Below are 89734 nucleotides of genomic sequence, written 5' to 3'. Positions count from 1 at the left end.
CGCGAACCCTCCAACTCAAACAGTGGAAACGCGGCACCACCATCTACCGGGAACTGCTTGGTCTGGGGGCTGCGCCGCAGGTTGCAAGACGGGTCGCGCCGAACAGCCGTCGCTGGTGGAGAAACAGCGGCAAGGCCCTCAACAGCGTGCTCACCATCGCCTGGTTCGACCGATTGGGGCTACCCCGCCTCTCATGACCTCAAACTCTCGAACCGCCAGGTGCGGACCCGCATGCCCGGTGGTGCGGCAGGGGCGCCTCCGATGATTGGAGGCCCCCTATGCCGATTTGCGGCACCAGTTTCCGGCGCATGACGGTCGGTCGTGAATAAGTCACGCTCGCTTCACAAGCGGTGGTCACAGTCGCGACCGCTGCCACCCGCAGCCCGGCGCTGCCGGGTTGCGCCCTCCGACCCTCAGCCCACCACCGCCATGTCCGACCTCCCCGTCCAGGCCAGCCGCCGCATCCTGCTCAAGAGCGCGGCTTCGCTCCCCTTCATTTCCTGCCTCGCCGCGCTGCATGCGCGCGAGGCGGTTGCCGCCGGCAACACCGCCCGCGTGGCCAGCCCCTACGGCCCCATCGCGCCGGTCAACGACCTGACCACCGGCCTGCCGCTGCTCAAGCTGCCCGCGGGCTTCAGCTACAAGAGCTTCGGCTGGACCGGCGACACGATGAGCAACGGCCTGCCCGCCCCCGGCGGCCACGACGGCATGGCCGTGGTGACGAGCCGCCGCGTCGGCCGCTCGACCGAGCTGGTGCTGATCCGCAACCACGAGCTGAGCGGCACCGCCAGCGCCACCTTCCTCGGAGCACCGGCCGTCTACGACACCGGCACCACGTCGGGCCAGTACTCGGCCGGCGGCAACACCAACGTCATCTTCCGCGACGGCAACTTCATCAGCGTGTCGCCCAGCCTGGGCGGCACCCGCACCAACTGCGCGGGTGGCCCCACGCCGTGGGGCAGCTGGCTGACCTGCGAGGAAGTCGGCTCGGACAACACAAGCACACAGGGCCGCAAGCACGGCTACGTGTTCGAGGTCGCCGCCGATCCGGTGCAGACCAGCGCTCAGCCCCTCATCGGCATGGGCCGCTTCGCGCATGAGGCCGTTGCCGTCGACCCGACCACCGGCGTCGTCTACCAGAGCGAGGATTCCTCGGGCAAGTCCGGCTTCTACCGCTATGTGCCCAACGTGACCCAGGGCTCTCTGGGCTCGCTGGCGCTGGGCGGCACGCTGCAGATGGCCAAGGTCATCGGCCAGAACAACGTCAACGTCGCACCGGCCCAGCTCGACCAGACCTACGCGCTGGAGTGGGTGACGATCAACAATCCCGACCAGAACCGCGGCAACGCCACCGGCCTGAATGGCCAGACGATCAACAACTGCGCGGGCCCGTTCGTGCAGGGATGGCAGCAGGGCGCACTGCGCATGAACCGCGGCGAAGGCATGTGGTACCACGCCGGCAAGATCTATCTCATGGACACGTCGGGCGGCAGCGTGAACCTGGGCGCCATCTGGGAGCTGGACCTGGCCACGCAGGTCATGACCTGCATCTACTCCACGTCCGGCGCCAGCGTCGGCAACATGGGCGACAACATCACCGTCAGCCCGCGCGGCGGCATCGTCATCTGCGAGGACGCGTCCAACGCCGCCAACGACGAATTCGGCGTGGGCCAGCGCCTGATGGGGCTGAGCCCCGAAGGCGAGACCTTCATCTTCGCGAAGAACAACATCAACCTGACGGCCGCTCAGCTGGCCGCCGCCGGCAAGCGCACCACGCTGGCCGGCGCCCACAACACCAACGAGTTCGCCGGCGCCTGCTTCGACCCGACGGGCCGCTGGCTGTTCGTCAACATCCAGACGCCGGGCATCACCTTCGCCATCACGGGCCCCTGGGCCAACGGCTCGATCTGATCGCGCCCCCCCTACCTCAAGCCAAGACCGAACCATGAAGCATCACCTCCTCGCCGCGGCCCTGGTGGCCGCCTTCGCCGCCGCACCGGCCCAGGCCGTCACGCTGACCAGCAGCAGCGGCGCCGCCGTCACCTCTTACAGCAGCGGCTCGCTGCTGGCCTATGACCTGGACTTCACGACGCTGGGCACCGCCTCGCTGACGTTCACGCTCGACGCCGCCGACATCGGCAGCACGCTGAGCTTCAACGCGCTGGTGCGCAACCTCAGCGGGCTGGGCATCGATGGCGTAACGATGACCCTCACCGGCGCCAGCTTCGGCGAGCCCGGCAGCATCGCTACCGACGGCTTCCAGGCCATCACGGCCTCGGGCAGTTCGGCGCAGCAGGCCTGGGCCCGCTTCTCTCCAGGGCTGACGACGGACCTCTACCTGGGCGCCCCGCTAGGAGAGGGCACCAACTGGACCATCAACCTGGCCGGCGCGCAGGCGGGCGGCAGCTTCACCATCGCCGTCGCGGTGCCCGAGCCCGAGACCTACGCGCTGATGCTGGCGGGCATGGCCCTCGTGGGTGTGGCGGCACGCCGCGCACACCGCGTCAAGGGCTGAGCCTTCGTCGCTGAACGGCCTGCCGGCACCGAGCCGGCAGGCCGGCGTCGGCGCGGCGTCAGGGCTTCGTGGCAAGCTGTCGGGATGCGCTGGGCTTTCATCACCGATATTCATGCCAACCGACAGGCCTTCGAGGCCGTCCTCGCCGACGCTCGCTCCCAGGGCGCCACGCACTTCGCACTGCTGGGCGACTTCGTCGGCTACGGCGCCGACCCCGCCTGGGTGCTTAACCAGGTCATGGCGATGGTGGCCGACGGCGCCATCGCCGTGCAGGGCAACCACGACGAGGCGGTGTCGCAAGGCAGCATGCCCGGCATGCACCCCGATGCACGCGCCGTCGTCGACTGGACGCGCGCACAGCTGAACGAGGCGCAGCTGCAGTTCCTGGCCCGCCTGCCGCTGCAGGCCCGCGGCGAGCCGGGCCACTGCCTGTTCGTTCACGCCAACGCCTTCGACCCGCGTGGGTGGGAGTACATCCTGGGCCGCAGCGAGGCCGTGCGCAGCATGAACGCCAACCCGGCGCGGCTGCAGGTCTGCGGCCACATGCACGACCCCATGCTGTTCCACCTGTCCGGCACCGGCAAGGCGGGCGATTTCCGGCCCGTGGCAGGCGTCGCGATGCCGCTGCCGGGGCACCGCCAGTGGCTGGTCGTGCCGGGCGCCTGCGGCCAGCCGCGAGACGGCAACCCGGCGGCCTGCTACGCGCTGTTCGACCCCGCTCGCTCGGAACTGGACGATGCGCGCATCACGTTCCAGCGCGTCGCCTATGACGTCGACGCCGCATGCAACGCGCTGCGCGCCACGGACATGCCCGCCGCCCTCGTCGACCGCCTGACGCGCCGACTGGGGCTGGGGGAATGAGCCCCGCAGCACCGCCTGGCGCGACAGCGCAAGTCACGTCGGGTGCGCCCGCCGGCGACAACGCATTGCCACCGTCCCCCGCGCCGCTGGAGGTCGGCCAGGTGCTGGACGGCTTCCGGCTGGAGGAGCGCCTGCACCAGGGCGGCATGGCGCACCTGTGGCGGGTCAGCCGCGCCACGCCCGACGAGGGCCCCACCGACGACATCGGGCTGCTGATGAAGGTGCCGCGCATCAAGGGCGGTGAGGACCCGGCCACCATCGTGGGCTTCGAGGTGGAGCAGATGCTGATGCCGCAGCTGAGCGGCCCGCACGTGCCGCGCTTCGTCGCGCGCGGGGACTGGACCCGGCAGGCCTTCATCATCATGGAGCGCATCCCTGGCGACACGCTGCGCCCCCGGCTGGACGACGCGCCGCTGCCGCCCGAGGAAGTCGCCGACATCGGTGCCCGAGTGGCCACGGCGCTGGCCGCGCTGCACCGCCAGCATGTCGTGCACCTGGACGTGAAGCCCAGCAACATCATGTTCCGCCCGGATGGCACGGCGGTTCTGCTGGACTTCGGCCTGTCGCGCCACGAGCACCTGCCCGACCTGCTGGAGGAGGAGTTCACGCTGCCCATGGGAACCGGCCCCTACATGAGCCCGGAGCAGGTGCAGTTCGTGCGCAACGACCCGCGCAGCGACCTGTTTGCGCTCGGCGTGATGCTCTACCACCTGGCCACCGGCGAGCGCCCATTCGGCCAGCCCGACTCGGTGCGCGGCCTGCGCCGGCGCCTGTACGTGGAGCCGGTGCCGCCGCGAGCCATCCGGCCAGAGCTGCCGCCGTGGCTGCAGGAGGTCATCCTGCATTGCCTGGAGGTGCAGCCCGAGCGCCGCTACCAGAGCGCCGCGCAGCTGGCGCTGGACCTGCGCGAACCGGCCGGCATAGCGCTGACCGCGCGTGCCGAAAAGCTTCAGACGAGCGGCCTCATGATCCGCCTGAAGCGCTGGTTCTTCGCGCTGGGCAGCGAGCCCGAAGCCGTGGTGCAGCCCGGCCAGCAATTGGCGCGCAGCCCCATCGTCATGGCCGCCGTGGAGGTGGACCGGGGCACGCCCGAGCTGCGCGCACAGCTGTGCGAGACCGTGCGACGCATCGTGCAGACCGAGACCGGCGCGCGGCTGGCCTGCGTGGCTGTCATGCGCACCAACCGCATCGGCCTGGACGAGCTGACCGACCAGCACGGACAGAGCGTGCACGTGAAGCAGCTCATCGCACTGAAGCACTGGGCCCTGCCCATTCGCAAGGCGCTGAAGCTAGAGGACGGCCGGCTGACCTTCCACGTGCTGGAGGCTTCCGACGTGGCCGAGGCGCTGGTGGACTTCGCGCACCGCAACGGCGTTGACCACATCGTCATGGGCGCGCGCGGCGCGTCAACCCTGCGCCGCTACCTGGGCAGCGTGTCGGGCTACGTGGTGGCCGAGTCGGCCTGCACCGTCACCGTGGTGCGCGAGCCGCTGCCGGACTGACGCCATGGCAGACAACCCCTGCCTGAGCTGCGGCGCCTGCTGCGCGAGCTTCCGCGTGGACTTCGACCGCAGCGAGCTGGAAAGCGAAGGCGGCAGCGTGCCGGACGGCCTGGCGGCCGAACTGAGCGGCCGGCTCGTGCGCATGCGCGGCACTGACCATGTGCAGCCGCGCTGCGCGGCGCTCAGTGGCAAGGTGGGCCAGAAGGCCAGCTGCGGCATCCACGAGTGGCGCCCGTCGCCCTGCCGCGAATTCGGCGAGCGCGCGCCGATGGGCATCGGCGACGACGCCTGCGCGCGGGCCCGTGCGCGGCACGGGCTGGCGCCGCTCTAGGTCCCCGGCCCGCGCACCGGCTGCCGGCGCTGCTCGCGCAATTCGCGCTGCTGCTCATTCAGCCAGGCCAGCTTGGCGCCATACATGTCGCGGTCGCGCGTCGTGGCGCTGTTCTCCAGCGCCTTGGCGATCTCGCCACGCGCACTCGCCACGTCGCCCAGTCCGTAGTTGGCCAGCGCCAGCCAGAAATGGAACTCCGGCACGTAGGCAGCACGCGCCACCTCCTTGCGGAACAGCTGGCGCGCCTCGGCGAACTCGCCCGCCTTCATGGCCGCTACCCCGTCGTCGAAGAACTTGTAGGGCGCCACGGGCTGCAACTGCGCGAGCTGGCGCGAATAGCTGTCGGCCTCGGCGCTGCGGCCCACGTCGGTCAACACCAGCACCAGGTTGGACATCGCCTGCACGTTGGCCGGCTCGCGCTCCAGCACCAGCCGCAACGTCTTCTCGGCGGCATCAAACAAGCCCTTGCGGCGGTACAGCACGGCTAGTGTGTTGTACGAGGCCAACCAGCGCGAGTCGGTCTGCAACGCCGCACGCGACCACCAGTAGGCGTCGTCGATCTGGCCCAGCGTCAGCGCCTCGGCCGCGCGGTTGTTCATGAACATTGCGAGGATGGTGGACTCGTCGACGACGCGGCTGCGATGGCGCTTCACCTGCTCCGGCGGCAGGAAGTCGATGGTCAGCAGCTCGGGGTCGCCGAACACCGTCATGCGCGAGGTGTTGGGCAACGGACGCGCCAGGCTGATGTTGACGTGCCCCGCGACGAAGTAGATGCCGTTGGCGCGTGTCCAGGCTTCTTCCAGGTAGACGCTGTTGAAGCGCACCGGCAGGTTCAGTTGCCGGGCAAAGGCCGCGGTCATCAGCACCAGCGACAGGCAGTTGCCTCGCCGGGCGTCGAAGGCCTCGGCGGCGGTGCGGGTGATCTCGCTGTCGTAGTCCAGCTGGAGACGACCTTTGGTGTACAGCGCATCGATGAGACCGTCGCGCACGCCCTTCAGGCGGATCTCGCTGGCCATCTCGGTCTCGGCGAATCGCTGCATCGCAGGGCTGAGTTTCAGCGCCTCCTGTGCGTCAATGGGCACACTGGCCGGCCTGAACGCCGCGTCGCGGAACACGTTGGTATCGGGCGGCTGCATCGGCTCGACGGCGCAGCCGGCGAGGCAGGCCAAGCAGGCCAGCGCCAGCACGGCACAGACACGGCGGACATGGTGCATGGCAGTCTCCTGCTCACGTGGTTGAGTTCTTCAGGTCTCCTGCTGCAAGCTTAGTCGCACCCCTGCAGCGTGTCTTCAGTCATCGTGCACGGCGAGGCCGTCTCCGCAGTCACTCCGCCGGCCGCCGGGACACAATGAAACATAGAAACAAAACTACATTCAACAAGACGCCATCTCAAACACGACCAATCATCCGGGAAATTCCGACAAACCCCTGGGAATCCACCATCTTTCTAATGTAGTTTTACTTCAATAGCATCCGCACACTTCAAAGGAGTGCAGAGACATGAAGGCATGGACCGGTGGCGTCGTGCGGCAGACGCGGCGATGGATGGGGGCATTGACGCTCGGCCTGTGCGGGCTGCTGGCCGCCTGCGGCGGCGGCAGCGCCGAAGCGCCGGCGCACGCCATGAGCAGCGCCACCGCCGCCGCGCCTGCCGATGCAGTGGGTGTCGAGTTGCTGGCCGGCGTGCCGCAAGCGCCCGACGCAGCCCGCGCGCGCGCCGCCGCGGTGGCCACGCCTGGCGCCCCAGCCACGTCGCTGCGCGTGCACTACCGCCGCGCCGACGGCAACCATGCCGGCTGGCAGATCCACAGCTGGAACGCCGCGCAGAGCCCCAACTGGAACCAGGGCTGGAACGCGGCGGGCAGCGACGACTTCGGCGTCTACTACGACGTGCCGCTGGCCTCCGGCAGCGGCACCGTGGGCTTCCTGCTGCACAACGGGGACAACAAGGACAACGGCGGTGCCGACCAAAGCTACACGCTGCAGTCCGGCACCAACGAGATCTGGCGCCTGCAGAGCGATAGCAACAACTACACCAGCAATCCGCTGATGCTGCCCGCGCCCGACATCAAAACCGTGCGCGTGCACTACCAGCGTTTCGACGGCGGCTACAGCGCCTGGGGCCTGCACCTGTGGAACGGCAGCGGGCTGGACACCTCGCGCCTTCCCGCGGGCGTCACCATCGACAACTGGGGCCAGCCCGTCACCTTCAGCGCGATGCCCGGCTTTGCTGCCGGCGACGGCGAGGTGGTTTTCGACATCCCGGTGCTGAACCCGCGGGGCGACTTCAACCGCAAGGGCTTGGAGTTCATCATCCACGGCATGCCGCCCAACGAGAACGACAAGGACGGCCGCGACAACAACGTCCGCGTCGAGTTCTCGGCGCTGACGATTCAGAACCAGGTCGGCCATGTGTGGCTGGTGGAGCGTGACGCCACCTCCTACACCGCACCGCCCGACCTGCGCCAGGTCTCCAGCACCGACGCGCGCGCCGTCTGGCTGAACAAGACGCTGGTGAAGTGGCCGCGCCTGGCGACCTCCGCGCCGGTGCGCCTGTACCACTCGGCCACCGGCCAGATCGCCGTTGCGGCCGGCACCCCGGTGCAAGGCGCCGACGGCTTCATCTCGCTGGATGCCTTCACCGGCACCGTGCCCGCGGCCGATGCGCTGCGCTTCAAGTACGTGGCCGGCGGCACCGTATTCAGCGTGCGCGCCGCCGACATCGCCCGCCTGCCCGCGCTGCACCAGCAGCAGCTCGTGCTGGTGCAAGTGGACGCTGCAGGCCGCGTGCAGAACGCGACGACGGCGCAGATCGCGGGCGCACTGGACGACCTCTACGCCGCCGCGAACGACGTGCCCGACCTGGGCGCCACAGTGGCCAACGGCAGCACCCGCTTTAAGCTGTGGGCGCCCACCGCGCAGGCCGTGTCCGTGGTGCTGACCGCGCCGATCAACGGTTCCACGCTGACCCGCACGACCACCGAGCCGATGGCACGCGACGCCGCCACCGGCGTGTGGCGCCTGATCAAGCCCGCCAATCTGCAGGGCGCCACCTACCGCTACCAGGTGCAGGTGTTCGTGAAGGGCGTAGGCGTGGTGCGCAACCTCGTCACCGACCCGTACTCGCTGGGCCTGACGCTCGGCGGCCAGCAGAGCGTGGTGATGGACCTGAACGCCTCCGTCACCAAGCCCGCCGGCTGGGACGCCGGCGCGCCGCCCACCACCGTGGCCGCGCCGTCAGACCTCAGCATCTACGAGCTGCACGTGCGCGACTTCTCAATCAACGACGCCACCGTGCCCGCCGCGCGCCGCGGCAAGTACCTGGCGTTCGCGGAGCACAACTCCAACGGCATGAAGCACCTGACGGCGCTGGCCGCCGCGGGCCTGACCGACGTGCACCTGCTGCCAGTGTTCGACCTCGCCAGCGTCAATGAGAAGGGCTGCACCTCGCCCTCGCCTTCGGGCGCGCCGGACGGCGAGACGCAGCAGGCCGCCGTGGCCGCCACGGCCGGCACCGACTGCTTCAACTGGGGCTACGACCCGCACCACTTCACGACGCCCGACGGCAGCTACGCCAGCACCGCGAGCGACCCGCTGGCCCGCGTCGTGGAGTTCCGCCGCATGGTGCAGGCGCTGAACGCAGCCGGCCTGCGCGTCGGCATGGACGTTGTGTACAACCACACCACCTCGTCCGGCCAGAACGCCACGTCCGTGCTCGACAAGGTCGTACCGGGTTACTACTTCCGCTACAACGCAAGCGGTGGCATCGAGCGCTCCACCTGCTGCGAGAACACCGCGGCCGAGAACCTGATGATGGCCAAGCTGATGGTCGACTCGGCCGTCACCTGGACGCGCGACTACCGCATCAGCTCGCTGCGCTTCGACATCATGGGTCACCACCCGCGCTCGGTGCTGGAGACGCTGAAGGCGCGCGTGAAGACCGCCACCGGCCGCGACGTGCAAATCGTCGGCGAGGGCTGGAACTTCGGCGAGGTCGCCAACGGCGCGCGCTTCGTGCAGGCCGAGATGCTGAGCCTGAACGGCTCGGGCATCGGCAGCTTCAACCCGCTGATGCGCGACGCGGTGCGCGGCGGCGGCTGCTGCGACAGCGGAAATGCGCTGGTCGCCGCCCAAGGCTACGTGAACGGCTTCTTCTACGACAGCAATGGTGCGAGCACGGGCCAGACGCGTGGTGAGCTGATGTGGATGGGCGACCGCCTGAAGGCTTCGCTGGCCGGCTCCATCCGCAGCTTTCAGATGCAGACGAGCTGGGACGCCACGCTGCGCCTGGACCAGATCGACGTCGGCGGCATCCCGGCCGGCTGGGTACTGGAGCCGAGCGAGGTCGTCAACTACGTCGAGAACCACGACAACCTGACCCTGTTCGACAACAACGCCTTCCGCCTGCCCGCGACCACCAGCCGCGAGGACCGCGCCCGCGTGCAGATCCTGGCCAACGCCATCAACGCGTTCAGCCAGGGCGTGGCGTACTTCCACGCCGGCACCGACACGCTGCGCAGCAAGAGCCTGGATCGCAACAGCTACGACAGCGGCGACTGGTTCAACCGGTTGGACTGGAGCTACGCGGACAACAACTTCGGCGCGGGCCTGCCGCCCGCGCGCGACAACGCCGACAACTGGGCGCTGTCCCGCCCGCTCCTGGCCAACGCGCTGATCAAGCCGCACGCCAACGACATTGCCTGGACTCGCGACGCCTTCCGCGACCTGCTGAAGATCCGCGCCAGCACCACGCTGCTGCGGCTGCGCACCGCCGAGGACATCAAGGCGCGGCTCACGTTCCTGAACACCGGCTCCAGTCAGGAAGCCACTGTGCTGGCGGGCCGCATCGACGGCGTGGGCTACCCCGGCGCCAACTTCGACGAACTGGTCTATCTGATCAACGTCGACAAGACCGCCAAGCAGCTGACGCTCCCCACACTGGCAGGCCACGCGCTGGAGCTGCACCCCGCCCACGCCGCCGACCAGCGGGCCCGCGCAGCCACCTTCGACCGCGCCACCGGTGGCTTCAGCGTGCCGGCGCGCACGGCCGTCGTCTTCGTTATGCGCCCTGCCACCACCCGTTGAACACCATCCACACCATGAAGAAGCAACTCCACCGCCTGGCCGCCACGGCCGCGTTCGTCCTCGCCACCCTGGGTGCCCAGGCCGCGCCTGTCGTCGTCGACGTCAGCGGCGCGCAAAGCATCAACCTACTGGGCGAGGCCGGCAACACGGTCTGGCTCATCGACATCGGCGCCCACTCCCGGCTGAACGGGCTGGACTGGAACGTCACGCTGGAGGCGTTCGCGCCCAGCCTGCTGTCGGAAATGCAGGTCAGCTTCGGCAGCGCCAGCGGACTGGACCTGCTGACGCTGGCGCCCGACATCGCCGACGGCCTCAGCGGAGCCGGCCGCTACGCCGGCTCGCAAGACCTGGCACCGTTGGGCGTGACCGTCGGCGCCGACGGTCTGCTGCGCATCGAGTTCAGCGACGAGTTCAAAGATTTCGCGGTCGGCACCGCCGAGGGCCATTGGCTCAACGGCACGCTGACCTTCGATGTCACCGCCGCCGCAGTCCCCGAGCCGGCCAGCGCGGCCCTTGTGGCACTGGGTGTGGGCGTGGTCGGGTGGCAGTTGCGGCGCACCCGCCGTGGCCTCCCCCACACGACCCGCGCACCGGGAAAATAACCCGACCACTTCTGGCACATCAGGCTTGCAGCCGTCACGGGAGACTGAGACGATGCGCCGGTGAATCTGAGCCGTCGCCGTACCCTCGCCGCGCTGTCCGCGCTCATCCTGCCGAAGACCTCGCTGTCTGCGCCATCGGCCGCGCCGCTGGCGCTGGTCACGAGCGACCTGCCGCCCATGACCATGTCCGGCGACCCCGGCCAGCGCGGCGTGCTGATGGACCTGGTGGAGGCCATGCTGAAGCTGGCCGACCTGCCAGCGCAACCCGAGTTCGTCCCGTGGGCGCGCGCGATGCTGCGCGCCACCGAGCAACCGCGGACGCTGATCGTGCCGCTGAACCGCACGCCCGACCGCGAGACCCGGTTCCAGTGGCTGGTGAAGCTCTACGCGCAGCGCTTCGCGTTTATCACGCTGGCCGGCAAGCCACGCATCGCCACTATCGAGCAGGCGCGCCGACTGCGCATCGCCGCCCTGCGCGGCTCCTCCAACCTCGACGCGCTGCGGCAGCAGGGCGTGCAGATGCGCCGCGTCTACCACTCCACCGGCGTCGACGACATGCAGCGCGCACTGCAGCGTGGCCTGGTGGACGCGATGTACGGTAGCGAGCTGATCCACACCGACAGCTGGCGCCGCAACGGCTACGACCCGGCGCAGCTGCAGACCGGTCTGGTGCTGGAGTCCGCCGACATCTGGCTGGCCGCGCACCGAGGCATTACCGAGGCCGAACAGGCCCGACTGCAGAAGGCACATGACGCGCTGCTGGCCGACGGCAGCGCCGAGCGCATCTTCAAGCGCTACGGCCTGAAAATGCGCGCCGAGACCTCACCCTAGTTCAGCACGAACACCACGGCGCTGCGCGCCGGCACCTCGAACCGCCCCGCCTCGAAGCGCGCCTCCCGCTTCACGCGCGCGTCGGCGCCTTCGCGTTGTTCCGGGTGCAGCCTCCAGCCGGCCTGCGCTTCTTCCGGCAACGTCAGCACCTGGGGGGTCGGTGCGACGTTGATGAGCGTCATCACCGCTTGGTAGCCGGGCAGCCCGTGGCCGTCGATGCGCGTGGCGACCAGAACCGGGTTCTGGCCAGCGCCGCTGCCGGGGAAGCTCACCCGCCGCTGGATCTCCGCCGCGCTGGACAACCGCAGCAGCGGCGTGCTGGCTCGGATCTTCAGCAGATCGAGGAACACGGCGCGCGCCCAGGCAATGTCGGTCGGACGCGGTGCGATTTCCGCGCGCGCAAGCCGTTCGCGTGCAAGCGCCCAGTCGCGCCCATCTTTGCCGAAGTTGTCCTGCTTCGGCGGCAGGCCGGTGCCGAAGTGGTTGGTCGTGTAAGTCCAGTCCAGCCGGTTGAACCAGTCGCCGCTGTCATAGCTGTTGCGGTCCAGGCTCTTGCTGCGCAGGATGTCCTGGCCGGCGTGGAAGTAAGCAATGCCCTGGCTGAAGGCCACCAGCGCCGCGCCCAGCATCTGCACGCGGGCGCGGTCCTCGCGCGGGGTGTCCAGCGGTAGCTTCAGCGCGTTGATGTCGAACAGCGTCTGGTTGTCGTGGTTCTCGGTGTAGTTGACGACCTCGCCCGGCTCGCTGGCGAAGCCCGCCGGCTGGCCCGCGTAGTCGATCTGCTCCAGCCGCTGTTTCTCGCCGCGCCAGGTGGTCAGCTCGTAGCTGCGCAGCGAGCCGGCCAAGCCGACGCGGATCAGGTCAGCGGCGTTCAGCAGGTCGTCGCGCGGACGGTCCCCGCCCAGCGCGTTGGATGCGTAGACCATGCCATTGAGCCAGCCCTGGTTGCGTACGCTGGCGTCGCCGCCCTCGCCTGCACCACCGCCGCGTGCGGCGTCGCGGGCGCGGTCGCTGAACGAGCCGATGCCGCTGCCGTTCAGGCTCAGCTGCGACGCCTGCAGAAAACGCGCGCCGTTGGCCACCTCGCCGAAGTTCCAGCCCTCGCCCAGCAGTTGCACCGGGTGGCCCGCCTCGGCGTCCACGCGCTGCTGCAGCCGCTCCATGGCCTCGCGCGGCTGGTGGCCCATCAGGTCGAAGCGCATCGAGTCGATCTTGTACTCGCGCACCCACAGCGCCGCCGAGTCGATCATCAGCTTGGCCATCATGCGGTGCTCGGTGGCCGTGTTGTCGCAGCAGGTCGAGCGCTCGATGTTGCCCTGGGCATTGAGCCGGTGGTAGTAGCCCGGCACCAGACGGTCCAACACGGACTTGGGCGCCTGCCCGGCCGCGGCCATGTGGTTGTAGACCATGTCCATGCCCACGCGCAGGCCGGCGCGGTGCAGCGCCATCACCATCTGGCGGAACTCGACCACCCGCCGCAGCGGATCGGTCGCATAGCTGCCCTCGGGCGCATTGAAGTGCCATGGGTCATAGCCCCAGTTGAAGCAATCGTCGGCGGCCACCGCCATCACGGCGGCCTGCTGCGCCTCGCTGTCTGCCGGCGCGGCGGGCACCGCAGGCATCTTGCATCCGCGCTCGGGCACGCTGGCCAGGTCGAACACGGGCAGCAGGTGCACGTCGGTCAGCCCGGCCTTCGCCAGCGCCTTCAGGTGCTGCATGCCACGAGACGCCGGCTCAGCGAAGGCCAGGTACTTGCCGCGCCAGGCAGGCCGCACGCTGGTGTCGCCAATGGAGAAGTCGCGCACATGCAGTTCGTAGATGACCTGGTCGGTCGCGACCTTCACGCGCCTAGGGCCCGGTTCGCGGTCCCAGCCGCGCGGCTTCAGCTGCTGGGACGCCAGGTCGGCGACGACGCCGAGCCGCGAGTCGGTCGTCAGCGCGACGGCATACGGGTCGGTGACGAGGTTGCGCTGGCGGCCGTGCGTGGGCGTGACCACGTCGACGAGGTAGCGGTAGGCCTGTCCGCTCAAGTTCCCCGGCAACTCGGCGCGCCAGACGCCGGTGGCCAGGTCCAAGCGCATGGCCTCCACGGCGCTGGCCGGCGCATCGGGTTGGGTGTGGCGGCACAGCAGCACGCGCTGCGCCGTGGGCGCCCAGACGGCGAATCGCGTTTGCGCCCGGGCGGGATGGGCGCCGAGGTCGTCGACCTTTTCCGCCTCCGCGTACAGGTCGTCCAGCGCGCCGGGCGTCTGCAACGCCGTGGCCGCGATCACGCGGCCTTCGGCCGTCTCGTGCACCAGCACCACCTGCTCGCGCAGGAGCGCGGCAACGTCGGTGCCCGCCGCCACTGCGAAACGCGGGCCGTCGCCGATGAAGCGCAGTCGCGCCGGCAGCGCAGCGGCGCTGGGCTGCAGCGCCACCGCGCCGTCCGCGCCGGCGACCGCCTGCCCCGCGACGGCGCGCACCTGCGCCGCCCGCCCGTGATGCAGCCGCACGCGCTCGCCCGGCTGCAACTTCAGGCCCGGCCACTGCAGCGTGCGCGCGTCCAGCCAGTAGGCCTCGGCCAGCGGCCTGGCCACGGCAGACGGCGTCGGAACCTCGCGGTTGCAGTCCTCCAGGTCGGCGGCCTGCGCGCCTGCAGCCAGCAGTGCAAGCGCAACCAACGCGGTGCGGCGGAACGCGTGGGGGACTGGGCGCACATCCATGTCAAGTCTCCTTTGTATTTGCAAAATAGTAGCAAAACTACATTCAACGAAATCCCTATGACAAAAACACTTCATTGATGGCTATGCTGCCCCGTCATCGGATTAGTAGTTTGAATACATGCGCGCCAAAAGCCTGCTGATCAGCCTGAGCCTGGCCGTGTGGTCACTCACCGGCCACGCCCAGATCGACACCCGGCCGGTGCCCGCGAGGCCGCAGTCCAGTGGCCTGCCGTCGAACTGGCAGCACGGCGCGTTCATGGAGATCTTCGTACGCGGCTACCAGGACAGCGACGGTGATGGCATCGGCGACCTGAAGGGCCTCACGAGCCGCCTGGACTACCTGAAGCAACTGGGCATCAGCGGCATCTGGCTGATGCCCATCACCGCCAGCTCCGACCACGACCACGGCTACGCGACCACCGACTACCGCGGCATCGAGTCGCAGTACGGCACGCTGGCCCACTTCGACGAGCTGATCCGCGAGGCACACCAGCGCGGCATCGGCGTGGTCATGGACTACGTCATCAACCATGCGTCCTGGCAGTTCCCGCCGTTCCAGGCCGCGGTCAAGGACCACAGCAGCCCGTGGCGCGGCTGGTTCGTCTGGAACCCCGCACCTGGCCCAGGCTGGGACATCTGGGGCAAGGTGCCCTGGTACGACGCTGCCACCCAGCCCTGGACCTTCACCGGCGCGGTGAAGGACCTGCCGCCCTTCAAGCCGGGCGCGCCGGACATCTACTTCGGCACCTTCGGGCCACATATGCCCGACTTCAACATGCGCAACCCCGACGTCGTGAAGTACCACGAGGACTCGCTGCGCTTCTGGCTCAACCGCGGGCTGGACGGCTACCGGCTGGACGCCGTGCCGCACTTCATCGAGAACAGCGCGAAGGACTGGAACGACCAGCCCGAGAGCCGCGTGCTGACCAAGCAATTCCAGGACTTGATCAAGAGCTACCCGGGCCGCTACGTCGTCTGCGAGGCCACGGCAGAGCCCATCGCCTACGGCGCCCCTGAGCTGTGCGGCGGTGCCTTCGCGTTCAACCAGAACTACGAGCTGATGAAGGCTGCCAAGGGCGACGCGGCGGCGGTGCGGAAGCTGGCCGACTACTACCGCGCGATGTCGCCGACGATGGCGACCTTCCTGCACAACCACGACATCTTCACCGGCCAGCGCGTGTGGGACCAGCTGCGCGGCGACGAGGCCCGCTACCGGCTCGCCGCCGCCAGCTATCTGCTGCTGCCCGGCACGCCCTTCGTCTACTACGGCGAGGAGATCGGCCAAGCCGGCATCGATGCCGAGCGAGACAGCGACGCGCCGCTGCGCTCGCCGATGAGCTGGACTGCGGCAGGTGGCTTCACCACCAGCGCCACGCCTTTCCGCCCGCTGGCGCTGAACCGCAGCCGCCACAACGCGGAGTCGCAGCAGCGCGACGCCGGCTCGCTGTTTAACTTCTATCGCGAGTTGATCCAGCTTCGGCGCGCATCGCCGGCGCTGACGGTGGGCCGCTACGAAGCCGACGAAGTGCAAGGCCAGGTCTGGACCTTCCAGCGCTCGCACGGGAAAGAGCGCGTGCTGGTGGCGCTGAACTACGGCGACACGCCGGCCCCGCTGAACCTGCCCGCCGGTGCTCGTCTGCTGCACCCCAAGAAGGCCGCTGGCACGACGCTGGCGCCTCTGTCCCTGCGCGTCTACCGTCTGGAAACGCCATGAAGACCCTGATCACCCTTGCCACTGCACTACTGATGACGCTCCCTGCCTCCGCCGCCGACGCCCACCGCATCGAACCGCCCAACTGGTGGGTCGGCATGCGCGACACCTCGCTGCAGCTGATGATCCACGGCGCCGGCATTGCCGATGCGAAGCCGCAACTGGCGCCCTACCCAGGCGTCACCCTGAAGGCCAGCCACCGCGCCACCAGCACCAACTACCTGTTCGTGGACCTGGAGGTGTCGCCGCGCGCCCGCCCCGGCGAGCTGGCGATCAGCATCGGCGGCACCACGCTGCGTTACCCGCTGCTGGCGCGCGCGCCGGGCTCTGCCGAACGCCAGGGCTTCGGGCCGGAGGACGCGATCTACCTGGTTGTGCCCGACCGCTTCTCGCAAGGCGCCCAGCTGGGCCAGGCGGGCATGAAGGAAGGCATGAACCGCGCCGACCCCAGCGGTCGCCACGGTGGCGACCTGGCCGGCATGACGCAGCACCTCGACTACATCGCCGACTTGGGTTTCACGCAGGTGTGGCCCACACCGCTGGTCGAGAACAACAGCGACAAGTACAGCTACCACGGCTACGCGGCGACGGATTTCTACAAAATCGATCCGCGCTTCGGCACCAACGCCGACTTCGGCGCCTTCGTCACGCAAGCGCGCGCCAGGGGCGTGGGCATCATCCAGGACGTGGTGTTGAACCACATCGGCAGCGGCCACTGGTGGATGAAGGATCTGCCTGCGCCGGATTGGGTCAACGAGTGGCCGCAGTACACCGAAACCCACCACGCGCGCATGACGCTGCAGGACCCCTACGCCGCGCCCAGCGACCGCAGGCGCTTCACCGACGGCTGGTTCGTGCCCACCATGCCCGACCTGAACCAGCGCCGCCCCGAGCTGGCGACCTATCTGATGCAGATGACGCTCTGGTGGATTGAGCGCTATGGCCTGTCCGGCATCCGCACCGACACCTACTCGTACTCCGACCGCGACTTCCTGACACGCTGGTCCGCCCGCGTCATGCAGGAGTACCCGAACCTGAACGTTGTCGGCGAGGAGTGGAGCCCGCATCCGGCCGTCGTGGCCTACTGGCAGCGCGGCAAGAAGAACCACGACGGCTATGTGTCGCACACGCCCAGCCTGATGGACTTCCCGATGCAGGCCAACCTGCTGGCCGCGCTGCTGGAGAACGACGGCCCGCACACCGGCCTGACCAAGCTGTACGAGGGCCTGGCGCACGACTTCGTCTACCCCGACCCGGCACAGCTCGTGCTGTTCGACGGCAACCACGACACGCCGCGCCTTTTCTCGCTGCTTCAGCGCGATGTCGGCCTGACGAAGATCGCACTGGCCTACATCGCCACCACGCGCCGCATCCCGCAGGTCTTCTACGGCAGCGAGCTGCTGATGCAGAGCCCCACTGAGCGTGACGATGGCCGCGTGCGCGCCGACATGCCCGGCGGCTGGGTCGGCGACACCACCAGCGCCTTCACCGGCGAAGGCCTGACGCCCGCGCAGCGCGACATGCAGGACTGGACACGGCGCCTGTTCAACTGGCGCAAGGGCGAGCGCGTCATCCACGACGGGGCGCTGATGCAGTACGCGCCACTGGACGGCGTCTACGTGTTCTTCCGCTACGACGCGAAGCGCACGGTGATGGTGGTGCTGAACAAGACGGACAAGGCGGTGACGCTGCCGCTGGCCCGCTTTTCCGAGCGCATCGCCCCGGGCCAGCGCGCTCGCGACGTGCTGGGCACAACGACGCAAACGCTGGGCAGCAGCCTGAGCGTCCCCGCCCGCAGCCCCCTCATACTGACGCTGGAACGCTGAGCAGCAGGCCTGCGGAATCACGCAGCGCCTTGACCGTTGTCGGCGCCCGCGCAGTCCTACCATCGCGCGCAGCCGCGGTGCCGTTCTGCCGCACCGCGCCCTGCCTTTCAAGGACTGCGCGAACCATGATTTCGTCTGGATCTTCTTCCCTGCAGCGGCGCCTGATCGCCGTTGCCGCCGCCCTCTCGCTGGCTGCCTGCGCCAACGCACAGCAGGCCCAGCACGCGCCGCGCTGGCTCGAAGCGCTGGACCGCGGTACCGTCGCCGTGCCCGCCGCTGACGGCGGCGTGCTGGTCAGCTGGCGCCTGCTGGCCACCGACGCGCCAGCCACCGCGTTCGACGTCTACCGCGATGGCGAGAAGCTCAACGCCAAGCCGTTGAACGGCGCCACCAACCTGGTCGACAAGGCCGGCACGCTGCATTCGACCTACGTGGTCAAGACCCGCGTACAGGGCAAGGACGTGGGTGCCAGCACGCCCGTGCCCGTGTGGGCCGGCGGCCGGCTGGCCCTGCCGCTGCAGAAGCCCGAGGGCGCCACCACGCCCAGCGGCGAGGCCTACACCTATGTCGCCAACGAGGCCAGCGTGGCCGACCTGGACGGCGACGGCCGCTACGAGATCATCCTGAAGTGGGACCCGAGCAACGCCAAGGACAACGCCTTCGGCGGCTACACGGGCGAGGTCTACATCGATGCCTACCAGCTCGACGGCCGGCGGCTGTGGCGCATCAACCTCGGCCGCAACATCCGCGCCGGCGCGCACTACACGCAGTTCCAGGTCTACGACTACGACGGCGACGGCCGCGCCGAGCTGGCCGTGCGCACCAGCGACGGCACGGTCGACGGCACCGGCCAGGTACTGGGCGATGCCACCGCCGACTGGCGCGAGAGCGGCGGCGAGCGCCCCACGCGCGACCGCACCGGAGCCAAGGTGCTGACCGACGGCAGCATGGTCGCCACCATGCAGGGCCGCATCGTCAAGGGCCCCGAGTTCCTGACCGTGTTCGATGGCCCGACCGGCAAGGCGCTCGCCAGCGCACCTTACTGGCCGGCCCGCGACCCGCGCACCGACGCGCCCACCGAAGCGCAGATGGCCGAGGTCTGGGACGACGGCTACGCGAACCGCTCCGACCGCTTTCTGGCCGGCACGGCCTATCTGGATGGCGAACGCCCCAGCATCGTCATGGCGCGCGGCTACTACGGCCGCACCACGCTGGCGGCCTGGGACTGGCGCGACGGCAAGCTGAGCCGGCGCTGGGCCTTCGACAGCGCCACGCCCGGCAACGAGCGCTTCGGCGGCCAGGGCAACCACCAGCTCAGCGTGGCCGACGTGGACGGCGACGGCCGCGACGAGATCATCTACGGCGCGATGGCCGTGGACGACGACGGCAAGGGCCTGTGGAGTTCGGGCCTGCTGCACGGCGACGCAATGGCAGTCGGCGACCTGGACCCGACGCACCCCGGGCTGGAGAAGTTCGGAGCCCACGAATCGGTGCGCGCCAATGGCGGCATCGGCTCGGCGATGCTGGACGCGCGCACGGGCCAGGTGCTGTGGAGCACGCCCGCCGACAAGGACACCGGCCGCGCGGTGGCCGCTGACATCGACCCGCGCCACCCCGGCGCCGAGGCCTGGGCCAGCAACGGCGACACCCTCTACACGGCGCAGGGCAAGCCCATCGAAGGCGTCAAGCGCCCGCGCGAAATGAGCTTCGTCGTCTGGTGGGACGGCGACGACCTGCGCGAGCTGTTCGACCGCAACCGCATCAACAAGTGGGACTGGGCCAGCGGCAGCTCGCGCCCGCTGCTGGAGGCGGCCGGCGCGCTACACACCAACGGCACGAAAAACGTGCCCCTCGTGTCGGCCGACCTGCTGGGCGACTGGCGCGAGGAAGTCGTGTGGCGCAGCGCCGACGACCAGTTCCTCTACATCTACACCACGCCCCACCCTACCGAGCGGCGCCTGCCCACGCTGATGCACGACGCCCAGTACCGGGTCGCCATCGCCTGGCAGAACACGGCCTACAACCAGCCGCCGTACCCGAGCTTCTTCCTCGGCGACGGCATGAAGGAGCCACCGCTGCAGAAGATCAACGCGCGGCGGGTGCAGCGGCCTTGACGGCCTGTGTCGCTGACCAGCGCTGAAAAAACGACAAGGGCCCCTCACGGGGCCCTTGTCAATGGCGCAAAGAACGGTTCAGTCGGGCAACTTCAGCAACTCGAACGGCCCCCGCCCCGCGGCTGCGGTGATGAGCCCCAGCACGCGCGTCGGTTCGCTGCCCAGCCAGTCCCAGCGGAAGCGCCAGCCCCAGTTGCCGCCCAGCACGCCGGGGACGTTCATCCGGTGTTCGGAACCCAGGCCCAGCACGTCCTGCAGCGGGTAGACGGCCATGTTGGCCACCGAGTTGGCACAGGCGCGGATCATGGCCCAGTGGATGTCCTGTTCGCTGCAGGCCAGGTAGGATCCAACGAACGCGCGCTCACGGGCCTTGGCCTGGTTCCACCAGCCTCGCACGGTGTCGTTGTCGTGTGTGCCGGTGTAGGCCACCGACGTGGTGGCCCACCTGTGCGGCAGGAACTCGTGGTCGGCTTCGCCGCCGAACGCGAACTGCAGGATCTTCATGCCGGGGAAGCCACAGCCGTCGCGCAGCGCATGCACGTCGTCGGTGATGAAGCCCAGGTCTTCGGCCACGATGGGCAGCGGGCCAAGCGCCTGGCGGATGGCGTCGAACAGCGGCATGCCGGGGCCGATCTTCCATTCGCCGCGCGTGGCGTCGGGGCTGTCGGCAGGAATCTCGTAGTAACCGGCGAAACCGCGGAAATGGTCGATGCGGAACACGTCGGCCTGGCTCAGCGCGCGCCGGATGCGTGCCGTCCACCAGGCGTAGTTCTCGGCGGCCATGCGGTCCCAGCGGTACAGCGGGTTGCCCCAGCGCTGGCCCAGCGGCCCCAGATCATCGGGCGGGCAGCCGGCGACGACCGTGGTCTGGAACTCATCGTCCAGCGAGTACAGGTCGGGGCGCGACCAGCAGTCGGCGCTGTCGTGCGCGACGAAGATGGGCAGGTCGCCCATGAGGTTGACGCCGCGCTCGTTGGCGTAGGCCTTCAGCGCGCCGATCTGCACGTCGAACTGCCACTGCACGAACTGCCAGAACGCGATCTCGTCGGCGTGGTCCTTGCGCGCCTTCGCGAGCGCCTTGGGTTCGCGGCGCTTCAGGCCGTCGTCCCAAGTCCACCACGGCTGGCCGTTCAGAGGCGAGCGGATCGCCATGAACAGCGCGTAGTCGTCCAGCCAGCTTTGCTGCGCCTCGCACCAAGCGGCAAATGCCTTGCGGTCGGCTTCCGTTGCGCTGTCAAAGAAGCCCTTCGCAGCCGCGCGCAGCTGTTGCTCACGCCACGGCGTAACCTGGCCGTAGTCGACATGATCGCCATTGAACGGCGGCACATCCGGCTGCTTCAGCCAGCCCTTGGCGATCAGCGGCTCCAGCGCCACCATCCACTGGCTGCCGGCAAACGCCGACACGCCCTGGTAGGGCGAATCGCCGGGGCCTATGGGCGTGGTCGGCAGCAGCTGCCAGACGCTCTGGCCGGCGGACTGCAGCCAATCGACGAAGCGATAGGCATCGGGGCCGAAGTCACCCATGCCGTGCGGGCCGGGCAGCGAGGTGATGTGCAGCAGCACACCCGAGGAGCGTTGGTTCAGGTTCATGGCTAGGCGTGTCGCAGCACGACGAGTGATCGGGCCGGCACGCTGAGCGGCTGGCCGGGAAGAACGAGGGGCGCGGCCGATTCGCCGCTGCTGTCGAGCACCAGTTGCCACGGTCCGTTGCACAGCAGGAAGGGCAGCGGCGCCGGGTCGGGGTTGAAGACGATCATCAGCCGAGGTGCAGCCGCGCCTGCCTCGCGCCGAACTTCAAACAATTGGGCGCCGAAGGCACGCTGGCCGGCGTCGTGCCAATCGTGCGGCGTCATCTCGTGGCCGCTGGGTGCGTACCAGGCGATGCTGGCCTCGCCCGGGCCGGCAGCAAACCAGCGCGGGTGGCGCAGCAGCGGCTCCTGCGCACGCAACGCCAGCAGCTGCGCGACCAGTTCGGTCAGACCGCCGTCGGCGCGGTCCCAGTTGAGCCAGGTCGTCTCGTTGTCCTGGCAGTAGGCGTTGTTGTTGCCGCCCTGGCTGTTGGCTATCTCGTCGCCGGCGCACAGCATGGGCGTGCCCTGCGCCAGCAGCGTCGTCGCCAGCAGCGCGCGGCGCACGCGCTCGCGGGTGGCGTTGACGGCGGCATCGTCGGTCGGCCCTTCGACGCCGAAGTTCGCGGCCAGCTCACCGTCGCGGCCGTCGCGGTTGTCCTCGCCGTTGGCATCGTTGTGCTTGGTGGCGTAGCTGGTCAGGTCGGCCAGCGTGAAGCCGTCGTGTACGGCCACGAAGTTGATCGACGCGGTCGGCAGGCGCTGGCCGTGGTGGAACACGTCGCTGGACGCCATGAAGCGCCGCGCAAACTCGCCGCGGCCGACGCCCGGTCCGGCCGCCAGCCAGTAGCCGCGCGCCGCGTCACGGAATTTGTCGTTCCACTCGAGGAAGCGGCCCGGGAAGCGGCCAACCTGGTAGCCGTCGTAGGCGGCGTCCCAGGGCTCGGCGATGAGGTGCACGCCGGCCAGCACCGGGTCCTGCCGCAGTGCGGTGAAGAAGGCGGCATCGGGGTCGAAGCCGTGACTCGTGCGGCCCAGCACGGGTGCCAGGTCGAAGCGAAAGCCGTCCACGCCCATCTCGGCGACCCAGTAGCGCAGCGAGTCCAGCACGAACTGCGTCACGCGCGGATGGGCGCAGTTGACGGTGTTGCCGCAGCCGGTCAGGTTCTCGTTGTGGCCCAGGTCGCCGGCCGTGAGCCTGTACCAGGTGGTGTTGTCCAGGCCGCGGAAGCTCAGCGTCGGCCCGAACTCGTTGCCCTCGGGCGTGTGGTTGTAGACGACGTCCAGCACCACCTCCAGGCCGGCGGCGTGCAGCGCATCGACCATCTGGCGGAACTCCGCCGTCACCGCGGTCGGGTCGTGCCGGTGAGCCGACTGCGCCCAGCGCGGGTCGGGGCAGAAGAAGCCCAGCGTGTTGTAGCCCCAGTAGTTGTGCAGGCCGCGCTCGGCGAGGTGCGGCTCATCGATGCAGTAGTGCACCGGCAGCAGCGACAGCGTCGTCACGCCCAGACGCTTGAAATGCGCGATGGACGCCGGATGCGCCAGGCCCGCGTAAGTGCCGCGCAGATCCTCGGGCAGGCCGGGCAGAAGTTTGGAGAAGCCCTTGACGTGGACCTCGTACAGCACCACGTCGCTCGGCGCGCGGCGCGGCGTGTGGGCGCGCGCGTGTGCCACCGGCGGCGGCGCCACGCGGGCCTTCAGCGCCTGCGTCGCGTTGTCGCGGTGGTCCAGCGAGCGTGGGCCGTCGGGGTGGCCCAGCTCATAGCCGTGGTGCTCGGCACGCCAGCCGAAGTGGCCGACTATTTCTCGCGCCCACGGGTCCAGCAGCAGCTTGTGCGGGTTGAAGCGGTGGCCCTGCTCCGGCGCGTAAGGGCCGTGGGCGCGGATGCCGTAGACGAGGCCGGGGCCGACGCCCGGCAGGAAGCCGTGAAAGACGCCATCATGCGGGCCGTCCAGCGTGTAGCGGCGCAGCTCGCGCTGGCCTTCGGCGTCGAACACGCACAGCTCGATGCGCGTCGCGTGCTCGCTGGGAATCGCAAAGTTGACGCCGCCGTCGCGGGCAAAGGAACCCAGCGGCTCATGCCAGCCGGGCTGAAGGTCGGGGAGGTGAGCCATCGACTGCAGACTCGATCAGATCGGGACAAAAAAGACTGTAGCCAGCGGCGGCAGGTTGATCGTGATGGACAACCGCCGCCCGTGTGCCGGCTGATCCTGCACCGGCAGGCCGGCCGCGGCGACACCGTTGCCGATGTTGCTGCCGCCGTAGTAGGCCGAGTCGGTGTTCAGCGCCTCGCGCCACGCGGTCACGCCGTCGGGCACGCCCAGCGAGTAGCCCTCGCGCGGCACGGGCGTCATGTTGCAGACGACGAGCACCATGCGGCCCGTGCCATCACGGCGCACCCAGGCGAAGATGGAGTGCTCGGCATCATGCGCGCTGATCCACTCAAAGCCGCCGGCCTCGCAGTCCAGCCGGTGCAGCGCGCTGTGCTCGCGGTAGAGCTTGTTGAGGTCGCGCACCAGGCGCTGAACGCCGGCGTGGCGGTCGTCTTCGAGGAGTCCCCAGGGCAGCGACTCGGCGTGGTTCCATTCGTTGCGCTGCGCGAACTCCTGACCCATGAACAGCAGCTTCTTGCCGGGGTGCCCCCACATGAAGCCGTAGTAGGCGCGCAGGTTGGCGAACTTCTGCCAGTCGTCGCCCGGCATCTTGGCGAGCATCGAGCCCTTGCCGTGCACGACCTCGTCGTGCGAGATGGGCAGCATGAAGTTCTCGCTGAACGCGTAGATCAGGCCGAAGGTCATCTTGTCGTGATGCCAGCGGCGGTTGATCGGGTCCTCGGCCATGTAGCGCAAGGTGTCGTTCATCCAGCCCATGTTCCACTTGTAGTGAAAGCCTAGGCCGCCCGTGTAGGTAGGCGCCGAGACGCCGGGGAAGCTGGTGCTCTCCTCGGCCACGGTGATGGCGCCGGCAATCTCGCCGACGTGCTCGTTCATCTCGCGCAACATGGAGATGGCTTCCAGGTTCTCGCGGCCGCCGCGGATGTTCGGAATCCATTCGCCGGCCGGCCGCGAGTAGTCGCGGTACAGCATGCTGGCGACCGCGTCCACGCGCAGGCCGTCCACACCCCAGCGCTCGATCCAGTAGACGGCGCTGCCGACCAGGAACTGGCGCACCTCGGTGCGGCCGAAGTTGTAGATCAGCGTGTTCCAGTCGCGGTGGAAGCCCTCCTTCGGGTCCGCGTATTCGTAGATGCGTGTGCCGTCGAACTCGGCGAGACCATGCGGATCGGCAGGGAAGTGCGCCGGCACCCAGTCCAGCAAAAGCCCCAGGGCGGCGTCGTGGCAGGCCTTCACGAAACGCGCGAAGCCCTCGGGCGGGCCGAAGCGCGCGCTGGGCGCGTACAGGCCCAGCGTCTGGTAGCCCCAGGAGCCGTCGAACGGGTGCTCGCTGATGGGCATCAGCTGCAGATGGGTGAAGCCCATGTCGGCCACATAGGTGGGCAGCTGCTCGGCGAGTTCGTCCCAGGTCGGAAACTCGCCTGCCACGCCCCGGCGCCACGATGCCGCATGCACCTCGTACACGCTGATGGCCGACTCGCGGCGGTTCGCGCGCTCGCGCTGGCGGGGCAGCGGCGTCGGCTCGGGCAGCGCAGCGACGATGCTGGCGTTGTCCGGCCGCAGCTGCGCGCGGCGCGCGTAGGGGTCGGCCTTCAGCGGCAGCAGCGTGCCGTTGCCAGACACGATCTCGAACTTGTAGAGGTCGCCCTCGGCCGCATGCGGCACGAAGATCTCCCACACGCCGGCCTCGTGGCGCAGCCGCATCGGGTGGCGGCGGCCGTCCCAGTTGTTGAAGCTGCCGACCACGCTGACGCGCCGCGCGTTGGGCGCCCAGACCGCGAAGCGCACGCCGGCCACGTCGCCGTGCTGCACAAGGTGCGCGCCCAGGCTCAGCCAGGGCCGGGCGTTGCTGCCAGCGGCAAAGGCCTTCAGCTCGGCGTCGCCAAGCTGCGGGTAGAAGGCGTACGGGTCGGCATACACGCCCTCCCCGCCTCCGTCCCAGCGCACGGCCAGCCGGTAGTCGAAACGATGCTTGCGGCGCGGCACCTGCGCCTCGAAGAAGCCCGGGCGTCGCGGCTCCAGTTCAACGAGCTGCTTGCCGCTGGCGGCATCCACCAGCGCGACGCCGGCCGCCCCCGGCAGCAGCGCACGCACCCACAGCCGGCCTTTGTCGTCTGCATGCAGGCCCAGCCGCGAGAAGGGGTCGGCGTGGCGGCCTGCCAGCAGGGCGTCGAGGTCGGCTTCAGTCAGCATCAGTTCAGTTCAGACTCTTCACGGACCAGACACGGTCCACGTACTCGGCGATCGTGCGATCGGACGAGAACGGGCCCATGCCGGCGATGTTGCGCAGGGCGCGTTCAGCCCAGGCGGCGCGGTCGGCGAACAGCTGGTCGACCTTGGCCTGGGTGGCCACGTAATCGGCGAAATCTGCCATCAGCAGGTAGACGTCGCGGCCCAGCAGACTGTCGACGAGGCTGCGATAACGCTCGGTGTCGCCATTGCTGAAGACCCCGGCGGAAATGGCGTCGATGACGCGCTTGAGCTGGCGATTCTCTTCGACGTACAGGCGCGGGTCGTAGCCCAGCTGCTTGATCTTGGCGACCGCATCGGCGCGCAGGCCGAACACGAACATGTTCTCCACGCCCATGGCTTCGGCCATCTCGATGTTGGCGCCGTCCCAGGTGCCGATGGTCAACGCACCGTTCATGCCGAACTTCATGTTGCCGGTGCCCGAAGCCTCGGTGCCGGCAGTCGAGATCTGCTCGGACAGGTCGGCCGCCGGGATGATGTTCTCGGCCAGCGTGACGCTGTAGTTGGGCAGGAACACGAGCTTGAGCTTGTCGCCCACGCGCGGGTCGCTGTTGATGACGCGGGCCACGTCGTGCGCCAGTCGCACGATGCTCTTGGCCGTTTGGTAGGCCGACGCCGCCTTGCCGGCGATGACGACCGTGCGCGGCACCCAGCTCGCCCCATTCACACCTTCAGGGTTGTCGCGGATGGCCTGGTAGCGGCTGATCACGTGCAGCAGGTTCAGCAGCTGGCGCTTGTACTCGTGGATGCGCTTGATCTGGATGTCGAACAGGCTGTCGACGTTGACGTTCAAGCCCAGCTCGCGGCGGATGACGGCGGCCAGGCGCTCCTTGTTGGCGTGCTTGACGGCCAGGAACTCCTCGCCCAGCTCGCGGTTGGCGGCGAGCGGCGCCAACTCACCCAGCTCGGCCAGGTTCTTGCGCCAGCCGTCGCCGATGCGGCTGTCCAGCAGCGCCGATAGTGCCGGGTTGGCCTGCTGCAGCCAGCGCCGCGGCGTGACGCCGTTGGTGACGTTGTGGAAGCGCTCGGGCCAGATGCGCGCGTAGTCGGCAAAGATGGTTTGCACCATCAGCTCCGAATGCAGTGCCGCCACGCCGTTGACGCGGTGCGACGCCACCAGCGCGAGCGACGCCATGCGCACGCGGCGCTCGCTGCCGTGGTGGCCTTCGTCGATCAGCGACACGCGCGCGGCCAGGGCGTCGTCACCGGGGAAGCGTGCTTGCAGTTCATCCAGGAAGCGCTGGTTGATCTCGTAGATGATTTCCAGGTGGCGCGGCAGCAGGTGCTCGAACATGCGCACCGGCCAGGTCTCCAGCGCCTCGGGCATCAGCGTGTGGTTGGTGTAGGCCACCGCCTGGCGCGTGATCTTCCAGGCCTCGTCCCAGCCCAGGCCGTGCTCGTCCAGCAGCAGGCGCATCAGCTCGGCCGGCGCCAGCGCCGGGTGCGTGTCGTTCAGGTGGATGGCGTTGCTCTTGCCGAGGTTGTGCAGCGAACCGAACTCGCGCAGGTGGCGAGCCACCAGGTCCTGCAGCGACGCGCTGACGAGAAAGGCCTCCTGCTTCAGCCGCAGCTCACGGCCGGCGTCGGTGGAGTCGTCCGGGTACAGCACCCAGTTGATCGAGTCGGCCAGCACTTGGTGGCGCGCGGCGCGGGTGTAGTCGCCTTCGCAGAAGGGCTTGAACGCGATGGGTGCGGCCGTGGCCTGCCACTGGCGCAGCGTGGACACGCGCTGGCTGTAGTGGGCCGGCACGACGAAGTCGAAGGCCTCGGCCTCGATGCGCTCGGCCGGCTGCCAGCGGCGCACGCCGGAGGCATCCACCTCGACGCGGCCACCGAAGCCGACGTGGTAGCGCAGGTCGTGGCGCGGCAGCTCCCAGTCGGGCGCGTGGCGCGTCCAGTCGTCGGGCTGCTCCAGCTGGCGGCCCTGGCTGATGACCTGGGCGAACGTGCCGTAGCGGTAGCGCAGGCCGTACCCGAACGACGGCAGCTCCAGCTCGGCGAACGAATCCAGGAAGCAGGCGGCCAGGCGACCCAGGCCGCCATTGCCCAAAGCCGCGTCGGGTTCGCGCTCCAGCACATCACCCAGGGCCAGGCCTTGCTCGGCCAGCTTGGCCTCCAGCGGCGCGGTGAGCTTCAGCGCGGCCAGCGCGTTGGACAGCGCGCGGCCCATCAAGAACTCCATCGACAGGTAGTGCACGCGGCGCACCGGCGCCGTGTCGCCGCGCGCGGCGTCGGCCTGCTGCGTGGCGGCCCACCGGCGCGCCAGCGTCTCGCGGCAGGCGATGGCCGCGGCATGCAGCGCGGCCTGCAGCGTCGCGCCGTGGCTGGACTGCGAGATCTCGCGCTCGTAGGCGCTCTCGAAGGCCCCACGCAAGGCCTTGTCTTCGGGAGTGAGGGCAGACGACTTCATCGCGGTGGGAGTCTTGGACCCGGGCTTGCGTTGAACAGTCAGCGCGGAGCTGGGGCGGGTTGGGGTGTTCATCAATGCCGGCCCTCGGAGGTCGAGAGCAAGAATGCTACCGGAGGGCAGCGCTGGCCGAAGTATCGGACACCTCCGACGAGTTTTGTAGTTTGACTACATCGGGATAACCCGAATCTATCTTCAAATGATTGATTTTTAAGGGTTTCACGCCAATTCAAGAGGGTAGCCTCTGTTGTTACCACGCGCTTGAGCCGTGTATATTGTCTACAACGACTGTCGAAACACAGAAACTTCGACGTCAAAACGAGACAAGCCAGGCGCCAGGCGCCCGGCGACGGAAAGGTGAGAAGTGGCAGACGTTCGACTGAGCGGCGTGGAGAAGGCGTACGGCGACATTCGCATCCTGCACGGCATCGACCTGGAGATCCGCGCCGGCGAGTTCATGGTGTTCGTGGGGCCTTCGGGCTGCGGCAAGAGCACGCTGCTGCGCTCCATCGCGGGGCTGGAAGAGATCACCGGCGGCACGCTGAGCATCGGCGGGCGCGTGGTCAACGACGTGCCGCCTGCCGAGCGCGGCATCGCGATGGTGTTCCAGTCGTATGCGCTGTATCCGCACATGAACCTGTTCGACAACATGGCGTTCGGGTTGAAGCTGGCGAAGGTACCCAAGGCCGAGATCGAGACGGCGGTGCGAGATGCCGCCAAGATCCTGCACATCGAGCATCTGCTGGACCGCAAGCCCAAGGATTTGTCCGGCGGCCAGCGGCAGCGCGTCGCCATCGGCCGCGCCATCGTGCGCAAGCCCAATGTGTTCCTGTTCGACGAGCCGTTGTCCAACCTCGACGCGGCGCTGCGCGTGCGCATGCGCTACGAGTTCTCCAAGCTGCACGAGGACTTGAAGACCACGATGATCTACGTGACCCACGACCAGGTGGAGGCCATGACGCTGGCCGACCGCATCGTCGTGCTGTCGGCCGGCAAGGTCGAGCAGGTCGGGTCGCCGCTGGAGCTGTACGAGCATCCGCGCAACCTGTTCGTCGCTGGCTTCATCGGCAGCCCCAAGATGAACTTCATCGCCGCCGAGGTGGCTGCTCATGCGGCCGACCACATCGGCGTGAAGCTGGCCGGCAGCGGCGTGCTGCTGACCGCCCGCGTGGACGGTAGCGGCGTCAAGCCGGGCGACGCCGTCACCGTCGGCGTGCGGCCCGAGCACATCCGCCAGGGTGGCGAGGGCAACCTGCTCCAAAGCACGGTGGCTTTCGTCGAGTCCCTGGGCGGCCTGACCTTTGCTTACTGCCCCTACCCCGGCCTGGACGAACCGCTGACCTGCCAGTTCGAGGGCCGCAACGGCAGCGACCGCCTGCGCAGCGGCCAGGCGCTGGACCTGCACCTGCCGGCCGAGGCGCTTTACGTGTTCGATGCCGACGGCAAGGCCTTGCGCCGCCTGGCCGCGCCGGATCTGCGCTCATGAAGTGGCTGCCCCTGCTGGCCGCACTGGCTGCTGCCCCAGCGCTGGCCGAAAGCCCGAAGCTGATGGTCTGGATCAACGGCGACAAGGCCTACAACGGTCTGCAGAAGGTCGGCGACGCGTTTGAGAAGGCGTCGGGTGTCAAGGTCGTCGTCGAGCACCCAGTGGACCCGACCGACAAGTTCCAGCAGGCCGCCGGTGCCGGCAAGGGCCCGGACATCTTCTGCTGGCCGCACGACCGCGTCGGCGAATGGGCCAAGGCTGGGCTGCTGACGCCGCTGCGGCCCTCGGCGAAGCTGAGAGCCGAATCGGAAGAGACCGCGTGGCAGGCGCTGAGCTACCGCGGTCGCATCTGGGGCTACCCCATCGCCATCGAGACCACCGGCCTCATCTACAACAAGGCGCTGGTGCCCACGCCGCCCGCGACGTGGGACGAGGTCATCGCGCTGGACAAGAAGCTGCAGGCACAGGGCAAGCACGCCATCCTGTGGCACTACAGCAAGAGTTTCTTCAGCTGGCCGCTGCTGGCGGGTGCGGGCGGCGTCATCTTCGACCGCGACGCGCAGGGTGACTACGACGCGACCCAGGTCGCCGTGAACAACGCTGGCGCTCTGGCGGGCGCGCAGATGATGGAGCGTCTCATCAAGGACGGACATATGCCCAAGGGCGCGACTTACGCCGAGATGGAATCGGGCTTCGCGCGCGGCGAGGTGGCCATGATGATCTCCGGCCCGTGGGCCTGGGACAACGCACGCAAGGCCAAGATTGACTTCGGCGTCGCCGGCATCCCGGCCGTCGTGCCTGGCAAGCCAAGCAAGAGCTTCGTCGGCGTGCTGGGCTGCATGATCTCGGCGCCCAGCAAGAACAAGGACATCGCCAAGGAGTTCATCGAGAACCACCTGATGCGCCCAGACGCGCTGAAGGTGCTGGACGCGGACGTGCCCATTGGCGTGCCGGCCAACAAGGCCTTCTACGCCGAGCTGTCCGTCAACCCGCTGATCGCCGCAAGCATGACCAACGCGCGCAACGGCGCGCCCATTCCGAACATCCCCGAAGTGGGCCGCTTCTGGACCGCGATGGACGCGGCGCTTGAGGCCATCACCAACGGACTGCAATCACCGAAGGACGCACTGGACGGCGCCGCCGCACGGATGCTGCTGAACAAATGAATGCGTTGTCCTCTCCCCTCGGGCAGGGCGCCTACTCGACGCTGCCACCCTCCTTCGGCGAGCGTGTCGGCCGGCTGCTGTACTGGCCGGCTGTGGTCGCCCTCATCGTCGGCGCCCTGTACCTGGTGTTCGCCGTCTACGCGACCGGCCAGGCCGCGTGGGCCACGGGCCTGCTGGTGCTGTTCACAGCCGGCTTCTACGCCTACCTGAGCCGCGGCGGCTTTGCGTGGCGCTACCTGTTCCCCGGCGTAGCCGGCATGTTGGTGTTCATCGCCTTCCCGCTGGTCTACACGGCGCAGATCGGCTTCACCAACTACTCCAGCACCCACCTGCTCAGCGAGAGCCGGGTGCGCGAGTACCTGCTGGAGCAGTACGACGCCGTCGAGGAACAGGTGCTGGGCTACAGCCTGCATGCCAGTGGCGCCGAGTACCGCCTGGTGCTGAAGGCCGAGGGCGATGCAGCGCCGCGCTGGATGTCGCCGCCGCTGGCGCTGCGCGCGGACAAAAAACTGCGCGTGGACCTGGCTGCCGCCGACGCCTCCACGCCCACTGGCGCTGCACTGGCGTTGCCCGAGTTGATCCGCCACCGCGAGGCGCTGGCGCAACTGGTGCTGGTCCAGCCCGACAAGACCGAATTGCACTATCTCGGCCTGCGCGAGTTCGGCCCCGTCAAGCCGCAGTGGAGACCAGAAGGCGACGACCGCCTGACCCGCACCGCAGACGGCGCCGTCTTCAAGCCCAACCGCGACACCGGCTTCTTCGAGTCCGCCAGTGGCGAGGTGCTGCAACCCGGCTTCAAGGCCTTCATCGGCGTGGGCAACTACGCGCGCATGCTGTTCGACGCCGAGTTCCGCGGCCCCTTCCTGAGCATCTTCACGTGGACGGTGGTGTTCTCGGCGCTGACGGTGTTCTTCGCCACCGCCATCGGCATGCTGTTCGCCGTGATGCTGAACTGGGAGGGCATGAAGTTCCGCACCACCTACCGCACGCTGCTGTTCCTGCCGTATGCGGTGCCAGGCTTCATCTCCATCCTCGTCTTCAAGGGCCTGTTCAACCAGAACTTCGGCGAGATCAACGCCATCCTGGACGCGCTGTTCGGCGTCAAGCCCGCGTGGTTCGCCGACCCGACGCTGGCCAAGACGATGCTGCTCATCGTCAACGTGTGGCTGGGCTACCCGTACATCATGATCCTGTGCTCGGGGCTGCTGAAGGCCATTCCCGCGGACCTGTACGAGGCCTCGGCGCTGGTGGGCGCTTCGCCGGCCACCAACTTCTTCAAGATCACCGCGCCGCTCATCATCAAGCCGCTGGCGCCGCTGCTTGTCAGCGCCTTCGCATTCAACTTCAACAACTTCGTGCTGATCGCGCTGCTGACCGACGGCCGGCCGGACTTTCTGTCCACCAAACTGCCTGCGGGCCAGACGGACATCCTCGTCAGCTACACCTACCGCATCGCCTTCCGCGACTCGGGCTCGGACTTCGGCCTCGCCGCAGCGATCTCGACGCTGATCTTCTTCCTCGTCGCGGCGCTGTCCCTCATCAACCTCCGTTTGTCGGCCAAGGCGCAGAGATGATGGGTAGCGCTCGTTGGAGATGGCAAGCGCGGCAGCCAAGGGACTTCGCGCCCCCCGCCCGCTGCGTGGTCTCCTCCTTTAACCTCGTCCCTTGGCCGCCGCACTCGCCGACCGACCACACACCGGTTCTTCGACGAGAAAACCCGCAGCAGCCGGATCAGCCCGGGTGGGCAGGCTGCGCAGCTAAAGGAGGAGCCCGCGCAGCGGGCGGGGGACACGGAGCAGACCGCGCACCCGGCCTGATCCAGTCCCGCACAGAAAGACATTGGGAGTTCTGAAAATGGCCATCGTCCTCGGCAAACAAGCCCGCTGGCGCACGCTCGCCGCGCATGCGGTGATGTGGGTGTTTATCGCCATCACGATGTTCCCGCTGCTGGCCGTCGTGTCCATCTCGCTGCGCCCCGGCAACTTCGCCACCGGCAGCCTGATCCCGACCGAGATCAGCCTGGAGCACTGGAAACTCGCGCTTGGCATCCCGTACCAGGCAGCGGACGGCAGCCTCGTGCAGCCGCCGTTCCCCGTGCTGACCTGGCTGTGGAACTCCATCAAGATCGCCACGGTGTCAGCCTTCCTCATCGTCGCCATCTCGACGACCGCCGCCTATGCCTTCGCGCGGCTGAAGTTCTCATTCAGCAAGCCGGTGCTGAACGGCATGCTGCTGCTGCAGATGTTCCCGCCGGTGCTGGCGCTCGTCGCCATCTTTGCCATCTTCGAGACCATCGGCAACTACGTGCCGGCGCTGGGCGTCGAGACGCATGCGGGCCTGGTACTGGCCTACCTCGGCGGCATCGCCACGCACGTGTGGACCATCAAGGGCTACTTCGAGACCATCCCAGTCGAGATCGAGGAGAACGCCAAGGTCGACGGCGCGACGCACTGGCAAGCGTTCTCGCGCGTGCTGCTGCCCATGTCCGTGCCCATTCTGATGGTTGTGTTCGTGCTGGCATTCATCGGCACCATCATCGAATACCCGGTCGCCTCCATCCTGCTGCGTGAAGAGGGCAACCTCACGCTGGCGGTCGGCTCCAAATACTTCCTGCACGATCAGCGGTTCCTGTGGGGCGACTTTGCCGCCGCCGCCGTGCTGTCCGGGCTGCCGATCACGGCGGTCTTCCTGCTCGCGCAGCGCTGGATCGTGTCCGGACTGACGGCGGGCGGTGTGAAAGGCTGATTCCCATGTTGAAGACCACCGCGCTGCTCGCAGCGCTGCTTTCGCTCGCCCCTGCCTACGCGGCGGACTGCAAACCCGCCCCGCTCGGCAGCGCCACGATCTACCTGCGCGGCGGCCTGAACAACTGGTCGGCTGCGGACGAGCACGCCTTCGAGTACCGCTGCGATGCCTACTTCCTGAACCTGAAGGCGACGGGCGCGCAGGAGTTCAAGCTGGCCGACGAGGACTGGTCGCCCGCCCTCACCTTCGGCGGCGACGCCGACGGCCAGCCAACACGCACTGGCACGGGCAATCTCAAGCGCGAGTTCAGCGGCGAGCACACGCTGCGGCTGGCCTTTGCGCCCGACGGCAGTGCCAGGCTGAAGGTAGGCCCCAAGACCTTCAATCCCACGCCTCCCCAGCCCATCACAGACCGCGCCGCGCTGGGCGCCCGCTTCGACTCGCGCAGCGTGGCCTTCAAGGCACCGTTCGGCGCGCAGCCCGCCGGCACCGAGATGGCCTTCACAGTCACCGGCGACCGCCCGGGCCTGAAGCGCGCCACGCTGGTCATCGAGCGCCGCCATCTGAGCGGCAACCAGGAGCAGCTGAGCTACGAGCCCGTCGCGCGCATAACCATGGCGGCGCAGGGCAGCGCCTTCAAGGCCATCCACGTGTTCACCGACACCGGCGTCTACGGCTACTGGTTCGAGATCGAGACCGACCAGGGCGTCTACGCGCTGCAAAACAACAAGGACACCATCTACTGGACGCGCGAGAAGGGCTCCATGGGTGCGGCCAGCATCGAGCGCCTGCCCAGCAATATGAACCGCGTGCGCCGCTACCGCCAGACCATCCACGCGCCCGGCTTCGAGGTGCCGACCTGGGCGAAAGACGTCGTGTACTACTACGTGTTCCCGGAACGCTTTCGCAACGGCGACAAAGCCAACGACCCGCGCCCCGGCGGCGGGCGGCCGCAGGACCGCTACCAGGACCGCGACGTGGAACGCCACGCGACGTGGAACGAAAAGCCCTTCAAGCCAAACACCGGTGACGGCTCCGACGCGTTGTTCAACAACGACTTCTTCGGCGGCGACCTGGCCGGCCTCATCGACAAGCTCGACTACATCAAGAGCCTCGGCGCCAATGCGCTGTACCTGACTCCCGTCTTCCGCGCGCCCAGCAACCACAAGTACGACGCGGCCGACTACAAGCAGATCGACCCCGCCTTCGGCACCAACGCGGACTTCGAGCGCCTGTGCGCCGAAGCCGCCAAGCGCGGCATCCGCGTCATCCCCGACACCTCACTGAACCACGTCGGTGCGGACTCGCCGTACTTCAACCGCTTCAACAACTTCCCCGCCGGCGGGGCCTTTGATGGCGGCAAGATCAACGCCGCCTCGCCCTATGCGACATGGTTCAAGTTCAAGACTGACGAGACCGACCCCGACAATCAGTTCCAGGGCTGGGTCGGCGTGAAGGACCTGCCCGAACTGGACAAGAACGCCCCGTCCTGGCGCGCCTACGCCTACCGCGACGCCGACTCGGTGACCAACTACTGGCTGGACCGCGGTGCCGCGGGCTGGCGCATGGACGTGGCGCCCTGGGTGCCTGACGACTTCTGGCGCGAATGGCGCACCGCCCTGAAGGCCAGGAAGCCCGACGCGCTGACGGTGGCGGAGACCTGGTTCGACGCCAGCAAGTACTTCCTCGGCGACATGTTCGACAGCACGATGAACTACATCTTCCGCAACGCGGTGCTGGACTACGCGGCGGGCAAGTCGGCCCGGCAGATGGCCGCCAACCTGGAATTGCTGCGCGAGGCCTACCCGCCGCAGGCCTTCTCGGCGCTGATGAACCTGCTGTCCACGCACGACCAGCCGCGTGCGCTGCACCACTTCGACGAAGACGCCGACCTGGCGCTGGCCAAGCGGCGCCTGCGCCTGGCGGTGTTCTTCCAGATGACTTACCCCGGCGCGCCGACCATCTACTACGGCGACGAGGTGGGGGTCGGCGGCGGCGACGACCCGTTCAACCGCGCGCCCTATCCCTGGGCTGACGAAGGCGGCACGCCCGACGAGACGCTGCTGGCCGACTTCAAGCGGCTGACGAAACTGCGCCACGACCTGCCGGTGCTGCGCCACGGCACGCTGCGCGCGCCGCTGCACGCGGACGACCACGTGCTGGTGCTGGCCCGACAGGACGGCCACACCTGGGCCCTCACCGCCACCAACAACAGCCTGAAACCGCGCACGGTCAGCGTGCGGCTGCCCGCCAGCCTGGCCGACGCGCCGCAGCTGGCGGACGCGCTGGGCGGCCCCGCATGGCGGCCCCGGGCCGGCCGGCTGACGCTGACGCTGCAGGCGCTGTCGGGCCTGGTCCTGACGCGCTGAAGGCCTTCTGATCGCGGGGCGGCAAGGCTGTGCGATGCGGCGGCGACAATGCCGACTGTTTCTCCTACAGATCAAGGATTACCCATGAACACCACGCCCAGCGGCCTGCAATACGAAGACACGACCGTCGGCGACGGCAAGACCGCCATGGCCGGCCAGGACGTGACCGTGCACTACACCGGCTGGCTGTGGGTGGACGGCGCCAAGACCACCAAGTTCGACTCCAGCCTGGACCGCCGCGACCCGTTCGAGTTCGAGCTGGGCGCCGGCATGGTCATTCGCGGCTGGGACGAAGGCGTGCAGGGCATGCAGATCGGCGGCAAGCGCACGCTGATCATCCCGGCCGAACTGGGTTATGGCGCACGCGGCGCCGGCGGCGTGATCCCGCCCAACGCGACGCTGTGCTTCGAGGTCGAGCTGCTGGCGCTCGCGGGCGGCCCCGAGCACGTCGAACTGAACCTGCACACGGCCTCCAGCGGCCTGCAGTACGAGGACCGCGTGGTGGGCCAAGGCGCCGTGGCCGAGAAAGGTCAGCGCGTGTCGGTGCACTACACCGGCTGGCTCTACAAGGACGGCATGCGCGGCAAGAAGTTCGATTCCAGCAAGGACCGCGGCCAGCCCTTCAAGTTCAGCCTGGGCGGCGGTGAGGTCATCCAGGGTTGGGACGAAGGCGTGCAAGGCATGAAGGTCGGCGGCACGCGCATGCTGGTGCTGCCGCCTGAGCTGGGCTACGGCGCCTACGGGGCAGGCGGCGTCATTCCGCCGAACGCGACGCTGCTGTTTGAAGTGGAACTGCTGACGGTCTGATCCTAGGGACGATAGGGGCTGACAAGTGCCTGTCATTCGCCCATGCTGTGATCCGACCCACCACGGAACCCGGATCACCCCATGACGACGATTGACCAGCGCCGCGCCCCCCGTGTCGAGTTCTTCCTCGTGCCTGCCGAGCACGAGCAGTTGCCCGTCTGGATCATCAAGCCGCAAGGCCTGACCGACGCGCACGGTGGGGTCGTCGTCAACCTCAGCGAGGACGGCCTGCAGATCCTCTGCGCGGCCGAGCCCGTGCTGGACGCTCCGCACTACGAGCTGCGCCTGCTGCTGGGCGAGGACGGAGGCGTGCCGCTGTTCAGCGCCGCGGTGCGCCGCGTCTGGACGCGCCCGCTGAGCCGCATCGTGCAGCTCAGCGGTTTCGAGTTCGAGTCGTCCCACTCGCAGGCCGAGGAGTTCCTGCGGGCGCAGACCGCCCAGATCACCGCGCGCCAGTGGGTGCGCTGCGTGCTAGTGGAGCGCATGCCGGCGCTGGCCTGATCGTTCAGAGCAGGCTGACCCCGGCCAGGTTCAGCAGCGAGGTCTCGCGCATCAACCGCACGAAGTCGGCCAGGAAGGGTTTGGCCGCCAGGCCCGGCGTGCTGACGGCGTACAGCCTGCCCGTCAGCCCGCCCTCGCCGATGCGCTGCCGCGCCACATAGCCGCGCGCGAGGTAGTTCTCCACCGCCCACATCGGCAGCGCCGCAATGCCGCGCCCGCTGGCCACCAGCTGCAACATGGCCACCGTCAGCTCGCTGGTGCGGCGCGGCGGCGCGATGCCCGCCGGCTGCAGCACGCGGCGCACCAGGTCCAGCATGTCGTCGGGCACCGGGTAGGTGATGAGCGTCTGGCTGGCGAAGTCCTCTGCGGTCAGCCAGGGCTTGCCGAGCAAGGCATGCCCCTTCGGCAGCAGCGCCACGATCTCGAAGCTGAACAGCGGGTGCACGACGACGCCCGTCTCGTCGGCGTCCACATCCGACACGATGGCCAGCTCGGCGCGGTCCTGGTGCAGCAGGCCCACGGGGTCGGCCTGGAAGCCGGACACGATGTCCAGCTCCACCTCCGGCCAGCGCTCGCGGAAGGCGTCCATCGCGGGCATCAGCCAGTCGAAGCAGGTGTGGCACTCCACTGCGATGCGAAGCTGACCGGCAGAGCCGTCCACCAGCCGGCGCACGTCGCGGTCGGCCTCGTCCACCTGCGGCAGCACCGTGTCCGCTAACTTCAGCAGCCGCTGGCCCACGACGCCGAACACCAGCGGGTGGCTCTTGCGCGCGAACAGCTCGGCGCCGTAGTGCTCCTCCAGGCCTTTGAGCTGATGGGACAGCGCCGACTGCGTGAGGTTCAGCAGCTGCGCCGCGCGGGACAGATTGCCGGCCTCGCGCAGAGCGATCAGCGTGCGCAGGTGGCGCAGTTCAAGCGGGGTTTTCATGAGCAGAACTGTTGATGAACCCGAAAACGTTTCGTTTGATTCATTCTGCCTGCTTTCGGATCATCACGAATCTAATTCATTCTTCATAGATTCATCATGATCAAGACTCATATTCTCGGCTTCCCGCGCATGGGCGAGCACCGCGAACTGAAGACAGCGCTGGAGCGCCACTGGCGCGGCGAGCTGCCTGCCGCCGCGCTGGAGGTCCAGGCTGCCACGCTGCGCGCGCGCCACTGGGCGCTACAGAAGGACGCCGGGCTGGACCACGTCACCGTGGGCGACTTCGCCCTTTACGACCATGTCGCCCAGCTGATCCAGCTGTTCGGCTGCGAGCCGGCGCGCTTCGGCTTCACCGGCGGCGAGCCGCCGCTGCAGCGCTACTTCACGATGGCCCGCGGCACGGTCACGCACGCGCACATCGACGCCTGCGGCTGCGGCGGCGCTGCGAGCGAAGGCGTGCCGGCGCTGGAGATGACCAAGTGGTTCGACACCAACTACCACTACCTCGTCCCCGAGTTCGACGCTGCCACGGAGTTCAAACTCCACGCTGAGCGCCTGCTGGCCGAGGTGGACGAAGCCATTGCGCTGCCCGCCAGCCCCAAGGTCGCGCTGCTCGGGCCAGTCAGCTTCCTATTCCTAGGCAAAAGCAAACAGGACGGCTTCGACCGCCTCGCGCTGCTGAACCGTCTGCTGCACGTCTACGAACAGCTGCTGACCCGCCTGGCCTCGCGCGGCGTGACCTGGGTGCAGCTGGACGAACCCATCCTCGGCCTGGACCTGAGCCCGGCCTGGCGGGACGCACTGCGCCAGGCCTACGCGCGCCTGGGCGTCGTCGGCCAGCCGCTGCTGCTGGCCACCTACTTCTCGCCGCTTGGCGACAACCTCGACCTGGCCTGCGAGCTGCCTGTTGCCGGCCTGCATGTCGACGCGGTGCGCGCGCCGGCCGAGCTGCTGCCTGTGGCCCGGCGCCTGCCGCTGGAACGCGAGCTGTCGGTGGGCATCGTCGATGGCCGCAACATCTGGCGCAGCGACCTGGACGCCGCCCTCGTGCAGCTGCGCCAGGTGCAGGCACTGCGCGGCGGGCGGCTCTGGGTGGCGCCGTCGTGCTCGCTGCTGCATGTGCCCTTCAGCCTGCGGCATGACAAGTCGCTGGACTCGGAACTGCAGAGCTGGCTGGCCGGCGCCGTCGAGAAGCTGAACGAACTGCGCGTGCTCAAACGCGCGCTGTGGGGTGATGAGGCAGGCGTGGCCCGCGAGCTGGCCGAATCGCGCATCGCCCGCGCCAACCGCATCGCGAGCCGCCGTGTGCGCAACGCCAGTGTCGCGGCCCGGCTCAACGCGCTGCCGGCCGATGCCGACCAGCGCCGCTCGCCCTTCCCCACCCGCCAGGCTGCGCAGCGCCAGCGCTTGCGCCTGCCCGCGTTCCCCACCACCACCATCGGCTCCTTCCCGCAGACGCCCGACATCCGCGCCGCCCGCGCCGCCTTCAAGCGCGGCACGCTGGCCGAGGTGGACTATCGCGAAGCCATGAAGCGCGAGATCCAACTCGCTGTTAGCAAGCAGGAGACGTTAGGCCTGGACGTGCTGGTGCACGGCGAAGCCGAGCGCAACGACATGGTCGAGTACTTCGGCGAACAGCTTGCCGGCTTCGCCTTCACAGCCAACGGCTGGGTGCAGAGCTACGGCTCCCGTTGCGTGAAGCCACCGGTGCTGTTTGGCGATGTGTCACGCCCGAAGGCGATGACGGTGGACTGGACCGTCTTTGCGCAGAGCCTGACTGCCAAGCCCATGAAGGGCATGCTGACCGGTCCCATCACCATCTTGCAATGGTCCTTCGTGCGCGACGACCAGCCGCGCGCCGACACCGCCCTGCAGGTCGCACTGGCCATCCGCGACGAGGTGGCCGACCTGGAGGCCGCCGGCATCGCCGTCATCCAGATCGACGAACCGGCCATCCGCGAAGGCTTGCCGCTGCGCCGTGACGCGTGGGCGGCCTACCTAGCCTGGGCCACGCGCGCCTTCCGCGTGGCCGCCAGCGCGGTGTGCGACGACACGCAGATCCACACCCACATGTGCTACTCGGAGTTCAATGACATCCTCCCCGAGATCGCCGCGATGGACGCCGACGTCATCACCATCGAGACCAGCCGGTCAGACATGGAGTTGCTGCGCGGCTTCGGGCAGTTCAAGTACCCCAACGAGATCGGCCCCGGCGTCTACGACATCCACTCGCCGCGCGTACCCGACACGGCCGACATGCTGCGCCTGCTGAAGAAAGCCGCCGAGGTCATTCCGCCGGAGCTGCTGTGGGTCAACCCGGACTGCGGGTTGAAGACGCGGGGGTGGGCAGAGACGGAGGCGGCGTTGGGGAGGATGGTGGAAGCGGCGCGAGCGTTGCGCGAGGCGCAGTTAGCGGTCTGAACGGAGCGCTCACCACGTCGGCTTAGCATTGCCGCAATCGAAAAGGCGCCTGACGCCGCGAGGTAGGCATGAGATACGTGGTCGACTGCCGCCAAGTTCGGTCCCTTGACGACCTGATCGATGAGTTCAACAGAGGGTTTATCTCCCCTGTCGGGGGCAAATGGACCGGCAATCTCGACGTGTTGAACGACTACCTGTCATGGCCCGAACAGGCCCCTTACGACTTGGTGATTCTCGGCGCTTCGCGATGTTCCGAAGTCTTCAACGTCAAGGCGAACGAGCGGCACGAAATGGCGTCGTGGCCCCTCATCCAAGAAATCCTCGCCGACAACAAGCACCAAGTGCGTGTGGAACTGAAGTACCCCATGCCTCTGCATCATTCAATCGCCGGATACTCCCCCAGCCCATCCGGCCACGGCGTCAGGATCTCGAAGCCGTCCTTGGTCACGGTGACCATGTGCTCCCACTGCGCCGACAGCGCTTTGTCGCGCGTCACCACCGTCCAGCCGTCGTTCAGCTCTCGAATGCCCGCGCCGCCCGCGTTGATCATGGGCTCGATCGTGAAGATCATGCCCTCCTGCAGCTTCAAACCTTCGCCCGGCCGGCCGAAGTGGTTGACATGCGGGTCGTCGTGATAGACGTCGCCAATGCCATGGCCGCCATACTCGCGAACGACGCTGAATCCGGCCGCGTGAGCGACCTTCTGGATGGCATGGCCCACATCCCCTAACGTCGCACCCGGGCGCACCTGGCGGATGCCGGCGCGCAGCGCCTCGTAGGTGGTCATCACCAGCCGGCGCGCCAGCACATTGGTCTCGCCGACGATGAACATGCGGCTGCTGTCGCCGAACCAACCGTCCGGCGTCGTCAGCGTCACATCCACGTTGACGATGTCGCCTTTCTTCAGAGTCTTGTCCTTGCTCGGGATGCCGTGGCAGACGACATGGTTGGGCGAGATGCAGGCCGTCTTCGGAAAGCCGTGGTAGCCGACGTTCGACGGCGTGCACTTCAGCTCATCGACGATGTAGTCGTGGCAGATGGCGTCCAGCGCTTCGGTCGTCACGCCGGGCACGACGTGGGGCTTCAGCATGGCCAGCACCTCGGCGATCAGGTGGCCGGCCGTGCGGGCCTTGGCGACTTCCTCGGGGCTGCGCAGCTTGAGACTCTTCATGCGCGTGCTCCCTTGGCTTTCGCTGGCTGACTCCAGCCCGCCAGGCGCGCCAGGTCCAGCCCGCCTTCCTGCTCGGCGCGGATCAGCAGCTGGCAGATGTCGCTGTGGCTCAGCTGCGGGTGCAGCTCGGCCAGCATGCCGATGCGCATCCAGTGCTCGGCCTGGGCATTGATGGAACGCGACAAGGCCTGGCTTGCAAGGCGCAGGCTCTCGTGCAACGGATCGGAGATTTTGACGATTCCCATGCCGCGACTATATACGCTTCGTATACGAAACGTATATAGAGCCTGTTTACCCTGAGGGAGCAAGCCCTAGCCAGCTTTGGCAACCACCGCGGCGTCGTAAATGGTCAGGAATTCGGACGGCATGCGTTTGGGCTTGCCGCTGCTGATCTCGATGCAGACCAGCACCCAGCGACCCCGCACCAGCGTCACGCCATCGCCCGCGCGGCGCAGTTGGAAGCGCCGCTCCATCGTCAGCCGGCCATCGCTGGCCGTCAGCCACGTGCCCAGCACCAGCGCCTCGCCTCCGAACGAAGGCAGCAGGTAGTCGTAGTGGCCTTCGCGAATGGCCATCGCGCGGTCCAGCCGCTGGTAGTCGTCGATAGACAGGCCCAGCGCCTCGGAATGGGCCCAGCCCGCCTGCTCGCACCACTGCACGTAGACGGCATTGTTGGTATGGCCCAGCCCGTCGATGTGTTCGGCCGCCGGCGTCAGTGCGAGCGTGAACGGCGACGGGTGGTCCCAGTCATTCATACACGGAGACTTCCGGCCGGCGCGCCAGCACGGCGATGGGCGGCGCCCAGCGCTCGCCGCGCGGCTTCTTGCTGGTCACCAGCGTGATCTCGCTGGGCTCGAAAACCTCGACGTTGTGCGTGATCGGCGTCGTCAGCAGGTACTGCGCGCGGGTGCTGCGCAGAAAGTGGCCGACGAGCTGGATGTTGCGCACGTCCAGGTGGGCGAAGGGCTCGTCGATGAAGACGAAGCCGCCGGGCGTCTCGTCGTCCTTCATCAGGCCGACGAGCAGGATCAGGCTCTTCAGCACCTGCTGGCCGCCCGAGGCCTCGCCGTCGTTGAGGCCCACCTCGCCCTTGCCGTCGAAGTTGAACTTCACATGGAGGCCAGCCTGGGCCAGAACCGTGTCGTCGTTGTCCAGGTGCGGCAGCACGGCCTCGGCTGTCGTGCCGGCCAGTTCGCCCAATTCGGCGACGTTCTTTTTGTAGCGGCGCACGGTGGCGCGCATGACGTCGATGTAGCGCTCGCGGGCGTTGAAGGCGGCGATGCGGGCCAGCTCGTTGCTGGCGCGGCGGTCGCTGAGCTGCGTGTCCTGCTCGTGCACCTGGGCGGCCATGCGGGCGTGGCGGTCGACGACGGTGGCGTCCACCTCCCAGTGGCCGGTCTGCAGTTCCTGGTCGACGTGGTGGGCGCGGATCTCGGCCTGGCGGGCGTTCTCGAACTCGTCGCGCACGGCGGCCAGCGCCGCAGGCGTGACCCACGCAGGCGGGAACTTAGCCTTTTGCTCACGGCTCTCGCGCGACGCCTTGCGCAGCGCCTCGCGCTTGACCTCGTGCTCGCGCAGTCGGCCCGCGGCCGAGCCCTCGCCGTCCTTCAGCGCGATCTGCGCGCCTTCGTAGGCCTGCTCGGTTCGCGTGGACTCACGCACCACACGGTCGTGCTCGCTGTCCAGCGCGCTCATGCGCGACGCGGCCTCGGCGCGCGCCTGGCGCAGCACCGGCAGGCGGGCACGCGCTTCGGCGAACTCGTCGGCGCGCTCGCTCAATTCCAGCGCCGCCTTGTGGCCGACGGCCGCTCGCTGCACGTCCTTGAACTGGCGCTCGACCTCCGCCTGCGCCTTGGCGATGCGGCTCAGCTCACCGTCCCAGCGGGACAGCTCGGCTTCCAGTGCGCCGCGGCGCGAATCGATGGCCGAGGCGCCGAACTGGTGGTCGCGCGGTTCGACGAACACGCTGCGGCCACCACGGCCGTCGCGGTAGTAGGCATCGGCCGTGATCCACTCGCCGCCCACCTGGGCGCCCTCTTCCGTCGACGTCACGCAGCGGATGCCACCGAGCTGGCGCGCGAGCCAAGAAGGCAGCGGCGCGCTGACGTCCAGCGCGGCCAGCAACGTGCCGGCCGGCGCCTGCGTGACGGGCGACGTGTCCGACACGACATAGTGGCGGTAGCGCTGCTTGGCGGCGATGTCGAAGGCGCGGCCTTCGTCGCTGCGGTGCTTCAGCACGACGACCCAGCGCGACGGGCGCAGCAGGCCTTCGGCAGCGGCACGCCAGGTCTCATCGGCGATGTCGATGCTGTCGGCGACGAGGTAGTGGGCGATGCCGGCATCGTCCAGCGCGCGCTTCATCGGCGCGACCTCGGGCGGCGGCGGGGGCAGGCGCTTGCCGCTCAGCTCGCCCAGCTGCGTCTGCGCGCGCGACGCCTTGTCGCTGGCGCGGGTGTAGTCGGCGCGCAGGCGCTCGCGTTCGGACGCCAGCTCCTGCATCCTGGCCGTCAGTGCGGCGGCGTCGGCCTCCACGTCGGCCAGCGCCTTCAGTTCGTCCTCGCGCTTGACCAGCGCTTCGGCGGGGCGCTCGGCTTCACGCGCCGAGTCGAACGCGGCACGGGCTTCGCGGCGTTCGCCATCCAGCGCCTTCAGCCGCTCCTTGGCCGCCTCCTGCGCCGTGAACAGGCTGTGCAGCGCTGCGCGCTTGTCGCTCAGCGCCTTCACGTCGCCGGATGCGAACAGGCGCTGGCGGTGCAGCTCGCGCGCATCGCGGGTGATGCGTTCGCGGGCTTCGCTCCAGCGCAGCACGGGCAGTACCTCGGTCGCCAGGCGCTCGCGCTCCTGGATCTTCAACTGGTACTGGCGGTGGCTGTTGACGCGGTTGGCCAGGTCGCTGAGCTGCGCCTGCGTGTGCGCCAGCTCGGCGCCGGCCTGCTCCACTTCCTTGCCCAGCTGCTGCTGGTGGCTGCGCGCCTGCTCGTAGCGATCCAGCACCTCCTGGTCGCCAAACACCTCGAACACGAGCCTCAGCAGCTCCTTGGGAGACAGCTCGCAGAGACGGTCGGTCTGGCCCTGCTCCAGCGCCAGCACGCGGCCGATGGCGCGCGTGAGGCCCGCGGCCTCCAGGCGCTTCTTCCACGCCTCGATGCCCAGCCAGTCGCGGTCGCCCTTCTCGGCGAGCTGCTCGATCTCGTGCACGCCGTCGAGGATGGTGTAGCGGCGCACCCAGTCACCGCCGTGGCGCTCGATTCGGCAAGCCAGCGTCACCTGGTCCGCGTACAGCAGCGAGCTGGCAAACGGCCGGCTGCTGTTCTGGCGGGTGCGCGGGCGGTTGTCCACCAGCGCGCGCAGCCAGGCCGTCTCGGCGTTGGCGTGGCGGGCGTATGTCTTGTACGTGCGGCCGCCGGAGCATTCGAGGCCCAGCAGCGTGCGCATCGCGTCCAGCAGGGTGGTCTTGCCCGAGCCGTTGGGGCCCGCGATGGTGATGATGGCGCCGTCCAGCGGCAGCGTGACGCGCTGGCAGTAGTCCCAGTGCAGCAGTTCAAGCGATTGCAGGTGGAACATCAGTCGTCAATGTCTTGTTGTTCAGCTTCTTCGGGTCGCGAGACGGGATGACCCGCGCGGGCGAGCACGTCGCCTAAAGCGCCGTCGAGGATGCGCGGCGCCAGCAGGTCGTAGTCGATCAGCAGGTCCAGCAGTGGGCCCTCGGCGATGTCCTCGCCGCGGCGCGTGATGAAGCCGTGGCGCTCCAGCAGCTTGAGGTTGGTGTCCAGCCGCAGCTTCTTGCCGAGCTGGTCGCCAAAGTCGGCCAGCAGGCTACGGTAGCTGATCAGCGGCGCGACGCTGGCGGCCTGCGGCATGGGCTTGTCGGTGGCGAAGAACTCGCCCTGGCCGGCGTGGATGGCATCGCTGCGTGCGACCTGGCGCTGGCGCTTGGGCAGCACGATGAGGCTCCACAAAATCACCAGAAGCGCCACGCCGTCGCGCGGGATGTCGAGGTTGTTGTTGGCGGCCAGACCCGTCTCGCCGAACACGGCGCTCTCCGCGGGGCGCAGCAGCGCGACGGCGATGTGGTCGGCGTGCACGTTGTCCACCAGCTGCAGGCCGACGCCGGCCAGGCGGGTGCCAAGCTGGTTCCACAGCTCGGTGTCGATCAGCGCGCGCTTCACGAGGGGGTGGCTGCGCGGCAGCCAGCGGCGGGCCAGCAGTTGCGCGGCAAGTTGCTGGGAGTCGTCGAGAGGGCTCATGTCGCTGTTGAATCAGGGGTGAGGACGCCGCGGCTCATCCATTTGACGAACTCGTCGTCCACGGGGCCTTGTTCGGCGGACCAGCGCACCGACCACGGCTGGCGGGCCATGTCACCGGTGGCGCCCTTCAGGTGGCGGGCCTGCGCGTCGCCCAGCAGCGGCAGCAGCTGCGCGCGGTAGGCAGCACGGGCGTAGCTGCCGCCCAGGATGGCGGGTGCCAGGTCGTGCTCGACCGGGTCGGACGCGGCCCAGGCGGTCAGCAGCGCCTGCATCTGCTGCATGTCGGGCGGCAGCTGCATGACGGCCAGCTCGCCGGTCGGCGCGGCCTGGCCTTGCGGCAGCGCGGCGGGCTCGGCCGGCTTGGGTCGGTCGCGCTCGAACTCGGCTTCCGCCGTGTCGACGAGGTCGCGCTGCGCCACCAGCACCGGGTGCACCGGCCGCTCCCAGGCGCCGTTCAGCAGCGTGGCCAGGTCGCCCTGGCTCTGCAGCCAGCGGCGCACGTCTGTCGTCGTGATGCCGGTGGAACCCAGCGTCACGCGCTGGCGGTCGGCCTGCTGCAGCGCGCGGTTGAACTGGCTGGCCATTGCCAGCAGCCGCGCCTGCGCCAGGCCCAGCTCGCGGGCCAGCCGCTCCAGCCGTGCCTCGCCGGCCGATTCCGCCTGCGCAATGATGGCGCCCAGTGCCTCGCCGGCGCGGTCCACCAACATCAGCGCCTTCTCGAAGCGCGTGCGCGCGCGGCGCAGCGCGAACTCACTGCCGCTGGCAATCGCGTCGGCAAACTCGTCGTACAGGCGGGACAGCTGCGCCAGCAAGTGCTGCAGCTGCGCCGGCTGCAGCGTGCCCAGCTGATGCGCACCGGCCACGCCAGCCAGCAGCGAGGCCAGGTCACCGTCTGGCGACTGCTCCTGCGTCAGCGGCTGCAGCAGGCCCACAACCTGCTGGGCCAGCGGCGTCACCGCATAGGTCTGCGCGGTGGCGTCCCAGGCCAGCAAATCGGCTTCGCGCAGGCGCTTGAGCACACTGTCCAGCACCTCGTCGCGCAACACGTGGAAGGCCTGGTTCAGCGCCTCGCGCGTCAGGCGCGACTCGCGCAGCGCCAGCACCTCGAAGAACACCCAGAGCCGCAGCCGGGTCAGCCCGGCTGGCCCCTGGAACAGCGCGCGCAACGCCGTCTGCAGCGCGTCCTGACGTTCGAGCTGCCACCACAGCAGCGCGTCCGCTGGCGCGGCGCCGTCGCGGAAGTAGTCCTCCACGCGGTCGGGCCGCAGGGCGTCGTCGCTGTCGGGCAGGGGTGAGGGCAAGGGTGCGGACATGGGGCGCGGATTATCGTCGGCGTCATTCAGGCGCTTTGAGCGCTGCCGGCGGCTGGCTTGAACCCCGGTCCGGCGACGCCGGCCCACACTGCCATCATCATGAAACAGCCCACCTTCTTCCTGTCCCACGGCGGCGGCCCATGGCCGTTCATGGACGGCGACTACCGCCAGGCGCACGCGCAGCTGGAAGCATCGCTCCAGGCGGTGCCGGCCACGCTGCCGGAGCGGCCCAAGGCCATTCTGATGATCTCGGCGCACTGGGAGGAAGACGCCTTCACGGTGATGACGTCACCCGCGCCCGGCATGCTGTACGACTACGGCGGCTTTCCCGCGCACACCTACGAGGTGGTCTATGCCGCGCCGGGTAACCCTGCGCTGGCCGAGCGCGTCGTGGCGCTGATCGAGGCCGCCGGCCTGCCCGCCGCGCGCGACGCCCAGCGAGGCTTCGACCACGGCGCCTTCTGCACGCTGGTGCCGATGTACCGCGAGGCCGACGTGCCGGTGGTGCAGCTGTCGCTGAAGCGTGGGCTGGACCCGGCCGAGCACCTGGCGCTGGGCCGGGCGCTCAACCCCCTGCGCGACGAAGGCGTGCTGATCCTGGGCAGCGGCTTCAGTTTCCACAACCTGCGGCTGTACGGCGCGCAGGGGCGCGAGCCGTCGGCACAGTTCGACGGCTGGCTGCAGGCCGTGCTGCCCTCACCCGAGGGCCGCGAGGGGCATCTGCAGGCCTGGCGTGTCGCCCCCGCCGCCCGGCTGGCGCATCCGCGTGAGGAGCACCTGCTGCCGCTGATGGTGGCCGCCGGCGCTGCCGAGGGCGACACGGCAACCTGCAATTACCACGAGACCGGCTTTCTCGGGGGCGTGACCGCGTCCAGCTTCAGGTTTGGTTAGGGACTGTCGAAGCTAGGCAACTTCCGGCAATCCCGGCAGCAGCTTCTCCAGTGTGATCGGATAGTCCCGCACCCGCACGCCGGTGGCGTTGTAGATTGCGTTGGCCACCGCGGCACCCACGCCGCAGATGCCGAGCTCGCCCACGCCCTTGGCTTTCATCGGCGACGAGGACGGGTCGGCCTCATCCAGGAACACCACGTCCTGATGCGGGATGTCGGCGTGCACCGGGACTTCATAGCCCGCCAGGTCGTGGTTGACGAAGAAGCCGCGGCGTTTGTCGACCTGCAACTCCTCCATCAGCGCGGCGCCGACGCCCATGGTCATCGCACCGATGACCTGGCTGCGCGCCGCGATGGGGTTCAGGATGCGCCCGGCCGCACAGACCGCCAGCATGCGGCGCACGCGGATCTCGCCGGTGAATGCGTCCACGCCCACCTCGACGAAATGCGCACCGAAGGTGGACTGCTGGGCGCGCTTGTCGATGTCGCCGTACTCGATGCCGTCCTCGGCCACCAGGCCGGCAAAGCGCGCCAGCGGCTGCGCCTTGCCGCCGCCGCGCACCTCGCCGCCCGTGAACTCGGCCGCGTGCGCCGCGATGCCGGCCTGCTGCGCGATGAGGCCGCGCAGCTTCATGCACGCCGCATAGACGCCCGCGCAGGCGTTGTTGCCGCCCCATTGCCCGCCCGACCCACACGACACCGGGAAGGCCGAGTCGCCCAGCCGCACGACGACCTGCTCCAGCGGTAGCCCCAACACCTCGGCGGCCGTCTGCGCAATGATGGTGTAGCTGCCCGTGCCGATGTCGGTCATGTCGGTCTCGACGGCCACGCGGCCATCGGCCTCAACGCGCACGCGAGCCTTGGACTTCATCAGCATGTTGTTGCGAAACGCCGCCGCCACGCCCTGGCCCACCAGCCAGCGGCCGTCGCGCACCTGCGCGGGTTTGGCGTTGCGCTTGCTCCAGCCGAAGCGTTCGGCGCCGAGCTGGAAGCAGTCCGCCAGGCGACGCTGCGTGAACGGGCGCTGCGGCTTCTCGGGGTCCACCATCGTGTCGTTGCGCAGCCGGAAGGCGATCGGGTCCAGGCCCAGCTTCTCGGCCATCTCGTCCATCGCGATCTCCAGCGCCATCATGCCGGGCGCCTCGCCGGGCGCCCGCATCGCGTTGCCCTCGGGCAGGTCTAGCACGGCCAGCCGGTTGGCGGTGTAGCGGTGTTCGGCGGCGTACAGCAGCCGCGTCTGGTTGACGCTGGTCTCTGGCCCGCCGCCGGGCAGGTCGCCGGACCAACCCTCGTGCGAGATCGCTGTCAGCCGGCCGTCCTTGTCGGCACCGAAGCGGATGCGCTGGATCGTGGCCGGCCGGTGCGTCGTGTTGTTGAACATCAGCGGTCGCGGCAGCGCCAGCTTGACGGGCCGGCCGGCGGCCTTGGCGCCCAGCGCGGCCAGCAGCACGTCGGCGCGCAGGAACAGCTTGCCGCCGAAGCCGCCGCCGACGTAAGGCGACACCATGCGCACGTCGGACTTAGGGATGCCCAGCGTCAGCGCCAAGTCGCCCACGGTCCAGTCGATCATCTGGTTGGACGTCCACACGGTCAGCTTGCGGCCGTTCCAGGCCGCCAACGTGGCATGCGGCTCCATCATCGCGTGGCCGTGGTCGGGCGTCGTGTAGGTGGCGTCCAGCTGCACCGGTGCCTTCGCAAACGCGGCTCCGAAGTCGCCGACCTTGGTCTCGGCCTGGCCCGTGGCACCGCCGCTCTTGGCCAGCGGGGCGCGGGGCTTCTGCGCGGCGAGGTCGAAGCGGCCGGCGGCGGTTTCGTAGCGGATGTCCACCAGCGCCGCGGCGGCGCGCGCCTGCTCGAATGTTTCGGCCACGACGACCGCCAGCGCCTGGTGGTAGTGGTCCACCTGCGGGCCGCCCAGCAGCCGCGCCGTGTTCATCTTGCCCTTGCCCAGCTTGCCGGCCGTGCGCGACGTGACGATGGTGATGACGCCCGGCGCCGCACGCGCCGCGCGCAGGTCCATGGCGGCGACACGCCCCTTGGCGATGCCGGCACAAACCACGTAGCCGATGGCCGGCTTGGGTGTCAGCTCGTGGTGCTCGTAGGCGTAAGGCGCGGCGCCAGCGGTCTTCAGCGGCCCGTCGATGCGCGGCGTGGGCTTGCCGACGACGCGCCCCTGGTCGATGGGATTGGTGGTGGCGGGTTGGTCGAATCTCATGCGGCCCTCGCGGCTTGGAGCAGGCCGGCCAGCGTGCGCTCGACCAGCGGGATCTTGAAGGCGTTGTCGTGCGTGGGCTGCGCGCCCGCGAACGCCTGAGTCATGAAGGCGGCGGCGCCCTGGGGCAGTTGCCGCTCGGCCGCCTCCACGCGCCAAGGTTTGGGCGCCACGCCGCCGAAGGCTACGCGGCCGCTACCGTCGCGCTGCAGCACCCCCGCCACCGACACCAGCGCGAATGCGTAGGACGCGCGGTCGCGCACCTTGCGGTAGACGTGCACACCCTCGATAGGCTTGGGCAGGCGCACGCCGGTGATCAGTTCGCCGTGCAACAGCGCGTGCTCCTGCTGCGGCGTGTCGCCGGGCAGCTGGTGGAAGTCGGCGATGGGTATGCGGCGCGTCTGGCCATCGGGCTTGACGGTCTCGACCTCGGCGTCTAGCACGCGCATCGCCACGGCCATGTCGCTGGGGTGCGTGGCCAGACAGTGGCTGCTAATACCGATGACGGCCAGCGAGCGCGTCACGCCGCCCGCCGCACTGCAGCCGCTTCCGGGCTGGCGCTTGTTGCAGGGCTGGGCGGTGTCGTAGAAGTAGGGGCAGCGGGTGCGCTGCAGCAGGTTGCCGGCCGTCGTCGCGCGGTTGCGCAACTGGCCCGATGCACCGGCCAGCAGCGCACGCGATAGCACCGGATAGTCGCGCCTGACGGACGCGTCGGCGGCCAGGTCGCTGTTGCGCACCAGCGCGCCGATGCGCAGGCCGCCGTCGCGCAGTTCCTCGACACGGTCCAGACCCAGCGCGTTGACGTCCACCAGATGGCCCGGCGCCTCGATCTGCAGCTTCATCAGGTCCAGCAGGTTGGTGCCGCCTGCGATGAAGCGCGCATCGGGCCGGCGGGCGACGGCAGCGGCGGCCTCGGCCGGCGTGCGGGCGCGTTCGAAGCTGAAAGTCTTCATGCGGCACCTCCCGCCACTTCGGTGATGGCTTCGGCGATGTTGGAGTAGGCGCCACAGCGGCACAGGTTGCCGCTCATGCGCTCACGCAGCTCGTCGGCCGACAGCAGCGGCTTGACCGCCAGATCGGGTGACACATGGCTGGGCATGCCCCGTTTCAGCTCGTCCAGCATGCCCACGGCCGAACAGATCTGGCCCGGCGTGCAGTAGCCGCACTGGTACCCGTCATGTTTGACGAACGCGGCCTGCAGCGGATGCAACTGGGCGGGTGTGCCCAGGCCTTCGATGGTCGTCACCTGGGTGCCCTCCGCCATCACGGCCAGCATCAGGCAGCTGTTGATGCGACGCCCGTCCATCAGCACCGTACAGGCACCGCACTGGCCGTGGTCGCAGCCCTTCTTGGTGCCGGTCAGCTGAAGCTGTTCGCGCAGCAGGTCCAGCAGCGTGGTGCGGGTGTCGACCTCCACGGTGTGCGGCTGGCCGTTGATGCGCAGCGTGACCCGGCCGATGTGGGGCGGCAGGTCGGCCGGTGGCGGCGTCCGCGCTGCATCAGGCGCGGCACTAACCGCGGGCCCGGCGGCATCTGCAGCCGACATCGCGGCAGTGCCGGCGCTGGCAATCAGCACGTTCCGGCGAGAAAGGCATCCCAACGCGTTGTCCATGGCTCACCCCCAGAGCTGCAAACGATCAACGCAGCGTAGACGGCGCGCGCGAAGAGCCGGTGTCGGACGACGCGCCACCGGCGCGCAGGACGACCGGGCACTTACGTGAGCACTGCGTGCGGGCTACTCGCCGAGCACCACACCCTCGCGCCGGGGGTCGGCGCCGCCGGCCCAGCCGCCCTTGCCGCGCACCAGCACCTGCAGGCCGCTGGTCAGGTCGGTCTGGCTGAGGCGGTGGCCGCGCTCGCGCAGAGCTGCCGCCTGATCGAGCGTCAGCGCGCCCGGCTCGACGATCAGCGTGCCACTGTTGAAGTGGCCGAAGTTGGGCAGGTCCACCGCCTGCTGCGCCGGCAGGCCCCAGGCCAGCGCGCCGGTCAGCACCTTGGCAACGTAATGGATGATGACCGGCCCGCCTGGCGAGCCAGCCACCATGACCAGCTTGCCCGCGCGGTCGAACACCAGCGTGGGCGCCATGCTGGAGCGCGGCCGCTTGCCGGCCTCAACGCGGTTGGCCACGGGCTTGCCGTCCGCGCCGACGGGGTTCAGCGAGAAATCGGTCAGCTGGTTGTTCAGCATGAAGCCGCCGGCCAAGCCGGTGCCGCCATCGCTCATCACGCGGTTGCCGAACGCGGACTCCACGCTGCTGGTCATGGACACCGCCCGCCCCTGCGCGTCGACGACGCTGATGTGGCTGGTGCCCCGCTCCAGCTGCTCGGTCTGCGGCGCCCACGCCTGCTGGGTGGCTGCCGGGTCACCCGCCGTGGCGCGGTCCATCGCCCGCTCGCCGATCAGCGCGCCGCGCTGCGTCAGATAGGCCGGCGCCAGCAAGGTCTGCCAGTCGCCGCCGGGCGCCGTCACGAAGGCAGGATCACCGATGAACTGAGCCCGGTCGGCGAAAGCCAGCTTGGCGGACTCGGCGTAGGCGTGCATCCAGTCGGCCGTGAGGCCCCGAGCGGCGAGCGCAGCGGGCTGGGTGTCGAGCAGGCCCAGGATCTGCATCAGCGTCAGGTGGCCCGACGAGGGCGGGCCGAAGCCGCAGATGCGGTACGCGCGCCAGTCGTTGCACAGCGGCGGGCGCACGGCCGGCTGGTAGGCGGCCAGGTCGGCCAGCGTCAGCAGCCCCGGCCGGGCGTGCGCCTTCACGCGGCGCACGATGTCCTCGGCCACGGGCCCTGCGTAGAAGGCTCGGGCGACACCCTGCTCTGCCACGGCGCGCAGCACGGCGGCATAGGCCGGGTTCTTCAGCCGCGTGCCCACGGGCCGGGGCGCGCCGGTGGCGTCGTACAGGTAGGGGCCGGCCTGCGGGTCGCTGCGCAGCGCGGTCTCGTTGGCGGCCAGCTCGTGCAGCCGCGGGCTGATGAGGAACCCCTGCTCGGCCAGCGCGATCGCCGGCTCGAACAGCCGCGCCCACGGCAGCTTGCCGTGCTGTCGGTGCGCTGAAGCCAGCATGGCCATCACGCCGGGTGTGCCGGTGGACAGGCCGCTCAGCACGGCCTCACGCATCAGCCGCGGCTGGCCGTCGGGCTTCAGGAACAGCTCCGGCGTGGCCGCAGCCGGCGCGGTCTCACGCCCGTCCAGCGTCTGGACCTGCTTGCCGTCCCAGTGCATCAGGAAAGCACCGCCGCCGATGCCGCTGGACTGCGGCTCGACGAGGCCGAGCACCAGTTGCACGGCGACGGCCGCGTCTACCGCAGATCCCCCGGCGCGCAGCATCTCGACACCCGCCTGCGCAGCCAGCGGGTTCGCGGCCGTGATGGCAAAGCGCTGCGCGGGCGTTGTCAGGCTGCCGGTCTTCGCGACGCGGGCGGTGGCCGTCTCCGGTTGCTCCAGCGCCGGCACGGGCAACGGCAAGCTGGCCAGGGCCAGCGTCGTGGAGAGTGAGGTCAGCAAGGCGCGCATGACCGGCATCTTAGGCAGGCCTGGCCGGCGGGCGCGGCACGTAGCCCCGCCAGAAGTCCCGCCAGCGCGGCAGCGCCCAGTCATCGCCCTGCGAATGCGCAGCGGCCACCGCATCGTCGACCAGCGGCTGCAGGTGCTCGCGGGCCGCGTCGGCGCCGTCGCGCGCCTCCAGCAGGCCGCGATAGGCCGTCAGGAAAGCCAGTCGCGCCCGCGCGTCGGCGCCGGGCAGCTTGTCGCGGACGATGGCTGGCACCCAGGCGTCCGGCTCGTCGAGGCGCCCCTGCTGCACCAGCATCCACATCAGGTCACCGGCCATCTCGGTGACCTGGCTGGCGTCGTTGCAGCGCGGGCAGCCGGGCTCGTTCCAGCGGGCGTCGAGGTAGTGCGCGAGGTAGAAGCGATAAAGGGGAATGAAGTTGGCATCGTGCCCGCGCGACAGCAGCCCGGCGAGCGCCGAAGGCTGGTCACGCAGCGCCAGCATGCGGGCGCGGGCCAGCTTGAAGCTGCGCTCGGAAGCCCCGCCGCGCTGCCACCACGCACCCGGGTCGCGCCAGACATACCCCAGCGACGCGGCGGCAGAGACCGGGTCGACGCCATGCCAGGGCAGACGCGCCCACCACCAGGGCCGCGGCACCGCAGCGTCCAGCGCGGGCCAGGCCGGCCAGCGTGCTTCGAGTGCGAGGTCGGCGTCGTGCGACGCGCGGTCGCGCAGCGCCCGCGCCTGACCACCGGCGATGGGCAGCAACAGCGCCAGCGTCAACACGGCCAAGCGTCGCCGCACGGCGCGCCGCCTGGCCGCAGGCTCAGCGTAGCGCCGGTGCAACGAGGCATGCGGCAGCGCCCAGCCCACGGCGGCAAGCAGCAACCCGAGGGCGGGCGCCTGCCACAACTGAAAGGGGTGAGCCAGCACGAATGCCTCGTGGGCCGGCAGCGTTAGCGGGTCGTGCAAGACCGCCAACAAGTCGCCCTCGTCAATCAGCGCGTAGATCAGTGGTGCCAGGAACACTTCCTGGGTGAGTTGCCCATCGCGACGCGGATCGGCCACCTCCACCACCACGCTCAAGCGCACGGAGCGGCGGCTGGTGCCGGTCGCGCCCGGCTGGCTGCTGCGGCGTAGCTCGACCACGCGCCCCTCGAGCCGCAGGCCGTCCTGCAGCCAGGTGAGACGCTGCTGGACCAGCCAGCCGGTCCAGAGCACGGCCAGCAGCGCAGGCATCAACAGCAGCGCCTGGATCAGCCCCCGCCGCCAGCCGAGTCGGTCAGGCCGCAAAGTAGCCGAGGTCCCGCGTCGAGTAGTTGGCAATCTGTGGCAGTACCAGCGGCAGGTCGGTGGCCGACACGCCCATCCACGTCGCCAGCGTGGCGGCCAGCTGGTCGACGCCGGTGGTGGGCAGCAACCGCCCCTGGCCCACGTCGTCCGGCCCGTTGACGCTGACCGATGGCAGCGTGCCGTAGTAGCGCCCGCCCTTGACCGCGCCGCCCATGATGAAGTGGTGGCTGCCCCAGCCGTGGTCGCTGCCGTCGCCGTTGCTGGTGAGCGTGCGGCCGAAGTCGCTGGCGGTGAAGGTGGTGACCTGGTCGGCCACGCCCAGCTCGACGGTCGCGGCGTGGAAGCTGGCCAGCGCGCCGTCGATGCTGCCCAGCAGCCCCGGATGCTGGGCCACCAGCAGGTCGTGCAGGTCAAAGCCGCCCAGCGACACGAAATAGACTTGGCGCTTCGCGCCTAGCGCCTGGCGCGCCGCGATGAGGCGCGCCACCATCAGCAGCTGGTTGGACAGGCCGCTGGTGGTGTCGAAGGGTGTGGCCAGCGTGGACTGGGCGGACAGCGCCGTACCCAGCGTAGCCTGCGCGTCCACCGAGCGCTTGACGACGCGGTTCAGCTCGGCCTCCATCCAGTGGCCGCGGTCCGACGTGATCAGCTCGCGCAGCGCCGTGGCGCAGGCCTGCGAACCGAACAGTGGCCGCGTGACGCCATTGATGGCGACCGCGCCACCGGTGGAGACCTGGTACTGCACGGCCTGCTTGCCGGCCATGAAGACTGCGTTGCCCGACACGTTGATGCAGGTGAAGGTGGAGGTGCCGTTGCCGTTCAGGAACAGGTCGCCGATGCGCCCCCCCCAGCCGCTGATGGCGCCCTCGGGCGTGCTGGCCTGCCAGACGGACTGCTGGTCGTTGTGCGAGAACAGCTTGGGCGGCAGCGGCACGCTCTTGGCCTTGTACTGGGTCAGCGTGGTCGGCTGCACCAGCGTGCCGACGTTCAGCTGCACGGCCAGTTTGCCGGCGTCCCACAGGCCCTTGAGGCGGCCCATCTGCGGCGCCAGCGCCATCTGCCTGCCGCCGACGATCTGCGACAGCGCCGTGGCGGCCAGCGCGTCGCGCGGCGTGGCCAGCGTCTGGCGGATGGTGGCGTAGGCGGCGTGGCTGGCGGCATCAAACGGCACCAGCGTGTTGCCGTAGTCGTTGCCGCCGTACAGAAACAGGCAGACCAGCGCCTTGTAGTCGCTGGGCGCGGCCTGCGCGGCGGCCTCGCCCATGGCGGCGAGGTTCAGCGCCCACGGTGCGGCCGTGCCGGCCAGGCCGAGCGCTGAGGAGCGGCGCAGGAACTCGCGGCGCTGCAACTGGGGGAGTTGGTTGAGCTTCATTTCTGGACCTGGTACTCGGGGCACGCCATCAGCATCAGCACCGCCGCATTGACGCGGTTGCGCTTGCCGGCGTCGTTGGTGGCCGCGATGGTGGCGACGGCCGCGACGATCTTGGATTGCGTCTCCACCGAGATGGCGTCGCCCGCCAGCCGCAGCGCCAGGTTGGCGACCAGCGCCGGCACGTCGGCGGCAAGCGCCAGCTCGGCCGTGTAGTCGCCCTTGACCTCGCCAACGCCGCTGCCGATGACGGTCTGCATGAAGTTCAGATAACCCGCGACGGTGCTCTCGTTGCAAAGCTGGAACTCCGGGGCGGTGATGCCGTTGGTGCCCAGCGTCGAGTTGGGCGGCACATAGCCCGGGCGGAAGAAGTTGAACACCGAAGGGCTGCGCAGCGGGCTCTGGCCCAGCCGGGTGGCCGGGTTGCTGGTATCGCCGATGTTCCAGACGCCAGTGGGCGACGTGGCGCCGAAGCTGCGGCCCCACTGGATGAGCCGCTGCACCGGCTCGCGCAGCCGGCCCGTGGAGGGGCTGGCTGCAGGTCGCCGCGCTTCGGCATCCAGCAGCACGGCACGCACGACGGCCCTCAGGTCGCCGCGCACACCGGCGCCGTTGTCGGCCCACACGGCGGCCACGCGGCTCACGTAGGCCGGGCTGGGGTGGGACGCCACCAGCCGCTGGATCAGCTGCCGGCCGATGAACGGGCCCACGTTGGGGTGCGCCGCCAGCGTGTCCAGCACGATCTTCAAGGCCGCGGGCGCGTCGGCCGTGGATGGCACATCCACGCCCAGCACCTTCTTGGCACCGGCCGTGAAGCGCGAGGCCACGTTGACCATGGGTTTCCTGACGTAGGCTGGGTCGGTGGCGCTGCTGCCGTCGTAGTCCCAGCCGGTCAGGATCTGTGCCAGCTCGGTGATCTGCGCCTGCGTGTAGCTCTCCTGCGGCTTGCCGTCGGCGCCCGGCTTGGGGCTGCCATCGGCATTCAGCAGCACCAGGCCGATGCTGAACAGCTGCATGCATTCGCGCGCGTAGTTCTCGTCGGGCACGCGGCCGGTGCGGGTGTCGGCTTTCTGGTTGCCGCGCATGTTCAGGTAGACACCCATCGCGGGCGACAACGTCACCGCCTCCAGCAGCTGGCGGTAGTTGCCAAAGGCGTGCTGCTCCAGCAGGTCCATGTAGGCCGCGCCCATCAGGCCGCGCCACTGCACCGGCAGGCCGGCGATGGAGACGACAAAGATCTCGGACAGTGCCAGCACCACGCGCTGTCGCAGCGTGTCGGGTGCCGAGATCAGCTTGCGCCACAGCGTGTTGTCCAGACCCGTGAAGCTGTTGCGGTTGGCCTCCACGGCGTAGCCGCGCTCCACCATCCAGTCGAAATGACCCGCGCTGACTGGCAGGGCGAACTGCGCGTCCAGCCAGACGGCATAGCCGTTGGCCTTGATGGTGGCGATGTCGGCAGTGGACGCCGCGAAGCCGGCCTGAGCGAGGAAGCGCGCGGCCTCGGCATCGGTGGGCGGCGCGGGCGGCGGTGCGGCTGGCGGGGGCGGCGCCGACCCCGTCGGACCGGCGCCGGGCCCCGCGTCGCTGCCGCCACCCCCACCACCGCAGGCGGTCAGCAGTGCCGCTGCGGCGAGCGCAGCGGCAGCCGGTGAGAGCGACGTTTCGAGGTCAGCCGCCGGAAGCGGCGGCGCGGTCAGCAGATCGGGCATGGGGCGTCCAGGTCAATGCGCGCCGCATGTTCGCTGCGGCGGCGCACTTTGGCACGCCTGTCACTTGCCAACCGTGAGAAACGCCGCTGCGTTTACCGAGAGAAACATCTCACAACAATTGGACGCCTGTCTTGCTCTGCGCGAACTCGCGCGTGACGCCGTCTGCCAGCTCCACGACCCGGATGCCACCCGGCACGACGTCGAACACGCCCAGGTCCGTGATGATGCGGTCCACCACCCCCACGCCGGTCAGCGGCAGCGTGCAGCTGGGGATGATCTTGAAGTCCTCGCTACCGTCCTTCTTGCGGGCCACGTGCTCCATCAGCACGATGACGCGCTTCACGCCGGCCACCAGGTCCATGGCGCCGCCCATGCCCTTGACCATCTTGCCCGGGATCATCCAGTTGGCCAGGTCGCCGGCCGCGCTCACCTGCATGGCGCCCAGGATGCTGAGATTGATCTTGCCGCCGCGGATCATCGCGAAGCTGTCGTGGCTGCCGAAGATGCTGCTGCCGGGCAGCGTGGTCACGGTCTGCTTGCCGGCGTTGATGAGGTCGGCGTCCACCTCGTCCTCGGTCGGGAACGGGCCGATGCCCAGCATGCCGTTCTCGCTCTGCAGCCAGACTTCCTTGTCCGCCGGCACATGGTTGGCCACCAGCGTCGGGATGCCGATGCCGAGGTTCACGTAGAAGCCGTCTTCCAGCTCCTGGGCCGCACGGGCGGCCATCTGGTCTTGGGTCCAGGCCATGTCAAGCCTCCTGCCTGAGGGTTTTCTTCTCGATGCGCTTCTCGGGGTGCGCATTGAGGACGATGCGGTGCACGTAGATGCCCGGCAGGTGGACGCTGTCGGGGTCCAGCGCGCCGGTCTCGACGATCTGCTCCACCTCCACGACCGTCAGCTTGCCGGCCATGGCCACGGCCGGGTTGAAGTTGCGCGCTGTGCGGCGGAACTGCAGGTTGCCGCTCTTGTCTGCCCGCCAGGCCTTGACCAGCGACACCTCGGGCAGCAACGCCCGCTCCATGACGTAGGTGTCGCCGTCGAACTCGCGCAGCTCCTTGCCCTCGGCCACCAGGGTGCCCACGCCGGTCTTCGTGAAGAAGGCCGGGATGCCGGCGCCGCCGGCGCGCAGCTTCTCGGCCAGCGTGCCCTGCGGCGTGAACTCCAGTTCCAGCTCGCCGGCCAGGTACTGGCGCTCGAACTCCTTGTTCTCGCCGACGTAGCTGGAGATCATCTTGCTGATCTGGCGCGTCTCCAGCAGCTGGCCCAGGCCGAAGCCGTCCACGCCGGCGTTGTTCGAGATGACCGTCAGGTTCTTCACGCCGGTGTCGCGCAGCGCCGCGATCAGCGCCTCGGGAATGCCGCACAGGCCGAATCCGCCCACCGCCAGCAACTGCCCGTCCTTCACGATGCCGCGCAGCGCCTCGCCGGCGCTCGGGTACAGCTTGTTCATGCCACCGTCTCCATCAGTGCAAACAGGCGCACAGCGTAGCGGCGCGGAGCTACGTAGTGGCTTACGTAGAATCGCGTAATCCCACCGGCGGCTTGAGGCCATGACCAGCGACGTCCCGGACTACCGGCTGGCCTTCGAGCTGGCGCCCATCGGCCTGGTACTGTCCGAACAGCGCATCGTGCGCGACTGCAACCAGCATGTGCTCGCCATCTTCGGCGCGCGCCGCGAGCAGATCGTGGGTCAGAGCTTCGAGCAGCTCTACCCCTCGCCCGATGAGTACCAGCGCACCGGCGAACGCATCGTCGCCAGCCTGGACGAGCAGGGCCGCTACGGTGACGACCGCGTCATGAAGCGCGTCGACGGCAGCCTGTTTTGGTGCCACGTGACCGGCCGCGCGCTGGACCCGCGCGACCCGCATGCGCGCGGCATCTGGAGCTTTGAGGATCTGTCCGCCCGCCGCACGCTGAGCGCCGAACTCACGCCGCGCGAGCGCGAGATCGCGGCGCTGCTGATCGACGGCCTGACCAGCAAGCTCGTCGGCCGGCGCCTGGGCATCAGCCACCGCACGGTGGACGTCTACCGCGCGCGGCTGATGAAGAAATACCAGGCGTCCAGCACGCCCGACCTGATCCACAAACTGCTGTCCGCATGAGCCACCCGCACTCGCATCCACACGCGCCCGAGCTGCCCTACTGCCGCAACTGCCATTTCACGCTCGCCGTGCCCCGGCCGGTCCATTGTGGCCATTGTGGGCAGGAGACCGACCTGCATCCGCCGTCGGTGCGCGAGATGTTTACCGAGTACCTGGGCCACTACGTCGCCTTTGACGGCCCGCTCTGGCGCACGCTGTGGGCACTGGTCTGCATGCCCGGCCACCTGACCAATGCCTACTTTCACGGCGCGCGGCGGCGCTATGTGTTGCCGCTGCGGGTCTACCTAAGCGCGAGCTTCATCTTCTTCATCGGCTGGGCACTGCTGCCGCAGGGGCCGACGCAGACGGTGGAGCCGGACAGCGAGGTCGTCACACGCGCGGATGGGTCGGTGCGCCTGCGCGTGAAGCCCGGCATGTCGCCCGCAGACGCAGCCCGGGAGGCCGCGGCCCTCGCACAGGGTGCCAGTGCGCCGGCCAGCGTGCAGGTGCATACCCGCATTGGCGACTGCGACCCGGCACGTCCGCACACCTGCACCGTCGTCGAGCGCATGCTGACCCGGCTCGTCAACAAGGCGGAGGCGGTGACGTTTGATCAGTGGAAGGCGCGCGGCCGCGCGTTGGCACCATACGCGATGCTGGCCATGCAGCCCATTTTTGCGGCGCTGCTGCTGGGCATGTTCGCCGGCAGCGGCCGGCGCTACGCGGAGCACTTCGTGTTCTCGCTGCACAGCCACAGTTTGTGGTTCCTGGCACTGCTGCTGGCGATTGCGATCGGCCTGGAGGGCCCCGTGTTGCTGGCCGTCTTCATCCACGGCCTGGCGGCGATGCGCCGCGTCTACGACCTGCGCTGGTGGGGCGCATTCTGGCGTGGCGGGCTGCTCAGCCTCCTGTACTTCGTGCTGCTGGCCGTCATGGTGCTCGCGACGCTGACGCTGATCGCGGCCACCTCTTGATCAGTTGAACACGCCCTGGCGCAACCATTTGGTCGCCACCCACTTCTCGCCGTCCAGCACCGGCGAGCCGCCGTGCAGGCTCTGCGTGGAGGGGTGCGGCCGGTCGTAGCTGAAGAACACCGCGTGGCCCTTCAGCGGCGCGACGTCCAGGCCGATGTCCGGAAAAATCGTGGAGCCGCCGGCCGTGGGTGTGTTCAGGTAGATCACGAGCGTGGCGACGCGCTGGCCGCCACGCTTGAGGATGTTGGGTGTGCTGACGTGGCCGGGGTCGAAGTAGTCGTAGTGCGGCTGGTACTCGGCACCGGGGCGGTAGCGCAGCACCTGCAGGCCTTCACCGTGGTCCAGCGGCCAGCGCAGCAGCGTCGCGATGCGCGACTCGACGCGGCGTATCAGGTCCGTCTCGCAACGCTCGAAGAACATGCCTTCACTGGTGCGCGCAGCATTCACCTCGCTGCCGTCCGCGCCGGTGGCCACCGTCTCGGAGCGCGCCAGGCGCTTGGTGGCCAGCGCGACGATGCCGTCGCACTCCTCGTGCGACAGCAGGTCGGCGAACACCACCACGCGCGGCTGGCGCATCGCCATGACGACCTTGACCTCGCGGTCGCCGGCGTGCAGCACCGGCGAGAAGCGACTCAACTCGGGCTCCGGCAGGCCGGGCGTCGCGCCGGGCGGCGCCGTCAGCGTGGCCGACTGGCCCAGCACCCGCGCCAGTGCCTGGCGTGCGATGCCTTCGTCCCAGCCGCTGCCCGTCATGGCCGCAAGGATGCTCTCGGACGGGTGGCCGACGCGGCTCTGCTCAGTGATCCACTCGCACAGTTCGGTGGTGATGACTTGTTGGCTCATGGTTTACGGCTTGCGGCGGAACACGAGTTGGTCGGGGGTGGACGCGTCGGGTGCGAGGCGGTAGCCATCCAGGTCGAAGCCCTTCAGGCCGTCGGGCGTTTCGATGCGATTCTGTACGCACCAGCGCGCCATCAGCCCGCGTGCGCGCTTGGCGAAGAAGCTGATGATCTTGTAGTCGCCGTTCTTCCAGTCCAGGAACTGGCAGTCGACGACGCGCGGCTTCAGCACCTTGCGGTCGGCGGCACGGAAGTATTCCTGCGACGCGAGGTTGACGATGACGGGCGCTTTCTCGCCCCGCGCCAGCTTGTTCAGGTGCAGCGCCAGGCGGTCGCCCCACCAGTCGTACAGGCTGGCCCCGGCCTCGCTCGCCAGCCGCGTGCCCATCTCAAGTCGGTAGGGCTGCATGCGGTCCAGCGGGCGCAGCAGGCCGTACAGGCCCGACAGCATGCGTACGTGCTGCTGCGCCCAGGCGAGGTCGTCGGCGGTCAGCGACTTGGCGTCCAGTCCGTCGTAGACGTCGCCGTTGAAGGCCAGCACGGCGGGCTTGCTGTTCTTGTCCGTGAAGCGCGGGCGCCAGGCGGCGTAGCGGTCCACGTTGAGCTGCGCCAGCGGCTCGGACAAATCCATCAGCTCGCGCACGTCCGCCACGCTCTTGGTGCGCAGCACGGCGATCAGCGCAACGGTGTCGTCAAGGAACTGCGGGCGGGTCAGCGCGTCGGCCAGTTCGGGGGGCGTGGGCGTGTCGTAATCCAGCGACTTGGCTGGGGAGAGCAGGAACAGCATGGGCGCGGATTTTGAGGCATGCGCGTCGGCCGCCGCGCTCAGCCCCCTACCGCGTCCGCGTCGAAGCGGTCCAGCGAGTACAGCACCGCAGCGACCAGCGCCGCGGCAACCGGGCCGGCGGCTGGCAGCAACAGGGCCGCGACGACCGGCGCTACCAGCACCAGCTGGCGCAGGCCCACGCCGTAGAGCAGGCCGGCCCGGCGCACGTAGCCGACGCCGGCCTCGGTCCAGCGCACCCGCGCCGGCGAGCCCACCGGCAGGCCGCCGATGAAGCCGGCATGGTTGTACAGGCGCACCGCCATCAGCGTGGACGCCAGCGACGCAAACAGCAGTGCCAGCAGCACCAGCTCCAGCAGCAGGCGCGGGTGGGGCGTGGTCGACGCCAGGCCGGCGTGCAGCGACGGCGCCGCCAGCGTGACGCTGCCCATCAGCGCCAGCGCGGCCGTGGAGGCCAGCAGCGTGGCGGACATCAGCGAGTTGCGCAGCGTCTGCACGGCCAGCAGCTCCGCGCCCGGCTGCGCCGAGACCACGCGCAGCCACTCCTCCCGCAGTCCGGCATGGCGGGCCGCAGCCAGCCGCCGCGGCAGCAGCACCAGCAAGCCCTCGTAGGCCAGCAGCACCGCCACCGTCAGGCAGACCGGCATCCACGAGGCATCCATGGCTCAGCCCTTGCGCTGCAGCAGCTCGAACAGCCCCATGCCGGCCAACATCGCGGCGACGAAGACAAGCGCCTTCAACTCTCCCATGCCCAGCGCGACCAGCGCGGGCCCCGGGCAGAAGCCAGCCAGCCCCCAGCCCACGCCGAACAGCAGGCTGCCGCCGATCAGCCGGCGGTCGATGTGCCGCGCAGTGGGCAGCTTGAAATCCAGACCCATCAGCGTGCGCCCCGACCGGGCCGCGATGGCGAAAGCCACCATGCCCACAGCGATGGCACCCACCATGACCAAGGCCAGCGACGGGTCCCAGGGCCCGGCAAGGTCGAGAAAGCCCAGCACCTTGGCCGGGTCGGCCATGGCGGACACGATGAGACCCAGGCCGAACACCAGGCCGGCGATCAGGGCAGCAAGAACAGGCATGACGACTCCTCAAAAGCTCAACAAGTGGCGCATCACGCCGACCGTGGCGAAACCCGCGCCCATGAACGCCAGCGTGGCCACCAGCGAACGTGGCGACAGCCGGGACAGGCCGCAGACCCCGTGCCCGCTGGTGCAGCCCGAGCCGTAGCGCGTGCCCACGCCGACCGCCAGCCCGGCCAGCACCAGCAGGCCCCAGCCGGCGTCGATGCGCGGCGCCGGCACGGCGGCCAGCAGCGCATAGGCCAGCGGCGCGACCACCAGGCCGCCCACAAAGGCCGCCCGCCAGGCTACGTCGCCGCGCACCGGCCTCAGCAGGCCGCCGAGCACGCCGCTGATGCCGGCGATGCGGCCGTTGAGCAGCAGCAAAAGCGCCGCCCCCAGCCCGATCAATGCACCGCCGGCCAGCGCGGCCATCGGTGTGAAGGCGTTCCAGTCGATGTTCATCGTTCACTCCTTGGGGCAATAGAGGTCGTACAGCACCGCCAGCACCTGCAGCACCCGCGGGTCTGACACGCTGTAGAAGATGCGCTTGCCGTCGCGGCGCGTGTCCACGACCCCCTCCCCGCGCAACACGCCCAGTTGCTGCGACAAGGTCGGCTGATGGATGCCGAGCACGGCCTCCAGGTCGCCCACCGACATCTCGCCCTGCGACAGCTGGCACAGCAGCAGCAGGCGCTCGGGGTTGGCCAGTAGCTTCAGCGCGGCCACGGCCTCGCCGGCGGCGGCGCGCAACTGGTCGGGGTTGATGACTGGGTGAGACATGCGTCGCTCCGATGTGTTGACTTCACTTTATTGATCAATATAATATTTGTCAATACATTGAAGCCACCGGGAGTTCCCATGACCGCGCGACCGTCCATCCAGGCTTTCTTCGACGACGCCACCGGCACCGTCTCCTACGTCATCGCCGACCCGGCCAGCCGCTGCGCGGCGGTGGTCGACCCCGTGCTGGACTTCGACCTGAAGTCAGGCCGCACTGGCACCGTCCAGGCGCAGCGGCTACTGGAGCATCTGCGGGAGCAGGACCTGACCGTGCAATGGATCCTTGAGACGCACGCCCATGCCGACCACCTGTCCGCCGCGCACTGGCTGCAGCAGCAGGTCGGCGGGCGCATCGCGATCGGCGAGCACATCCGCGAGGTGCAGGCGACGTTCAGGAAGCTCTACAACCTGGAGCGCGGCTTCCTGCCGGACGGCTCGCAGTTCGACCACCTGTTCCAGGATGGCGAGGCGTTTCACATCGGCGAGCTGAAGGCGCAGGCGCTGCTGGTGCCGGGCCACACGCCGGCCGACATGGCCTACGTCGTGGGCGATGCCGTGTTCGTGGGCGACACCCTGTTCATGCCCGACGTGGGCACCGCACGCGCCGATTTTCCCGGTGGCGACGCTCGCACGTTGTATGCCTCGGTGCAACGCATCCTGGCAATGCCGCCGCAGACCCGCGTGTTCGTCTGCCATGACTACCCGCCCACGCAGCGAGCCCCGGCCTGGGAGAGCACGGTGGCGGACCAACGCGCAGGCAACATCCATGTGCGCCACGGCATCAGCGAGCAGGCATTCATCGCCATGCGCCAGACGCGTGACGCGACGCTGGACGTGCCCACGCTGATCCTGCCGTCCATCCAGGTCAACATCCGCGCCGGTCGGTTGCCGGCTCCCGAAGACAACGGCGTGGCCTACCTGCGCATTCCGCTGAACGCGCTGCTCGCAACACACCGCTGACATGCGCACCAATGAAAACCGGCCCGCTGTGATAACACAGCGAGCCGATGACAGGGGTCTGCGTCGCGGGCCAAGGGCCCGCTTCAAGCCTGCTTAACGAACCACGGCGACCTGCTCGCGGTTGCCACCCTTGTAGGTGTACAACGTCAGCGCGCCGTTCTTGATGTCACCCTTCTCGTCGAAGGCGATGGTGCCCGTTACGCCCTTGTAGCCGGTGGTCTTGGCCAGCACCGGCAGGTACTTGGCGGGGTCGGACGAGCCGGCCTTGACCATCGCGGCCACCAGCACGTTGACCGCATCGTAGACGTACGGAGCGTAGATCTGCACGTCGGCATTGAACTTGGTCTTGAACTTGGCCTTGAAGTCGTCCATCGACTTCTTGGCTTCGCCCTCGACGCCACCGGCCTCGGCACAGTAGACCTGGCTGTCGGCCATGGTGCCGGCGGCCAGCTTGGGCAGCTCGCCCGTGCAGATGCCATCACCGCCCATGAACTTGGCGTTGATGCCCAGCTGCTTCATCTGGCGCAGCATCGGGCCGGCCACGGCGTCCATGCCGCCGAAGAAGACGACGTCGGGCTTGTTGGACTTCAAGGAGGTCAGGATTGCAGTGAAGTCCGTGGCCTTGTCGGTGGTGAACTGGCGACCGACGACCTTGCCGCCTGCGCCCTTGACGCCCTTCTCGAACTCGTCGGCGACGCCCTGGCCGTAGGCCGTGCGGTCGTCGATGACGGCGATCGACTTGCCCTTCAGCGAGTTGACCGCGTACTTGCCCAGCGTGCCGCCCAGGTGCACGTCGTCAGCCACGACGCGGAACGTCGTCTTGTAGCCGTTGCGGGTGAACTTGGGATTGGTGGCGGACGGCGAGATCTGCGGGATGCCGGCGTCGCTGTAGACCTTGGAGGCCGGGATGGAAGTGCCCGAGTTCAGGTGGCCCACCACGCCGGCGACCTTTGCGTCGACCAGCTTTTGCGCGGCTGCCGTGCCCTGCTTCGGGTCGCCGGCATCGTCTTCAGCCAGCAGTTCCAGCTTGACCTTCTTGCCGCCGATGGTGACGCCCTTGGCGTTCAGCTCCTCGATGGCCAGGCGCGCGCCCATCTCGTTGTCCTTGCCCAGGTGAGCGATCTGGCCGCTGGTCGGGCCCACGTGGCCGATTTTGACGACCTCCTGCGACATCGCCGTGCCGCTCAGCAGCACTGCCACTGCACCCACTACCACATTCAGTTTGACTTGCATGGATCAACTCCGGTTTGGAAGAGATGGAAAGACAAAAACCGTTGATGTTTTCAACCGCGAGAACATACCCCAATTCCAGGGGGCGGACTCATACGGGAAAGCCTGGACGCCGGCTTGTCAACCGTTGGCGGTGAAGTGGTCCAGCGTGGCACCGGACTGCTTGTAAGCGCGGTAGCGGACGCGCCCCGCCTGCACCGCTTCGGCCGACTGGCCCACGACCTCCAACACGCGCTCGAACTCGAACGCGGCCGTCGGCAGTGACGCCGACAGGTTCAGCAGCAGCCCGCGATGCGGCAGTTGCGCCGCATCGTCCACCAGCAACACCTCGCCGGCCATGGGCGGCGTCGCGCCATCCCAGCGCCGGTGCGGGATGAACTCGGCCGCGTCGAAGCTCCACAGCAGCTGGTCCAGCGCCGCCGCCTTCGCCGCATCCACGCAGATGCCCAGCGGCTTGCCAGCAGCCAGCGCCTTGCGCACCAGCCGGCAGGCGAATCGCAGCGGCTCGGACGACTCGCTGTAGAAGCTGACCTGTTGAACCACTTACTTCGCGTGACTCAGCACGAAGTGCGTCAGCAGCCCCACCGGGCGCCCCGTCGCGCCCTTGGCGGCGCCGCCTTTCCAGGCCGTGCCGGCGATGTCCAGATGGCCCCAGCGGTACTTGCCGGCGAAGCGCTGCAGGAACTTGGCCGCCGTGATGGAGCCGCCCGCGCGGCCGGCGATGTTGGGCACGTCGGCGAAGTTGCTCTTCAGGCCTTCGGCGTATTCGTCGTCCAGCGGCATGCGCCAGCACGGGTCCAGCGCCGCGTCGCCGGCGGCAGTCAGCGCGGCAGCCAGTTCGTCGTCGCTGGCATACATGCCGCTGCGCACGCCGCCCAGTGCGATGACGCAGGCGCCGGTCAGCGTCGCCACGTCCACCACCACCGCCGGCTTGAAGCGCTCGGCGTAGGTCAGCGCGTCGCACAGGATCAGGCGCCCCTCCGCATCGGTATTCAGGATCTCGATGGTCTGGCCCGACATGGACGTGACCACGTCGCCCGGCTTCACGGCACGGCCGCTAGGCATGTTTTCGCAGGCGGCCACGATCATGACCAGGTTCAGCTTCGGACGAAGTTCGGCCACCGCGCGCAGCGTGCCGATGACACTGGCCGCGCCGCCCATGTCGAACTTCATCTCGTCCATCTCGGCGCCCGGCTTCAGCGAGATGCCGCCGGTGTCGAACGTGATGCCCTTGCCGACCAGCACCACCGGCGCCACCGTCTTGGCCGCGCCTTCGTAGCGGGCGACGATGAAGCGCAGCGGCTCGTCCGAGCCCTGGGCCACCGACAGGAAGCTGCCCATGCCGAGCTTCTCGACGGCCTTCTTGTCCATAACCTCGACCTTCAGGCCGTGGGTCTTGCCGATCTGCTGCACGACCTCGCCCAGGTACGTGGGCGTTGCGTAGTTGGCCGGGCGGTTGGCGCATTCGCGTGCCAGCTCGATGCCGGCGGCGATGGCCTCGCCCCGCATCAGGCCGGCCTTGGCCGCCTTCAGATCGGCCTTGGCCACCAGCAGCGCCAGCTTCGCCAGCTTGGACGCGGCCGGAGCGCTGGGCTTGGTGTGGCGGTAGACGTAGACGGCATCGGTGGCGGTGACCGCGGCCTGCTCGGCCAGCGCCTCGGCCAGCCCGGCGTCAAAGCCTGCGAACACGACGGCCGCACTGGCCACGCCGCGCGACTTGACCTGGGCCAGTGCCGCCGCCAGCGCCGAACGCGCAGCGGCCAGCGTCGTCTTGCCACTGGCCGCCAGCACCAGACGCGTCGCCTTGATGCCTGGCGCCTGCGTCATGGTGAGGGCCTGCCCGGCCTTCAACGCGAAGTCTCCGAGCTTGATCGCGGACTGTGCCTGTTGGGCGACAGCGGCGTCCAGGCCTTGCGGCAGCGTGTCGCCACCGAGCACCACGACGAGAGCATCTGCACCGACGGTAGCCAGCGCGTCCAGCTCTGTGGTTTGAACCTTGAAGTCCATAATGACCAAAAGTAGATAGAAGTGCGATTGATGTTATTCGATTCGTCCACGCGGTCAGAGTTGGCCAAGAGCTTCGGCGTCACGCTGGTGGTCATCCTTACCATCGTGCTCACGTCCACGTTGATGCGCACGCTGGGCCAGGCCGCAGGCGGCAACGTGGCGCCGCAGGACGTGGTGCTGCTGCTCGGCTACGCCACCATTGCCTACCTGGCGCCGATGCTGACGTTGTCGCTGTTCGTGTCCATCGTCGTCACGCTCGGCCGGCTGTACCGCGAGTCCGAAATGACGATCTGGTTCGCCAGCGGCATCCCGTTGTCGCGCTTCGTGCGGCCAGTGTTGTACATGGCCTGGCCGGTGCTGCTGGCCGTCGTCGTGCTGCAGCTGCTGGTGTGGCCCTGGGGCAACCAGAACAGCGCCGAGCTGAAGGACCGCTACCAGAAGCGCAGCGACCTGAGCCGCGTGACCCCCGGCCAGTTCCAGAGCTCGCGCGACGGCAGCCGCGTGTTCTTCATCGAACGCGATGGCAACGACCCCGCCACAGGCCGCAATGTCTTCATCCTCGGCAACGAGAACGAGCGCGAGTCGGTGACCACCGCCTCGCGCGGCCGGCTGCTGATGGAGGGCGACGACCGCTTCCTGGTGCTGGACCACGGCCAGCGCAACGAGACCAACGGCAAGAGCGGCGAAAAGAGCCTGGCGCGCTTCGAGCAGTACAAGGTGATGACCGACACCCAGGTGCTGTCCGGCGCCAGCCAGCTGCCGCCCAAGGCCCTGCCGACGCTGGACCTGCTGCGCACGCCGACGCCCAAGAACCTGGGCGAACTGGCCTGGCGCCTGGGCATGATCCTGGGCGGCATCAACATGGCGCTGCTGGGCGTGGGGCTGTCGGCGTCCAACCCGCGCCGCGCCAACAACTGGAACCTGCTGTTCGCGCTGCTAGCCTTCATCATCTACTTCAACCTGATCAACCTGTCCCAATCCTGGGTGGCCAACAGCCGGGCTTCCCTGCCCCAGGCGCTGCTCAGCCTGCATGGCGGCGTGCTGCTGCTCGCGCTGGCCATCGTCTGGCTGCGCGACAACGGCAACCGCTTCTGCCTGCGCCGGCGGCTGGCGGGAGCTTCTGCATGAAAACAGTCCGCCGCCTGCTCTACAAAGACATCGTCGGCTCCGTGCTGCTGGTCGCCTCCGCCTTCCTGTCGCTGTTCTTCTTCTTCGACTTCGTCGACGAGCTGGAGCGCATGAACCGCATTGGTGCCGGCGCGGCGAAGGCGGCGCTGCTGGCGCTGATGGAGCTGCCCGGGCATTTCTACGAGCTGTTCCCCATCGCCGTGCTGATCGGCTCCATCCTGGCGCTGGCGCGGTTGGCGCAGAGCAGCGAGTTCACCATCCTGCGCACCGGGGGCCTGGGGCCGGCGCGGGCGCTGAGCCTGTTGGCTGGCCTGGCCGCGGTGTTCGCGGTGCTGACCTTCGTCATCGGCGACTACGTGGCGCCACGCTTCGAGCGGGAGCGCGACACGCTCAGCGCCCATCTCGGCAAGGACCCGGGCGCCGGCAAGCGCGGCGCCTGGCTGAAGGACCACCTGAAGGTCGACGGCGAGGAACGCAGTTATTCCGTCAAGGTGGGCCGTGTCGGCAGTGGCGGCGAGTTGGAAGACGTGCACATCTACGAGTTCGATGCCAAGGGCCGATTGATGTCGCGCACCGATGCAGGCAAGGCGGACGTCGACGGCCGGGGCATATGGCACCTGCAGCAGATCCAGCGGACGATATGGAGTTCGGGAGACACGACCACCAGCGGCGTTGGCGACGTGGTCATCAGCGAGCAGAAGCTCGACCGGCTGAACTGGCAGAGTTCGCTGCATGCCGGCGTCATCGCGGCGGCCGTGCTGCCGGCCATGTCCATGTCCACGCTCGAGCTGTACCGCTACACCGAACATCTGTCGGCGCAAGAACAGTCGGCGCAGGCTCACAACATCCAGTTCTGGCGCAAGGCCTTCTATCCGTTCGCCTGCTTCGTCATGGTGGCGCTGGCGCTGCCGTTCGCCTACCTGCACGGCCGCTCGGGCGGCATCAGCATCAAGGTGTTCGGCGGCATCATGCTGGGCATCAGTTTCGTGTTGTTGAACGAGCTGTCACGGCATCTGGGCCTGCTGAAGAACTGGACTCCCTGGGCCGTGGCCGCCACACCCAGCCTCCTCTACCTGGGCTTGTCGATGGCAGCCTTCACATGGCTCGTGCGCTTCCGATGATGGACGGTCTGCTTCTCTTCGCGCACGGTGCGCGCGACCCCGCCTGGGCACGGCCGTTCGAGATCGTGACCGAACGACTGCGCGCTGCGCAGCCGGCCACGCCGCTGGCGATGGCGTATCTCGAGTTCATGTCGCCCGACATGGATGAGGCTGCCGCGAAGCTCGTGGCCGCCGGCTGCACGCGCGTGCATGTGATGCCCCTGTTCCTCGGCACGGGCGGCCATGTGCGGCGCGATGTCCCGCTGCTGCTGGACCGCCTGCGGGAGCGGCACGGCGATGCCGTGGCGTGGGTGCTGCACGCGCCGCTGGGCGACCAGGATGCCGTGCTCCATGCCATCACCCAGGCCTGCCTGAGGGTCCTCGAATGAACTGCCCTCACGCTCATCCCGTTCACTGCCTCGCGAGCGGGCGCTTCAGCGACTCCGCAACGCCCGAGCGCCTCTGACATGAACCTGCACCAATTCCGCTTCGTCCAGGAAGCCGCGCGCCGCAACCTCAACCTGACCGAGACGGCCAAGGCGCTGTTCACGTCGCAGCCGGGCGTGTCCAAGGCCATCCTGGAGCTGGAAGAAGAGCTGGGCATCGACATCTTCTCGCGCCACGGCAAGCGGCTGCGCAGCATCACCGAACCCGGCCAGCAGGTGCTGGCCTGCGTCGAGATCATCATGCGCGAGGTCGGCAACCTGAAGCGCATCGGCGAGGAGTACTCGCGCCAGGATAGCGGCACCTTCTCCATCGCTACCACCCACACGCAGGCCCGCTACGTGCTGCCAGCACCGGTCGCGCAGTTGCGCAAGCAACTGCCCAACCTGCGCATCAGCCTGCACCAGGGCAGCCCCGACCAGGTGGCGCGCATGCTGATCGACGAGACCGCCGACCTTGGCCTAGCGACCGAGTCGCTGGCGCAGTACAGCGAACTGGTCACGCTGCCCTGCTACGAGTGGCAGCACGTGATGGTGGTGCCGCGCGACCATCCGCTGGCGGCGGCCGAGCGCATCAGCCTGGAACAGCTCGCCGGCATGCCGCTGGTGTCCTACCACCCCAGCTTCACGGGTCGCACGCGCATCGACAAGGCCTTCGCCGCGCGCCACCTGACGCCCAACGTCGTGCTGGAGGCCATCGACTCGGACGTCATCAAGACCTATGTGCGCCTGGGCATGGGGGTGGGTATCGTGGCCGAGATGGCGATGCGCGAGGAGCCCGCCAACAGCGACCTGGTGGCCCGGCCGCTGGGCACGCTGCTGGGCAGCAACGTGACGCGCGTGGCATTCAAGCGCGGCGCCTACCTGCGCAATTACGTGTACGCGTTCGCCGAGCTGCTGTCCGAGCGACTGCCGCGCAAGCTCATCGATAAGGCCATGAGCGGCGAGGCCGACGACTTCGCCCTTTGACCCCCGCGTCGACCAGCGTCAGGTCTGGTCGCCGAACTGCGAGTCCAGCGGGAGCATGAGGTCCACGCCGTCGCTGCGCTGACCGGCCTCGAAGAGGTCGCGCGCCACGCTGTACAGCAGCAGCAGGTCGCCGTAGGCCGGCAGCTCGAACTGCTGCACACCAGGGCCGCCGCCGCGCGCCAGCAGGTCCTGCAGCATCTGCATCGACGCCGACGGTTCTGACCACACCACCTGCAGGTGCGCGATGACGCTGGCACAGCCGTCCAGCCCGCGGCCACGCGCCTGGCTCTGCGCCCACGAGGGCGCGGGCGCCCTCACCTGCTGCTCGAACTGCCGCGCCAGCTCGGCGAACGCGTCCGGCTCGCCGCGCCGCTGACACGTGTCCATCAGCATCAGCAGCGGCAACGGCCCCAGCGAGCCGCGCTTGAGCCTGGCGGCCAGCAGATCGGCAGCGGCGTCGTGCTGGCCCAGAAGGTTCAGGAAATCCACCTGCTGGCACAGATCCAGCAGCTCGTCCGCCACGGTCAGTTCCTGCGCCAGCGTCGGCGCCACGGAGGGATGCACCGGCATGGGTCGCGTGGCCAGCATCGACGAATCGAGGGGCCCGGCAACGGGCACATCCACCTGCGTCGGGACCGACCAGGCCATCGGGCGCGGCTGCGGACGCGTGACCGTGTGTTGGCCTTCGTCCGGCAGCGACACCGGATCGGCCCACACCTGCGGCGCGATCCCCGGCGATGGCGACGCTGCCGGCGCCATGGCCGCGCTGGTATGCCCTTCGGCCACCTGAACGGATCGCTGGTACGTCAGCTCGCGGCGGCGCCGCTCGTCCCGCCAGCGGCTGAGGTGATAGGCGCCGGCCCCCGCCACGAGACCCACGCCCAAGGTCCACAACCAGGTCCATGGATCGCGATAGGGCGCTGGGGATGCCGGCGCTTGCAGGAGGGGCGCGCGTGCCACCGGCGCCGCCTCGGCTACAGCCGAAGCGGGCGCTGGCGCCGCCGCGGATGCCGCAGCAGATGCCGCAGCCAGGGCAGCTTCGGCCCGCAGGCGCGACTCCAGCCCGGCGCGCAGTGCCGCCACGGTCTGCTCCAGCGCGGTGATCTGCGCTTCCAGCTCGGGGGTCACGTCGCTCGCCGGCTCGCGGGCCGCGGCCTGCACGGTGGGTCGGTCGACCAGCACCTCGGGGCGCTCCAGCACAAGCCGCGGGCCAATGGAACGGCGCTTGGCCTGCACCTTGGGGCGGGACGCCGCCGCAGCGCGCGGCGCCGGAAGCTGCGGCCGCGGTGCCTCTGCCACCGGTTCAGCGATCACCGCTGCAGGAGCCGGCGCAGCAGCAGACGGCAGGGCCACCGGCGCGGATGGCGCCACACCAGCAGGCGGATCGACGAAGGCGTTGAACTCGCGGGTCAACCGCAGCGGGCAACCCAGGGCCAGCGTGACGCGCAGCGCCGGTTCCTCGATGCGCGCCAGGCTCTGCACGCGGATGCGTTGCTGGCCGGACTCGCCTTCGATACGGACCTGCAGCAGGCCGGCCGGCACGCGGGCATCGCCGGCCGACACCTCGACGCGCGCGCACGCCTCGGTCAGCGTCTCGCCGGGAGAGAGGTTCAGCGCGATACTGACGTCCAGCGGTTGGCCCAGGGCGGAGCTCACCTGGGGGCGCCCCACTCCCAGTGCCAGCGCGGCCTGCGCCGCAAGGCCCAGACACAAGGCCAGCGCCGGCGCACGGGCAGTCAGCAATGTCGGGCGCGGGGCCTTGAAGGGCATCGGCTGCTGGCGGCTTGAGATTCGGTTGAACGCGGGGCGGCAATCACTGCGGTTCACTCTAGCATGCACGTTTCGACGGGCGCCACGGTACCCGGCACAATCGTCCGCCAGCATGAACGCACTCAGCCTCACCCCCGAAGAACGTCAGCAGATCGACCAGGGCCCCTGGTTTTCCAAACTGTCAGAGCCGCTGCGCAACGACATCCTGCAGCGCGCCTTCGTGCGCCGGCTGGCCGACGAGACCATGCTGTCGCATCGCGGCGAGCCGGCCGAGGAATGGTCGGCCGTCGTCAAGGGTGCCGTGCGCGTCAGCTCGGTGTCGCTTGCCGGCAAGCAGATCTCGCTGACGTACGTCGAGCCCGGCACCTGGTTCGGCGACATCGCGCTGTTCGACGGCCTGCCCCGCACGCACGACGCCTACGCCCATGGCGAGACCACGCTGCTGTGCGTGCGCAAGGCCGACTTCCGCGCTCTGCTGGCCGCGCACAGCGAGCTGTACGACGCGCTGTTGCGCCTGAACTGCCGCCGTCTGCGGCTGATGTTCGACATGATCGAGGATCTCAACACCCGCCCGCTGGCCGCGCGGCTGGCCAAGCAAGTGCTGCTGCTGGCGCGTTCCTACGGCGTGCAGGAGGGCGACGAAGTCCGCATCGGCCTGCAGCTGGCGCAGGAAGACCTCGCGCAGCTGCTGGGTGCGTCGCGCCAGCGCGTCAATCAGGAGCTGAAGGCTTTCGAGCGCGAAGGCGCCGTGCGCGTGGAGCCGACCCGGCTGGTCGTTCTCAGCAAGGACAAGCTGCTGGCGGCAGCCGCGCGCTGACGCTGGCGCGACACGGCGCGCAAGAGCCGGCTCGCAGAATGGAAAGTTCACGTCCAACAGAACGATCTCCATGGAAGCATTCACCGGCACCCGTCCCGTCTCCCAGCCCGTCGACCTGCCGTCGCTGCAAGCCTGGCTGGCCGCACACGTGGACGGGTTCACGGGCCCGCTGTCGATCGAGCAGTTCAAGGGTGGCCAGTCCAACCCGACCTACCTGCTGACCACGCCTGACGCGAAATACGTGTTGCGCAGCAAGCCGGCGCCGGTCGCCAAGTTGCTGCCGTCGGCCCACGCCATCGAGCGCGAGTTCCAGGTGATGCACGCGCTGGCCGGCACCGCCGTACCGGTACCGGCGATGCGGGCCCTGTGCGAAGACGAGTCCGTCATCGGCCGCGCGTTCTTCGTCATGGAATTCATGCCGGGCCGCGTGCTGTGGGACCAGAGCCTGCCGGGCATGTCCAACGCAGAGCGCGCAGCTCACTACGACGAGATGAACCGCGTCATCGCGGCGCTGCACCTGGTCGACTTCCAAGCCGCCGGGCTGGAGGGCTATGGCAAGCCCGGCAACTACTTCGAGCGTCAGATCGGCCGCTGGAGCAAGCAGTACCTGGCCTCGGTCACGGAACCCAACCCGGCAATGGACGCGCTGCTGGCTTGGCTGCCGGCGCACATCCCGGCATCGGCGCGCGATGAGCGCGAGGTGTCCGTCGTGCATGGCGATTACCGGCTGGACAACCTGGTGTTTCACCCCACCGAGCCGCGCGTCATCGCGGTGCTGGACTGGGAGCTGTCCACGCTGGGCCATCCGCTGGCCGACTTCAGCTACCACTGCATGAGCTGGCACATCCAGACCTCAGGCGCCGCGCGTGGGCTGGGCGGCAAGGACATTGCCGCTCTGGGCATTCCGACCGAGCGCGACTATGTACGGCGCTACTGCGAGCGCACCGGCCGCCCCGATGTCGACGCCGTCATGGCTGACTGGAACTTCTACCTGGCCTACAACCTGTTCCGCATCGCGGCCATCGTCCAGGGCATCGCAAAGCGCGTGGAGGACGGCACCGCCTCCAGCGCCCAGGCCCGCGAGACGGCTGCATCCGCCCAGCCGCTGTCGCAACTGGCGTGGCGCTTCGCGCAGAAAGCCTGAAAGCCTGAAAGCCAGGAAGGCAGTTCAGCCCGCGTCGCCGGGCCGTGAGGAATGGGTCCAGGCGACCGACGTGGTGGTGGGCCAGGCGCCGGTTTCGGCAACGCGGTTGCTGACGCGCTGCGCTTCGCGAGCCGCGCATTCCACCAGCCGCACCAGCCCCTCGACGCGCGGCAGTTCGGCCTCGCTCATGGCCGTACGCAGGTACAGGTTGCCGCGCATGCACATCAGCACGAACGGGTGGCCGGGGGGCAGCAGGTCCTGGCTGGCCTGAGCCAGCGCGGCGCCCAGTTCGCTCTCCATCCAGGCATGGGCAAGCTCGCGCGTGACGCCCACCACGCCGTAACGCTGGCGCACGATCTGCAGGCTCGCGCCCTCGAACTTTGGGAACATCACCAGCCAGCGCATCTCTTCCGGCGTGTCGGTGTCGACGCGGGTCTTCAACGTGTCCGTGTAGGCCTCGAACACCTTGCTCTCCAGCTCTTCCATCAGATCGCTGCACAGCACCATCAGCTGCACGTCCGGGTGAAGTCCCAGCTCGCAGCGCAGCCGCAGTTCGGTACCCGGAAGGTAGCTGCGCTGCGACTCGCCCCATTCAATGCGCAACGGCCCTGGCACCGCCTGCGGCTGCTCGATCACGAAGCCCTGCCCTTCACGGGTCTGCGCGAACTCAGCGCCGCGGGCCTCGGCCCAGTCCATGAGGGGGCGCCAGCGTACGGCATTCGCCCGCGAGACGAGCCAGTTCTTGACCTGCTTTACCACCATGAGTCGACAGAAGTCTGAGAATCCACGAACCGATTGCTGACGGAGGCGACCAATGATCGAAGTGTATTCATGGCCTACGCCCAACGGGCACAAGGTGCACATCATGCTGGAGGAGTGCGGTCTCGCGTACCGGGTGCATCCCGTGGACATCGGTGCAGGTGATCAATTCACGCCTGCGTTCCTCGCCATCAGCCCGAACAACAAGATCCCGGCCATCACCGACCCCGATGGACCCGACGGTCGCCCCCTCTCGATGTTCGAGAGCGGCGCCATCCTGCTGTACCTGGCAGGCAAGACCGGCAAGCTGCTGCCGGCCGACGTGGCAGCCAAGTACGAGGTGCTGCAGTGGCTGATGTTCCAGATGGGCGGCGTGGGTCCTATGCTGGGCCAGGCGCACCACTTCCGCATCTACGCCCGCGAGAAGCTGCCCTACGCCATCGAGCGCTACACCAACGAGGCCAAGCGCCTGTATGCCGTCATCAACAAGCGCCTGGCTCACACCACGTACCTGGGCGGGACCGACTACTCCATTGCGGACATCGCCGTCTTCCCGTGGCTGCGCTCCTGGAAGAACCAGGGTGTCGAAATGAGCGACTACCCGCATCTGCGCGGCTGGTTCGACGAGATCGCCAAACGCCCCGCCGTGCAGCGAGGGCTGGAGGTGCTTGCCGGCGCGCGCAAGCCGTTGACCGACGACAAGGCCCGCGAGGTGCTGTTCGGCAGACGGCAGGTGGAACAGCGGTGAGCGCTCAGGGGCGCACGCCGGGCGGCTGCATCGCCATGCCCGCAGTGCGGCGGGCGAGGTGGACTTCCAGCGCCAGCAGCTCGCCGCTGTTCCACTCGGGCACGGTGGCACGCACGCCGCTGTAGCAGCCACGCAGCCGACGCTGGAGGCTGCCCAGCTGCTGCCACTCCAGCCGGTAGACCGGGTAATCGTCCACATGGCCTTGCGGGATGGTGCTGCCGCCCAGGCGCTGACCGGCGCGCTCGTCATGGCATTGCGCGCAGGACAGGTTCAGTGCGCCAACGCGCGTGGTGTACAGGCGCTGCCCCTGCGCGGCGGCCGCATCCAGCTCGGCCCCTCGTGGCGGCGCCAGCGGCAGCCCGCGCGACTGCTGCGCCACCAGCGCCGTCAGCGCCAGCAGAGGTTCGGCCTCGGGCGCCCAGGCCGGTTGCCGCTGGTGGCGCACGCGGCAGCGCTGGATGCGGCCGGGCAGGTTCAGAAGGCCGTCGTTGAACGCCGGATAGCGCGTCGCCACGCCCTGCAGCTGCTCCGGCTCGCCGTGGCAGCTGGCGCAAGACTTTGGTCCCTGCCCCCACAGGTCGCGGCCCAGCGCAAGGGCCAGTTGGGCCGGATGCTGGCTGGCGTCCGCCTGCAGCGTGCGCAGTGCGGCGCTCATGGTGTCGCGGCCGGAGCGCCGGGCGTCATCTGCCTGCGCCACTACGGCGAAGGCCACCAGCAGCAGCCAGGCCGCCTTCATGCGAACCGCAGCGCGCGCGTCTCGCGGTGCTCGAAGCCACGGTCGCCGCGCCAGACGAAGCTCAGCTCGCCCGGCCGCTCCGCGCGCATCCAGAAGCTCAGCCAGGGGTTGGCTGAGATCGCAGCGTACAGGTCGGCGGCGAACACCAGTTCGTCGCCCAGCCGGCACTCGAAGCGCCGCACCAGGTCACGCGGCAAGCGGGCGCCGTCGTCGCCGGTGCGGTAGCCGGTCTCCATGGGATGCGCGACCGTGGCGCGCACCTCGAAGGGCTCACCAGCCTTGATGGCGATAGGCAGCGTGATGACGGCGCGCGTGCTCATCAGGGTTCCACGCAGGCGGCCAGCGTCACGATGACCTCCACGGCAGTCTGCCAGCAGCGCCCGTCGGCCGCCTTAGCCACAGCCACGATGCGCTGGCTGCGCGCCAGCCGCATGCGCGTGCCGAACTCGGGCCGAGCGACCGAAGCGCCGAACGCCACGTGCACGACCTCCGGCTCGGGGTTCTGCGGCGTGAACAGGGCCAGGCCCACGACCGGCTCGCTGGCGGCCACGCGCACCGGCACGGCGTTGCCGTTCTCCACCAGCTCGGCGATCTCGATCTTCAGCACGCCCGGTGCAGGCTCGCTGCCCGCCCAGACGAGGATGGCGCCGCGCATCGCGTCGTCGCTGGCCTGCGCGTGGGGCAAGGCCGCGAACGCGGCAGCCGCCATGACCAGTTCTCGCCGTTTCATGGCGCCAGTGTGCCGAGATAGGCCACGATGTCGTCCAGTTGCTGCTCGGTCAGCACCGCGCGGCCCCGCCACGCGGGCGCCACGTCCCGCAGGCCTTCGGTGGAGCGGAACGGCGGCATGACCGTGGCCGGGTTGAAGCGGCGCATGTCAGCGATGCGTTCCCGCAGCTCCGCGGGCTTGAGCCGCGCCGCAGACGCCAGCGACGGTGCCAGATTGCCCTGGTTGACGTCGCCAGCCGCCGTCAATGAATGGCACAACAGGCACAGGCTGGTGCTGCGGTCGGCCACCAGCGCGCGGCCACGCTCCACGTCGCCGGCGTGCGCGCCAGCGACGAACAGCAAGGCCGCAAGCGCACGCATCAGAAGCTGCGAACGTCCTCCGCGCGGCCGAGCAGACCGTCGCGGCGACGCCAATCATGGCGCAAAGCGGAGTCGCAGCGCGTGCTGCGGCGAGCATTTGCAACGCCGAGTGGCGGCGTTGCGGCGGGATGAGCGGGCGTGCGGGGGGCGTTCACAGCTTCTCAGAGCTTGTGCTTGGCCAGCGGCAGGTCACGGATGCGCTTGCCCGTCGCTGCAAAGATCGCATTCAGCACGGCGGGCGCAGCCACCGCGATGGTGGGCTCGCCCACGCCGCCCCAGAAGCCGCCCGACGGCATGACGATGGTTTCCACCGCCGGCATATGCGCCATCTTCAACACCGGGTAGGTGTCGAAGTTCTGCTGCTCGACACGGCCGTCCTTGATCGTGATCTCGCCGAACAGCGCCGCCGACAAGCCGTAGACGAAGCTGCCCTCCACCTGCGCCGCGATCTGCTGCGGGTTGACCGCGTGGCCGGGGTCGGTGGCGGCGACGATGCGATGGATCTTCAGCTCGCCCGTCTTGCTGACTGACACCTCGGCGCAGGCCGCCACGTAGCTGCCGAAGCCCATGATCTGCGCCAGCCCCAGATGCCGTCCTTTCGCGCGCGGCTTGCCCCAACCGGCCTTGGCCGCCACCGAGTTCAGCACGGCCAGGTGCTTCGGCGATGCGGACAACAGCTCTCGACGCAGCTCCAGCGGATCGCGCTTGGCGGCATGGGCCACCTCGTCCAGGAAGCACTCCAGGTAGATCGCGTTCTGGTTCAGGTTCACGCCGCGCCAGAAGCCCGGCGGCACCGGCGGGTTGCGCATCGCGTGGTCGATTAGCAGGTGCGGAACGGCGTAGCCCAGCGCGCCCTCGACGCCGCCGGCGCTGAGACCCTGGAAGACCGCCGGATCGCGGCCGTCGCGGATGTTCTGCGGGAACATGCCGGCCACGATGCTCTGGCCCGACACGCGCATGTGCAGCGCCGTCAGCTTGCCGGCGGCGTCCAGCCCTGCCGTCAGCCTGCACTGCGTGACCGGGTGGTAGCGGCCCTGCACCATGTCCTCCTCGCGGCTCCAGATCAGCTTGATCGGTGTGCCGGGCATCTCCTTGGCGATGGCCACCGCCTGGCGCACCCAGTCCTGCGTCCCACCGCGCCGGCCGAAGCCGCCGCCCAGGTGCAGCTTGTAGACCTCGCACTGCGCTGGCGGCAGGCCCGCCGACTCGGCCGTGGCAGCCAGCGCAGCCTCGCCGTTCTGAGTGGGCGTCCAGACCTCGCAGCGCTCAGGTGTCCATTTGGCGGTCGCGTTCATGACCTCCATGCAGGCGTGGTTCTGGTGCGGGTAGCTGTAAACGGCCTGGACCTTTCGCGCCGCCGCCGACAGCGCCGCGGTCACGTCGCCCTGGCGACTGCCCACGGCGGCTTCGGGTGCGTCCAGGCCTGCCTTGAGCGTGGCGGCCACGTCGGCGCTGCTGAGCGCGGCATTGGGGCCCTCGTCCCAGACGACGGTCAGCGCATCCAGCGCTGTCTTGGCGCGCCACCAGGTGTCGGCCACCACGGCCACGGCCGTCTCGCCGACGCGCACGACCCTCTTCACGCCCGGCCGCTTCTCCACTTCGCTCGCGTCGAAGCTCTTCAGCTTGCCACCGAACACCGGGCAGTCCTTGATCGCGGCGTTCAGCATGCCGGGCAGCTGCAGGTCCATGCCGTAGACCAGCGAGCCGTCCAGCTTGGGCCGCGTATCCAGCCGCTTCAGTGGCTTGCCGGCTATTCGCCAGTTCCGCGGGTCCTTCAGCTGGATGTCGGCCGGCGCCGCCAACTTGGCGGCCTCGGCGGCCAGCTGGCCGTAGCTCAGCTTCTTGCCCGCATGCAGCACCCAGCCGGCCTGGGTGGTGCATTCCACGACGGCGACGTTCCACTGGTTGGCCGCTGCCTGGATCAGCAGCGCGCGCGCCAGCGCACCACCCTTGCGCACGTACTCGTGCGAATCACGCATGCCCCGGCTGCCGCCGGTGCTCATGCTGCCCCACGCACGCTTACGCGCCAGGTTCTGGCCCGGCGTCGGGTACTCGGTCTTCACCCGGGCCCAGTCGCACTCCAGTTCCTCAGCCACCAGCTGCGCCAGGCCGGTCAGCGTGCCCTGCCCCATCTCCGAGCGCGCGATGCGGATGACGGTGCTCTCGTCCGGCAGCACCTGCACCCACACGTTCAGTTCGGGCGTGGCCGCCGCGTCCGACTGCGCAAGACCCGGCACGTGGAAGCCCACAAGCAGCCCGCCGGCCGCGGCCGACGTCTTGTGCAGGAAAGCTCTGCGAGAAAGCGTCATGACGGGCCGGCTTGGGGCGGCCCGGCGCTCGGCCCGCTTGGGATCGGCGCTCATGCCTGGCCTCCTTCGATGACGATGGGGATCTGCTTGCGCGTCAACCGCCCCGACGCAAGATGGATGGCGGCGCGCACGCGGTTGTAGGTGCCGCAGCGGCAGATGTTGGTCATGGCCGCGTCGATGTCGGCATCGGTCGGCCGGGGCTTGTCCTTCAGCAGCGCCGCGGCGGCCATCAGCATGCCGCTCTGGCAGAAGCCGCACTGCGGCACGTCCAGCGCCGCCCAGGCCTTCTGCAGCGGGTGGCTGGCGTCGGGAGACAAGCCCTCGATGGTGGTGATCTTCTGTGCCGGCGTGATCGCGGAGGCCGGCATCACGCAGCTGCGCATCGGCGCGCCGTCCACATGCACCGTGCAAGCGCCGCACTGCGCGACACCGCAGCCGTACTTGGTGCCCGTGAGGCTCAGCTGCTCACGCAGCACCCACAGCAGTGGCGTGTCGGCTTCCGCCTCGTACTGCACCTGCTTGCCATTGACCGTCAACTCCGCCATGCCTGATGCTCCCGTTCCGCCACCGTTGGCGGGCGTGAGCCTAGCAGGCCGCACGGCCGCGCGACAGGTGCCGCTTGCAGCGGCTCAACCGCAGCCGCAGCGGGCCGTCGTCCGGCGGCGTCTCGTCATCCGTCATGGCAATGCAGACCTTTCCGGGCGGGTTCTTCACCCGCGGTGAAAGGCTGCGCTCTAGGTCAGCGGGCCTGCACTGCCTTCTCCACGTCGCGCCACGGCACCAGCTTGAAGTTCTGCGGCCCGTGCGGCAGGCGCTTGTGGCCGTCCTGCACGACCAGCACGCCGTCGGCGTACGGGCCGCCCAGGTTGGCAGGCGTCAGGTCAAGGCCATCGGTCTCGGACACGCCGTCGATGCCCAGCGCCGCGTTCGTGCCGATGGCGAAGGTGCCGCGCTGCGCGAACGGCGGCCGGATGTCGTAGACGGCGAACGAGTCGCTGCCCTGCGACGACACCACCAGCCAGCCGCGCCCCGGGTGGATGGCGAGGCCTTCCACGTCCGGCATCAGGCCCGGGCCGGCGGTGATGACCAGCGCTGGCTTGCTGCCCTCCCCGCCCAGGTCGACGCGCCAGATGCCGCGTTTTTCCTCGCCGACGAACAAGGCCTGGTTCGCCTCGTCGACGACACAGCCTTCGGGCTGGCTGTCCAGCCGGAACTCGCCGACCGGCTCGACGTTCCAGGTCTTGCCTGCCAGCTTCAACCGCAGCCGCTGCACGCGCCCGTCCTTGTCGTTGGGAAACACGTCCAGCCCGCCGTCGGCATTGCGGCCCACGCAGACGCCGTAGATGTCGTCCAGCGTCGTCTTCAGCCGCGCCAGTTCGCTCACCCGCCCGCCCGGCGAGATGCCGAACAGCACCAGCCCGGCCTCGTCGCGCTGCGTGGCGACCGCCAGATCCAGCTGGCGGCCGCCGTAGACCAGGCCCTGGCGCAGGTCCACGTTGTTGATGCGGCCCACTGGCAGGAACTGACGCTCGCGGCCGTCCAGGCCGTAGACAGCCAGGCCGCGCTTCTTGTCGGTGGCGAGGATGAGGCTCTGCGCGCCGCGCGAGCGGTGCACCCAGATGGCCGGGTCATCGGCCGCGTCGCCGACCTCGCGCATCGGCTGGGTCTGGCCCATCGGCATCACGACCGGATGGCGCGCCGCCGGTGCCGCGGCCGGGTGTTCGGCCAGCCAAGCATCCAGACGCCCGTTCAGCGACTTCTCGCCCAGCTGCGGCTCCGCCAGCAGCAGGCGGCGGCCAGGCCGCTCGGCGTTGGCCGACAGCGCCCATAGGCCGACGCCCGGCTCGGCCACATACAGCGTCGCCTCACCATCGCGCACGCGGCAGGCGCTAGGCTCGAACGGCGTGGCCAGGCGCTGCACCGGCAGCGCACGCCGACCGTCGATCAGCCATTGCTCCGACAAGCCCTCGTTGCCCAGCAGGAACAGCTGCAGCAGGCCTTGCGCGTCGCGGTGCAGGCACAGCTGCTCCACCTCCAGCGCCGGCGCGGGCCAGGCGGCCTCGCGCTGCAGCTGGCCGGCGGCGGCGCGCCACAGCTCGATGCGGCCGCTGTCGGCGTCCTGCAGCACGGCGAACCGGCCATCGTCACTGCGCTGATCCATGTGCTTGGCGCGGATCGCGTAGCGGGCGAGCGTGCGGCCGGCGTCGTCATGCAGCTCCAACGCCGTCTTGGCCAGCACGAAGCGCTCAGCCTGCACGCCACCAGGGAAGGTCGCACAGGCAGCGAGTGCCAGGGTCAACAACAGGCGGTGCATCAGTTCAGGCTCCACTTCATACCCAGCTTGAAGCTGCGGCCATAACGCTCGTACTGCGCATTCTGGGCCGGGTTGGCCTGGTAGACGTAGTAGGCCTGGTTGGTCAGGTTGGCGGCCTCGAAGCTGACTTCCAGCTGCTTGCCGACCGCGTATTTCATCGAGAAGTCCAGCCGCTTCTGGCCATCCACGCGCAGGTCTTTGGCGGCGTCGAACACGTCGCGCACTTCCAGCAGGTAGGACGACTGCTGGTTCAGCGCCAGCCGCATGGACAGGCCCTGCCCCTCCCAACCGAGGCTGAGGTTGAAGCTGCGGTCCGACTGGCTGGGCAGGCTGATCTCGCGGCTCTTCCACACGCCATCTTCATACCCGCCGACGCGCGCCTTCGAGCGCACGAAGCTGGCGTTCGCGCCGACGATCAGGCCGTTGAACGGCGCCGGCAGGCTGCGCAGCGCCTGCGCGTACGCCAGCTCCACGCCGTGCAATCTGGCGCTGTCGCCGTTGGCGAAGGTGTTGACCTGGCCGAAGTTCTCCCAGCCCGGCGTGCCGGCCAGGTCGGTCTGGAACACGAAGTCGCGGATGCGCTTCGTGAACGCGAAGGCCGACAGCGTGCCGTCGCGGCCCAGGCCCTGCTCGACGCCGAAGTCCAGGTTTCGCGAGCGCAGCGGCTTCAGATTCGGGTTACCCAGCTCGGCCTCGTCGCCGTCCACCACCCTGCCGGGCGACAGCTGATCGAAGCTGGGCCGCACCAGCGAGTTCGTCAGCGCTGCGCGCAGCAGCAGCTGGCCGCCGAGGTCCTGACGCAGCAGTAGCGCCGGCAGCCAGTGGGTGCTGCGCGTGTCCACGCTGACCGGCTGCACGTCGCCGGCCACCAGGCCGTTGCCACGCGCCTTGAAGGTGATGCGCTCCATGCGCAAGCCGCCCAGCAGCTGGAAGCCGCCGCGCTCCCACGTCGCCTGCGCGTAGGCTGCGTCGACGTGCTCCTTGAGGTCAACGTCGCCAACCAGCGAATCCTCGTCATCACGCCCTTCGGCCAGGTTCACACCGCGCCTCAACGCGCGCAACTTGCCGGCATCGGCTGCGGGCCCGAAGCTGCCGCCCCACGGGTAGCTGACATTGCCGCCGCCGACCACATCGGCCAGGCTGGGTTCGCCCAACAAGTCGCTGTCCAGCTTGTAGGTCTCCTGCTGGTTGTCCTTGTGCCGGCGCGTGGCCTTGGCCCCGGCCTTGAGCTCCACGCCGTCGCCGCCCGCCACCTCGACGTTGCGCTTCAGGTCCAGCTTCAGATGACGCACATGGTCGCGGGCACGCGAGTCTTCCACCTCCACCTCGTCCAGCTCGTAGGCCGCTGCCTGGCGCAGCGCGCCAGGGCCTTGCAGCAGCGGACGACGGCTGTCGCTGAAGCCCAACCCGGAGAAGTCGGCTTCGAACTTGGCACCCGCCAGCCCCTCGGGCGTGCGCTCCTCGGCGCGGCCCATGCCGGCCTCGGCGCCGAGCTGCCAACCGGCGATGTCCAGGCTGCCGCCCAGCGCCAGCGAGGCGGTGCGGGCGGTCTCCTTGCGCGCCTTCAGGCTGCGCACCACGGTGCCGTCGCCCAGCTCGCCCGGCGCCTGCGCCTCCTCGAACTCGACGGCCAGCGCCTGGCGCTGCTCGTCGTCGGTGAAGCGGCTGGCAAAGCCGCGCAGGTAGAGCCGCTGGCCGGGCGCCGGGCGCCAGTCCAGACTCATCGCCGCGCCGGTGCGCGAGCGCAGGATGGTGTAGCGGCGCAGCTCCAGCTCTTCCAGCTTGCCATCATCTTCCCAGGCACCGCCGGTCTCGACGTTGTCGCTGGCAAAGCGGCGCTCGTCACGCGACACGGCGAGCGCCACGCCCAGCTTGCCGCCGGCGAAGCGGTCCGCGTAGGTTGCCCCCAGGCGTGGCTTTGTGGCGCCCAGGTTGGCGTCGTGGTTGGCGCCCAGGTCGATGCTGAGCAGACGGCCCTTCACGTCGAAGGCGGTCAGCGTGTTGACGCCCACGCTGCCTCCCAAGCTGCTCGCGTCCATGTCGGGCGTCAGCGTCTTGTGAACTTCCAGCGAGCGGATCAGCCCGGCCGGCACCACGTCCAGCCCCGGCGCGCGCCGGCCCGCCTCGGAGGCAGGCACGGTAGCGCCGTTGATGCTGATGGTGTTGTAGTCCGAGCCCAGACCGCGCACGCGCACGAAGCGGCCCTCCCCCTGGTCGCGCTCCAGCGTGACGCCCGGCAGGCGGGCTAGCGCTTCGGCCGCGTTGCCGTCGGGCAGCTGGCCGATGCCGTCGGCATGCACGACGCTGAGAACGCCCTGTGCCTCACGCTGCTTGTCCAGCGCCGACTGCAGGCTGGCGCGCTGGCCGGTGACGACGATGGTGTCGAGCTGTTCTGGCTTGGCCGCCGTCTGGGCCTGGGCGGCGAACGCGAGGCCCAGCGACAGGGCCAGCGGGAGTTTCTTGTAGTGCATGGCGGGGGGCAAAGTAGCGAAGTAGCGAATGGCCACCATGCTCGCGAGCCGCCATGGCGCCCGTTTGACAACACCGTCACAAACGCTGACCAGCGCAGCCGGCGCAGCGCACATGAGCCGTTGCGACTCCCCCGCCACCACTTCGCCACGCTGTCACACGCTGTTCATACGATGGCCGCCATGCCACGCCTGACTCTGCCCGCCGCCGTTGCCGACCGGCCGCTTCCGCTGCTTGCGCACGAGCTGTTCTACCCGCTGCTGGCCACGCTGGTGGCCGCGCTGGTGCTGGCCTTCGCAACGCTGGGCACGCTCAAGCCGCTGGCCGAGTGGCACTGGATGGACCTGGGCAGCGAAGGCGGCACGGCCGTCATGGTGGGCGTGTGGCTGGTCTACGTGCGCGGCAGCCGCCCAGCGGGCCGTGTGACGAGCTGGCTGGTGCTGGGCCTGGCGGCCATGCTCATTGGCGAGTGGGTGGACACGCTGGACGAGATCTGGCGCCTGCCCAAGGCCATGATCTGGGACAACGCGCTGGAGGCGCTGACGCCACTGGGCATGGCGCTGCTGACCGTGGGCCTGCACCATTGGCGCCAGGAGCAGCGGGTGCTGAACCGCCAGCTGGCGCAGCGCGAGCGATTCTTCCGCGACCACCGCGCCGTGGACCGCGTCACGCAGCTGGCCGATGCTGGCTACATGGCGCAGCAGATCCAGCTGCAGCGCGACCTGGGCCGCGCCGGCTGTGTCGCCATGCTGGGGCTGGACGGCTTCGACGGCTTCGTGCGCCAGCACGGCATCCAGGCCGCCGACCGCGCGCTGGAAGCCGCCGGCCTCACGCTGGCGCTGAACCTGCGCGACGGCGACCTGCTTTGCCGCTATGCGGGCGACCGCTTCGTCGTGCTGCTGCCCGACTGCGGCACGGCGGAGGGTGAGACACGGCTCAGCGAGCTGCAGGCCGCGCTGGCCGCGTTGAACCTGCGCCCCGGCAATCGCCTGCCCGTGCACACCACGCTGCGCGCCACCACCGGCACGCAGCCGCCCGAGCAGGTGCTACTCGACCTGCTGCAACAACCATGACGGCGCTGCAGTCCCAGCTTGACATGCTGCGGGGCACGGCACTGGCACTGCCGCCGTACGAGATCGACACCGATTGCCTGCCGGCGACCGACCATGCCGCGCTGCTGGCCGAGTTCGCACACCACCGCGGCATCGCCCTGCCGCGGCCGGCACAGCCGCTGATCTCGCCGCGCGAGTTGCTCAACCTGATCGCCCCGCTGCGCGAGGCCGGCGCCGACAGCGCCTTCGCACTGGGTCAGTTGCTGCTGCCCGGCCACTACGGCCTGGCCAGCCAGGCGCTGCTGCAGGCCGGCAACCTGGTCGACCTGCTGCAGCTGCTGTGCCGCCACGCCGGGCGCCTCACGCCGCTGCTGACGCCCCGGCTGCTGGTGGACGAGCGGGAGCTGATCCTCGTCTGGACCGACGCCTGCGGCCTGCCGGCCGGCCTGCGCGGTTTCGTCGTGGACCTGCACATGAGCGCCGTCGCCAGCCTGTGCGCATGGCGCGTGGGTCGGCGCCTGCCCTGGCGCTTCAGCTTCGACCGCACCGCGCCGCGCGACCGCGCCCAGCATGCGGTGCACTTGGGCACGGCCCTGCACTTCGGCTGCCAGGTGGACGCCATGCGGCTGCCGCTGGTGCAGGCCGACGTGCGCTGGCCGGCCGCACCGGGCGTGGCCGCGACCGCGCTGGCCCGCGAGGCAGACCCGCAGGCGCTGCGCCGCGGGCTGCTGGCGGGCTTGAGCGACCGGCTGCTCGCGCAGATCGCCGCGCCGCCCAGCCTGGAAGCGCTGGCGGCCGAAGCCGGCATGAGCCCGGCCACCTTCAAGCGCCGGCTGGCCCGCCATGGTACGCACTACCAGGCCGAGGTGGACCGCGTGCGCACGCTGGTGGCGCTCTACCTTCTGGGCCCGCGCGGCCAGGGCCGCGATGCGGTGGCGCAGGCGCTGGGCTATTTCGACGGCGCCAACTTCCGCCGCTCGTTCAAGCGCTGGACCGGCCTGGCGCCGGGCCAATGGGCCGCAGGCTGACCGAACTACAACTCTATTGCCGCCAGCCGCGCGCAGCCATGCAGCGCTTTTGCGCGCCGACGGCCTCCGCGCTGGCCTGGATGGCCTGGGTCTGCTCCAGCGCCGCGCAGGTCTGGCCGTCCATGCAGCTGCGGCTGCCGGCATTCATCATCTGGCCCAGTCGCGCCTGGCGCTGCACGTCGGCGTCGCAGGCGGCCAGATCGGCCTGCAGGTCGGCCTGAGGGTTCTTGGGGTTCACCCAGGCGGGCGTGGCGCAGGCAGCCAGCAGCAGGCTGACGCTCAGGAGGACTGTGCTTCTCATGCCGTCAGTAGAGCTCAAATCGGCATAGGGGGCCTCCAATCATCGGAGACGCCCCTGCCGCACCACCGGCATGCGGGTCCGCACCTGGCGGTTCGAGAGTTTGAGGTCATGAGAGGCGGGGTAGCCCCAATCGGTCGAACCGGGCGATGGTGAGCACGCTGTTGAGGGCCTTGCCGCTGTTTCTCCACCAGTGACGGCTGTTCGGCGCCACCCGTCTTGCAACCTGCGGTGGAGCCCCCAGACCAAGCAGTTCCCGGTAGATGGTGGTGCCGCATTTCCACTGTTTGAGTTGGAGGGTTCGCA

74 protein-coding genes and 3 pseudogenes are annotated in these 89734 nt (G+C 69.1%); 34 read left to right on the top strand and 43 right to left on the bottom strand.

Going from position 1 to position 89734, the window contains the following annotated elements; genetic code table 11:
• From ACG02S_RS23930 to ACG02S_RS23905, 6 genes and pseudogenes are all read left to right on the top strand, one after another.
• Positions 1-197, top strand: a pseudogene (locus tag ACG02S_RS23930) (group II intron reverse transcriptase/maturase); the annotation flags it as partial.
• 232 nt (positions 198-429) lie between these two features.
• Positions 430-1911, top strand: a complete 1482-nt coding sequence (locus tag ACG02S_RS23925) for a PhoX family protein (protein WP_394473015.1) — start codon at positions 430-432, stop codon at positions 1909-1911.
• A gap of 34 nt (positions 1912-1945) precedes the next feature.
• Positions 1946-2515, top strand: coding sequence for a PEP-CTERM sorting domain-containing protein (locus ACG02S_RS23920; protein WP_394473014.1), 570 nt, complete (start codon positions 1946-1948; stop codon positions 2513-2515).
• Between the two features lie 84 nt (positions 2516-2599).
• Positions 2600-3376 (top strand): metallophosphoesterase family protein, encoded by a 777-nt coding sequence (locus tag ACG02S_RS23915; protein ID WP_394473013.1) that lies wholly within the window; start codon positions 2600-2602, stop codon positions 3374-3376.
• Positions 3373-4878, top strand: coding sequence for a protein kinase domain-containing protein (locus ACG02S_RS23910; RefSeq protein WP_394473012.1), 1506 nt, complete (start codon positions 3373-3375; stop codon positions 4876-4878). Before ACG02S_RS23915 ends, ACG02S_RS23910 begins: the two co-directional genes overlap by 4 nt.
• Before the next feature lie 4 nt (positions 4879-4882).
• Positions 4883-5209 (top strand): YkgJ family cysteine cluster protein, encoded by a 327-nt coding sequence (locus ACG02S_RS23905; RefSeq protein ID WP_394473011.1) that lies wholly within the window; start codon positions 4883-4885, stop codon positions 5207-5209.
• On the opposite strand, the gene ACG02S_RS23900 is transcribed toward ACG02S_RS23905, so the two are convergent.
• Positions 5206-6423 carry a tetratricopeptide repeat protein gene (locus tag ACG02S_RS23900; protein ID WP_394473010.1) on the bottom strand — a complete coding sequence of 406 codons (1218 nt, stop codon included), beginning with the start codon at positions 6421-6423 and terminating at the stop codon, positions 5206-5208. The genes ACG02S_RS23905 and ACG02S_RS23900 overlap by 4 nt on opposite strands.
• Positions 6424-6709: 286 nt before the next feature.
• Between ACG02S_RS23900 and ACG02S_RS23895 the strand changes: the two genes are divergently transcribed.
• From ACG02S_RS23895 to ACG02S_RS23885, 3 genes are read left to right on the top strand one after another with little or no spacing between them, the layout of a single operon-like run.
• Complete coding sequence (locus tag ACG02S_RS23895) at positions 6710-10294, top strand: alpha-1,6-glucosidase domain-containing protein (protein ID WP_394473009.1); 3585 nt, start codon at positions 6710-6712, stop codon at positions 10292-10294.
• 14 nt (positions 10295-10308) lie between these two features.
• Complete coding sequence (locus ACG02S_RS23890; RefSeq protein ID WP_394473008.1) at positions 10309-10896, top strand: PEP-CTERM sorting domain-containing protein; 588 nt, start codon at positions 10309-10311, stop codon at positions 10894-10896.
• 60 nt (positions 10897-10956) lie between these two features.
• Positions 10957-11727 (top strand): substrate-binding periplasmic protein, encoded by a 771-nt coding sequence (locus ACG02S_RS23885; protein WP_394473007.1) that lies wholly within the window; start codon positions 10957-10959, stop codon positions 11725-11727.
• On the opposite strand, the gene ACG02S_RS23880 is transcribed toward ACG02S_RS23885, so the two are convergent.
• Positions 11724-14432: an alpha-1,6-glucosidase domain-containing protein gene (locus ACG02S_RS23880; RefSeq protein ID WP_394473006.1), complete on the bottom strand. Its 2709-nt coding sequence runs from the start codon at positions 14430-14432 to the stop codon at positions 11724-11726. The two genes, ACG02S_RS23885 and ACG02S_RS23880, sit on opposite strands and share 4 nt — an antisense overlap.
• Positions 14433-14550: 118 nt before the next feature.
• Here ACG02S_RS23880 and ACG02S_RS23875 point away from each other — a divergent pair, with 118 nt between their 5' ends.
• The 3 genes from ACG02S_RS23875 (at position 14551) to ACG02S_RS23865 (ending at position 20083) form a co-directional block, all read left to right on the top strand.
• Entirely contained in the window at positions 14551-16146 is a 1596-nt protein-coding gene (locus tag ACG02S_RS23875; RefSeq protein ID WP_394473005.1) for an alpha-amylase family glycosyl hydrolase, read from the top strand.
• Positions 16143-17969, top strand: a complete 1827-nt coding sequence (locus ACG02S_RS23870; RefSeq protein WP_394473004.1) for a glycoside hydrolase family 13 protein — start codon at positions 16143-16145, stop codon at positions 17967-17969. Before ACG02S_RS23875 ends, ACG02S_RS23870 begins: the two co-directional genes overlap by 4 nt.
• A gap of 125 nt (positions 17970-18094) precedes the next feature.
• Entirely contained in the window at positions 18095-20083 is a 1989-nt protein-coding gene (locus ACG02S_RS23865; RefSeq protein ID WP_394473003.1) for a rhamnogalacturonan lyase, read from the top strand.
• Between the two features lie 78 nt (positions 20084-20161).
• Here ACG02S_RS23865 and malQ read toward each other — a convergent pair whose 3' ends face one another.
• From malQ to ACG02S_RS23845, 4 genes are read right to left on the bottom strand one after another with little or no spacing between them, the layout of a single operon-like run.
• Positions 20162-21673 carry a 4-alpha-glucanotransferase gene (gene malQ / locus ACG02S_RS23860; RefSeq protein ID WP_394473002.1) on the bottom strand — a complete coding sequence of 504 codons (1512 nt, stop codon included), beginning with the start codon at positions 21671-21673 and terminating at the stop codon, positions 20162-20164.
• A gap of 2 nt (positions 21674-21675) precedes the next feature.
• Positions 21676-23766, bottom strand: coding sequence for a glycogen debranching protein GlgX (gene glgX / locus ACG02S_RS23855; RefSeq protein WP_394473001.1), 2091 nt, complete (start codon positions 23764-23766; stop codon positions 21676-21678).
• 15 nt (positions 23767-23781) lie between these two features.
• Positions 23782-25959, bottom strand: coding sequence for a 1,4-alpha-glucan branching protein GlgB (gene glgB / locus ACG02S_RS23850; RefSeq protein ID WP_394473000.1), 2178 nt, complete (start codon positions 25957-25959; stop codon positions 23782-23784).
• 4 nt (positions 25960-25963) lie between these two features.
• Complete coding sequence (locus ACG02S_RS23845) at positions 25964-28426, bottom strand: glycogen/starch/alpha-glucan phosphorylase (RefSeq protein ID WP_394472999.1); 2463 nt, start codon at positions 28424-28426, stop codon at positions 25964-25966.
• A gap of 361 nt (positions 28427-28787) precedes the next feature.
• Between ACG02S_RS23845 and ACG02S_RS23840 the strand changes: the two genes are divergently transcribed.
• From ACG02S_RS23840 to ACG02S_RS23805, 8 genes and pseudogenes are all read left to right on the top strand, one after another.
• Positions 28788-29909 carry an ABC transporter ATP-binding protein gene (locus tag ACG02S_RS23840; protein WP_394472998.1) on the top strand — a complete coding sequence of 374 codons (1122 nt, stop codon included), beginning with the start codon at positions 28788-28790 and terminating at the stop codon, positions 29907-29909.
• Positions 29906-31075, top strand: a complete 1170-nt coding sequence (gene malE, locus ACG02S_RS23835; protein WP_394472997.1) for a maltose/maltodextrin ABC transporter substrate-binding protein MalE — start codon at positions 29906-29908, stop codon at positions 31073-31075. The genes ACG02S_RS23840 and malE overlap by 4 nt, the downstream gene beginning before the upstream one ends.
• A 5-nt stretch (positions 31076-31080) precedes the next feature.
• Entirely contained in the window at positions 31081-32649 is a 1569-nt protein-coding gene (gene malF / locus ACG02S_RS23830) for a maltose ABC transporter permease MalF (protein ID WP_394472996.1), read from the top strand.
• 280 nt (positions 32650-32929) lie between these two features.
• On the top strand, positions 32930-33820 hold the full coding sequence (malG, locus tag ACG02S_RS23825; protein WP_394472995.1) for a maltose ABC transporter permease MalG: 891 nt from the start codon (positions 32930-32932) through the stop codon (positions 33818-33820).
• Between the two features lie 5 nt (positions 33821-33825).
• A complete protein-coding gene (locus ACG02S_RS23820; protein WP_394472994.1) occupies positions 33826-36189 on the top strand; it encodes a glycoside hydrolase family 13 protein in 2364 nt (787 codons plus the stop codon).
• An 84-nt stretch (positions 36190-36273) separates the two neighbouring features.
• Positions 36274-36618: pseudogene (locus ACG02S_RS23815) on the top strand (FKBP-type peptidyl-prolyl cis-trans isomerase); the annotation flags it as partial.
• A 30-nt stretch (positions 36619-36648) separates the two neighbouring features.
• Positions 36649-36996: an FKBP-type peptidyl-prolyl cis-trans isomerase gene (locus ACG02S_RS23810; RefSeq protein ID WP_394473016.1), complete on the top strand. Its 348-nt coding sequence runs from the start codon at positions 36649-36651 to the stop codon at positions 36994-36996.
• A gap of 81 nt (positions 36997-37077) precedes the next feature.
• The gene (locus ACG02S_RS23805) at positions 37078-37497 is read left to right on the top strand and encodes a PilZ domain-containing protein (protein ID WP_394472993.1); all 420 of its coding nucleotides are present in this window, start codon (positions 37078-37080) and stop codon (positions 37495-37497) included.
• Positions 37498-37501: 4 nt separating this feature from the next.
• Here the strand turns inward: ACG02S_RS23805 and ACG02S_RS23800 are convergent, their stop codons facing one another.
• Positions 37502-38425 (bottom strand): LysR family transcriptional regulator, encoded by a 924-nt coding sequence (locus tag ACG02S_RS23800; RefSeq protein WP_394472992.1) that lies wholly within the window; start codon positions 38423-38425, stop codon positions 37502-37504.
• Between the two features lie 96 nt (positions 38426-38521).
• Here ACG02S_RS23800 and metE point away from each other — a divergent pair, with 96 nt between their 5' ends.
• Positions 38522-40846 carry a 5-methyltetrahydropteroyltriglutamate--homocysteine S-methyltransferase gene (gene metE / locus ACG02S_RS23795; protein WP_394472991.1) on the top strand — a complete coding sequence of 775 codons (2325 nt, stop codon included), beginning with the start codon at positions 38522-38524 and terminating at the stop codon, positions 40844-40846.
• 376 nt (positions 40847-41222) lie between these two features.
• On the opposite strand, the gene map is transcribed toward metE, so the two are convergent.
• From map to ACG02S_RS23765, 6 genes are all read right to left on the bottom strand, one after another.
• Positions 41223-42017: a type I methionyl aminopeptidase gene (gene map, locus ACG02S_RS23790; protein ID WP_394472990.1), complete on the bottom strand. Its 795-nt coding sequence runs from the start codon at positions 42015-42017 to the stop codon at positions 41223-41225.
• Entirely contained in the window at positions 42014-42262 is a 249-nt protein-coding gene (locus ACG02S_RS23785; RefSeq protein WP_394472989.1) for a ParD-like family protein, read from the bottom strand. The genes map and ACG02S_RS23785 overlap by 4 nt, the downstream gene beginning before the upstream one ends.
• 66 nt (positions 42263-42328) lie before the next feature.
• The gene (locus tag ACG02S_RS23780; protein WP_394472988.1) at positions 42329-42772 is read right to left on the bottom strand and encodes an acyl-CoA thioesterase; all 444 of its coding nucleotides are present in this window, start codon (positions 42770-42772) and stop codon (positions 42329-42331) included.
• Positions 42765-45581, bottom strand: coding sequence for an ATP-binding protein (locus tag ACG02S_RS23775; RefSeq protein ID WP_394472987.1), 2817 nt, complete (start codon positions 45579-45581; stop codon positions 42765-42767). The genes ACG02S_RS23780 and ACG02S_RS23775 overlap by 8 nt, the downstream gene beginning before the upstream one ends.
• Positions 45581-46264, bottom strand: a complete 684-nt coding sequence (locus tag ACG02S_RS23770) for a hypothetical protein (RefSeq protein WP_394472986.1) — start codon at positions 46262-46264, stop codon at positions 45581-45583. Before ACG02S_RS23770 ends, ACG02S_RS23775 begins: the two co-directional genes overlap by 1 nt.
• Positions 46261-47577, bottom strand: a complete 1317-nt coding sequence (locus tag ACG02S_RS23765) for a hypothetical protein (protein ID WP_394472985.1) — start codon at positions 47575-47577, stop codon at positions 46261-46263. The genes ACG02S_RS23770 and ACG02S_RS23765 overlap by 4 nt, the downstream gene beginning before the upstream one ends.
• 99 nt (positions 47578-47676) lie before the next feature.
• On the opposite strand from ACG02S_RS23765, the gene ACG02S_RS23760 reads away from it, so the two are divergent.
• Positions 47677-48468, top strand: a complete 792-nt coding sequence (locus ACG02S_RS23760) for a DODA-type extradiol aromatic ring-opening family dioxygenase (RefSeq protein WP_394472984.1) — start codon at positions 47677-47679, stop codon at positions 48466-48468.
• A gap of 12 nt (positions 48469-48480) precedes the next feature.
• Here ACG02S_RS23760 and paoC read toward each other — a convergent pair whose 3' ends face one another.
• The 9 genes from paoC to ACG02S_RS23715 all read right to left on the bottom strand — a co-directional run bounded on the left by paoC (position 48481) and on the right by ACG02S_RS23715 (position 59989).
• On the bottom strand, positions 48481-50682 hold the full coding sequence (gene paoC / locus ACG02S_RS23755; protein ID WP_394472983.1) for an aldehyde oxidoreductase molybdenum-binding subunit PaoC: 2202 nt from the start codon (positions 50680-50682) through the stop codon (positions 48481-48483).
• On the bottom strand, positions 50679-51632 hold the full coding sequence (locus ACG02S_RS23750; protein WP_394472982.1) for an FAD binding domain-containing protein: 954 nt from the start codon (positions 51630-51632) through the stop codon (positions 50679-50681). The genes paoC and ACG02S_RS23750 overlap by 4 nt, the downstream gene beginning before the upstream one ends.
• Positions 51629-52291: an aldehyde dehydrogenase iron-sulfur subunit PaoA gene (gene paoA, locus ACG02S_RS23745; protein WP_394472981.1), complete on the bottom strand. Its 663-nt coding sequence runs from the start codon at positions 52289-52291 to the stop codon at positions 51629-51631. The genes ACG02S_RS23750 and paoA overlap by 4 nt, the downstream gene beginning before the upstream one ends.
• 123 nt (positions 52292-52414) lie before the next feature.
• Entirely contained in the window at positions 52415-54190 is a 1776-nt protein-coding gene (locus ACG02S_RS23740; protein WP_394472980.1) for a gamma-glutamyltransferase family protein, read from the bottom strand.
• A gap of 10 nt (positions 54191-54200) precedes the next feature.
• Positions 54201-55406, bottom strand: coding sequence for a hypothetical protein (locus tag ACG02S_RS23735; protein WP_394472979.1), 1206 nt, complete (start codon positions 55404-55406; stop codon positions 54201-54203).
• 43 nt (positions 55407-55449) lie between these two features.
• Positions 55450-56832: a DUF1501 domain-containing protein gene (locus ACG02S_RS23730; protein WP_394472978.1), complete on the bottom strand. Its 1383-nt coding sequence runs from the start codon at positions 56830-56832 to the stop codon at positions 55450-55452.
• Entirely contained in the window at positions 56829-58538 is a 1710-nt protein-coding gene (locus ACG02S_RS23725) for a DUF1800 domain-containing protein (protein ID WP_394472977.1), read from the bottom strand. The genes ACG02S_RS23730 and ACG02S_RS23725 overlap by 4 nt, the downstream gene beginning before the upstream one ends.
• A 109-nt stretch (positions 58539-58647) precedes the next feature.
• Positions 58648-59286, bottom strand: coding sequence for a 3-oxoacid CoA-transferase subunit B (locus ACG02S_RS23720; RefSeq protein WP_394472976.1), 639 nt, complete (start codon positions 59284-59286; stop codon positions 58648-58650).
• Position 59287: 1 nt separating this feature from the next.
• Positions 59288-59989: a CoA transferase subunit A gene (locus ACG02S_RS23715; RefSeq protein ID WP_394472975.1), complete on the bottom strand. Its 702-nt coding sequence runs from the start codon at positions 59987-59989 to the stop codon at positions 59288-59290.
• A 100-nt stretch (positions 59990-60089) separates the two neighbouring features.
• Between ACG02S_RS23715 and ACG02S_RS23710 the strand changes: the two genes are divergently transcribed.
• Positions 60090-60641, top strand: a complete 552-nt coding sequence (locus ACG02S_RS23710; RefSeq protein ID WP_394472974.1) for a LuxR C-terminal-related transcriptional regulator — start codon at positions 60090-60092, stop codon at positions 60639-60641.
• Complete coding sequence (locus tag ACG02S_RS23705) at positions 60638-61594, top strand: DUF3667 domain-containing protein (RefSeq protein ID WP_394472973.1); 957 nt, start codon at positions 60638-60640, stop codon at positions 61592-61594. The genes ACG02S_RS23710 and ACG02S_RS23705 overlap by 4 nt, the downstream gene beginning before the upstream one ends.
• Here ACG02S_RS23705 and ACG02S_RS23700 read toward each other — a convergent pair whose 3' ends face one another.
• Genes ACG02S_RS23700 through ACG02S_RS23675 form a run of 6 tightly spaced genes read right to left on the bottom strand, consistent with a single transcriptional unit; the run spans position 61595 to position 65058 of the window.
• The gene (locus tag ACG02S_RS23700) at positions 61595-62437 is read right to left on the bottom strand and encodes a 2OG-Fe(II) oxygenase (RefSeq protein ID WP_394472972.1); all 843 of its coding nucleotides are present in this window, start codon (positions 62435-62437) and stop codon (positions 61595-61597) included.
• A gap of 3 nt (positions 62438-62440) precedes the next feature.
• Entirely contained in the window at positions 62441-63220 is a 780-nt protein-coding gene (yaaA, locus tag ACG02S_RS23695) for a peroxide stress protein YaaA (protein WP_394472971.1), read from the bottom strand.
• A gap of 38 nt (positions 63221-63258) precedes the next feature.
• Entirely contained in the window at positions 63259-63879 is a 621-nt protein-coding gene (locus ACG02S_RS23690; RefSeq protein WP_394472970.1) for a DUF599 family protein, read from the bottom strand.
• A gap of 3 nt (positions 63880-63882) precedes the next feature.
• Positions 63883-64296, bottom strand: coding sequence for a DUF6691 family protein (locus tag ACG02S_RS23685; protein ID WP_394472969.1), 414 nt, complete (start codon positions 64294-64296; stop codon positions 63883-63885).
• Between the two features lie 9 nt (positions 64297-64305).
• Complete coding sequence (locus ACG02S_RS23680; RefSeq protein ID WP_394472968.1) at positions 64306-64740, bottom strand: YeeE/YedE family protein; 435 nt, start codon at positions 64738-64740, stop codon at positions 64306-64308.
• 3 nt (positions 64741-64743) lie between these two features.
• On the bottom strand, positions 64744-65058 hold the full coding sequence (locus ACG02S_RS23675) for a metalloregulator ArsR/SmtB family transcription factor (protein ID WP_394472967.1): 315 nt from the start codon (positions 65056-65058) through the stop codon (positions 64744-64746).
• A gap of 78 nt (positions 65059-65136) precedes the next feature.
• Here ACG02S_RS23675 and ACG02S_RS23670 point away from each other — a divergent pair, with 78 nt between their 5' ends.
• A complete protein-coding gene (locus ACG02S_RS23670; RefSeq protein ID WP_394472966.1) occupies positions 65137-66018 on the top strand; it encodes an MBL fold metallo-hydrolase in 882 nt (293 codons plus the stop codon).
• Between the two features lie 93 nt (positions 66019-66111).
• Here the strand turns inward: ACG02S_RS23670 and ACG02S_RS23665 are convergent, their stop codons facing one another.
• The 3 genes from ACG02S_RS23665 to ACG02S_RS23655 all read right to left on the bottom strand — a co-directional run bounded on the left by ACG02S_RS23665 (position 66112) and on the right by ACG02S_RS23655 (position 69255).
• Positions 66112-67251, bottom strand: a complete 1140-nt coding sequence (locus ACG02S_RS23665; protein ID WP_394472965.1) for a branched-chain amino acid ABC transporter substrate-binding protein — start codon at positions 67249-67251, stop codon at positions 66112-66114.
• A gap of 117 nt (positions 67252-67368) precedes the next feature.
• Entirely contained in the window at positions 67369-67791 is a 423-nt protein-coding gene (locus tag ACG02S_RS23660) for a DNA polymerase III subunit chi (RefSeq protein WP_394472964.1), read from the bottom strand.
• Entirely contained in the window at positions 67792-69255 is a 1464-nt protein-coding gene (locus ACG02S_RS23655) for a leucyl aminopeptidase (protein ID WP_394472963.1), read from the bottom strand.
• A 30-nt stretch (positions 69256-69285) separates the two neighbouring features.
• On the opposite strand from ACG02S_RS23655, the gene lptF reads away from it, so the two are divergent.
• The 4 genes from lptF (at position 69286) to ACG02S_RS23635 (ending at position 72895) form a co-directional block, all read left to right on the top strand.
• Positions 69286-70383 (top strand): LPS export ABC transporter permease LptF, encoded by a 1098-nt coding sequence (gene lptF / locus ACG02S_RS23650; protein ID WP_394472962.1) that lies wholly within the window; start codon positions 69286-69288, stop codon positions 70381-70383.
• Positions 70380-71504, top strand: coding sequence for an LPS export ABC transporter permease LptG (gene lptG / locus ACG02S_RS23645; RefSeq protein WP_394472961.1), 1125 nt, complete (start codon positions 70380-70382; stop codon positions 71502-71504). Before lptF ends, lptG begins: the two co-directional genes overlap by 4 nt.
• Positions 71504-71872: a sirohydrochlorin chelatase gene (locus ACG02S_RS23640; protein WP_394472960.1), complete on the top strand. Its 369-nt coding sequence runs from the start codon at positions 71504-71506 to the stop codon at positions 71870-71872. Before lptG ends, ACG02S_RS23640 begins: the two co-directional genes overlap by 1 nt.
• A 78-nt stretch (positions 71873-71950) precedes the next feature.
• Positions 71951-72895, top strand: coding sequence for a CysB family HTH-type transcriptional regulator (locus ACG02S_RS23635; RefSeq protein ID WP_394472959.1), 945 nt, complete (start codon positions 71951-71953; stop codon positions 72893-72895).
• An 18-nt stretch (positions 72896-72913) separates the two neighbouring features.
• Here ACG02S_RS23635 and ACG02S_RS23630 read toward each other — a convergent pair whose 3' ends face one another.
• Positions 72914-74665 (bottom strand): type IV pilus assembly protein FimV, encoded by a 1752-nt coding sequence (locus ACG02S_RS23630; RefSeq protein WP_394472958.1) that lies wholly within the window; start codon positions 74663-74665, stop codon positions 72914-72916.
• 112 nt (positions 74666-74777) lie between these two features.
• Between ACG02S_RS23630 and ACG02S_RS23625 the strand changes: the two genes are divergently transcribed.
• Together ACG02S_RS23625 and ACG02S_RS23620 are read left to right on the top strand one after the other, a co-directional pair.
• Positions 74778-75482 carry a Crp/Fnr family transcriptional regulator gene (locus ACG02S_RS23625; protein WP_394472957.1) on the top strand — a complete coding sequence of 235 codons (705 nt, stop codon included), beginning with the start codon at positions 74778-74780 and terminating at the stop codon, positions 75480-75482.
• 70 nt (positions 75483-75552) lie between these two features.
• Positions 75553-76626 carry a phosphotransferase gene (locus ACG02S_RS23620; protein ID WP_394472956.1) on the top strand — a complete coding sequence of 358 codons (1074 nt, stop codon included), beginning with the start codon at positions 75553-75555 and terminating at the stop codon, positions 76624-76626.
• 24 nt (positions 76627-76650) lie between these two features.
• On the opposite strand, the gene ACG02S_RS23615 is transcribed toward ACG02S_RS23620, so the two are convergent.
• Positions 76651-77322 carry a hypothetical protein gene (locus ACG02S_RS23615; protein ID WP_394472955.1) on the bottom strand — a complete coding sequence of 224 codons (672 nt, stop codon included), beginning with the start codon at positions 77320-77322 and terminating at the stop codon, positions 76651-76653.
• Between the two features lie 118 nt (positions 77323-77440).
• On the opposite strand from ACG02S_RS23615, the gene ACG02S_RS23610 reads away from it, so the two are divergent.
• Entirely contained in the window at positions 77441-78133 is a 693-nt protein-coding gene (locus tag ACG02S_RS23610) for a glutathione S-transferase C-terminal domain-containing protein (protein ID WP_394472954.1), read from the top strand.
• Between the two features lie 4 nt (positions 78134-78137).
• Here ACG02S_RS23610 and soxA read toward each other — a convergent pair whose 3' ends face one another.
• The 8 genes from soxA to ACG02S_RS23570 all read right to left on the bottom strand — a co-directional run bounded on the left by soxA (position 78138) and on the right by ACG02S_RS23570 (position 87052).
• Complete coding sequence (soxA, locus tag ACG02S_RS23605) at positions 78138-78869, bottom strand: sulfur oxidation c-type cytochrome SoxA (protein ID WP_394472953.1); 732 nt, start codon at positions 78867-78869, stop codon at positions 78138-78140.
• Positions 78866-79189 carry a thiosulfate oxidation carrier complex protein SoxZ gene (locus ACG02S_RS23600; RefSeq protein WP_394472952.1) on the bottom strand — a complete coding sequence of 108 codons (324 nt, stop codon included), beginning with the start codon at positions 79187-79189 and terminating at the stop codon, positions 78866-78868. Before ACG02S_RS23600 ends, soxA begins: the two co-directional genes overlap by 4 nt.
• Positions 79189-79599 (bottom strand): thiosulfate oxidation carrier protein SoxY, encoded by a 411-nt coding sequence (locus ACG02S_RS23595; RefSeq protein WP_394472951.1) that lies wholly within the window; start codon positions 79597-79599, stop codon positions 79189-79191. Before ACG02S_RS23595 ends, ACG02S_RS23600 begins: the two co-directional genes overlap by 1 nt.
• Positions 79596-79958 carry a sulfur oxidation c-type cytochrome SoxX gene (gene soxX, locus ACG02S_RS23590; protein ID WP_394472950.1) on the bottom strand — a complete coding sequence of 121 codons (363 nt, stop codon included), beginning with the start codon at positions 79956-79958 and terminating at the stop codon, positions 79596-79598. The genes ACG02S_RS23595 and soxX overlap by 4 nt, the downstream gene beginning before the upstream one ends.
• A 161-nt stretch (positions 79959-80119) precedes the next feature.
• On the bottom strand, positions 80120-82321 hold the full coding sequence (locus ACG02S_RS23585; protein ID WP_394472949.1) for a xanthine dehydrogenase family protein molybdopterin-binding subunit: 2202 nt from the start codon (positions 82319-82321) through the stop codon (positions 80120-80122).
• A complete protein-coding gene (locus ACG02S_RS23580) occupies positions 82318-82812 on the bottom strand; it encodes a (2Fe-2S)-binding protein (protein WP_394472948.1) in 495 nt (164 codons plus the stop codon). The genes ACG02S_RS23585 and ACG02S_RS23580 overlap by 4 nt, the downstream gene beginning before the upstream one ends.
• A gap of 194 nt (positions 82813-83006) precedes the next feature.
• Positions 83007-84581: a phytase gene (locus ACG02S_RS23575; RefSeq protein WP_394472947.1), complete on the bottom strand. Its 1575-nt coding sequence runs from the start codon at positions 84579-84581 to the stop codon at positions 83007-83009.
• Complete coding sequence (locus ACG02S_RS23570; protein WP_394472946.1) at positions 84581-87052, bottom strand: TonB-dependent receptor; 2472 nt, start codon at positions 87050-87052, stop codon at positions 84581-84583. The genes ACG02S_RS23575 and ACG02S_RS23570 overlap by 1 nt, the downstream gene beginning before the upstream one ends.
• A 180-nt stretch (positions 87053-87232) precedes the next feature.
• Here ACG02S_RS23570 and ACG02S_RS23565 point away from each other — a divergent pair, with 180 nt between their 5' ends.
• Together ACG02S_RS23565 and ACG02S_RS23560 are read left to right on the top strand one after the other, a co-directional pair.
• On the top strand, positions 87233-88123 hold the full coding sequence (locus tag ACG02S_RS23565) for a GGDEF domain-containing protein (RefSeq protein ID WP_394472945.1): 891 nt from the start codon (positions 87233-87235) through the stop codon (positions 88121-88123).
• On the top strand, positions 88120-89130 hold the full coding sequence (locus ACG02S_RS23560) for a helix-turn-helix transcriptional regulator (protein ID WP_394472944.1): 1011 nt from the start codon (positions 88120-88122) through the stop codon (positions 89128-89130). Before ACG02S_RS23565 ends, ACG02S_RS23560 begins: the two co-directional genes overlap by 4 nt.
• A 13-nt stretch (positions 89131-89143) precedes the next feature.
• Here ACG02S_RS23560 and ACG02S_RS23555 read toward each other — a convergent pair whose 3' ends face one another.
• Together ACG02S_RS23555 and ACG02S_RS23550 are read right to left on the bottom strand one after the other, a co-directional pair.
• Entirely contained in the window at positions 89144-89431 is a 288-nt protein-coding gene (locus tag ACG02S_RS23555; protein ID WP_394472943.1) for a hypothetical protein, read from the bottom strand.
• A 106-nt stretch (positions 89432-89537) separates the two neighbouring features.
• Positions 89538-89734, bottom strand: a pseudogene (locus ACG02S_RS23550) (hypothetical protein); the annotation flags it as partial.

Origin of the sequence: Pelomonas dachongensis, from assembly GCF_043555865.1 — a bacterium.
GTDB lineage: Bacteria > Pseudomonadota > Gammaproteobacteria > Burkholderiales > Burkholderiaceae_C > Pelomonas > Pelomonas dachongensis.
The sequence above is the reverse complement of the archived record's forward strand: the minus strand, read 5'-3'. Positions and strand labels throughout refer to the sequence as shown.

What these genes read in the sequence shown, in the direction of transcription:
- ACG02S_RS23570 (WP_394472946.1), bottom strand. Translation starts at nt 87,052, where the DNA reads ATGCACTACAAGAAACTCCCGCTGGCCCTGTCGCTGGGCCTCGCGTTC.
- glgB (WP_394473000.1), bottom strand. Translation starts at nt 25,959, where the DNA reads ATGCTGACTGAAGCCGACCTCGACGCCCTGCTGGCAGGCCGCCACGCC.
- ACG02S_RS23635 (WP_394472959.1), top strand. Translation starts at nt 71,951, where the DNA reads ATGAACCTGCACCAATTCCGCTTCGTCCAGGAAGCCGCGCGCCGCAAC.
- malG (WP_394472995.1), top strand. Translation starts at nt 32,930, where the DNA reads ATGGCCATCGTCCTCGGCAAACAAGCCCGCTGGCGCACGCTCGCCGCG.
- paoA (WP_394472981.1), bottom strand. Translation starts at nt 52,291, where the DNA reads ATGGACAACGCGTTGGGATGCCTTTCTCGCCGGAACGTGCTGATTGCC.
- ACG02S_RS23880 (WP_394473006.1), bottom strand. Translation starts at nt 14,432, where the DNA reads ATGGATGTGCGCCCAGTCCCCCACGCGTTCCGCCGCACCGCGTTGGTT.
- ACG02S_RS23610 (WP_394472954.1), top strand. Translation starts at nt 77,441, where the DNA reads ATGATCGAAGTGTATTCATGGCCTACGCCCAACGGGCACAAGGTGCAC.
- ACG02S_RS23865 (WP_394473003.1), top strand. Translation starts at nt 18,095, where the DNA reads ATGATTTCGTCTGGATCTTCTTCCCTGCAGCGGCGCCTGATCGCCGTT.
- ACG02S_RS23765 (WP_394472985.1), bottom strand. Translation starts at nt 47,577, where the DNA reads ATGTCCGCACCCTTGCCCTCACCCCTGCCCGACAGCGACGACGCCCTG.
- ACG02S_RS23875 (WP_394473005.1), top strand. Translation starts at nt 14,551, where the DNA reads ATGCGCGCCAAAAGCCTGCTGATCAGCCTGAGCCTGGCCGTGTGGTCA.
- ACG02S_RS23685 (WP_394472969.1), bottom strand. Translation starts at nt 64,296, where the DNA reads ATGCCTGTTCTTGCTGCCCTGATCGCCGGCCTGGTGTTCGGCCTGGGT.
- ACG02S_RS23760 (WP_394472984.1), top strand. Translation starts at nt 47,677, where the DNA reads ATGAAACAGCCCACCTTCTTCCTGTCCCACGGCGGCGGCCCATGGCCG.
- ACG02S_RS23900 (WP_394473010.1), bottom strand. Translation starts at nt 6,423, where the DNA reads ATGCACCATGTCCGCCGTGTCTGTGCCGTGCTGGCGCTGGCCTGCTTG.
- lptG (WP_394472961.1), top strand. Translation starts at nt 70,380, where the DNA reads ATGAAAACAGTCCGCCGCCTGCTCTACAAAGACATCGTCGGCTCCGTG.
- ACG02S_RS23700 (WP_394472972.1), bottom strand. Translation starts at nt 62,437, where the DNA reads ATGAGCCAACAAGTCATCACCACCGAACTGTGCGAGTGGATCACTGAG.
- ACG02S_RS23715 (WP_394472975.1), bottom strand. Translation starts at nt 59,989, where the DNA reads ATGAACAAGCTGTACCCGAGCGCCGGCGAGGCGCTGCGCGGCATCGTG.
- ACG02S_RS23690 (WP_394472970.1), bottom strand. Translation starts at nt 63,879, where the DNA reads ATGGATGCCTCGTGGATGCCGGTCTGCCTGACGGTGGCGGTGCTGCTG.
- ACG02S_RS23915 (WP_394473013.1), top strand. Translation starts at nt 2,600, where the DNA reads ATGCGCTGGGCTTTCATCACCGATATTCATGCCAACCGACAGGCCTTC.
- ACG02S_RS23720 (WP_394472976.1), bottom strand. Translation starts at nt 59,286, where the DNA reads ATGGCCTGGACCCAAGACCAGATGGCCGCCCGTGCGGCCCAGGAGCTG.
- malE (WP_394472997.1), top strand. Translation starts at nt 29,906, where the DNA reads ATGAAGTGGCTGCCCCTGCTGGCCGCACTGGCTGCTGCCCCAGCGCTG.
- ACG02S_RS23630 (WP_394472958.1), bottom strand. Translation starts at nt 74,665, where the DNA reads ATGCCCTTCAAGGCCCCGCGCCCGACATTGCTGACTGCCCGTGCGCCG.
- ACG02S_RS23870 (WP_394473004.1), top strand. Translation starts at nt 16,143, where the DNA reads ATGAAGACCCTGATCACCCTTGCCACTGCACTACTGATGACGCTCCCT.
- ACG02S_RS23735 (WP_394472979.1), bottom strand. Translation starts at nt 55,406, where the DNA reads ATGCCTGCGCTGCTGGCCGTGCTCTGGACCGGCTGGCTGGTCCAGCAG.
- ACG02S_RS23640 (WP_394472960.1), top strand. Translation starts at nt 71,504, where the DNA reads ATGGACGGTCTGCTTCTCTTCGCGCACGGTGCGCGCGACCCCGCCTGG.
- ACG02S_RS23800 (WP_394472992.1), bottom strand. Translation starts at nt 38,425, where the DNA reads ATGAAAACCCCGCTTGAACTGCGCCACCTGCGCACGCTGATCGCTCTG.
- ACG02S_RS23680 (WP_394472968.1), bottom strand. Translation starts at nt 64,740, where the DNA reads ATGAACATCGACTGGAACGCCTTCACACCGATGGCCGCGCTGGCCGGC.
- ACG02S_RS23750 (WP_394472982.1), bottom strand. Translation starts at nt 51,632, where the DNA reads ATGAAGACTTTCAGCTTCGAACGCGCCCGCACGCCGGCCGAGGCCGCC.
- ACG02S_RS23740 (WP_394472980.1), bottom strand. Translation starts at nt 54,190, where the DNA reads ATGCGCGCCTTGCTGACCTCACTCTCCACGACGCTGGCCCTGGCCAGC.
- ACG02S_RS23580 (WP_394472948.1), bottom strand. Translation starts at nt 82,812, where the DNA reads ATGGCGGAGTTGACGGTCAATGGCAAGCAGGTGCAGTACGAGGCGGAA.
- ACG02S_RS23560 (WP_394472944.1), top strand. Translation starts at nt 88,120, where the DNA reads ATGACGGCGCTGCAGTCCCAGCTTGACATGCTGCGGGGCACGGCACTG.
- ACG02S_RS23780 (WP_394472988.1), bottom strand. Translation starts at nt 42,772, where the DNA reads ATGAATGACTGGGACCACCCGTCGCCGTTCACGCTCGCACTGACGCCG.
- ACG02S_RS23925 (WP_394473015.1), top strand. Translation starts at nt 430, where the DNA reads ATGTCCGACCTCCCCGTCCAGGCCAGCCGCCGCATCCTGCTCAAGAGC.
- ACG02S_RS23625 (WP_394472957.1), top strand. Translation starts at nt 74,778, where the DNA reads ATGAACGCACTCAGCCTCACCCCCGAAGAACGTCAGCAGATCGACCAG.
- ACG02S_RS23705 (WP_394472973.1), top strand. Translation starts at nt 60,638, where the DNA reads ATGAGCCACCCGCACTCGCATCCACACGCGCCCGAGCTGCCCTACTGC.
- ACG02S_RS23565 (WP_394472945.1), top strand. Translation starts at nt 87,233, where the DNA reads ATGCCACGCCTGACTCTGCCCGCCGCCGTTGCCGACCGGCCGCTTCCG.
- ACG02S_RS23615 (WP_394472955.1), bottom strand. Translation starts at nt 77,322, where the DNA reads ATGGACTGGGCCGAGGCCCGCGGCGCTGAGTTCGCGCAGACCCGTGAA.
- soxA (WP_394472953.1), bottom strand. Translation starts at nt 78,869, where the DNA reads ATGAAGGCGGCCTGGCTGCTGCTGGTGGCCTTCGCCGTAGTGGCGCAG.
- lptF (WP_394472962.1), top strand. Translation starts at nt 69,286, where the DNA reads ATGTTATTCGATTCGTCCACGCGGTCAGAGTTGGCCAAGAGCTTCGGC.
- yaaA (WP_394472971.1), bottom strand. Translation starts at nt 63,220, where the DNA reads ATGCTGTTCCTGCTCTCCCCAGCCAAGTCGCTGGATTACGACACGCCC.
- ACG02S_RS23770 (WP_394472986.1), bottom strand. Translation starts at nt 46,264, where the DNA reads ATGAGCCCTCTCGACGACTCCCAGCAACTTGCCGCGCAACTGCTGGCC.
- ACG02S_RS23555 (WP_394472943.1), bottom strand. Translation starts at nt 89,431, where the DNA reads ATGAGAAGCACAGTCCTCCTGAGCGTCAGCCTGCTGCTGGCTGCCTGC.
- metE (WP_394472991.1), top strand. Translation starts at nt 38,522, where the DNA reads ATGATCAAGACTCATATTCTCGGCTTCCCGCGCATGGGCGAGCACCGC.
- ACG02S_RS23730 (WP_394472978.1), bottom strand. Translation starts at nt 56,832, where the DNA reads ATGAAGCTCAACCAACTCCCCCAGTTGCAGCGCCGCGAGTTCCTGCGC.
- ACG02S_RS23805 (WP_394472993.1), top strand. Translation starts at nt 37,078, where the DNA reads ATGACGACGATTGACCAGCGCCGCGCCCCCCGTGTCGAGTTCTTCCTC.
- ACG02S_RS23670 (WP_394472966.1), top strand. Translation starts at nt 65,137, where the DNA reads ATGACCGCGCGACCGTCCATCCAGGCTTTCTTCGACGACGCCACCGGC.
- ACG02S_RS23775 (WP_394472987.1), bottom strand. Translation starts at nt 45,581, where the DNA reads ATGTTCCACCTGCAATCGCTTGAACTGCTGCACTGGGACTACTGCCAG.
- ACG02S_RS23595 (WP_394472951.1), bottom strand. Translation starts at nt 79,599, where the DNA reads ATGAAACGGCGAGAACTGGTCATGGCGGCTGCCGCGTTCGCGGCCTTG.
- ACG02S_RS23710 (WP_394472974.1), top strand. Translation starts at nt 60,090, where the DNA reads ATGACCAGCGACGTCCCGGACTACCGGCTGGCCTTCGAGCTGGCGCCC.
- paoC (WP_394472983.1), bottom strand. Translation starts at nt 50,682, where the DNA reads ATGAGATTCGACCAACCCGCCACCACCAATCCCATCGACCAGGGGCGC.
- malQ (WP_394473002.1), bottom strand. Translation starts at nt 21,673, where the DNA reads ATGAACCTGAACCAACGCTCCTCGGGTGTGCTGCTGCACATCACCTCG.
- ACG02S_RS23785 (WP_394472989.1), bottom strand. Translation starts at nt 42,262, where the DNA reads ATGGGAATCGTCAAAATCTCCGATCCGTTGCACGAGAGCCTGCGCCTT.
- ACG02S_RS23600 (WP_394472952.1), bottom strand. Translation starts at nt 79,189, where the DNA reads ATGAGCACGCGCGCCGTCATCACGCTGCCTATCGCCATCAAGGCTGGT.
- ACG02S_RS23575 (WP_394472947.1), bottom strand. Translation starts at nt 84,581, where the DNA reads ATGCACCGCCTGTTGTTGACCCTGGCACTCGCTGCCTGTGCGACCTTC.
- soxX (WP_394472950.1), bottom strand. Translation starts at nt 79,958, where the DNA reads ATGCGTGCGCTTGCGGCCTTGCTGTTCGTCGCTGGCGCGCACGCCGGC.
- map (WP_394472990.1), bottom strand. Translation starts at nt 42,017, where the DNA reads ATGAAGAGTCTCAAGCTGCGCAGCCCCGAGGAAGTCGCCAAGGCCCGC.
- ACG02S_RS23895 (WP_394473009.1), top strand. Translation starts at nt 6,710, where the DNA reads ATGAAGGCATGGACCGGTGGCGTCGTGCGGCAGACGCGGCGATGGATG.
- ACG02S_RS23920 (WP_394473014.1), top strand. Translation starts at nt 1,946, where the DNA reads ATGAAGCATCACCTCCTCGCCGCGGCCCTGGTGGCCGCCTTCGCCGCC.
- ACG02S_RS23890 (WP_394473008.1), top strand. Translation starts at nt 10,309, where the DNA reads ATGAAGAAGCAACTCCACCGCCTGGCCGCCACGGCCGCGTTCGTCCTC.
- ACG02S_RS23675 (WP_394472967.1), bottom strand. Translation starts at nt 65,058, where the DNA reads ATGTCTCACCCAGTCATCAACCCCGACCAGTTGCGCGCCGCCGCCGGC.
- ACG02S_RS23620 (WP_394472956.1), top strand. Translation starts at nt 75,553, where the DNA reads ATGGAAGCATTCACCGGCACCCGTCCCGTCTCCCAGCCCGTCGACCTG.
- ACG02S_RS23655 (WP_394472963.1), bottom strand. Translation starts at nt 69,255, where the DNA reads ATGGACTTCAAGGTTCAAACCACAGAGCTGGACGCGCTGGCTACCGTC.
- ACG02S_RS23585 (WP_394472949.1), bottom strand. Translation starts at nt 82,321, where the DNA reads ATGAGCGCCGATCCCAAGCGGGCCGAGCGCCGGGCCGCCCCAAGCCGG.
- ACG02S_RS23820 (WP_394472994.1), top strand. Translation starts at nt 33,826, where the DNA reads ATGTTGAAGACCACCGCGCTGCTCGCAGCGCTGCTTTCGCTCGCCCCT.
- ACG02S_RS23905 (WP_394473011.1), top strand. Translation starts at nt 4,883, where the DNA reads ATGGCAGACAACCCCTGCCTGAGCTGCGGCGCCTGCTGCGCGAGCTTC.
- glgX (WP_394473001.1), bottom strand. Translation starts at nt 23,766, where the DNA reads ATGGCTCACCTCCCCGACCTTCAGCCCGGCTGGCATGAGCCGCTGGGT.
- ACG02S_RS23725 (WP_394472977.1), bottom strand. Translation starts at nt 58,538, where the DNA reads ATGCCCGATCTGCTGACCGCGCCGCCGCTTCCGGCGGCTGACCTCGAA.
- ACG02S_RS23845 (WP_394472999.1), bottom strand. Translation starts at nt 28,426, where the DNA reads ATGAAGTCGTCTGCCCTCACTCCCGAAGACAAGGCCTTGCGTGGGGCC.
- ACG02S_RS23665 (WP_394472965.1), bottom strand. Translation starts at nt 67,251, where the DNA reads ATGCAAGTCAAACTGAATGTGGTAGTGGGTGCAGTGGCAGTGCTGCTG.
- ACG02S_RS23910 (WP_394473012.1), top strand. Translation starts at nt 3,373, where the DNA reads ATGAGCCCCGCAGCACCGCCTGGCGCGACAGCGCAAGTCACGTCGGGT.